This window comes from Ottowia beijingensis (assembly GCF_013423955.1).
Taxonomy (GTDB): Bacteria; Pseudomonadota; Gammaproteobacteria; order Burkholderiales; family Burkholderiaceae_C; genus Ottowia; species Ottowia beijingensis.
The window spans coordinates 1-109,766 of the sequence record NZ_JACCKX010000003.1 but is presented as its reverse complement, the minus strand read 5'-3'; the positions used below and the strand labels follow the sequence as shown (position 1 = coordinate 109,766).

Genomic DNA, 109,766 nt, shown 5'->3' with positions numbered 1-109,766 from the left:
GGCCACCGTGATGGCCATTGCCAAGAAGATCAGGAAGATCGCCGTTTCGGGGAAACGATTTGCTTCATCGGCGCAACCGCATGATCGAGCAGTACAGCCGTCAGGCCGGCTTTTTGCTGGAGGAGGGCGCCACGCCGCAACAGGTCGACAAGGCGATCGAGAAGTTCGGCTTCGCCATGGGCCCGTTCCGCATGGGCGACCTGGCCGGCAACGACATCGGCTGGGCCATCCGCAAGCGCCGCTATGTCGAGAAGCCCGACATGAAGTACAGCAAGACCGCCGACCTGCTGTGCGAGATGGGCCGCTACGGCCAGAAGACCGGCGCCGGCTGGTACGACTACCAGCCCGGCAAGCGCGACGCCATCCCGTCCAAGCTGGTCGAGGAGATGGTCGAGAAGCACCGCAAGGATCAGGGCATCACGCCGCGCAAGATCAGCGATCAGGAGATCGTCGAGCGCCTGGTGTATTCACTCGTCAACGAAGGCGCGCGCATCGTCGAGGACGGCATCGCCAGCAAGGCCAGCGACCTCGACATGGTGTACCTGACGGGGTACGGCTTCCCGATCTGCGCGGCGGCCCCATGAAGTACGCCGACCAGATGGGCCTGTTCAACGTGGCCGAAAGCATGAAGCGCTTTGCCCGCAACCCCAACGACGACGCCAAGTTCTGGCAACCCGCGCCGTTGCTGGCCAAGCTGGTCGCCGAAGGCAAGACTTTCAACTAAATACGGCTTCAGCCATTGATACACAAGCGCAAGCAGCTATAAATACAGGAGTATTGCAATGACCTCGGCCGTTATCGTTTCCACCGCCCGCACGCCCCTTGCCAAGAGCTGGAAGGGTTCCTTCAACATGACCCATGGCGCCACGCTGGGCGGCCATGCCGTCAAGCACGCCATCCAGCGCGCCGGCATCGACGCCGCCGAGGTGGACGACGTCATCATGGGCTGCGCCAACCCGGAAGGCGCCACCGGCATGAACATCGCGCGCCAGATCGCGCTGATGGCCGACTGCCCCATCACCACCTCGGGCATGACGGTGAACCGCTTCTGCTCGTCGGGCCTGCAGACCATCGCGCTGGCCGCGCAGCGCATCATCGCCGGCGAGGCCGATGTGTTCGTGGCCGGCGGTGTCGAAAGCATCTCGTGCGTGCAGCAGGAGATGAACCTGCACATGATCCAGGACCCGAACCTGGTGGCCAAGAAGCCCGAGATCTACTGGAGCATGCTGCAGACCGCCGAGCAGGTGGCCAAGCGCTACAACATCGGCCGCGACGCCATGGACGAATACGGCGCCGCCAGCCAGCAGAAGGCCTGCGCCGCGCAGGCCGCCGGCAAGTTCGACGACGAGATCGCCCCCATCACCGTCACCGCCGGCGTGGCCGACCCGGTGATGGGCCTGCGCACCAAGGAAGTGACGGTGAGCAAGGACGAGGGCACGCGCGAAGGCACCACCAAGGAAGGCATCGCCGGCATCCGTTCGGCGCTGCCCGGTGGCGTCATCAGCGCCGGCAACGCCAGCCAGTTCAGCGACGGCGCGGGCGCCTGCGTGCTGGTGAGCGAGGAGTACGCCAGCAAGAAGGGCCTGATGCCGCTGGGCCGCTTCCTCGGCTTCGCTGTCGCCGGCTGCGAGCCCGACGAGATGGGCATCGGCCCGGTGTTCGCCGTGCCCAAGGTGCTCAAGAAGCTGGGCCTCACGGTCAACGACATCGACCTGTGGGAGCTGAACGAAGCCTTCGCCGTGCAGGTGCTGTACTGCCGCGACAAGCTGGGCATCCCGGCCGACAAGCTGAACGTGAACGGCGGCGCCATCGCCCTGGGCCACCCCTACGGCGTGAGCGGTCAGCGCCTGACGGGCCACGCGCTCATCGAAGGCAAGCGCCGCGGCGCCAAGAAGGTTGCCGTGACGATGTGCATCGGCGGCGGCATGGGCGCTGCGGGCATCTTCGAAGTGCTGTGATCTAACCACCCAACAGCCGGACGCAGAGGGCGCTCGCAGAGGACGCAGAGAAAACCGAAGAGTCCTACGAACGCCTTTGGTTTCCCACCCCATCTGGAAGTGGTTTTTTCTGCGTTCTCTGCGAAACCTTGGCGTCCTCTGCGTCCGGCTGTTTGGCTGTTCGGCTGTTGTTCTCAAAACCGGTAGACGATGAACCTGCGCCAGACCCTCGACTTTCTGCTTTACGACTGGCTCGACGCGCCGACGCTCACGCAGCGCCCGCGCTTTGCCGAACATTCGCGCGAGACCTTCGACGCGGTGATGGAAACCTGCGAGCGCATCGCGCGCGAGAAGTACGCGCCGTTCAACCGCCTGGTCGATACCGAAGAGCCGCGCACGGTGACCGAGCCCGATGGCAGCCTGCTGCGCGCTGCCGCAGGCCACGCACGACGCTCGCGCCGCCTATGCCGAATCCGGCATGCTGGCCGCCGCGCAGGATTACGAGCACGGCGGCATGCAATTGCCGTACGTCATCGAAGCGGCCGCCAACGCCTTCTTCGGCAAGGCGTCGATCAGCATCGGCTCCAACCTGCTCACGGTGGGCAACGCCAACCTGCTGATGGTGCACGGCACCGAGTTGCAGAAGCAGGTGTTCGCCGCCAACGAATTCAACGGCCGCTGGGCCGGCACCATGTGTTTGAGCGAGCCGCAGGCCGGCTCGTCCTTGAGCGACATCACCACGCGCGCCACGCTGGAAGATCAGGACGATCCGCTCGGCCCGCGCTACCGCCTGCGCGGCAACAAGATGTGGATCTCCTCGGGCGAGCACGAGCTGACCGAGAACATCGTGCACCTCGTGCTGGCCAAGATCCCGGGGCCGGACGGCAAGCTGATTCCGGGCGTGAAGGGCATCTCGCTGTTCATCGTGCCGAAGAAGCTGGTCGACACCGAGGGCAACTTGACCGGCGTGCGCAACGATGTGGCGCTGGCCGGCCTGAACCACAAGCTGGGCTGGCGTGGCACCACCAACACGCTGCTGAACTTCGGCGAAGGCCAGTTCAAGGTCGATGGCGAAGCGGAGCCGTGGGCTACCTCGTCGGCCAGCCGCACCAGGGCCTGCGCTGCATGTTCCACATGATGAACGAGGCGCGCATCGCCATCGGCATGGCGGCGACCATGCTGGGCCTGGCGGGCTACGAGGCCTCGCTGGACTACGCCAAGACGCGCACCCAGGGCCGCCCCGTGGCCCTGCCGGCAAGGACCCGAGCCAGCCACCGGTGCGCCTGATCGAGCATGCCGACATCAAGCGCATGCTGCTGATCCAGAAGAGCTATTGCGAAGGCGCGCTGGCGCTGCTGCTGTACTGCGCCAAGCTGGTCGACGAGCAGCACACCGGCGATGCCGCCCAGGCCGACGAGGCCCGCCTGCTGCTGGAAGTGTTGACCCCATCGCCAAGAGCTGGCCGAGCGAGAACTGTCTGGAGGCCAACTCGCTCGCCATTCAGATCCACGGCGGCTACGGCTACACGCGCGACTTCTCCGTCGAGCAGTACTGGCGCGACAACCGCCTGAACATGATCCACGAAGGCACGCACGGCATCCAGGGCATGGACCTGCTGGGCCGCAAGGTGCTGATGGAGGGCAAGGGCCTGCAACTGCTGGCCGCGCGCATCCAGGCCACCATCGCCAGGGCCAGGCCGCAGCCCGCGCTGTCGGCGCACGCCGACGCCCTGGCGCAGGCCCTGGCGCGCGTGGGCGCGGCGACGAAAGCCGCCTGGGCTACCGGCGAACCCACCGAGGCGCTGGCCAACGCCGTGCCCTACATGCAGGCCTTCGGTCACGTCGTGCTGGCGTGGATCTGGCTGGAGCTGTCGCTGGCCGCAGGCGCTTCAAAGACGAAGCGCACCGCGCAGGCGTGGCGGGCGCAACGACCTATTTCTATCATTACGAATTGCCCAAGATTGACGCCTGGCTGCGCGTGGTGGAAAGCCGCGACATGACCTGTGCCAGCATGCCCGAGGCAGCGTTCTGAACACCGATACCCGAGGAAGCCCATGACCCGCACCATCCAGCAACTCTTCGATCTCAAGGGCAAGACCGCCCTCGTCACCGGCGGCTCGCGCGGCCTGGGCCTGCAGATGGCGCATGCGCTGGGCGAGGCGGGCGCGCGCATCATGCTCAGCTCGCGCAAGGCGAGTGATCTGGAAGAAGCCGTGGCCGATCTGCAAGCCGCCGGCATCGACGCGCGCTGGATCGCCGCCGACTGCGCCATCGAGGCCGACATCCACCGCCTGGCCGACGAGACGCTGGAGCGCATGGGCGACATCGACATTCTGGTGAACAACGCGGGCGCCGCCTGGGGCGCGCCGGCCGAAGACCACCCGCTGGAAGCCTGGGACAAGGTGATGAACCTCAACGTGCGCGGCTACTTCATCCTGAGCCAGCGCATCGCGAAGAAATCGATGATCGGCCGCAAGTCCGGTCGCATCATCAACCTGGCCAGCATCGCCGGCCTGGGCGGCAACCCGCCCGAGATGCAGACCATCGCCTACAACACCTCGAAGGGCGCGGTCGTCAACTTCACGCGCGCGCTGGCCTGCGAGTGGGGCAAGTACGGCATCACCGTCAATGCCATCTGCCCCGGCTTCTTCCCCAGCAAGATGACGCGCGGCACGCTGGAGAACCTGGGCGTCGACAAGCTGATTGCCAACGCGCCACTGCGCCGCCTGGGCGACGACGAGGACCTGAAGGGCATCACGCTGCTGTACGCCAGCGACGCCGGCAAGCACATCACCGGCCAGTGGCTGGCGGTAGATGGCGGGGTGAGCGTGGTGACCGGGGGATGAGGTTGATGTGGGTGCGCCGGTATATCTCCCTCTCCCCTCGGGGAGAGGGCAGGGGTGAGGGGGCAGCAGTCCCTTCCCGATCAATGGCCTGTGTGCCATGGACCTGTCTGACCCTCACCCCAACCCTCTCCCGCCAGCGGGAGAGGGGCAACGACCTCACCGCCAAACACCATGAGCCTCGACTTCGGCGCCGTCATCCCCTTCGTCATCGAACTCGGCTTCACGCTGGAGAAGTTCGAGGGCGGTGAATCCGTCATGCACTACGCCCCCGGCCCGAGCATTGCAACTCGTTCGGCGTCACGCATGGCGGGGCGGTGATGACCTTTCTCGACGTCATCATGGCCACGGCGGCGCAGCGTGCAGCCGGGCATGGGCGTGGTCACCATCGAGATGAAAACCAGCTTCATGCGGCCGGCGCCGGCGTCGAAGAACGGCGAACCGCTGGTCGGCCAGGGCCGGCTGATGCACCGCACGCGCAGCATGGCCTTTGTCGAAGGCTCGGTGTTCGACGCCAGCGGCCAGCTGTGCGCGCACGCCACCGGCACCTTCAAATACGTGCCGCCGGCCGAGCGGCCCGACCACACCAAGGGGCCGTTGCCCACCGACTGATTTTTCAAGCCAAATCGGCCTGCAGCGCTTATGCAGCAAGCGCTGGCAGCTATCAAACTGAAAGCAAAGGAGATTCCATGCCCAGCAACCGCCAGATCCTGCTCGACAACCGCCCCGAGGGCGAAGCCGTCGCCGGCAACTTCAAGCTCGTCACCACCGACACGCCCGCGCTGAAAGAGGGCGAAGTGCTGGTGCGCCACCACTACCTGAGCCTTGACCCCTACATGCGCGGCCGCATGAACGAGAGCAAGAGCTACGCCCAGCCGCAGCCGTTGGGCGAAGTGATGATCGGCGGCACGGTGGGCGAGGTCGTCGAATCGAAGCACCCGAAGTTCAAGACCGGCGATCAGGTCGTCGGCATGGGCGGCTGGCAAGAATACAGCGTGGTCGACGGCAACGCGCCGGGCATGCTGCGCAAGGTCGATACCACGCACGTGCCGCTGTCGTACTACCTGGGCGCCGTGGGCATGCCAGGCGTGACCGCCTGGTACGGCCTGACGCAGATCATCGCGCCCAAGGAAGGCGAGACCGTGGTGGTCAGCGCCGCCTCAGGTGCCGTGGGCAGTGCCTACGCCGCGCTGGCCAAGGCGCGCGGCTGCCGCGTGGTCGGCATCGCGGGCGGGCCGGAGAAGTGCGCCTACGCGGTCGATGAACTCGGCTTCGACGCCTGCATCGACTACCGCCAGCACCCCGACGTCAAAACCATGGCCAAGGCACTGAAGGAAGCCTGCCCGAACGGCATCGACGGCTACTTCGAGAACGTGGGCGGCTACATCCTCGACGCCGTGCTGCTGCGCACCAACGCCTTCGCGCGCGTGGCCGTGTGCGGCATGATCGCCGGCTACGATGGCGCACCGCTGCCGCTGCAGAACCCGGCGCTGATCCTGGTCAACCGCCTGAAGATCGAGGGCTTCATCGTCAGCGAGCACATGGAGCTGTGCCGCAGGCGCTGCAGGAACTCGGCACGCTGGTCGCGCAGGGCAAGCTGAAGCCGCGCGAAACCGTGGCGCAGGGCATCGAGAGCGCGCCCGAGGCTTTCCTTGGCCTGCTCAAGGGCAAGAACTTCGGCAAGCAACTGGTCAAGCTGATCTGACCTCATGGGCGCTGGGCGTGCCGGCCGGCGCGCCCTGTGGTATCGCCACACGCTCCCGGGCACACGTGCACACCGCTCCCGCAGCACCTCGCGGCCACAATCCGCGCGTCTGTACCGAGGAGATGGCATGCACGCCCTGATTCACCAACTGGCCCGGCGCTTCGCGCTGGATGACGGCCGCACGCAGCGGCTGTGGGCGCTTTCCGGCCTGCACCGGCGACCCGATGCGCTGGCAACGCACCTACACCGCGGCCTGGCCGTGCTGGCAGCGATGCTGCTGGGGGCGGGCCTGATCTTCTGGGTGGCGGCCAACTGGCAGGAACAGACGCGCGCCTTCAAGCTGCACCTGCTGGAAGGCGCCGTGCTGGCCAGCGCGGGGGCTGCGCTGCTGTGGCCGCGCGGGCGCACGGCGCTGTTGCTGCTGGCCACGCTGGCGCTGGGTGGCTTGCTGGCCTTCGTGGGCCAGACCTACCAGACAGGCGCCGATGCCTGGCAGCTGTTCGCCACCTGCCGCGCTGGCGCTGGTGTGGGCGCTGGCCGTGCGGCGCGATGCGTTCTGGGCTGTGTGGCTGCTGATCACCGGCCTGGCGCTGGCGCTGTGGTCGGGCGATGCGCTGTTCAGCCCCTTGCAGACGCTGCTGGGCGGCCGTTCGTCGCGCAGTCTGCTCACGCCCGTGCTGTGGGTGGCGGTGTTCCTGCTGCCGCTGGCCTTGCCGCGCTTGCGTCTGCTGCGCGAAGGCGCTGCCACGGCGCCACTCAGCTGGCGGCTGGCGGCGTTGATGGCGCTGGGCGCCTGGTGTGCCTATGCCGTCTTCGGCCTGCTCATGCGCGACCAGCTCTGGCAGTACTTCTTCAACGGTCTGCTGGTGCTGGGTGCAGCGGCGCTGGCGTGGGCGCTGCGGCCGCGCGACTTCGTGGTGCTGGGTCTGTCGGTTCTGGCGCTGAACGTGGTGGTGGTGGGCGGCTTCGCGCGCCTGCTGCTGGACGGCGCGCGCGGCGACAGCGCTGGCGTGACGCTGCTGCTGACGCTGATCGCCGCCGTGTGCGTGGGCACCAGCGGCACCTGGCTGTACCGCCTGCAGCGCGAGGAGGGCCAGGCATGAGCGCCGCCGCAATGACCGAGCGCCGTCTTATCGAACGCGCGCAGGCTGAGGGTCTGCTGCCACCTGAAGCCCGTGCGGCCTGGCAGGACGAGGCCGGGCCTTCATGGATCATCACCGTGCTCAGCTTCATCGGTGCGCAACTGGTGGTGCTGCCGTTCATGGGCTTCCTGGGTCTGCTGGCCAGCCGCTTCTTCTTTCAGCCGCCGGGCGCGTTCGTCATGGCAGCGGTGCTGATCGGCGGCGCCGCGCTGTCGCTGCGCGCGCGGCCTGCGATGTTCGTCACGCAACTGGCGTTCAGTGCCTTGCTGGCGGGGCTGGCCCTGCTGGCGATCGGCTTCGAGGGCGCGCTGCACAACCCGCAGTTGCTGACCATCCTGCTGGTGCTGCTGGGGACGGCGCTGTCGACCCGCGTCGCCTGGGTGCAGCGCGTGCTGGGCTTTCTGGTTGCCGGCGTGGCGCTGGCGGTGGTGCTGTGGCCGCTGGGCGCGGGCCACGCCGCCAACGACTGGGCGCGGTGGGAGTGGCGCTTCAGCGCCTTCCCGATGGTCATCAACGCCGCGCTGCTGGCGCTGGGCTGGGCGCTGTGGGTGGCGCGCGAACCGCGCGTGTCGGGCCGCCCATGGGCCGGTGCGCTGCATGCGCTGGCCGATGGCGCCGGCGTGGCGCTGCTGCTCGCGGTGGCGTATGGCGCCACGCGCCACTTCTGGTTGCTGGGCATGCTGCGCGGCGGGCCGGCGGGCTCGGCTGACGTGCCCACGGCCGGGCTGGCACGCATCTTCGATCCGGGCTGGCCGCAGCTGCTGCAGATCGCGTTGGTGCTAGGCGCGGCGATCTGGCTGCTGCGCCACTGGCACCTGCGCGAACGCTTGCCGGCGCGCGAGCTGGTGCTGCTGGCGCTGTTGTATTCGGTGCTGTTGGTGGGCTGCCTGGTGGTGCCGCACATCGGCGTGGTGGCGCTGGTCGGTACGCTGGCGCTGGGCACCGGGCGGCGGCTGATGCTGGGGCTGGCACTGGCGGCCTGCTGGCGCAGCTGTCGGGCTTTTATTACGCGCTCGACTGGCCGCTGGCCCACAAGGCGGCGCTGCTGGCCGGCCTGGGCGCGGCGCTGGGGCTGGCGCTGTGGGCCATGCGCGCGCCGCCGGCGGCCACGTCGCAGCAGGTCGAGCCGCCACGTCCGCATTGGTCTGCTCTTGTGTTGATAGCTGCTGGCGCGCTGCTGTCCTTGGGTTTGGTGCATTTCGATGTGCAGAAGAAGGAGCAGGTGATCGCCCAGGGCCAGAAGATCTACGTGCCGCTGGCGCCGCGCGATCCGCGCTCGCTGATGCAGGGCGACTACATGGCGCTGAACTTCGCTTTTCCTGAAGGCGTGCGCAAGGCGCTGAACGAGGACGACCGGCTGGGTCTGAATCGCCACGCCCAGGTGGTGGCGACGCTGGACGCGCGCGGTGTTGCCACGGTGCGGCGTCTGGCGCAGGATGGCGCACCGCTGGCCGCGGGTGAGCGCTTGTTGCCCGTCAAGCGACTCCAAGGTGACTGGGTTCTGGTCACGGATGCGTTCTACTTCCCCGAAGGGCAGGGCGAGCCATTCGCGCAGGCGCGCTTTGGCGAGCTCCGCGCCTTGCCCGATGGCCGCGCGCTGCTGGTGGGCCTGGCCGATGAACATCTGCAGCCGATCGCACCCGCGCCGCGCAAGCCACGACCTTGAGGAGAACCACATGGCCGCCACGCACGACGTCTTCAACCAGGTCACGCCGCTGGCCGACGTGAATCTGTTCGCCGGCAACCAGGCGCTGCAGGATGCGCTGAAGTTCAACGCCCCCGGCCTGAACACCGCGCCGCTGGCCGCGCTGGGCCAGTTGGCCGGCAGCGCGGCCATGCAGAACCACGCGCGCTGGCCAACGTGCACACACCCGAACTGCGCACGCACGACCGCTTGGGCCACCGCATCGACGAGGTGGAATTCCACCCCAGCTACCACGCGCTGATGGCCGCCGCCACCGAGGCTGGCCTGCACGGCACGCCGTATGCGCCCGATGAGCAGGCCAGCGGCCACGCCCATGTGAAGCGCGCGGCGGCGTTCCAGCTGTTCACCGAACTGGAACCCTCGGTGCTGTGCCCGATCTCGATGACCTACGCCGTCACGCCCGCGCTGCGCGACAACCCGGCCATCTTCAAGGACTGGGCGCCCAGGCTGGCTGCCCGCGCCTACGACCCGGCGCTGAAGCCCTGGCGCGACAAACCCGGCGTGACGATGGGCATGGGCATGACGGAGAAGCAGGGCGGCTCGGACGTGCGCGCCAACACCACGCGCGCGGTGCACGATGGGCGTGACGCGTGGGGAGCGCTATCGGCTGACCGGCCACAAGTGGTTCTTCTCGGCGCCGATGTGCGATGCGTTTCTGGTGCTGGCGTATGTCGAAGGGATGGGCGAGGGCGGCCTGTCCTGCTTCTTCCTGCCGCGCGTATTACCGGACGGAACGCGCAACACGCTGCGCATCCAGCGCCTGAAGGACAAGCTGGGCAACCAGGCCAACGCCTCGTCAGAAGTCGAGTTCGACGGCACTCTCGCCTGGCTGGTGGGCGAGCCCGGCCGCGGCGTGCCGCAGATTCTGGCCATGGGCACCATGACGCGGCTCGACTGCGCGCTGGGCACCAGCGGGCTGATGCGGCAGGCGCTGTCGATCGCGCTGCACCACACGGCCGAGCGCAGCGCCTTCGGCAAGCGCCTGATCGAGCAGCCGCTGATGAAGAACGTGCTGGCCGACCTGGCGTTGGAGAGCGAAGCAGCCATTGCCTTGTCGATGCGGCTGGCGCGCGCCTTCGACCAGCAGGGCGACGAGCAGCAGCGCCTGCTGGCGCGCGTGCTCACGCCCATCGCCAAGTTCTGGATCACCAAGCGCGGCAGCCTGTTCGCGCAGGAGGCCATGGAATGCCTGGGCGGCAACGGCTACGTGGAAGAGGGCGGCGAGGGCATCCCCGCGCGCATCTACCGCGAGATGCCGGTCAACAGCATCTGGGAAGGCGCGGGCAACATCATGGCGCTGGACCTTCTGCGCGCCTTGCGCAAGGGCGACGTAGCCGCCGCGCTGGCGCATGAGCTGGCGCCAGCGCGCGGCCAGCATGCCGCGCTCGACCGCATGATCGACACGCTGCCCACGCTGATTGACCACCACGCCACCGAAGCCACCGCGCGCACGCTGGCACGCGACGTGGCGCTGACGGTGCAGGCCGCGCTGCTGGCGCAGACCGCGCCGTCCGCCGTGTTCGGCGCCTTCTGCGATTCGCGCATCGCGCAGCGGCACGACGTGTTCGGCACGCTGGGCGCGGGCGCCGGCGTGGATGCGCTGATCGCGCGGGCCATGCCGGCTTGACCACAAACAATGGGAGTATATGGTTTTAGCGCCCTACTGGCGGGCTCTAGAGCATGACTACCTTGGGAGTATATTTTTCAAACCTTACCACTGAATGGAGACCGATTGATGATCAGCGACTTCAAAGGCAAGACCGCCGTGTTGACCGGCGCCGGCTCGGGCTTCGGCCTGGAGTGCGCGCGCATCGCCGCGCAGCGCGGCATGAACGTGGTGCTGGTCGACATCCAGCCCGATGCGCTGGCCGCGGCCGAGGCCGAGATCAAGGCCCTGGGCGTCAAAACCCTGGCGCGCCGCGTCGACGTCAGCAAGGCGCCGGAGATGGACCAGCTGGCCCGGCAGGTGCAGGAAACATTCGGCGCGCCGCACTTCGTCTTCAACAACGCCGGCGTGGCGGTGGGCGGCCTGGTCTGGGAGAACACCGTCAAGGACTGGGAATGGGTGCTGGGCGTCAACTTGTGGGGCGTCGTCCACGGCGTGCGCGGCTTCACGCCGATGATGCTGGAGGCGGCCAAGGCCGACCCGGCGTACCAGGGCCACATCGTCAACACCGCCAGCATGGCCGGGCTGCTGACGCCGCCCAACATGGGCGTCTACAACGTCAGCAAGCACGCCGTGGTGGCGCTGACCGAGACGCTGTACCAGGACCTGAAGCTGGTGACCGACCAGATCAGCGCCAGCGTGCTGTGCCCGTACTTCGTCGCCACCGGCATCAGCCACAGCGAGCGCAACCGCCCCGGCGACATGCCCGCGGCCGAGATGACCGCCTCGCAGCGCATCAGCCAGGCGCAGACCGACAAGGCCGTGAGCAGCGGCAAGGTCACCGCCGCCGAGGTGGCGTACAAGGTGTTCGACGCCATCGCGCACGACCAGTTCTACGTCTTCAGCCACCCCAGGGCGCTGGGCAACGTCAAGTCGCGCACCGATGCGATCGTCGCCATCCATAACCCACCCGACCCGTTTGCCGAACGGCCGGAGATCGGCGTCGGCCTGCGCGCGGCGCTGCGTGGTCAAGCGGCTTGAGGTCGCGGCCCAGGGTGCGTTAACTATGGTTTGGATAGCTGCTTGCGCTCGCCCGCTTGCGCTGCAGCCCGATTAGACCAATTTCTTCTGATGGGCCGATAGGCATTCGCGCCATCGGCCGACAGCCGCCGACGCACGCGGCGCCTACAGTGCCCCCATGCCGTCGGCACCAGCCCCTTTGTTCCTCGTCTTCAACGCGGCGTCCGGGCGCGGCGACACGCCCGATGTCAGCCGGCACGTGGCCGAGCGCCTGCGCGCCGCCGGCCGGCGGGCTGAATGCTTCGTCGCCCGCCAGCCGGGTGAACTGGGCGCCGTCATCGGTCGCGCCGTCAACGCCGCCCGCGATGCGCGCGGCATCGTGGTGGCGGCGGGCGGCGACAGCACGCTGAACGCTGTCGCGCAGGCGGTGTGGAACGCCGGCCTGCCGATGGGCGTGCTGCCGCAGGGCAGCCTCAACTACTTCGGCCGCACGCACGGCATGTCGACCGATCTGGATGCCGCGGTGGACGCCTTGCTGGGCGCGCGCGTGCAGCCGGTGCCGGTGGGCATGGTGGGCGAGCGACTGTTTCTGGTCAACGCCAGCGTCGGCCTGTACCCGCGCCTGCTGGAAGCGGGCGGGCAGCGCCATGGCCGCAGCCGGCTGGTGGCCTGGATCGCCGGGCTGGGCACGCTGCTGCGCGGCCGCAGCCTGATGACGCTGGAGCTGCACGACGGCACCGAAACCCGCGTGGTGCGCACGCGCACGCTGTTCGTCGGCCACAACGATCTGCAGCTGCGCGCCCTGGGCCTGCGCGAACCGCTGGCCGCCGAAGCAGGGCGCCTGCTCGCCATCACCCTGCCGCCGGCGCCGCCGCTCGCCACGCTGTGGCGAATGCTGCGCGGCAGCATCGGCCGGCTGGACGGTGCCGCGCGCGTGGACAGTTTCTCCGTCGATCGGCTGGTGGTGCAGCCAGGCCGGGGCAGTGGCGGCATGCAGCTCGCCATCGACGGCGAGCTTGCGCACTTGCCGGCGCCGCTGGTGTTTCAGCTCGCGCCCCGGCCGCTGCGTCTGCTGGTGCCCACGGCCGCGCGCGGACTGCCCGGTCTGGCCGCGCAGTAGCACCCGCGGCTTCAGCGCGGTACCGTGTTGAGCCGGCGCTGCCATTCGTCGGGCAGCAGGTCGAACAACGGCGTTGGGTCGCGGTACATCATGGTGGAGAGCGAGCGCGTGTCCAGCTGCGGCAGGTTGTTGGCCGTGTCCAGCCAGGCCAGCTGCGACATCCAGGCGATGTTGATCGTGCCATCGGGCTGCGGGCGGGATGTGATCAGCGCCAGCATGCGCTTGGCCGCGGCACTGCCCTGGGCGGCAGCGGCCTGGTACAGCCGCATGGCTTCCGCGTAGTTGGCAGGCACCACGACGCCACGGTGCGCGCGCTGGGCTCTTTCCAGCAATCGATCGGCCTCCGTCGCGGCGGCCGACGCCGGCCGCGCATCCTTCAGATCGAGCAGTTTCAGATTGGCCGCGGCCGCGCGGGAGTGCGGCGCCGCGGCCTGCAGATGTTGGCGCGCGCTGCGCAGATCGCCGTTGACGATGGCCTCCAGCCCCAGCTCTATATGCGCCTGCGTATCGCCCTCGGCTGCGGCGCGTTCCAGCATCTGGCGCAGGGGCAAGCGCAGGCTGGTCACGCCCTGGGGGTCACTGGAGCGCACGGCAAGGGTTGTGCGCGGCTCTCCAGCACCCATTCCAGATAGAGCGCCCGGGCACGGTGGTGCGCACGCAGTTTGTTGATGGCCTGCCGCGCGGCCGACGTGTCGGGCGGCCCCGCGCAGCCATCAAGTGCGCACCAGGCCAGGCCGGCGTTGGCCAGCGGCTGGCGTCCGAAACGCGTTGCGCGCTCGAACCACATCTGCGCCGAGGCCGTCGAGCGCGGCCCTGCGCCGCCGTGCAGGTCGATCAGCCCCAGCGTCCAGGCGGCATTGGCCGCCGCATTGGTGCTGCCGAAGCCCGACCGGGGTTGTGCCTGGCGGCGCAGCAGGTCCAGATCCCTGCGCACGGCAGGATCGGCCAGAAGGTTGCTCGTCTGACGCGCCTCCGGCAGCGCGGGCGATGCCGGCGCACGCACAGGCCCCAGTTGAGGGTCGGCAGCTCGCTGAGAAGGATTGGCCACCGGATCGGCTGGCGGCAACGGGTTGCGCGGCAAGCTGACGGCCGGCGCCTGACCGCTGGGCGCCTGGACATCCGGCACCCTTGCGGTCGGCGCCTGGATCTCAGGCAGCGTTGCCGCCCGCGCTGCTGCCTGTACCGATACGCAGGCGATCAGCAGGCTCGTGGCGACCATGCCCATGCGCCAGTCCGCGCCGCGCGGTGGCGCATCCGGCGGGCCCGCATGTTGACGCTGCGGTGCTCATGGCCCGTGCGTCGCCTTACTGGGCGGCGCCGTTCTTGCCCGCTGCGGCTGCGGCAGCGGGGCGCGCCGGCAGGATGCGCCATTCCAGGGTCTGCGCGGCCATGTTGCCGGCACCCACCGCGGCCTCGAATTGCTCACGCAAGGCTTGCAGCGACGCGACGCCCTGCATGCGGGTCAGCGCGGGCACGTTCAGCTCAGGCGGCATCTTCAGCATCGGGTCTTCGTTGGTGGCCACGCACATCAGCGCTTCCGAGCCCTTGGCGCCTGCGGTCAACACGAACGCCGGATAAGGCACCATCCAGTCGGGCAGCCGGATGGCCTGATTGGCCGACACCAGCGATTCGGGACTCAGCATGTTGGGCTGGATCTTGACGATGTTGCCATTGGCGTCGTTGATGTAGCAGAACAGGTGTGCGGCACGCGAAATCGTCGCCGACGCAAAGATGTGCGTCCCCGCCTCGAAAGCCGTGCGGTCCCGGCTGGTGTTCTCGATCTGCAGATCGATCGTGAAGGGTTCGATCTTCGTCTGGCCAGCACTCAACTCGGCCCATCCGACGCGCGCCAGCTGCCCGTCTTCGCCCACGGCCACGAAATCGCGCAAAGCGCGCTCATAGACGGGAAGTCGATCTCGCCCGTGACCACCGCACCCACATCGGCCTGGAAGCGGCCGACCGCTTCGCGCAGCAGGGCGTGGCCCGGTGGCAGTGCCGTTTCGGACGCTGCGAGGTAGCCTCGGCTCGCCAGATAGCGCTGCACCATGCGCGAGCGCGTGGTGCGGTCGCCCTCGTCGTACCACACGCGCAGCTGGCGCTGGAATTCGGGGTGGGTGTTGTCCAGCGTCAGGCAGCGCCAATAGGGCAGGTGGGTCCACTTGCCCGCCAGCTCGATCGCGGCCAGCTCCACCAGGGTGCGCATCGCCGCGCCCGAGCCCTGCACGAGGTCGCGGCCGACGTTGAACTGCACACCGTAGGTACCAATGCGGCCGGCCAGATCCAGCCCCTGGCCCGAGGTGCCCATGATGACCTCGTTGGCCGAGTCCAGCCCTGGGATCAGCGTGCGCGTGCGAAAGTCGCCCAGGTGCATCTCCAGCCCGATGATGGTGGCGGCGCGGCTGCGGTCGTAGCCGGCTTCGATGCGCGCGCCCGAAAGCCCTGCACTGTGCCGGTTGCTCAGCACGTTCTGATCGACGAAGGAAATGGCACCGGACACATACAGCGCCGGACGCTGCAACTCCATCTGGTTGTTGTTGAGCAGGATGGTGGTCAGGTTCTGCACCGTGTCCTGGCGCGCGATGTCGACCTCGAAATCGACGTAGCGGAACGCATTCGACTGGCGCGACATCTGCGACAGCGCGGTGATCACCATTTCCTTGGCCGCCACCGGCACGCGCCCCGAGAAATCGGGGATGTACTTGCTGGTGATCAGCGTGGTCGGCACCTCGGCGTCGCGCATCATCCGGTCCATGCAGACCAGCGAGTCGCTGAAGCTGGACATCGAGCGGACCGGCCGCGTGGCGGGCCGGTCGGTGGCACTGGCGTAGGACTGGAAGAGGGCATCCTCCTTGGGCGACAGCGGGGTGGCGCAGCCCGAGAGGACGGCGACCGCGGCCAGAGCGCAGAACAGCAATGTCCGCGCTTTCCTCCGCGTTCGGCAGCGCCCGAGAAGTTGCCGTGTCCCATGATGTCCTCCCTCCGCTCTGGCGAGCCTCTCAGTTGCTGGTGCTGGCGGCGTGCCGCGCAGCTTCTTATTTGCAGATGGTGACCACGTCGCCGCGCAGCACCGCGATCTGGTCTCCACCACTCATGCCGTAGCGGCCTGAAGGGCCGGCTGCGGTAGGGGCGATGGTGTTGCTCGCCACTTCCGTGGTGCAGGTGCGCTGCAGGGCGTTGCCGGTCTGCCGGCTGACGACATCGCGCTCGGTTTGGACAGTTCCGCTGCCGCCTTCGAGCGCGGAAAAAGCCTTGGCTTCATAGCGCGATACCTTGGCCTGCAGCCAGGACGGAATATCCGTTTCGTTTTCGATTTGCCCCGAGGGCTGAAACGGCGGAGCGGGCAGGGCCAGGTAGCTGACCTGACCGTTCAGCATGATCGGGTCCGAGCCGGGGGCGAACTGCGCCCAGCCGCTCTGCGCAGCGCAAAGCAGAACCAGGCCAGGGGCGATGGACAGGAGCTTGAGCTTCATGGCAATCCCCTTTCGACAAGAATAAAAACGGCGGAACCGGGACGGGGGCCACCGGTTCCGCCGTGCGCTTCAGGCCCTTTGATCGCTCATTCGCAGGTCAGGCAGGCGTTGTTGCTGGAGAAGTTCTGCACCGCCCTGGATCCGGTGCCAGTGGCCTTGGCAGCCAGGAAGGCGCCCTTGCCGAGGACGATCTGCAGTTGGTCGGCGCCGACGCCGACCGAGCCCACGTTGCTGGCCAGGTTGTTGTTCGCATACGAGTCGCTGGCACTTGCGTAAGCCAGCACGCCACTGTTCTTGAGCGCAGTGATTTGGGTCGACTCGACGCCCTGGTCGATCAGCACGCCGCTGGTGTTGCTGGACATGTTGTTGACGGCCTTGGAGTCGGCGCCACTGGCCCAGGCGATGGAAGCGGTGTTTTTCAGCGCGGTCACCTGGATGGTCGGGCCCTTCAGGACGATGTCGTGGGCGCACAGGTCGCAGGCCTCAGGCGTCGGCGAAGGAGACGGAGCCGGTGGATCCTTCGGCTTAAAACTTGCGTCTTGGGCCATCGCAGACGTGGCGACAAACGCAGCGGTCAGGAAAAGCAGTTTCGCGTTCATGATGAGATCCTCCAAAGGTGTGGTGAGACACGGATCCGGAGCGGCGGGCGAATTCCAGCAGTTCCGGGGGTGACTCCGCCGCATCCGGCCTCCTGTTTTTCGGTGCTCGTCATGCGGTGTCGTCGGGGTGCAGTGTCCTGCGCATTCAGCCCGACACCAATCGCTACAAATGGATACGTCGTATGGTGGACATGTGGCATGTGTTTGGGGGCTCCAACCTCGCGGATCATGGCTCACTACAACAGCGCGCAGCTCCTGCTTGGATAGCATTCAACGGATTTCGATGGGGTAGTAACAAAAAGTGTTTATTGCAAATATTGGAAAAGAAGCGCAGGATATCCCTCTTCGATGTTGTGACAAAGCCTAAGTTTTTGTGCAAAGTTCACAACTTGTGCGCAGGAGATGTTTACAAACTCCGCGTTCAGCTCCCGAGTCGCAGGCGTCGCAGGCTTGGAGGGGTTACAGATGTTTCGAAACGCAGGCGCCGGGGGATCGACATGAGCACAACCAACATGGACTGGAGGGACCCGGCGTCACCGGGCCGTGGGGGCAAGGCAGTTGACAAGCCTGCAGCACCGATGACTTTCGGATCGAGCTGGCCCGACTTCCTCATCGGCCAGCCCGATCAGCCGGTGCAGGTGCTGCTGGTGGACGACGACCCCACATGCGCCGCGTGGTGTCGCAGGAGTTGCTGACCGACCCCCGCATCCACCTGGTGGGCCAAGGGGCGTCGCTGCGCGAGGGCAAGCGCCTGATTGCGCTGCACGAGTTCGATGTCATGCTGGTCGACCTGAACCTGGGCGACGGCACCGGGTTCCAGCTGATCGAATACATGAAAAGCATGCGGCCGGTGGCCGAGGCGGTGGTGGTGTCGGCCATGGAAGACGAAGAGCACGCCATTCACGCGTTCGAATTGGGCGCCACGGGTTATCTGATCAAGAACTCCTGGTTCGGCAGCTTCCCGCAAGCGGTGCTGCAGGTGGTCAACGGCGGGGCGTCGATCACACCCAACCTGGCGCGCCGGCTGATGAAGCGGCTGGATGGCAGCCCACGGGCTGCCGGCGTGCCCGCGCATGCCAGCCGCGGCGCGGCCTCGGGCGAGAAGCTGTCGGATCGCGAGCGCGAGATCCTGCGGCTGGTGGCCACGGGCCACACCAGTTGCGAGATCGGCAAGCGCCTGGGCATCAGCGACCAGACGGTGAACACGCACATCAAGAACATGTACCGCAAGCTGCAGGTTCGAACGCGAGCGCAGGCCGTGAACCTGGCGTCGATGCGTGGCCTGCTGTAGTGAGCGCTGTCGACGCGCAGGCCGTTTGACGTCGCGGCAGTGCCGGCCATGACCGGCAGGAGGGCCGGATAGCCATGTCCATCATGTGGCCGGTGCTGTTGCTGAGCCTCGGCCTGGCGGGCTACGCCCTGCTGGGCTGGCGCCAGCGTGGCGATACGCGCGATCTGCGCTATGGCCTGGCGCTGCTGGCCTGGTCCGCCCTGCTGGCGGCCGGCGAACTGGGGCGTCTGGGTGCCCCGGATGAAGTGGTGCGGGCCGCCACACGGGGCAGCTATCAACTCACGATCCTGGCCGTGTCGGCCTTCCTGATGGCCTGGGTGCGGGGCCTGGGCTGGGGCGACAAGGTGCTGATGGCCAGTCAGGCCGCGCTCGGCCTGTTTCTGGCGCCGCTGCAGGCGGCCGCGCTGCCGGCCGGATGGGGCCAGGCGTGGTTCTGGGTCAATGCGCTGGGCATCACCGCCCTGGTGCTGCGCCTGGCGCACGCCATCTGGCGCCGCACCGATGCCGAGAGCTGGATGGTGCTGCTGGTGGCCGTGCTGGGCCTGGGCGTGGTGCTGACCGACCTGCGGCAGGCCGCTGATGGGCCGGCACTGGTGTCGGTCTCGCACTACTTCTTTGCGGTGGCGCTGTTCGTACTGTGGCTGGCGCTGACGCAGCGCGTCGGCAACTCGCGCAGATCGATCGGCGAGGGCGGCTCGTCTGCGCACCAGGTGCAACGCCAGCTGGCCCAGGACCTGCACGATGGCGTGGGCTCGCAGCTGACCACCCTCATCTCGGCGCTCGATGCCGGCTCGCCCGAGCAGCGCGCCACCGCCGCCACGCTGCAGCAATGCCTGCTGGAGCTGAAGCTCCTGGTGGATGGCATCAACGAGGAGGGCTCGGTCGTCAGTCACCTGGCCAGCCTGCGCTATCGCATGCAGCCGTTGCTGGCTGCGGCTGGCATGGATCTGCAATGGCGCCTGGTCGATGAGGAGCAGCTCGAGCGCGCGCAAGGGCCCGCCGCGCGCCAGGTGCTGCGCGTGGCGCAGGAGGCGCTGGCCAACGCCGTGCGGCATTCCGGCGCCGACACCGTGGTGCTGAGCTGCTGCCACATGAACAGCGCCGACGCGCTGCTGCTGGAAATCGCCGACAACGGCAAGGGCATGGCGTACGAGCGCTATGCGCGCACCGCGTCGTCGGGCGAACCGCACCGTGCGTCGCACGGGAAAGGCCTTTCGGGCATGGTGCTGCGCGCCAGCCAGATGCACGGCCAGCTGAGCGTGGAAAGCGCGCCGGGCGAGGGCACGCGCGTGCGCCTGCAGGTGCCCATGGCGGCGCTGATCCAGCCGACGGCGGAACGGCGCCGCGCCCCGGCCTGATCCTGCCCGTGCCGCCTGCGGCGCGCGGCATCTGCTGTGGCAAACTTCCCCGCTTTTTCGACTCGCCGGGCGGCGCCATGCCGCCGCGCGGCACGCACGCATGCTTTCCATCACCGCCCAGATCGCCGCCGAGCTCAAAGTACGTGAAAACCAGGTCGCCGTGGCCGTCGAACTGCTCGACGGCGGCGCCACCGTCCCGTTCATCGCCCGCTACCGCAAGGAGGCCACCGGCGGCCTCGACGACGTGCAGATGCGCGAGCTGGAAGCGCGCCTGGCCTACCTGCGCGAGCTGCACGAGCGTCGCGCCGCCATCCTGACAAGCATCGACGAACAGGGCAAGCTCACGCCCGAGCTGCGCGCCGCCATCGACGCCGCGGCCACCAAGCAGGAACTGGAAGACCTGTACCTGCCCTACAAGCCCAAGCGCCGCACCAAGGGGCAGATTGCGCGCGAGTTCGGCATCGAGCCGCTGGCGGATCAACTGTGGGCCGATCCGACGCTGGATCCGCAAGAAGCGGCCAAGCCCTTCGTGAAGGCAGAGAAAGGCGAGGGCGGCGAAGACTTCACCACCATCCCTGCCGTGCTGGACGGCGTGCGCGACATCCTGAGCGAGCGCTGGGCCGAGGACGCCACGCTGGTGCAAGGCCTGCGCGAATGGCTGTGGGCCGAAGGCCTGCTGCAAAGCAAGCTGGCCGCCGGCAAGAACGAGAACGACCCCGAGGTCGCCAAGTTCCGCGACTACCACGACTACGACGAGCCCATCGGCCGCGTGCCCAGCCACCGCGCGCTGGCGGTGTTCCGTGGGCGGGCGCTGGAGATTCTGGATGCGAAGCTGGTGGTGCCGGAGGCCGTCAGCCCTCACCCCAGCCCTCTCCCCAAAGGGGCGAGGGAGTCAACAGCCGAGGCGCTGCGGACTCGCTCCCTCTCCCGCGTGCGGGAGAGGGCAGGGGTGAGGGTGTGGCGTCGTCGGCCAAAGGCCCAGCCCCCAGCCTCGCCGAAGGCCGCATCGCCCTGCACCTGGGCTGGAGCCACCAGGGCCGCCCGGCCGACGACCTGCTGCGCAAGTGCGTGGCGTGGACCTGGCGCGTGAAGCTCAGCCTGAGCACCGAGCGCGACCTGTTCGCCCGCCTGCGCGAAGATGCCGAGCAGGTGGCCATCAAGGTCTTCGGCGACAACCTGCGCGACCTGCTGCTGGCCGCGCCCGCCGGCGCCAAGGCCGTCATGGGGCTCGACCCCGGCATCCGCACCGGCGTGAAGGTGGCCGTGGTTGATGCCACCGGCAAGCTGGTCGACACCGCCACCGTCTACCCGCACGAGCCGCGCAAGGACTGGGACGGCAGCGTGCACACGCTGCCAAGCTGGTGGCCAAACACGGTGTGCAGCTCATCGCCATTGGCAACGGCACCGCCAGCCGCGAGACCGACAAGCTCGCGGGCGACCTGATCAAATTGGTGCAAAAACAGGCTGCAGCGCTTGCAGAACAAGCGCCACCAGCTATTGAAAAGATAGTAATCAGCGAAGCCGGCGCCTCGGTCTATTCGGCCAGCGAATACGCCAGCCAGGAACTGCCCGACGTGGATGTGAGTCTGCGCGGCGCCGCCAGCATCGCGCGCCGCCTGCAAGACCCGCTGGCCGAGCTGGTGAAGATCGACCCCAAGAGCATCGGCGTCGGCCAGTACCAGCACGACGTGAACCAGAGCGAACTGGCGCGCCAGCTCGACGCCGTGGTCGAGGACTGCGTGAACGGTGTCGGTGTCGATCTGAACACCGCCAGCGCGCCCTGCTGGCGCGCGTGTCGGGCCTGTCGGGCACCGTGGCCAAGGCCGTGGTGCGCTGGCGCGAATCGCACGGCGCGTTCAGAAGCCGCCAACAGCTGCTGGAAGTCAGCGGCCTCGGCCCCAAGACCTTCGAGCAGAGCGCGGGCTTTCTGCGCATTCGCGGCGGCGACAACCCGCTGGACATGACCGGCGTGCACCCCGAGACCTACCCAGTGGTGGAGCAGATCATCGTCAAGACCGGCAAGCCCATCGACCAGCTCATGGGCCGCAGCGAACTGCTCAAACCGCTCAAGCCCGAAGCCTTCGCCACCGAACAGTTCGGCGCCGTGACGGTGAAGGACATCCTGGCTGAGCTGGAAAAACCCGGCCGCGACCCGCGCCCCGACTTCAAGGTGGCGCGCTTCAACGAGGGCGTGGAAGACATTGCCGACCTCAAGGAGGGCATGGTGCTCGAAGGCACGGTGAGCAACGTCGCCCAGTTCGGCGCCTTCGTCGACCTGGGCGTGCACCAGGATGGCCTGGTGCACGTGAGCCAGCTGTCGAACAAGTTCGTCAACGACGCGCGCGAGGTCGTCAAGGCCGGCCAGATCGTGAAGGTGAAGGTGCTCGAAGTGGACGTGCCGCGCAAGCGCATCAGCCTGACGATGAAGCTGGACGCGCAGGCGCCGCGCCGCGATGGCCCACGCGAGAACCGCTTCGAGCACGCCGGCCGGGGCGACCGCGGCCGCGGTGGCTACGCAGGCGGGCAGGGCAGGGGCAACGCGCCCACGCCCCAGGGCGCCATGGCTTCGGCGTTTGAAAAGCTCAAGGGCTTGCAGAGCAAATAGGCCTGCATCGCTTGTCTGGTCAGCGCCAGCAGCTATTGAAACGAGAGCGAAAAACAGATTCGGTCCAGCATCCGGCACCGTGGGGCGCCGAATGCGCGGTGGTCATCAGGCCGGCTTGGGCCAGGTGGCCAAAGGTACCGAGGGCACAGCCACGGTCGGCAAAGGCACCGTGGGCAGTTCGCGCGGCACTTCATCGTCGGGGTCGCTCTCGGGTGCGTGGCGCGTCATCGCGCGAAGCGCCGTGGTGGCATGGGCCGCGCCGGTCATCAGCGACAACCAGCGGACGGTGAATTGGGTCAAGAGCTGGTGCATGGTTTGTCTTCTCCATACATCGGCAGAAAGGGCGGTAGTCGGAACCTGTTCCGCCCCGCGTGGTGGGGCATGGTGCGCCACGTCCCCACTATAGGTGCGAGGCCGCACGAAGGCCAGAGTTCCCGCCCCGCCGGTGGGGGCGTGTTGTGACCAGCTGTGTCGCGCGCTTTGCCAGAATGCCCGCATGACGCCACGCCCCGTGCTCTACACCTTTCGCCGCTGCCCCTACGCCATGCGCGCCCGCTGGGCGGTGCAGGTGTCGGCGCTCGACGTGGAACTGCGCGAGATCACGCTGCGCGCCAAGCCCGCCGCCATGCTGGTCGCGTCGCCCAAGGGCACGGTGCCCGTGCTGGTGCTGCCGGGTGGCCAGGTCATCGACGAAAGCTTGGACGTGATGCGCTGGGCGCTGGCGCAGCACGATCCCGAGGGCTGGCTGACGCCCGCGCAGGGCACGCTGGCCGAGATGCTGGCCCTGATCGAGGCCTGCGAGCGCGACTTCAAGCCGCACCTCGACCGCTACAAGTACCCCGCGCGCTACCGCGCCGAGTGGGGCGGGGCGCCTGACGCGGGTGACAGCGATCCGTTGGCGCGCGCCTTTGCGGCGCAGCATTTCGATGTTGCCCAGGGCTTTCTGTCGCTGCTGGCGGTGCGGCTGGAGGGTGGTGCGGCACCGCGTTACCTGTTCGGTACCCGCCCCGCGCTGGCCGACTTCGCCATCGCGCCCTTCGTGCGCCAGTTCGCCCGCCACGACGCGGCACGCTTTGCACAGCAGACGGCGCCCGCGCTGTCGCAGTGGCTGGGCGCCTTGCTCGCGCGGCCCGATTTTGAGGCCGTGATGGCGCGGCAAGCAGTGTGGGCCGACACCGGCGCGCGCTAACATCAGTCGGTCCTGATATCCCACCCTGAAAGACCATGCAAAAATCCTGCTCATCATCCATGCCGCGCCCTATGGCAGCGAGCGTTGCCTGTCCGCCCTGCGCCTGGCCCTGGCGCTGATGGGGCGCGAGGGCGAGAAGCCGCAGCTCGACGTGTTCCTGATGTCCGACGCCACCGTGCTCGGCCTGCCTAACCAGCAGGACGCCTCGGGCAACACCCTGCAGCAGATGGTGGAGCAGCTGGTGGCCCAGCAGGTGCCGGTGAAGGTGTGCAAGACTTGCGCCGGCAACCGCGGCCTGCTTTCGCTGCAGCTGATCGGCGGCGTCACCGTCGGCACGCTGGCCGAACTGGCCGACGCCACCATGGCGGCCGACAAGGTCATCACCTTCTGACGCCGCGCTTGCGGGCGCTGCGGCTGTACGCCGGCCCGGCCGCGTACCGCCACACGCGCTGCAGGCCAGCGGCTCGATCCCCTTCGTGCTGAAGGTGGTGCACGACATTCCGGGGCGCCACGCGGCGCCTACTGGGACGGCGGCATCACCGACTACCACCTGCACCTGGCCTATGTCGCTTCATCTTCGATAGCTGTCAGCGCCCGCCCAGCAAGCGCTGAAGGCCGATTTGATGCTGAATTTGCCACCACCGGCGCGCTGGTGCTGTACCCGCACTTCCAGCAGGCGGTGGTGCCCAGCTGGCTGGGCGAGAGCTCAAGTGGCGCCACCGCGCCACACCACCCCGAGCGCGTGCAGGCCTGGAGCAGTGCCGTGCAGGCGGCGCGGCAACTGGCGGACGAGTTCGAGGCCTGGCCGGCGCGGCCCGATCCGGCGCAGGTGCAGCCGCTCTGAGCGCCACGCGGGCGCCGCGCCGCGGCGGCTTATAACGTCATCCCGGCGTAGGCCGGGATCCATGTTTCTCCGCACACGCTGTCTGGATTCCGGCCCCGTAGCGCGGTACGGGGCAGGCTTTGCGCCGGAATGACGAGATAGGGCAGCTTTGATCTGGAATTGGAATTACATCGACTCGGCCAGCATCTGCCGGTAGTCGTCGGCGCTGGCGATGCGCGGGTTGGTCTTGTGGCAGTGGTCAAGCTGGGCGTGCTCGATCACGCCAGCCCACAGGTCTTCGGTCACGCCCATGGCGGCCAGGCCGGTGGACAGGCCCAGGCGCGCGGTCATGTCGTGCACGGCGTCGGCCACGTCGCTGCCGGCGGGCAGGCCCATGGCCTGGGCCATGCGCGCCAGGCGGTCTTCCTTCTGGATGCTTTCGGCCCCAGCGTTGAAGCGGATCACGGCGGGCAGGAACACCGCATTCAGCGTGCCGTGGTGCAGGCGTGGGTTGGCGCCGCCCAGGCTGTGGCTCAGCGAATGCACCGCGCCCAGGCCTTTCTGAAAGCCCAGCGCGCCGTGCATGCTGGCGGCCATCATGTTCAGGCGCGCTTCGCGGTCGCTGCCGTCCTTCGTCGCGCGCTCGATGTGGGCCCAGCCGCGGCGCAGGCCCTCCAGCGCAATGCCGTCGGCCACCGGGTTGAAGGCGGGGGCCATGAACACCTCCATGCAGTGCGCGATGGCGTCCATGCCGGTGGCGGCGGTCAGCATGGGCGGCAGGCCCAGGGTGAGCGCCGGGTCGCAGATGGCGGCCCGGGGCATCAGGCCCAGCTGTGAAAACCCAGCTTGCGACCATCGTCGACGATGACGATGGCGCCGCGCGCCACCTCGCTCCCGGTGCCGGCGGTGGTGGGCACGGCGATCAGCGGCGCGGCCGCCTCGGTGATCTTGGGGCTGCCGCCTTCGATGGTGGCGTAGGTCTTCAGCGGGCCGGGGTGCGTGGCGGCAATGGCCACGCCCTTGGCGCAGTCGATGGCGCTGCCGCCGCCCACGGCGATCAGGCCGTCGCAACGCTCGCGCTGGTAGATCTCGGTGGCGGCGCGCACGGCGGCCTCGGTGGGGTTGGGCGGCGTGCCGTCGAACACGGCATGCGGCAGGCCCTGCAGGGCGTCGATCACCGGCTGCAGCACGCCGGCGGCACGCACGCCCGCGTCGGTCACGATCAGCGGCCGCGTGATGCCCACGCGCTGGCACTGCGCCGGCAGTTGCTGCACGGCGCCGTAGTCGAACTCGATCTGGGTGAGGTATTGGATGAGGGCCATGGGTGGATTTCCAAAGTACGATGTTCAGGTTTCATTATTCAGTCAAACCCACAGGAGATCGCTACATGAAGTCCCGCACACTACAAGCCCTGGCCCTGGGGGCCGCCGTGTCGGTGCTGGCCGGCTGCGCCAGCACCTCGGCCCCGGTGGTGGCCAACACGCCCGGCTGCCTGGACGACGTCGCCGTCAACCGCCTGCTGGGCGACTACAACGCCCGCCGCCCGGCCGCCAACCTGCCGGAGAACCTGACCATGGTCGACGCCAACTGCACCCGCAGCAAGCTGCAGCAGCGCCTGGCTGGCCAGGCCGGCCGCCTGGCGGGCTACAAGGCGGGCCTGACCAACCCGGCAGTGCAAAAGCGCTTCAACACCACCGAGCCGGTGTGGGGCGCGCTGTACACCAACATGCTGCTGAACAGCGGCGCCACCGTGGACGCCGCCTTCGGCGCCCGCCCGCTGTACGAGGCCGACCTGTTGGTGCGCGTGAAGAGCGCCGCCATCAACAACGCCAAGACCCCGGCCGAGGTGCTGGCGCAGGTGGACCAGATCATTCCCTTCATCGAACTGCCCGACCTGGTGGTGGAGACCCCCGCCAAGGTCAACGGCGCCGCGTTGAGCGCGCTGAACGTGGGTGCGCGCCTGGGCGTGCGCGGCGCGCCGCTGATGGTGCCGCAGGACGCCGTGGGCCAGGCCCGCGTGCTGAACGAGCTGCGCGACATGAACGTGCACCTGGTCGATGCCGCCGATGCGCCGCTGGGCGGCGGCAAGGGCAGCGACGTTCTGGGCCACCCACTGAACGCGGTGGTGTGGCTGGCGCAGGCGCTGAAGGCCGAAGGCCTGTCGCTGCGGCCGGGGCAGGTGGTCAGCCTGGGTTCGTTCTCGGCCCTGCTGCCGCCCAAGGCCGGCCAGAAGGTGACCGCGCATTACGACGGCGTGACCGGCCTGCAGCCGGTGACGGTGAGCTTCCGCTGATCGCCCAGGCATGCGCTGGAGCTATACCAATGATAGCTGCCAGCGCTTGCTGCATCAGCGCTGCAGGCCGATTTGGCTTGAAACCTGTGCCGGGCACGGTGCGCCGCCGTGGTGCGCCCTGAAGCTGGCGCGACAACCGCCCGGCCGGCCACCGCGCTGAGCAGTGGATTGCCCCTTCGGGCGCCACCCACAGGAGATCGTTCGCATGACCCGCATTCCGTCCCTCGCGGCCCTGGCACTGGCCGCCGTTGCGTTCTCGCCGCTGGCGCAGGCGCAGTACGACCAGCCCATCGGCCAGCCGCTGGGCCAGCCCTGGGGCACCGTGCCCTTCGGCAACCCGACCTATGGCAGTCCGGGGTACGACCCCTACGGCGGCCCCGGCATCACCTGCGAAAGCCGTGACGGCGGCTTTCAGGAGTGCGGCACGCCCTTCCGCGGCCGGCCGGTGATTGCGGAAACCCTCTCGTCCGCGGCCTGCATCGAAGGCCAGACCTGGGGCACGCGCGGCGTCGGCTCCGTCTGGGTGATGAATGGCTGCCGCGCCCGCTTTGCCGACACCTACGGCGGCCAGGCCGGCGTGGGTGGCTATGGCGACACGCGCTACACCGTGCGCTGCGAGAGCGACCAGGGCCGGCGGCGCGACTGCCAGGCGCCGGTGGCGGCACGCCTGACCCTGCTGCGCCAGATCTCCGACGCGCCCTGCATCGAGGGGCAGACCTGGGGCAGCCATTTCAACGGCCAGGTGTGGGTCAGCGGTGGCTGCCGTGGCGACTTCGGGCCCGCGCAGGGTTGGGTCAATCCGGACTACGGCACCGCCGCCAATGCCTACCGCTGCGAAAGCGAACAAGGCCGCCACCAGGAATGCCGCGCGCCGGCGCCCGGGCGCCAGATGCTGGTGCGCCAGTTGTCCGAAACCGCCTGCGTCGAAGGCCAGACCTGGGGCAGCCGCGACGGCGGCGTCTGGGTGCGCGGTGGCTGCCGGGGCGAGTTTGCTGCCGCCGACTGGGGCGGACGCAGCCCCGGCTACGGCCGCACCGTGGTCTGCGAAAGCGTGGAGCAACGTCTGAACCGCTGCAACTGGGACCCGCGCTGGGGCCGGCCGGCGCTGATCGACCAGCTCTCGCAAGACAGCTGCCGCGAAGGCCGCAGCTGGGGCTACGACGGCCGCGAGATCTGGGTCGACCGGGGCTGCCGCGGACGCTTCGGGGCACGCTGACGGCGCCGCGCCGCGCCGCGCCGCGCCGCGCCGCGGCGTGCAGCGGTGCGGCGCACCCTTTCCGTCACTACGTTATCAATAGCTGCCAGCTCCCGCCAGCAGGGCGCTGGCAGCTTATTTCATCATGAATCACTCGCCCGACATCCACGCCCGCCTGACCCCCGCCATGCGCCTGCTGGTCGAGCGCATGGCGCAGGCGCCTTACCCGCCCATGCACACGCTGACGGCGCAGCAGGCCAAGGCCGCCTACGCCAAGTCCATCGGCGTGCTCGACGTGCCCAAGCCCGAACTGGCGCGCGTGGAGGAGGTGCGCATCCCGGCGCGCGACGGCCACGCCTTGCCCGCGCGCCTGGTCGCGCCCAGTACTGACACCGGCCTCCCCGTGCTGCTGTACACCCACGGCGGCGGCTTCACCATCGGCAGCATAGAATCGCACGACACCTTTTGCCGCGTGCTCAGCGCAACCAGCGGCGCCGCCGTGCTGTCGCTCGACTACCGCCTGGCGCCCGAATGGCGCTTTCCCACCGCGGTGCACGACGCCTGGGATGCGCTGCACTGGCTGGCGGGCGAGGGCGGTCGCGCCCTGGGCCTCGATACCACGCGCATCGCCGTCGGCGGCGATTCGGCCGGCGGCACGCTGGCGGCCGTCAGCGCCGTGCACGCGCGCGACGCGGGGCTGAAGCTGGCGCTGCAACTGCTCATCTACCCCGGCACCACCGACCACCAGGACACCGACTCGCACGCGCTGTTCGCGCACGGTCCGGTGCTCGACAAGGCGCTGATCGACTGGTTCTTCCACCACTACATCGACAGCGTGGACCGCAGCGACTGGCGCTTTGCGCCGCTGAAAAGCGCCGACGTCGATAGCGTGGCCCCCGCCTGGGTGGGCCTGGCCGAATGCGACCCGCTGGTGGACGAGGGCGTGGCCTACGCCGACAAGCTGCGCGCCGCCGGCGTGCCGGTCGATCTGGAGATCTACCGCGGCGTGGTGCACGGCTTCATCACCATGGGCCGCGCCATTGCCGAGGCGCGGCAGCTGCACCAGGATGCGGCGGCGGCGCTGCGGCAGGCCTTTGGACTGCCAGCACCATGATCCCGGGTGGGAGCGGGCTTGCCCGCGATAGGGCGCTGCCGTAAGGCCGAGGCCCTATCGCGGGCAAGCCCGCTCCCACAGAACTTTAAGATCCATAGCTGCCAGCGCCCGCCGCCAAAGCGCTGGCCGCTGATTTGACTGAGAACAGGCAAACCGCCATGAAACCCACCGACTTCCGTCACCACCACCGCCTGCGCGTGCGCTGGGCCGAGGTGGACATGCAAAAATCGTCTTCAACCCGCACTACCTGGCCTATTTCGACTGCGCCATCAGCGACTACTGGCGCGCGCTGGCCATGCCTTATGCCGCGGCCATGCAGCGGCTGGGCGGCGACATCTTTCTGCGCAAGACGGCGGTGGAGTTCAACGCCTCGGCCGAGATGGACGACCGGCTCGACATCGGCTTGCGCTGCGACCGCATCGGCGCCTCGTCGATGACCTTCGTGGGCGGCATCTTCCGTGGCGATCGATTGCTGACGGCAGGCGAGCTGGTCTACGTGTTCGCCGACCCGGCCACGCAGACCTCGCGGCCGGTGCCGGCGCCGCTGCGCGCGCTGATCGAGGCCTACGAAGCCGGCCAGCCCGTGACCCATGTGCAGACCGGCGACTGGGCCGCGCTGGGCGACGCGGCGCGGGCTCTGCGCACGGCGGTGTTCATCGAGGAGCAGGGCATCGCCCGCGCGGACGAGTGGGACGAGGCCGATGCCACGGCCGTGCACGCCGTCGTCACCAACCTGCTGGGCATGCCCGTGGCCACCGGGCGCCTGCTGCAGCAAGCGCCGGGCGAGGGCCGCATCGGCCGCATGGCGGTGGACCGCGCGCTGCGCGGCAGCGGGGTGGGGCGGCAGCTGATCCAGGCGCTGCAGCAGGCCGCCTTCGAGCGCGGCGACCGCCGCATCGTGCTCAGCGCGCAGCGCAGTGCCGAAGGCTTCTACCAGCGGCTGGGTTATGTGCCCGAGGGCGCGCCGTACGACGAGGTGGGCATTGCACACATCGGCATGGCGCGGTCGTTTGAAAACCTTTGAACGCAGAAGATCGGCACATCTTCAAGGGCATGGCTTTCCCACCACACCGCTGGAGGGCGGAAACAAGCGATAGCCATTTGGCGCCATGTTGAAGTATCAATAACGTAGCTGCTTGCGCCCGTTATCTGGGCGCAAAAGCCTTTATCAACCATGCAAAAATCTGGGAAGTCCCCCCTTGCGGGAACCTCCTCAGCATCGCGCCGCGCCCAAGGCCGGCGGGCCGGCGGGCCGGCGTCGCCGCGCGTCAGAACCCCGCGCCCGGCACGTCCACGCGCGTGGTCCAGATCTGCGCCTCGCGCGCGGCCGCGCGGTGGTGCTCCATGAAGTCGGGCGCCACGCACAGGAACAGCGTGCGCCCGTCCGGCCCGCCCAGCGTGCAGGCAAAGGTGCCCTGCGCGCCGGTCGACACCTCCTGCAGCACGCGCCCGCCCTCGGCCACGCGCAGGGCGCGGTTGCCGATGGCGTCGGCCACCCACACGGCGCCTTCGGCGTCCAGCGCGCCGCCATCGGCGGCCACCTTGCCGCCGGCGATGTAGTCGTCCAGCTTGTCGCTTTGCACCAGCGGGCCGAACACCGCCCAGTCGCGGCGCGGGCCCAGGCTGCCGTCGGCGGCGATGTCGAAGGCCGACAGGCGGTTGCCCAGCGTTTCGTTGACGATCAGCGTGCGGCCGTCGGGCGTGGGCAGGATGGCGTTGGGAAAGTAGAGGTCGCGCGCCGCCTCGTGCACGCTGCCGTCGGGGTCGACGCGCGCCAGGCTGGCCGTCTGCACCCCGCCGCCGCCCATCAGATCGAAGCCGAAGTTGCCCACCCAGGCGCGGCCCTGGGCATCCACGGCCATGTCGTTGCAGTGGCCGGTGGCGATGTTCGACAGGTCGGCGTGCGTCACCAGCTGGCCATCGGCCTCGCGCCGCAGCACGCGGCGGTCGCGCATGGAGACGATCAGCAGCCGCCCATCCGGCAGCCAGCCCAGGCCCGAGGGCTGGCCCGGCACGTCGGCGATTTTTTCGACGCGGCCCTGCAGATCGCAGGCGATGACCTGGTGCGTGTAGAAGTCCGACAGCCACAGCCGGCCGTCGTGCCAGCGCGGGCCCTCGAAGAAGCTGTAGCCGGAGAGCAGGGTGTCGAAAGCGGGCATGGCGGTGTCTCCTCGTGGTGGTGTTGTGCCGGGCATGATAGGCCGGTCACGGCGATACCGCCTTCCACCGGCGTCCTGGCGGGCCGGCGGGCCTGCACGCGACGCTCTTATTCCAATTCCAGATCAAAGCTGCCATATCTCGTCATTCCGGCGCAAAGCCTGCCCCGTACCGCGATACGGGGCCAGAATCCAGACGGCGTGTGCGGAGAAACATGGATCCCGGCCTTCGCCGGGATGACGGCGATTGACGCGTTGAATTGCAGATGGAATTACTTGCGCCCTGCCCAGGCACGGCGGCCCAGCCATGCCACCGCGCCAACCAGCAACCACCGGGCCAAGGGGTGGTTCACGGGCACGGCGGTCACGCCCTGGGGCGCCGCCCGGGTGCTGACGCTGGCCGTGCCTGTGGCCGGCGGCACGGCCACCAGGCCGTTGACCGGGTCGGCGGTTGCGGTGGCGGTGTTGCTGACCTGTCCGGCTGTGACGTCCGCGGCGTTGAGCGTGTAGGTGGCGGTGGCCGTGGCCTGCGCGCCCACGGGCAGGGTGCCGGGGTTGGCCGCATCGGGCCAGGTGATGGTGAGGGTCGAAAGGCCGGCCAGCGGGTCGGTCAGCACCACACCGCTCAGCGGCACGTTGCCGGCGTTGGTGGCGGTGAGGGTGTAGGTCACCACGTCGCCCGCATCGCCCTGCGTGCCGTTGCCATTGGTGTCGGCCACGGCGGCGGTCTTGGCCAGGGTGAGCTGCGGCGCCGGCGTGGGCAGCACGGGCTGGCTGGCCGTGGCCGTGGCGGGCGGCACGGCCACCTTGCCGTTGACCGGATCGGCGGTCACGCTGGCGGTGTTGCTGACCTGCCCGGCCGTCGCGTCCGTGACACTGAGCGTGTAGGTGGCGGTGGCGGTGGCCTGCGCGCCCACGGGCAGGGTGCCGGGATTGGCCGCATCGGGCCAGGTGATGGTGAGGGTCGAAAGGCCGGCCAGCGGGTCGGTGAGCACCACGCCGCTCAGCGGCACGTTGCCGGCGTTGGTGGCGGTGAGGGTATAGGTCACCACGTCGCCCGCGTCGCCTTGCGAGCCGTTGCCATTGGTGTCGGCCACGGCAGCGGTCTTGGCCAGGGTGAGCTGCGGCGCAGGCGTGGGCAGCACGGGCTGGGTGATGCTGTCGCTGCCCCGCGGCGTGACGCCGCCCACGGGGTTGGCCGTGGCGGTGACGGTGTTGCTCATCTGGCCCGATGCCGCGTCCGCGGGGTCAAGGTGTAGGTGGCCGTGGCGGTGGCCTCGGTGTTGACGGGCAGGGTGCCGGGGTTGGCCGGGTCGGGCCAGGTGATGGCGAGGGCCGAGAGGCCGGCCAGCGGGTCGGTCAGGCTCACGCCGGTGAGGGCGACGTTGCCGTTGTTGCGCACCGTGAAGGCGTAGGTCACCAGGTCGCCGGCATCGCCGGTGACGCCGTTGTCGTTGGTGTCGGCCACGCCGGCGATGTCTTTGCCCACCACCAGGCTGGGCTGTGCGCTCAGGCTGTTGCTGAAGGTGCAGACGATGGGCGCGGCGCCGGCGCCCAGCGCGCCCACGGTGAGGGTGAAGCCGCTCAGGCCGACGTCGCCCGTGCATTGCAGGCCGGCGTGGTAGGTGGCCGTGGCGGGCGTGAAGGTTTCGGCCAACTCGATCACGTCGCCGGCGAAAACGGTGGTGGGCGTGGCGTCGGTGGTGGTCTGGCCGCCCGGCGCGTTGGCGGCGGCCGTGGCGGTGGAGCTGAGCGAGTCGATCTGCGTGCGCACGGCGGGCGTGCCGGCCACACGGGTGGCGGTCAGCGTCGCGGTGTTGCCCACGGTGGCGCCGGCCCAGTGCTTTTTCAGCGTGAGCGTGGTGGCGGGGCAGTCGAGATCGTCGACGGTGATCGATGCGTTGTCGAAATTGGTGGGGTTCGACATGTAGATGGCGTAGGTGATCTTGTCGCCAGGCACCACGGTGGCGGTGCCGGATACCTGCGTCCAGCGATTCCACGGCAATGCGGGGGTGAACTCACGGACGCGAGCAACACGCCCTCTCCGTCCACGGGCTGCACCCGACTGCCGGCCACCTGAACGTTGCCGCGCAGCAGGCGTACCGTGCCGCTGCCGCCGGTGCCGGTGTCGCGGCTGGAGAAATAGCCGGAGAACCGGAGCGTGCGCGGTCGGGTGTCACCGCTGCCGCAGCTGGGCACGACGAGGGTCTGGTACAGCTCGTTGACGCCGTCGATGTCCAGGTAATGCCGGCGAGTGCCGTTGGGGTTGGCCACCTCGGCATCGAAGTTGACGTTGATGCCGTAGTTGCAGGTGCCGCCGCCGGTTCGACCCAGGGCCGGGTCCACCGTCGTGCCACCGTCGACGGCGATGACGTTGGTGCGGCCACCGCCCGCCAACTGCCAGGGCGTGACCGACGCCCCCAGGTTATTGGCGCAAAGGGAGGGCGGCGGATTGTTCTCGAAGCCGCCGTTGACGAGAAGGTTGGCCGAAGGGGTCTGGGCCAGCGCCGGGGTGACCAGCGCCGCCAGCAGGCAGGCCCCGAACCAGGCGCCGCGCAGTTGCGCCACGGCGCGGTTGCGGGCAATGTCCGGGACACATGCCGGGTGATAGTGCGATGCCAGAGGGGGTGAGATGCGCACGGTGCGTTCCTGTCGTGTTGGAGGGCGCCGGCTGCCCATGCCGCTTGCGGGCACGGCAGCCGGCTTGGTGGTTCGCCCTTGGCGCCTGAGCGTAACGCGCCACATGGGGCGCGCCTATCGCAACAGGCGGCGGTGTGATTTTATCACGCCGGCGAGCGGCCGCGCTTGTGGGTGGCGACGCTTGGAAAGTGCGCCGTTGCAGCGCTTCCAGGTCGCGGGCCAGAGCCCTCTCGCGCCGGGGTTTTCAGCAAATGCTCAGATGTCTTCCGCGAGCGGGTACGGAATCGCCAGCCCCGTCAGCGCCGGGCCGATGGCGCTGCCGACGTGCAGTGCGGCGCCAGCCGCCACCTCGGCCACCTGCAGCACGGCGATCACCGCTGCAGCGTCGTCTGCCGCGGCGGCTTGCGCAATCTGGCCCACGGGCTGATCGGGGTCGGCCGCCGAGAACACCTCCTGCCCTGCCTGCGCCGCACCCGCCACGTGGCCGACGTAGGCACGCCGCTTGATGGCGCCGCGGAACTGGCTGCGCGCCACCACTTCCTGGCCGGGGTAGCAGCCTTTCTTGAAGTTCACGCCGCCCACGCTTTCGTAGTTCAGCATCTGCGGCACGAAGGCCTCGACCACCGGCGGCGTGATGCGCGCCACGCCGGCCAGCACCTCGGCCAGCAGCCAGTCGGCTTCGGTCAGGGCGCCACGCCGGCGGGCAGGGCGCTGCCGGCGGGCGCCAACCACAGCGTGCGTGCCACGCCGCCTGCGGCGGGCAGGGCGATGCGGTGCGCTGGTTTTTCGGCATCGTTTTGGGCCTCAGCGCCCGCCCCATCGGCGCTGGCAGCTATCAAATCAGGAGTTTCGCCGAGTTGCCCCCAGACCGCGTAATCCCCGGTCGCGTCGCTCAGCTTGAGCCTGGCGCGCAGCACGAACATCGACAGGCGCTTGAGCGTGGCGGGCAGGGTGTCGGCGCTGGTCACCAGCAGCAGTTCGTCGGGCGCGGTCTTCAGCACCTGAAAGCTGGCCAGCATGCGGCCCTTGGCGCTGCAGAAGGCGGCCAGGCGCGCCTCGCCCTGCTTCATCAGCACCACGTCCTGCGTCAGTTGGCCCTGCAGGAAGGTGGCGGCGTCTTCGCCCCGGGCGCGGATGACGCCCAGGTGGGACAGGGGGCGATGCCGTTCGATGCGGCGACGGCGGGAAAGGCAGATACGGACTCGGACATGGGCTGAATTATCATGGCCGGCTCGTTTTCAGGACGTTCATAGCCCCGTGCGAACCCTATTCAAATTGCTGGCATTGCTGCTGGCGCTGGCCCTGGCGGCCGGCGGCTGGGCCTGGTGGTGGACGCAGCAGCCGCTGCCGCTGGCGGCCGAGAAGGTCGAGATCAGCGTGCCGCAGGGCGCCTCGCTGCGCACCGCCGCCGCCAAGGCGGTGGAAGGCGGCGTGCGCACCAACGCCGATCTGCTGCACGCGTTCTTCCGCTTCGCGGTGGGCGAGCAGACCATCAAGCCCGGCGACTACGCCGTCACGCGCGGCATGACGCCGGGCGACCTGCTGGGCAAGCTGGTGCGCGGCGACCGCATCGTGCTGACGGTGACGCTGGTGGAAGGCTGGACGTTCAAGCAGTTCCGAGACGCGCTCTCCAAAGCCGAGCATCTGCGGCACGACACGCAAGGCATGGCGCCGGCCGAGATCATGAAGGCGCTGGGCAAGCCGGGCGTGGCACCCGAGGGGCGCTTCTTCCCCGACACCTTCCACTACTTCAAGAACGCCAGCGATGTGGACGTGCTGCGCCAGTCGCTGCAGTTGATGGACCGGCGCCTGCAGGCCGCCTGGGACGCGCGCGCGCCCGGCCTGCCGCTGAAGTCGCCCGACGAGGCGCTGATCCTGGCCAGCATCGTCGAGAAGGAAACCGGCCAGGCCGGCGACCGGCCCGAGATCGCCGGTGTGTTCATCAACCGCCTGCGCATCGGCATGCGGCTGCAGACCGACCCGACCGTGATCTACGGCCTGGGCGATGCGTTCGACGGCAACCTGCGCCGCAGCCACCTGACCGCCGACACGCCCTTCAACACCTACACCCGCGCCGGCCTGCCGCCTACGCCGATTGCCATGCCCGGCAAGGCCTCGCTGATGGCGGCGGTGCAGCCGGCGCAGACCAAGTCGCTGTACTTCGTGGCGCGCGGCGACGGCAGCAGCAAGTTCAGCGAATCGCTGCAGGACCACAACCGTGCGGTCAACAAGTACCAGCGCGGCGGCGGCGCGCCCGCCCCGGCTCCGGCCGCCAGCGGCAACTGATGGCGGCGATGGCGACGATGGCGCAGACGGGCCTGTTCATCAGCTTCGAGGGCATCGACGGTGCCGGCAAGTCGACCCACATCGACGCGCTGGCCGACGCCCTGCGCGCTACCGGCCGCACCGTGGTGCTGACGCGCGAGCCCGGCGGCACGCCGCTGGCCGAGCAGATCCGCGCGCTGGCGCTGCACCAGCCCATGGACGCGCTGACCGAGGCGCTGCTGATGTTCGCCGCCCGGCGCGACCACATCCGCCAGGTCATCGCCCCGGCGCTGACACGCGGCGACGCGGTGCTGTGCGACCGCTTCACCGACGCGACCTTTGCCTACCAGGGCGGCGGGCGCGGGCTCGACTGGCAGTCGCTATCAAAATTGGAGCTTCTGGTGCAGGATACACGGGAGCTGGAGGCCGATTTGACCCATAAACCGCTGCTGCAGCCCGATCTGACCATCTGGTTCGATCTGCCACCCGCCGTGGCCGCCGAGCGCCTGGTGGGCGCGCGTGTGCCCGACAAGTTCGAGGCGCAACCGGCCGCCTTCTTCGACGCCGTGCGCGCCGGCTACGCCCGCCGCGCCGGCGAGGCCCCGCGCGCTTCGCCCGCATCGACGCCGATCAGCCGCGCGACGCCGTGTGGCGCGACGTGCAGGCGGCGGTGCAGGGCAGGGGATGGCTGTGAGCGCGCCGGCCCCTGGATTGCGCGCCAGCTGGAAAGCCTGCTGGCCCAGCGCGGCCACGCCTGGCTGCTGCAGGGCCCGTCGGGTCTGGGCCAGTTCGAACTGGCTGAAGCCCTGGTGCGCGCCTGGCTGTGCGATGCCCCCACGCCCCAGGGCGCGTGCGGCAAGTGCGCCAGCTGCCACGGCATCGACGTGCACACGCACCCCGACCTGGTGGTGCTGATGCCCGAGACCGACATGATTGCGCGCGGCTGGCCGCTGCCCGAAAAGGCGCAATCCGACATTGACGACAAGAAGCGCAAGCCCAGCAAGGAGATCCGTGTCGATGCCATGCGCGACGCCATCGAATTCGCCCAGCGCACCAGCGGGCGCGGGCGCGGCAAGGCGGTGCTGGTGTACCCGGCCGAGCGCATGAACCAGGTCACCGCCAACGCCCTGCTCAAGACGCTGGAAGAGCCGCCGGGCGACGTGCGCTTCGTGCTGGCCACCGACGCGGCGCACCTGCTGCTGCCCACCATTCGCAGCCGCTGCCTGGGCCACACCCTGCTGTGGCCGGACGCGGACGAGGCGCTGCCGTGGCTGAGCGCGCAGGGCATCGCGGCCGGGGAGGGCGCCGCCCTGCTGCGCGCCGGCGGCGGGCGGCCGGCCGAAGCCCTGGCGCTGGCGCAGGGCAAGGACAGCGCGCGCCGCTGGGCACTGCTGCCACGGGCACTGGCGCAGGGCGAGGCCAGCGCGCTGGCCGATCTGCCACTGCCCGAAGCCGTGGCACGGCTGCAGAAGCTGTGCCACGACCTGCTGGCGTTGCAGGTGGGTGCCGCGCCGCGCTTCTTCGACCGCGCCGATCTGCCCGAGCGGCCGCTGCCCGTGGGCGCGCTCACCAAGTGGTGGCAGCAGCTGGCGCAGTCGACACGCACCGCCGAACATCCCTTAAACCCCGGTTTGGCGACAGAATTCCTGGTCAGCAGTGCACGGCAGGCCCTAAACTCGCGTCGCTGAACCCCTTTTGCACCGTCATGTCCACCAGCCCGAGCCAGAACGCCGCCCTGTCCACGCCCCGACCCAGCGTCATCCAGCTGGCGATCAAGGAAAAGGCGGCGCTGTACGCAGCCTACATCCCGATGTTCGCGGAAGGGGGCATCTTCATTCCCTCGGCGCGCGATCACAAACTGGGCGACGACGTGTACGTGCTGATCACGCTGCCGGACGACCCGCAGCGCTACCCGGTGGCCGGCAAGGTGGCCTGGATCACCCCGGCGCGCGCGACCGGCAACCGCACGCAGGGCGTGGGCATCCGCTTTCCGAAAGACGAGAAGTCGGAGCAGCTCAAGGTCAAGATCGAGCAGATTCTCGGCTCCGCACTGAGCTCGGACCGACCGACGCAGACCATCTGACGCGGGGGCTGCGGCCGGCCGGACGCGGCTCGCGCCGACAGCGCGCCTGCATGGGCGGTGCTAGCATCGAAATCAGTCATTTTTCTGCCAGCGCGCCGACGGGTTCGGCCGCTTGGCCTTGTGCATGTTCACCGATTCCCACTGCCACCTGACATTCCCCGAACTGGCGGGCGACATGGCCGGACTGCGCGCCGCCATGGCCGCTGCGCAAGTCACGCGCGCCTTGTGCATCAGCACCACGATGGAGGAGTTTCCGTCGGTGCAGGCGCTGGCCGCGCGCTACGACAACTTCTGGGCCACGGCCGGCGTGCACCCCGACAGCGAGGACGTGCACGAGCCGAGCGTCGATGAACTGGTGGCCGCCACCCGCCTGCCGCGCGTGGTGGCGGTGGGCGAGACCGGCCTGGATTACTACCAGATGGAAGAGCGCAAGGGCGGCCGCAGCATTGCCGACCTGGCATGGCAGCGCGAGCGTTTCCGCACCCACATCCGCGCCGCACGGCAGGCCGGCGTGCCGCTGGTCATACACACGCGCGCGGCGTCCGAAGACACGCTCGGCATCCTGAAGGAAGAGGGCGAGGAGGGCGGCCCCGGCAGTGCCGGCGGCGTGTTTCATTGCTTCACCGAAACGCGCGAGGTGGCCCGCGCCGCGCTGGACCTGGGCTTCTACGTGTCGCTGTCGGGCATCGTCACCTTCAAGAACGCCCGCGAACTGCACGAGGTGGCCGCGCTGGTGCCCGATGATCGCCTGCTGATCGAAACCGACGCACCCTACCTGGCGCCGGTGCCTTACCGCGGCAAGGTCAACACGCCGGCCTACGTGCCGCACGTGGCTGCGCGCCTGGCCGAGCTGCGCGGCACCACGGTCGAACGCATCGGCGAGATCACCAGCGCCAATTTCACCCGCTTGTTTCCGAGGGTTTCATCATGATCCGCAACGTCCGCAAGAGCATCACTGCCGTCGCATTCGGCCTGTTCACCGTCGCCGCCCTGGCCGATTCCGGCGCCTTCTTCCGCGCCATCAAGCAGGACAACGACGTCGCCATGCGCAGCCTGCTGGCCAGCGGGGTCGACCCCAACACCAAGGACGAAAAGGGCGTGCCGGGCCTGTACATGGCGCTGCAGGAAGGCTCGCTGCGTGTGGCCAGGCTGCTGATCGATTCGCCGCGGCTGAAACCCGAAACCCGCAACGCCACGGACGAAAGCCCGCTGATGATGGCCGCGCTGAAGGGCCACCTCGATCTGGCGCGGCAGCTGATCGCCAGGGATGCCGACGTCAACAAACCCGGCTGGACACCGCTGCATTACGCCGCCACCGGCGGTCATCTGGACATCATGCGCCTGCTGCTCGAAGAGCACGCCTTCATCGACGCTCAATCGCCCAACGGCACCACGCCGCTGATGATGGCCGCGTCGTACGGCACGCCGGAAGCCGTCAAACTGCTCATCGAAGCCGGCGCCGACATCCACATGCGCAACCAGAAAGGCTTGAGCGCCCTCGACTTCGCCCGCCGCGCCGAGCGCCGCGATTCGGTGGAACTGATGGAAACGGCGCTGCGCTGGTCGCAGCAGAAGCAAGGGCCGCGCGGACAGTGGTGATTGCCGGACGGCGCGCAGACCACTAAGCACTAAGCTGATGCGCAGCAGCCGGAAGGCCGCGAACGGGATGGCGTGGCGACCAGCTTCCCGGTTACGTAAACACCGCTCGGTGACGTGAAGATGCTTCGCGCAGTCGGCCCGCGACCCGCCGAGTGATCGGTACATGGCGCGCAGCTTGCGGCTTCGCTCGACGCGGCTTTGCACCACGTGGCCGGGTGGCCGACGCGGTGGCTTCACTTCATACGATGTGCATTATGTTAATAATAAACGAGGTGAAGCAGGATCAATCTGGGTCTCTACCTAAATTGCTGCGCTCGCGTCATCGAACAGATACGGCCCCTGGCCTGCTGAATCGCCGGAGCTGACGTTGAACGCCACCACTGGCGCGCTGAAGTCGCTGAAAGACGCACCCAGTGCGATCTCGCCGGTCGAGTGCAGAACGCAGTCGTTGCGCCGCAGCTGGACTTCGGCGTCGGGGTTCTCGCTGAAACGCACCCAGGTGCCGAAGCTGCTCAGGTCGGTCAGCACGAAGGCACCGTTGATGAACTCCAGGCGCGCGTGGCTGCGCGACACCCGCTGGTCCTTCACGACAAAGCCGCTGTCCGGAATGCGCCCGATGAACACCGGCAGTTGTGCGGCCGTGAACACCCGGGTCGTGCCGAACCAGGCCAGTGCGATGCTGCCGCCACTGCCGGCACCCGCACGTTGCGCCTCGGGCAACATGCCGCGCACGGTCATCAAGTCTGTCGTGACATCCTCGCTCCACTCGATCTGGAAGATCGACCGGGGCTCGGTCAATCCGCGCACGTTGATCATGCCCAGCGAGCGGTAACGCGCCGCGTCCATCACCCCGGGTTCGAGGTGGCCGGATTTGACGGCCGCTTCGCGATCCTGGCGCAGTTCGGCGATGACGCCCTCGTCTGCCCAGATGCCGTTGGCACCCGCCATGTCGGACAGGCGTGCCGCCAGGTTCACCGGGTCGCCATACACGTCGTCGTCGCGCTGCACCACGTCGCCGGAGGCCATGCCGATCTTCAGGCGCATGCGCAGCGGCTCGGGCCATTTTTCCAGGCGTTCGGTGTGGCTTTGCTGCAGGAAGATGGCCGATTCGACAGCCTTGGCACTGCGCGAGAACTGCGCCAGCACGCCATCGCCCAGAAACTTCACGGTGCGCCCTTCATGGGCCTCGCACACACGGCCGATCCACTGTGTCACCTTGGAGATGACATCGGCCACCTGGGCGTTCCCGAGCGCTTCATACGCGGCAGTGCTGCCGGTGAGGTCGATGAAGACCATGGTGGCGCGAACGTTCATCTGGACTGGTTTCCGATGGGAGCGGTCATGTAAAGCCGTTGCATTGGCAGGAATTCCCTTGTCTCGCCGCGGGCAATTGGCCTCAAAAATGATAGCACCCGACAGCCCTTGGGGCCAAGCATGATGCTGCCCAGGGTGGCGAACGCGTTGTTTTTCACGGAATCCGTGGTTGGTCCGCCGCGTCAGGGTGGCGTCAGCACAAGCGCTTCGCTATGATCGTAACCGTTGGTTATTAACGAAACTTCATGGTAACAACACCGATGAGATGGTTCAAGCACGGGTGGGTGTCTGCCCTGTATGGCCGCTTGTCCAGGCCGCAGGAGCCTGATGCGGAGCGCCTGGCGCACCGGATGGAAGATATCCGCATGGCCATGCTGGACATGCTGGGCGATCCCGGCGCGCAGCAATACCCGCAGGTCGCCCGCCGCATTCGTGCCGGTGGCGATGCCCTGGCGCTGTGGTACGCCCGCGCCGACTTGATGGCCGCCCTCGCCGGCCTGCATGGCGAGCAGGTGGCGCGCACGCGCATGGTCAGCCTGTCGGCCATGTTCGAGGGCATGTTGCCCAGGGGCATGGTGTCGCGCCCCACCACGATCCGGGCCTGATCGGCTGCGGCCGGCCGCGGCAGGCTGCGCTGCGGTTCAGTGCTGGTGCCCCCACAGCACCAGCGCTTCCCTGCCCTCCACCAGCACGTCCACCGGCAGTCCCACGGGCAGCAGCACCTTGGTGGGCACATGGCCGAAGGGCAGGCCCGTGAGCACGGGCACCTTCAGCCGGCTGCGCAGTTCCGCGACGACCTTGGCCAGCGAATAGCCCTTGTCATGGACGCTCAGGCTGTATTCGGTGAACTGGCCGAGCACGATCAGCTTCTGCCGCGCCAGCACGCCGGCGTGCAGCAATTGCAGCAGCATGCGTTCGATGCGGTAGGGGTGCTCACCCACGTCTTCCAGAAACAGCACGCCGCCCTTCACCTCGGGCCACCACGGCGTGCCCAGCAGCGACAGCACCATCGCCAGGTTACCGCCCCACAGCGGCGCCTGGCGCGCCACCAGGCCGTCCTTGCCGTTCAGCGCGGCGATGTCCGCGGCGGGCAGGCGCCAGCCCGTGCCTTCGCTGCTGCCGCTGACCATGTCGTCGAAGCAGGCCAGCATGATCTCGTCGGGGCCGCCCTGCCCGTTCGCACTGCCCAGCCCGCCATGGCCTTCGGCCGCGTCGCCGGCATCGGTGGCGCCGAAGCCCTCGCACACCGCCGGGCCGGCCCAGGTGACGGCGCCGGCCTTCTTCATCAGCGCCAGCTGCACCACCGTAAAGTCGCTGAAGCCGACAAAGCGCGTGCCGCGCTCGATGGCGCGGGCCATGGCCTTGTACGGAATCTGCTCCAGGATGCGCGTCAGCCCATAGCCGCCGCGCGAGATGAGCGCCACATCGGCCCCGCTGGCCGCGGCCCGCCCGATGGCGGCCAGGCGCGTGTCGTCGTCGCCGGCAAAGCGCTGCCAGCTGGCCAGTGCCGAGGGATCGACCTCGACCTCATGCCCCAGCGCCTTGAGCCGCGCCACACCGCGCTTGAAAGCCGCGCGGTCGCGCACAGCGCCGGAAGGGGAATACACGTAGACATGGGCCATGGCACGGCTTCTTTCAAATCAAATTGGCCTTTTGCGCAGACCAGTCCTGCGCAGGCAGCTATCAAAATTATAGATCGTCGCCCGGCTGACGCGGCGGTGAGGCGAAGTGCCGCAGCGCCCGCTCGGCAATCTGGCGACCATGCTCGGGCACGAAATGGCCCGCCTCGGGCAGCAGCCACGGTTCGGAGCAACCACGGATGTCGGCGTGCAGCGCGCGCATCACCGGTTCGCCCAGCACCGGGTCTTGCGTGCCGATCACCATCAGGCTGCGGCCCTGCCAGTCGTGCTGCCAGAAGTCGCGCGCGGCGCGCGAGAGGGCCGCGCCGTCGTCATCCGGCCGCTCGGGCACCAGGGCCGGAAACGCGCGCGTCGCGGCGCGGTGCCCGGCATCCGGGAACGGCGCGCCGTAGGCCGCGCTTTCGGCCGCGCTCAACTGCGGGTTGCCGCGCGCCAGCAGGCGGCCGATGTCGAACGCCGGGTTCCTGGCGCACCAGTCGCGCCAGGCCAGAAAGCCCGCCGACAGCGGCGCCTCACCCGTCGCCAGCGTGGTGTTCATCACCAGCAGGCCGGCGTAGCGCCGGGGCGCTGCCATGGGCAGCGTCAGGCCCAGCAGGCCGCCCCAGTCCTGCACCACCAGCACCACGTTGTGCAGGTCCAGCCGCTCGACGAGTTCGAGCAGCACCTGACGGTGCCAGCTGAACGTGTGCGCGTCTTCCTTCTTCGGCTTGTCGCTCTTGCCGAAGCCGATCAGATCGGGCGCTACCACGCGGTGGCCGGCAGCGGTGAAGACGGGGATCATGTGCCGCCACAGGTAGCTCCACGCCGGGTTGCCGTGCAGGCACAGCCAAGTGCGCGGGGCGTCGGGCGGGCCTTCGTCCAGGTAATGCAGGCGCAGGCCGGCCAGCGCCGGCAGATCGCAGACGTAGTGCGGCACCCACGGGTAGCCGGGCAAGTTGTTGAACGCCGAGTCGGGCGGGCGCAGCGCGTCGTCGCGCAAGGGGCTGGCGTTCACGCGGCGCGGCTTGAAGAAATCGCGCAGCAGCGCCGCGCATTCATCGGCCAGCACGCCGCCCTGCACCTGCGTATGGTGGTTCAGGCGCGGTTCGGCAAACAGGTTCAGCACCGAGCCGGCGGCGCCGGTCTTGGGGTCGGCCGCGCCGTACACCACGCGCCCCACCCGCGCGTGCAGCATGGCGCCGGCGCACATGGCGCAGGGCTCCAGCGTCACGTACAAGGTGCAGCCGTCGAGCCGGTAGTTGCCCAGCGCGGCCGCGGCGGCGCGCAGCGCCACGATCTCGGCGTGCGCGCTCGGGTCGTGCGTGCCGATGGGGGCATTGCGGCCGGTGGCGATCATGCGCCCGTCCCTCACCACCACGGCGCCCACCGGCACCTCGCCCGCGGCGGCGGCGGCCCGGGCTTCGGCCAGCGCCAGACGCATGGCGTCGGCATCGTTGGTCAGCACGGCTTCGGGCATGGTGGTTGCTTCAATATCAATAGCTGCCGGCGCTTGATGGGCGGACGCTGGAGGCCTATTTGGCTTGAAATCGCGCGCGCACGTCGTCACCGGGCATCGTCAGGCACGTCGCGCGGCTGCGCCTTCATGGCGGCGTCCAGCGCCTCCTTGTACTGCTGCTGAATCTGCCGGCTCTGGTCGCGCACGGTGGCGGGCGGCGCATCGGCACCGGTCGATGCGGCGGGCGGCGGCGGCGCCGGCACGCTGGCGCGCGTGGCGCCCAGTTGCTGCTTCGCCAGCAAGCCCACGATGACCAGCGCGGCCACCAGGCCCAGCAAACCGAAGATGCGCATGGCTCAGTTCCCTCCTTGGTTGATGCGGTCCGTCATGCCCAGTGTCTCCATCCAGCCTGCCAGCGCGCGCTCGTTCGGCATGCCCTGGGCACAGGCGCTGTGCAGCGCCGCGTGCGACTCTTTCCGGTGCTGGTTCAGCTTGAGCTTGCACTGCCAGCTGGTCACTGTCAGCTCGAACGCGACGATGCCCTGCAGCAGCTTGCCCGCCAGTTCTTCGTCCAGCGCGCGCCATTGCGCGGCATAGGCCGGCTCGTGGTCGCCGATCAGGCATTTGAGCAGGCGCTCCTTGCCCGCCGCATCGTTGTGCGGCAGCAGGGTGGCCTGCACAGTGCAGTGCACGGCGACGTAGTTCCACGTCGGCACGCGCGCCAGATCGGGGTACACCTGCGGCGACATGTAGGCGTGCGGCCCCAGAAAGCTGACCACCGCGCGCGGCCGCGCCTGCAGATGGCGCCACTGCGGGTTGGGCCGGGCCACGTGCCCGAGCAGCGTGAAGCCCGCCGCGTCTTCCCCATCGGGCGATGCCTGGGGCTGCAGGTGCAGCGGCAGGTGCGTGACGAAGGGCAGGCCCTCGTCGTCGGTGGTGATCAGGCTGGCGAACGGGTGCTCGCGCATCACGCGGGCGGCAAGGCGCGCGTCGCGGCTGGCAAAGTAAGGGGGCAGGTACATGGCGTGTGTGCGGCATCGGGCCGCAGGCACGATTCTGGCGCAAGGCAAGCGGCGCCGGCGCGGCAGCGTTCGATGCTATGCTCCTGATAGCTGCCGGTGTCGATGGCATAAAGGCTGCATACGGAATTTCTTTCAGGGTGACCAATCGCCTAATGCAAGGTTGAGCGCGTGAGCCGCTCTCCTGTGCGGCCAGCCCCAGCGCATCAACCCGATGGATTCTTCAATGACGCCACCGCCCCAGCCCGAGCAGAACGCCCTGTTCGACGAGCCGCTGGCGCCGGCTGATGCACCCGCCGCCGAGCCCACAGCGCCCCGGCCCGCCCGCCGCCCGCGCGCTGGCGTTGAGGCCACCGCCGTGGGCGACGCCACCCGCACACTCGCCGCCGCCCTGCCCCACGGGCTGCACCTGGGCACCTCGTCGTGGCACTTTCCCGGCTGGGCCGGGCTGGTGTGGGGCGGCGACTACGCCGAGGCGACGCTGTCGAAGCACGGCCTGGTCGCCTACGCCCGGCACCCGCTGCTGCGCAGCGTCAGCCTCGACCGCGCGTTCTACCGCCCCTCACCGCCACCCAGTACGCGGGCTATGCCGCCCAGGTGCCGGCGCACTTCCGCTTCGTCGTCAAGGCGCCTGCGCTGGTGTGCGACGCGCAGGTGCGCGCCGAAGACGGCCGCGGCCGTGCGCCCAACCCGGCCTTCCTGAGCACGGAGCTGGCCATCCGCCAGTTCGTGCAGCCCGCGCTGGAAGGGCTGGGCGACAAGATCGGCGCGCTGGTGTTCCAGATCAGCCCCTTGCCACGCCACATGCTGGCGCGCCTGCCCGAGCTGATCGACCGCATCGGCGCCCTGCTGTCTGCCCTGCCCCGCCTGCAACCCGCTGCCCCCGGCGGCGTGATCGCGCTGGAAGTGCGGGATGCGGCCTTTCTGGCGCCTGAGCATGCCCCGCACCTGGCCCGCACCCTGCGCGCCGCGCGCGCCGCCAGCGGCAACCGTGTCACCTAGGGGTCTCCTCGTTTTCAGTGCAATAAGTGACGGTACGAAAAGCTAGCACTGGCGCGGAGGTGGTGTTGGTAGATCGTTGATTTCATTGACTTTCCTGTTCACTTTCAAATCTGCGATTCGTGGCGTCAAACCGTGGTCGGTTTCATCCATTGGTGCCAGTTATCGATGCATTTGGCCGCGAAGGCAGGATTTGGTCAGCATAGCGGTCAACCGGGAAGCGAAACACACCCCGCAAGTTGATGCTCTCCAGCCTGGTGGGCGCAATCTTCCCGATCAGTTCCGGTGGAATGACCTGGCGGCGGTTCGACCAGCGATCCAGGACCGCCTGCATCTGTGAGGTATTCCACGCCATCACGATGTTGGCCATCAGGCTCAACGCATCGGCCACAGCCTGCATTTCATCGACACGTTTGGCCTGCGCCGGGCTGATCCGGCCGGTATAAATGGCGCGCTTGAGGGCGTTAACAGCCTCGCCCCGATTGAGCACCCGGCGCAACTCGTTCCTGAAAGCGTCCTTGACAAAGTAGTCAGCCAAAAACGCCGTACGCAGCAACCGCCCCAATTGCACGCCAGCCTCATAGATTGGATCGCCCTGGGCGGCAGAACCGAACCGCGCAAGAGCTGCCACCGCACTGGCATGTCCGCTCATGACCGAGGCTGCCAGGTGCACCAGACTAGGGTCTCCTCGTTTTCAGTGCAATAAGTGACGGTACGCAAAGCTAGCACTGGCGCGGGGGTGGTCTGGGTAGACCGTTGATTTCATTGACTTTCCTGTTCGCTTTGTAAACGGGTATGGTGGCCTCCCACTTTTGAGGTTCACGATGCAGGGTTGGCACACAACGTTTTTGGGGATGCGTGGGCTCCCCGCGATATCAGCGACTTCGAGATGAAGGCATTTTTCACCTTCGATGGTGCCGAGCGCGACGCAATCAATGCACGCCGAGGTGATTCCCACAAGCTTGGTCTGGCGCTCCATATTGGTTTCCTGCGCATGAGTGGGCGTTTGCTCGGTGCCTTTCGGGTAATTCCAGTAGCCTTGTGGCGCCACCTTGGCAACGAGCTTGGCATTGCAGCACCAGAAGTCGCCTCGCTGAGAGCCATGTATGAACGCGGGCGCACGCTATTCGATCACCAACAAGTAGCCTGCACGGTCCTTGGATTCCAGTGGATGAGCGAGCACCAGCGCCGCTCACTGGTACGTGAACTGCGCGACGAAGTGGCGCGCTGCGCCGACCGCGATCAGCTACTCGTGCGGGCGCGTCAATGGCTGTACAAGAACAAGCTGGTGATCGTGCACGAGCGGGCAATTCGGACACTGATTGCGGCGGCACTTGCCCAGCTTGAAGTTGAAACAGGCACCGCCATCGCCGCCAGCGTTGATCCAGCAACACTTGATCGCTGGCGAGCCTCAGTTTCAGAGCTGCGCCCAGATGGACAAACCCAGCAGAGTTGGCTATGGGCTGCACCGGCGAAACACTCAACCCGCCAAATCAGCGAGGTACTGGAGCGCATCGACCTGCTTTACACGCTGGACGTTCATAAGCACCTGGCAGACATCCCCGATCTCATCTTGCGCCGCTACGCGCGCCGACTTGTCTCCAGGCCGCCCTCAGCCGGAGCCAAGATCAAAGAGCCAGCGCGCACCGTGGAGGTCGCATGCTTTCTTCGGTATTGCCTGTTCACCACCACAGACCAGTTGATCCTTATGGTGCAGCGCCGGATCGCCGATCTGTGGCGTCAGGCTGCCGCCGATGTCCCCGCTACCGTCAATTGGGCCGCAATGTACAAAACGCTGCTCGGCGAACTTGTTGCCTTGAGCGCGCAAGGTGCGGTGCCAGATGCTGAGTTGCGTGCCCGTCTTGAAGCCTTGATCACCGAAACCCAGAAACGCAAACCACCGAGCAGGGCCTCCCTGGTCCGCGAGGGATTGATTGATGGAATTCGCCCCGTGCGGTCGTTGCTCGTCGCCATTGCAAAGCTGCCCTGGCAGGCCACCGGCGAGCATCCTGCCATCGAGTACCTTGCCAAGCTGCAAGCTTTATATCTCAAAGGATCCAGAAAGCTGCCAGTTGAAGTGGTGGCACCAAGTCTGGGAATGATCTGGCAGGTTTCGATCTCCAGCCCAGACCGGGAACGGGCGTTTCAGGCGTTGGAGGTGGCCACCCTGTTTGCCCTGCGCCGCGCGGTGCGCAATGGCTCGGTCTGGATTGAGCACAGCCTGAGCTTTCGGGGTCGTGCGCGCTTGTTCTTCACGGACGAGCGTTGGCAGGCAGAGTCCAAGAAACACTATGCCCGTCTATCGTTACCCAGCAAGGCTGCCACTTTCTTGAAGCCTTTGCTGGCCAGAGTAACTGCCGGTGTCGATGCGGTGGCCGCTGCAGCCCGCAGTGGCGTACTGCGCGTGGATGATGAACTCCATTTGTCGCCATTGCCCGCAGAGGACGAAGACCCAGAAGTGACCAAGCTGCGCGCGGCTTTGGATCACCGCATCGGTGAGGTTCAATTGCCGGAAGTGATTCTGGCCGTTGACGCCCAGGTGCGCTTTAGCTGGATCATGCTCGGACGTGAGCCGCGCTCTACCGACGAGCTGCTGATGGTCTATGCCGGCATCATGGCCCACGGCACCAGTCTGACTGCGGTCGAATGCGCGCGCATGATTCCGCAATTGTCTGCCACCAGCATTCGCCAGGCCATGCGCTGGGCGCGGGACGAACGGCGTCTGAGCCAGGCCTGCCAGGCTGTGCTGGAATTCATGCAGCGACACCCGATTGCCGCCACCTGGGGGCGGTCCGATTTGGCATCTTCTGACATGATGAGCATGGAGACCACCAAACGGGTGTGGCAAGCCCGGCTTGATCCTCGGCGCAACACACCTTCCATTGGAATCTACTCCCATGTAAAAGACCGGTGGGGCATCTTCCATGCGCAGCCCTTTGTGCTCAATGAGCGCCAGGCGGGCGTGGCCATTGAAGGTGTCATCCGCCAAGAAAAGCTGGAGACCAGCCAGCTTGCTGTGGATACCCATGGCTACACCGACTTTGCCATGTCACATGCCCGTTTGCTTGGTTTTGATCTTTGCCCGCGGTTGAAGGAACTCAAACAGCGCCACCTCTTTGTGCCACGCGGCACCAAAGTGCCCGCAGAAATCGCTGCGGTGTGCGAAGCCAATGTCGACGTCGCTTTGATCGAAAAGCATTGGGATAGTCTGGTGCACCTGGCAGCCTCGGTCATGAGCGGACATGCCAGTGCGGTGGCAGCTCTTGCGCGGTTCGGTTCTGCCGCCCAGGGCGATCCAATCTATGAGGCTGGCGTGCAATTGGGGCGGTTGCTGCGTACGGCGTTTTTGGCTGACTACTTTGTCAAGGACGCTTTCAGGAACGAGTTGCGCCGGGTGCTCAATCGGGGCGAGGCTGTTAACGCCCTCAAGCGCGCCATTTATACCGGCCGGATCAGCCCGGCGCAGGCCAAACGTGTCGATGAAATGCAGGCTGTGGCCGATGCGTTGAGCCTGATGGCCAACATCGTGATGGCGTGGAATACCTCACAGATGCAGGCGGTCCTGGATCGCTGGTCGAACCGCCGCCAGGTCATTCCACCGGAACTGATCGGGAAGATTGCGCCCACCAGGCTGGAGAGCATCAACTTGCGGGGTGTGTTTCGCTTCCCGGTTGACCGCTATGCTGACCAAATCCTGCCTTCGCGGCCAAATGCATCGATAACTGGCACCAATGGATGAAACCGACCACGGTTTGACGCCACGAATCGCAGATTTGAAAGTGAACAGGAAAGTCAATGAAATCAACGATCTACCAACACCACCTCCGCGCCAGTGCTAGCTTTTCGTACCGTCACTTATTGCACTGAAAACGAGGAGACCCCTGCATGCGGTGTTGTGCGCAGCCGGCTTCGACATCCGCTGGCTGCTGCGTGCCATCGCCCGGCGGGGCATTGCTCCAGCCTTTTGCGCTCGCTTTGGCTGCTGTCAGCGCTCGCAGCGTCGGCGAGTCGACTCGCTACTCTTACACGTCCGGCGCTTCTCGTCGGCGCCGCGAGATGAATTTTGCAGGGCCGACGAGATCGACTCGGCGCAGTATTTCCAGGCCCTGGCGAATACTGTGCATTTGTACAGTATTCATGTCAGCCACTTCCAAGCCCAAGCTCTACAACCCACGCCACCCCGAACGCACGCTGCTCTACCAAACGGTAGCCGAGCACTACGAGACCTGGCTAGAGTTGGCCAGCGCGGGTCAGTTCGACGGCCAGGGCGACCACCACACCCCCAAGCCCTTCGTGCGCAAAGCGTTTGCCAAGTATCTTGAGTGCGGCATCTTTGCCCATGGCTTTGCCCGCGCTCGCTGCGGCGACTGTGGGCACGACTACTTTGTAGCCTTCTCCTGCAAAGGCCGGGAGTCTGCCCCTCGTGCACCACCCGGCGCATGGTGGAGACAGCAGCGCACCTGAACGACCACGTCTCCCCGCCTGCCGGTGCGCCAGTGGGTGCTGTCGGTTCCCAAGCGGCTTCGGTACTTCATGCAGCGCGACGGAGCGGTGCTGAGCATGGTGCTGCGCATCTTTCTGCGGGTGATCGCACAAACTCTGCAGACCCACAGCCCCGGTGCGGCCCATATGGACAAGGCAGGCCTGCACATCGGTGCCATCGCCTTCATTCACCGATTCGGCTCCAGCCTCAATGAACACGTCCACTTCCACGTTTGTGTGGTGGACGGGGTGTTTGAGGAAGTGGAGGGCGAGGGCGATGCTGATGCGACCCCTCGAATCTCATCGCCGGGTGTCATCTTTCACGCGGCCACCGGCATCGATGCGGCTACCGTGGCCCCAGTGCAGACCACACTGCAAAAACGCATCCTGCGCGCCTTCGTTGCTCGGGGCCTGCTGGAGAACTGTGACGCCAAAGACATGCTGGGCTACAAACACAGCGGCTTCTCGGTGGACGCCGGTGTCTGCATCGAAGCCCACGACCGCGCTGCGCTGGAGCGGCTGCTGCGCTATTGCGCGCGTCCACCGTTTTCCATGGAGCGCCTACGCAAAGAGGAAGCAAACTGGTGTACCGCTGTGCCAAACAGCGCAGCGAGCCCACCAGTGACAAGCGTGGTGCCAAGGCAGATGAGCTGCACCTCACACCGCTGGAGCTCATCGACCGCATTGCCGCGCTGGTGCCACCGCCACGCACCCACCGGCACCGCTACTTTGGTGTGCTGGCACCAAACTCGCCGCTGAGAGCGGCGGTAACGGCGCTGGCTCAGCCTGCTGCGTCGCAACCAGCCACGGTGGAGACTGCACAACCTGGCGCGGGCGTACCTGGGGTGGCGGCGCCGGGCAACGCGGCCACACCCACACCCGAACCTGAAGCACGCCCGAAGCGAGCGGCGCATTACTTGTGGGCGGTGCTGATTGCCCGCATCTACGAGGCATTTCCGCTGCTGTGCCCCATGTGCGGTGGGCAGATGCGCATCATTGCCTTCATCACCCACAGCGCCGAAATCCGCCACATCCTGAACCACATCGGGGTGGACTCGCAGCCACCGCACATAACCCCGGCACGCGGGCCACCGCTGTGGGAGGGCTGCGACGCGCCGGTGGATGATGGTGCGCAAGGCGAGCCGGATTGGGATCTGGCAGCTCAACCCGACGAGGTAGACCAGCGCGTCAATTGGTGACCCAGTGAAGCGGCGGTATCCATCGCTGCGGGAAGCAGCTGCGCGCGCGCCAGGCCCAAATGCATACTGCCTCCCAAGCTCTTGCCATTGAGCGGCAAGCGAGCGCTCAACCTTCCTTGGCCGAACGTGTTTCGAGGCCCAAAACTCGTGCCATACTTGGCCTCATGCGGTTGAATTTCCTATCCGTGGGATGGCTTTGTGCATGGCGAAGAACCGGATGCTATCCCGCCGCGCCCTCCTGCGAGGTCCATCCCATGCGCCGGGCCATCTCCGCACGCCATTGCGCGCGCGGGCGGAAACCGGGCAGGCCGCGCGCGTGCGCCTCCAGGCGCTGCAGCAGCGTGGCCTCGTCGTCCAGGTCGATCGGCACGGCCATGGGTTGCGAGACATACCAGGGCAGGTCGAAGTACAGCTCGAGCCGGTTGCCCTCGGGATCCGGGACATAGATGGACACCGCGTTGCCGTGGGTGATGGGCCTGACTTCGCCTGCGCCACGGGCCTGGAGGGTGCGGTACATGCGGCACAGCGTGTCCAGGCTGTCGGCCTTCAGCGAGATCTGGTTGATCGGGTTGAAGTCCAGCTCCTTCGGACGGCCGGAGATCAGCACGAGCTGGTGGTGTTCGTCGGGATCGCGGCTGAGGAACACCAGGTCGCGCGGGCCATTCGGCCCCGGCAACTGGCCGCGGTCCGTGACGGTGAACGCCAGCAGCTCCGTGTAGAAGGCCTCGAGGGCGGCGATGTCGTGCACGAACATGCCGAAGTGGCTGAAGGAAAAGCCGGGACGCGTCACAAGAGTCTCCATGGAATCAGGGCCCCGGCGCAGGCACCCGATGGCCATGCGCGGTGCGCCGGCGGATTCTAGCGCTTCGCGGTTAAATATCGATATTTTTGCTTTAGAGATATATTTTTCCTTTTGTCGCTATGATCGCCGCGACCTGAATCCGAAGCGGGGCGCTCCGCCCCCCACCGCATGCAACCCATCCTGAACGTCATCACCTGCAGCACGCGCCCCGGCGCGTCGGCCCCGCCGTGGCCGCCTGGTTCGAGCAAGTGGCCCGCGCGCAAGGCGAATTCGAAGTCGTCGCCTGCGATCTCAAGGAACTGGCCCTGCCCCTGCTGGACGAGCCGGAGCATCCGCGCACGGGCAAGTACAGCCACGCGCACACCCTGCGCTGGAGCAAGCTCACGGCGGCCGCGGATGCCTACGTCTTCGTGCTGCCCGAGTACAACTTCGGCCCGCCCGCCTCGCTGCTGAACGCGCTGAGCTACCTGAGCGCCGAGTGGGCCTACAAGCCGGCGGCATTCGTCAGCTACGGCGGCATGTCCGGCGGCATCCGCGCGGTGCAGGTCGCCAAGCAGTTGATGACCACCCAGAAGATCGTGCCGCTGCTGGAAGCCGTGGCCGTCCAGAACGTCGGCACGCTCGTGGACGCCGAAGGCAAGTTCCAGCCGGCGGCGCTGCACGGCGAGTCCGCCGCCGCGATGCTCAAGGAGCTCGCACGCTGGGCCGCGGCCCTGCGCCCCCTGCGCGCGCCGACGCCCTGACGCGCAAGGCGTCCCAACCCGTAGTCACCAAGGAAGCACTCCATGAAATTGATCAGTTTCACGCGGGGCGATCGCCCCGGATTCGGGGCCGTCGTCGAAGGCGGCGTCGTCGACCTGGGCGCCGCCCTGGACGGCAAGTACGCGGACCTGCGGGCGCTGCTGGCCGGCGATGCGCTGGCCGAAGCGCGCGCCGCGGTGGCGCAGCGCAAGCCCGACTTCGCCCTGGAGTCGGTCACCCTGCTGCCCGTCATCCCCGAGCCCGGCAAGATCTGGTGCTGCGGCCTGAACTACCACGAGCACGTGCAGGAGACCAACCGCGAGGTCACCGAGCAGCCCACCTTCTTCCTGCGCGTGGCCGACTCCCAGGTGGGCCACGGCCAGGCCATCGTGCGGCCCCGCGAATCCACCCAGCTGGACTACGAAGCCGAGATCGCCGTGATCATCGGCAAGGGCGGCCGCCGCATCGCCGAGGCCGACGTGGCCCGCCACATCGCCGGCTACGCCTGCTACAACGACGGCAGCGTGCGCGACTGGCAGCGCCACACCTCCCAGTGGGTGCCCGGCAAGAACTTCTGGCGCACCGGCGGCTTCGGCCCCTGGATGGTCACCGCCGACGAGATCCCCTTCGGCACCAGCATGACGCTCGTCACCCGCCTCAACGGCCAGGAGATGCAGCGCGCCACCACCGAGATGATGATCCACAGCATCGCCCGGCAGATCGCCTACGTCTCGGCCATCGCCCCGCTGCAGGCCGGCGACGTGGTCGTCACCGGCACCCCGGTGGCGTGGGCGCGCGGCGCCAGCCCCGGTGTGGATGAAGGCCGGCGACGTCGTGGAGATCGAGGTCGATCGCATCGGCGTGCTGCGCAACCCCATCGTCGACGAAGACTGAACCAACGAGGAGACCGGAAGATGAACAAGACCACTCGCATCCTCGCCGCCGCTGTCCTGGGCCTGGGCGCATCGGCGGTGTCGGCTTCGGACTTTCCGCAGGGGCCGATCGAGGTGACCGTGCCCTTCGCCGCCGGCGGCGGCCTGGACCAGAACGCCCGCGCGTTCGCCAAGGCCTTCTCCGAGGCGCTGAACACGCCGGTGGCGGTGATGAACCGCGACGGCGCGGCCGGCGCGATCGGCCTGGCCTTCGTGGCCGGCGCGCGCGCCGACGGCTACGCGCTGGCGTTCACGCCCGCCGTGTCGCTCACCAGCCAGCCGCACCGCGTCAAGACGATCAAGTACGGCGTGGAGTCGTTCTCCCCGTGTGCCACGTCTTCGACAACATCTTCGCGATCGCGGTGCTGGCGAACTCGCCGTACAAGACGATCGCCGACGTGCTGGTGGGTGCACGCAAGGAGCCGGGTGCGGTGAGCTACGGCACCTCTGGCATCGGCTCGATCCCCATCTGGGCACCGCCGACATCGAGGCCGCGGCCAAGGTGCAGCTGAACCACGTCGCCTACAAGGGCGACGGCCCGATGATGCAGGACCTGCTGGGCGGCCGCCTGGGCTTCGGCGCGGTGCTGGCCAGTTCGGTGCGCGCGCAGGTGCAGGCCGGCACGCTGCGGCTGCTGGCGGTGTACTCGGACCAGCGCCATCCGCATTTCCCGGCCGTGCCCACGCTGACCGAGTCGGGCGTGCCGGTGGTGCAGCTGAGCTTCGGCGGCCTGCTGGCGCCGGCCAAGACGCCGACCGCCGTGCTGGACAAGCTGCAAGCCGCCTGCGAACGCGCGGTGAAGTCGCCCGGCTACGTGGACTGGGCCGCCAAGGCCGGCCAGGTCGTCGAGTACCAGCCGGCCGAAGCGTTCGGGCGCAAGCTGCGCGAGGACAGCCGGGCGAAGGCAGCGACGATCCAGCGGCTGGGCCTGTAACCGGCAGCGATCGCTGATCGAGGCTGAGGGCTCCCGCGTGGGAGCCCTTTGTTTCGCTCGGGCTTGCCGCGGCGCCGAAGGCCGCCGCACAGCCGGCATCACCTACGGCCGCGCAGGAAGCGGCGCACAGGTCGCCGCTGCATGCACCGGCTGCGCACCCGGCGCGCTGCAGTGCAATGGATCCAGAGCGGAAATGGATCCGCAGGAGCAGCTCATGAAGAAGTTCATCTTGTCTGCCGTCGCCGCCAGCGCGATGGCGTTCGGCGGCTTCGCGCACGCCGACCTGATCGATGGCGTGGGAAAGACGCTGTCGCAGATCTTCGGCGTCCCGTACGACCCGACGCCGCCCGACCGGCCCGCCTTCCCCGTGGGCACCGTGTACACCGACGCCAACGGCACGCGCTACCAGGTGGACCCGGCCGGCCGCCACATTCCGCTGGCGCAGGGGCCCGCGCCCTATGCCGACGTCGTCGTGCCGCCCACGGTCGCCGTCGCGCCGGTCTTCGACGACGACGGCGACGGCGTGGCGAACCAGTACGACCGCTATCCGTACGACGGTCGCTACCGCTGACCCCGGCACGCCGCCGCCGACCACGGCAGGGCCGGGCGGCGGATCACGCCAGGGATCCAAGCTGGCCTACACGGCCACCCGGCCAGGCGCATCGACACTGCGTCATCGGCGCTACTGGAGCTAAATAGATACCCCTTGCATTTGTACAGTATTCATGTCAGCCACTTCCAAGCCCAAGCTCTACAACCCACGCCACCCCGAACGCACGCTGCTCTACCAAACGGTAGCCGAGCACTACGAGACCTGGCTAGAGTTGGCCAGCGCGGGTCAGTTCGACGGCCAGGGCGACCACCACACCCCCAAGCCCTTCGTGCGCAAAGCGTTTGCCAAGTATCTTGAGTGCGGCATCTTTGCCCATGGCTTTGCCCGCGCTCGCTGCGGCGACTGTGGGCACGACTACTTTGTAGCCTTCTCCTGCAAAGGCCGGGAGTCTGCCCCTCGTGCACCACCCGGCGCATGGTGGAGACAGCAGCGCACCTGAACGACCACGTCTCCCCGCCTGCCGGTGCGCCAGTGGGTGCTGTCGGTTCCCAAGCGGCTTCGGTACTTCATGCAGCGCGACGGAGCGGTGCTGAGCATGGTGCTGCGCATCTTTCTGCGGGTGATCGCACAAACTCTGCAGACCCACAGCCCCGGTGCGGCCCATATGGACAAGGCAGGCCTGCACATCGGTGCCATCGCCTTCATTCACCGATTCGGCTCCAGCCTCAATGAACACGTCCACTTCCACGTTTGTGTGGTGGACGGGGTGTTTGAGGAAGTGGAGGGCGAGGGCGATGCTGATGCGACCCCTCGAATCTCATCGCCGGGTGTCATCTTTCACGCGGCCACCGGCATCGATGCGGCTACCGTGGCCCCAGTGCAGACCACACTGCAAAACGCATCCTGCGCGCCTTCGTTGCTCGGGGCCTGCTGGAGAACTGTGACGCCAAAGACATGCTGGGCTACAAACACAGCGGCTTCTCGGTGGACGCCGGTGTCTGCATCGAAGCCCACGACCGCGCTGCGCTGGAGCGGCTGCTGCGCTATTGCGCGCGTCCACCGTTTTCCATGGAGCGCCTACGCAAAGAGGGAAGCAAACTGGTGTACCGCTGTGCCAAACAGCGCAGCGAGCCCACCAGTGACAAGCGTGGTGCCAAGGCAGATGAGCTGCACCTCACACCGCTGGAGCTCATCGACCGCATTGCCGCGCTGGTGCCACCGCCACGCACCCACCGGCACCGCTACTTTGGTGTGCTGGCACCAAACTCGCCGCTGAGAGCGGCGGTAACGGCGCTGGCTCAGCCTGCTGCGTCGCAACCAGCCACGGTGGAGACTGCACAACCTGGCGCGGGCGTACCTGGGGTGGCGGCGCCGGGCAACGCGGCCACACCCACACCCGAACCTGAAGCACGCCCGAAGCGAGCGGCGCATTACTTGTGGGCGGTGCTGATTGCCCGCATCTACGAGGCATTTCCGCTGCTGTGCCCCATGTGCGGTGGGCAGATGCGCATCATTGCCTTCATCACCCACAGCGCCGAAATCCGCCACATCCTGAACCACATCGGGGTGGACTCGCAGCCACCGCACATAACCCCGGCACGCGGGCCACCGCTGTGGGAGGGCTGCGACGCGCCGGTGGATGATGGTGCGCAAGGCGAGCCGGATTGGGATCTGGCAGCTCAACCCGACGAGGTAGACCAGCGCGTCAATTGGTGACCCAGTGAAGCGGCGGTATCCATCGCTGCGGGGAAGCAGCTGCGCGCGCGCCAGGCCCAAATGCATACTGCCTCCCAAGCTCTTGCCATTGAGCGGCAAGCGAGCGCTCAACCTTCCTTGGCCGAACGTGTTTCGAGGCCCAAAACTCGTGCCATACTTGGCCTCATGCGGTTGAATTTCCTATCCGTGGGATGGCTTTGTGCATGGCGAAGAACCGGATGCTATCCCGCCGCGCCCTCCTGCGAGGTCCATCCCATGCGCCGGGCCATCTCCGCACGCCATTGCGCGCGCGGGCGGAAACCGGGCAGGCCGCGCGCGTGCGCCTCCAGGCGCTGCAGCAGCGTGGCCTCGTCGTCCAGGTCGATCGGCACGGCCATGGGTTGCGAGACATACCAGGGCAGGTCGAAGTACAGCTCGAGCCGGTTGCCCTCGGGATCCGGGACATAGATGGACACCGCGTTGCCGTGGGTGATGGGCCTGACTTCGCCTGCGCCACGGGCCTGGAGGGTGCGGTACATGCGGCACAGCGTGTCCAGGCTGTCGGCCTTCAGCGAGATCTGGTTGATCGGGTTGAAGTCCAGCTCCTTCGGACGGCCGGAGATCAGCACGAGCTGGTGGTGTTCGTCGGGATCGCGGCTGAGGAACACCAGGTCGCGCGGGCCATTCGGCCCCGGCAACTGGCCGCGGTCCGTGACGGTGAACGCCAGCAGCTCCGTGTAGAAGGCCTCGAGGGCGGCGATGTCGTGCACGAACATGCCGAAGTGGCTGAAGGAAAAGCCGGGACGCGTCACAAGAGTCTCCATGGAATCAGGGCCCCGGCGCAGGCACCCGATGGCCATGCGCGGTGCGCCGGCGGATTCTAGCGCTTCGCGGTTAAATATCGATATTTTTGCTTTAGAGATATATTTTTCCTTTTGTCGCTATGATCGCCGCGACCTGAATCCGAAGCGGGGCGCTCCGCCCCCCACCGCATGCAACCCATCCTGAACGTCATCACCTGCAGCACGCGCCCCGGCGCGTCGGCCCCGCCGTGGCCGCCTGGTTCGAGCAAGTGGCCCGCGCGCAAGGCGAATTCGAAGTCGTCGCCTGCGATCTCAAGGAACTGGCCCTGCCCCTGCTGGACGAGCCGGAGCATCCGCGCACGGGCAAGTACAGCCACGCGCACACCCTGCGCTGGAGCAAGCTCACGGCGGCCGCGGATGCCTACGTCTTCGTGCTGCCCGAGTACAACTTCGGCCCGCCCGCCTCGCTGCTGAACGCGCTGAGCTACCTGAGCGCCGAGTGGGCCTACAAGCCGGCGGCATTCGTCAGCTACGGCGGCATGTCCGGCGGCATCCGCGCGGTGCAGGTCGCCAAGCAGTTGATGACCACCCAGAAGATCGTGCCGCTGCTGGAAGCCGTGGCCGTCCAGAACGTCGGCACGCTCGTGGACGCCGAAGGCAAGTTCCAGCCGGCGGCGCTGCACGGCGAGTCCGCCGCCGCGATGCTCAAGGAGCTCGCACGCTGGGCCGCGGCCCTGCGCCCCCTGCGCGCGCCGACGCCCTGACGCGCAAGGCGTCCCAACCCGTAGTCACCAAGGAAGCACTCCATGAAATTGATCAGTTTCACGCGGGGCGATCGCCCCGGATTCGGGGCCGTCGTCGAAGGCGGCGTCGTCGACCTGGGCGCCGCCCTGGACGGCAAGTACGCGGACCTGCGGGCGCTGCTGGCCGGCGATGCGCTGGCCGAAGCGCGCGCCGCGGTGGCGCAGCGCAAGCCCGACTTCGCCCTGGAGTCGGTCACCCTGCTGCCCGTCATCCCCGAGCCCGGCAAGATCTGGTGCTGCGGCCTGAACTACCACGAGCACGTGCAGGAGACCAACCGCGAGGTCACCGAGCAGCCCACCTTCTTCCTGCGCGTGGCCGACTCCCAGGTGGGCCACGGCCAGGCCATCGTGCGGCCCCGCGAATCCACCCAGCTGGACTACGAAGCCGAGATCGCCGTGATCATCGGCAAGGGCGGCCGCCGCATCGCCGAGGCCGACGTGGCCCGCCACATCGCCGGCTACGCCTGCTACAACGACGGCAGCGTGCGCGACTGGCAGCGCCACACCTCCCAGTGGGTGCCCGGCAAGAACTTCTGGCGCACCGGCGGCTTCGGCCCCTGGATGGTCACCGCCGACGAGATCCCCTTCGGCACCAGCATGACGCTCGTCACCCGCCTCAACGGCCAGGAGATGCAGCGCGCCACCACCGAGATGATGATCCACAGCATCGCCCGGCAGATCGCCTACGTCTCGGCCATCGCCCCGCTGCAGGCCGGCGACGTGGTCGTCACCGGCACCCCCGGTGGCGTGGGCGCGCGGCGCCAGCCCCGGTGTGGATGAAGGCCGGCGACGTCGTGGAGATCGAGGTCGATCGCATCGGCGTGCTGCGCAACCCCATCGTCGACGAAGACTGAACCAACGAGGAGACCGGAAGATGAACAAGACCACTCGCATCCTCGCCGCCGCTGTCCTGGGCCTGGGCGCATCGGCGGTGTCGGCTTCGGACTTTCCGCAGGGGCCGATCGAGGTGACCGTGCCCTTCGCCGCCGGCGGCGGCCTGGACCAGAACGCCCGCGCGTTCGCCAAGGCCTTCTCCGAGGCGCTGAACACGCCGGTGGCGGTGATGAACCGCGACGGCGCGGCCGGCGCGATCGGCCTGGCCTTCGTGGCCGGCGCGCGCGCCGACGGCTACGCGCTGGCGTTCACGCCCGCCGTGTCGCTCACCAGCCAGCCGCACCGCGTCAAGACGATCAAGTACGGCGTGGAGTCGTTCTCCCCGTGTGCCACGTCTTCGACAACATCTTCGCGATCGCGGTGCTGGCGAACTCGCCGTACAAGACGATCGCCGACGTGCTGGTGGGTGCACGCAAGGAGCCGGGTGCGGTGAGCTACGGCACCTCTGGCATCGGCTCGATCCCCATCTGGGCACCGCCGACATCGAGGCCGCGGCCAAGGTGCAGCTGAACCACGTCGCCTACAAGGGCGACGGCCCGATGATGCAGGACCTGCTGGGCGGCCGCCTGGGCTTCGGCGCGGTGCTGGCCAGTTCGGTGCGCGCGCAGGTGCAGGCCGGCACGCTGCGGCTGCTGGCGGTGTACTCGGACCAGCGCCATCCGCATTTCCCGGCCGTGCCCACGCTGACCGAGTCGGGCGTGCCGGTGGTGCAGCTGAGCTTCGGCGGCCTGCTGGCGCCGGCCAAGACGCCGACCGCCGTGCTGGACAAGCTGCAAGCCGCCTGCGAACGCGCGGTGAAGTCGCCCGGCTACGTGGACTGGGCCGCCAAGGCCGGCCAGGTCGTCGAGTACCAGCCGGCCGAAGCGTTCGGGCGCAAGCTGCGCGAGGACAGCCGGGCGAAGGCAGCGACGATCCAGCGGCTGGGCCTGTAACCGGCAGCGATCGCTGATCGAGGCTGAGGGCTCCCGCGTGGGAGCCCTTTTTGTTTCGCTCGGGCTTGCCGCGGCGCCGAAGGCCGCCGCACAGCCGGCATCACCTACGGCCGCGCAGGAAGCGGCGCACAGGTCGCCGCTGCATGCACCGGCTGCGCACCCGGCGCGCTGCAGTGCAATGGATCCAGAGCGGAAATGGATCCGCAGGAGCAGCTCATGAAGAAGTTCATCTTGTCTGCCGTCGCCGCCAGCGCGATGGCGTTCGGCGGCTTCGCGCACGCCGACCTGATCGATGGCGTGGGAAAGACGCTGTCGCAGATCTTCGGCGTCCCGTACGACCCGACGCCGCCCGACCGGCCCGCCTTCCCCGTGGGCACCGTGTACACCGACGCCAACGGCACGCGCTACCAGGTGGACCCGGCCGGCCGCCACATTCCGCTGGCGCAGGGGCCCGCGCCCTATGCCGACGTCGTCGTGCCGCCCACGGTCGCCGTCGCGCCGGTCTTCGACGACGACGGCGACGGCGTGGCGAACCAGTACGACCGCTATCCGTACGACGGTCGCTACCGCTGACCCCGGCACGCCGCCGCCGACCACGGCAGGGCCGGGCGGCGGATCACGCCAGGGATCCAAGCTGGCCTACACGGCCACCCGGCCAGGCGCATCGACACTGCGTCATCGGCGCTACTGGAGCTAAATAGATACCCCTTGCATTTGTACAGTATTCATGTCAGCCACTTCCAAGCCCAAGCTCTACAACCCACGCCACCCCGAACGCACGCTGCTCTACCAAACGGTAGCCGAGCACTACGAGACCTGGCTAGAGTTGGCCAGCGCGGGTCAGTTCGACGGCCAGGGCGACCACCACACCCCCAAGCCCTTCGTGCGCAAAGCGTTTGCCAAGTATCTTGAGTGCGGCATCTTTGCCCATGGCTTTGCCCGCGCTCGCTGCGGCGACTGTGGGCACGACTACTTTGTAGCCTTCTCCTGCAAAGGCCGGGAGTCTGCCCTCGTGCACCACCCGGCGCATGGTGGAGACAGCAGCGCACCTGAACGACCACGTCTCCCCGCCTGCCGGTGCGCCAGTGGGTGCTGTCGGTTCCCAAGCGGCTTCGGTACTTCATGCAGCGCGACGGAGCGGTGCTGAGCATGGTGCTGCGCATCTTTCTGCGGGTGATCGCACAAACTCTGCAGACCCACAGCCCCGGTGCGGCCCATATGGACAAGGCAGGCCTGCACATCGGTGCCATCGCCTTCATTCACCGATTCGGCTCCAGCCTCAATGAACACGTCCACTTCCACGTTTGTGTGGTGGACGGGGTGTTTGAGGAAGTGGAGGGCGAGGGCGATGCTGATGCGACCCCTCGAATCTCATCGCCGGGTGTCATCTTTCACGCGGCCACCGGCATCGATGCGGCTACCGTGGCCCCAGTGCAGACCACACTGCAAAACGCATCCTGCGCGCCTTCGTTGCTCGGGGCCTGCTGGAGAACTGTGACGCCAAAGACATGCTGGGCTACAAACACAGCGGCTTCTCGGTGGACGCCGGTGTCTGCATCGAAGCCCACGACCGCGCTGCGCTGGAGCGGCTGCTGCGCTATTGCGCGCGTCCACCGTTTTCCATGGAGCGCCTACGCAAAGAGGGAAGCAAACTGGTGTACCGCTGTGCCAAACAGCGCAGCGAGCCCACCAGTGACAAGCGTGGTGCCAAGGCAGATGAGCTGCACCTCACACCGCTGGAGCTCATCGACCGCATTGCCGCGCTGGTGCCACCGCCACGCACCCACCGGCACCGCTACTTTGGTGTGCTGGCACCAAACTCGCCGCTGAGAGCGGCGGTAACGGCGCTGGCTCAGCCTGCTGCGGCGCAACCAGCCACGGTCGAGACTGCACAATCTGGCGCGGGCGTGGGCGTACCTGGGGTGGCGGCGCCGGGCAACGCGGCCACACCCACACCAGAACCTGCAGCACCTCCCAAACGCCCAGCGCACTACCTATGGGCGGTGCTGATTGCCCGCATCTACGAGGTCTTCCCACTGCTGTGTCCGAACTGCGGGGGCAAATGCGCATCATTGCCTTCATCACGCACAGCGCCGAAATCCGCCACATCCTGAACCACATCGGGGTGGAGTCTGCCCCCCGCACATCACCCCGGCACGCGGGCCACCGCTGTGGGAGGGCTGCGACGCGCCGGTGGATGATGGTGCGCAAGGCGAGCCGGATTGGGATCTGGCAGCTCAACCCGACGAGGTAGACCAGCGCGTCAATTGGTGACCCAGTGAAGCGGCGGTATCCATCGCTGCGGGGAAGCAGCTGCGCGCGCGCCAGGCCCAAATGCATACTGCCTCCCAAGCTCTTGCCATTGAGCGGCAAGCGAGCGCTCAACCTTCCTTGGCCGAACGTGTTTCGAGGCCCAAAACTCGTGCCATACTTGGCCTCATGCGGTTGAATTTCCTATCCGTACAGCAGTACCGTCACCACGCCCAGCAGCATGGATGCCGCCATCACCAAGTAGGCCGTGGTCCAGGCGCCGGCCTGGTAGCCCGCCAGGCCGGCCACTTCAGCGCGCGCGGCCACCCACAGCACGCCCGCGCCGGCCCAGATCATGGCCAGGCGGTAGCCCGTCTGGTAGGTGGCGGCCAGGGCGGCCTGGTGGTCGGCGTCGGCGGATTCGATGCGGAAGGCGTCCAGCGCAATGTCCTGCGTGGCAGAGCCAAAGGCCACCAGCAGCGCGCACCACACTATGGGCCCCAGGGCGTCGCGCGGGTCGGCCAGCGCCATGCCGACCAGGCCGGTCATCACCAGCGCCTGCGCCAGCAGCAGCCAGCTGCGCCGCCGGCCCAGCCAGCGTGTGAGCAATGGCAGCGGCAGGCGGTCCACCAGCGGCGACCAGACCCACTTGAACGCATAGGCCAGCCCCACCCACGACAGGTAGCCGATGGTGGTGCGGTCGATGCCCGCCTCGCGCAGCCTGAAAGACAGCGTGCCCAGCACCAGCAACAGCGGCAGCCCCGCCGCAAAGCCCAGGGCCAGCATGCGCAGGCTGGCGGGCTCCAGATAGACAAGCCAGGCCTGGCGCCAGGAGCGGCGAGGGGGCAGCGGCAGCAGGGGAGCGTTGGTGGCGGTTTCGGCAGGCATGGGCAAGGGCGGGGGATGGGTGCAATCGCGGGATTATCCGCACCGCAGCGCGCAGCGCGCAGCGCGCAGGACGCCATGACACCCGCCGGCCAGCATTGGCGGGGTGCGCCAGTCTGTCCTAGACTCGCGCCCATGACCATCCGCACCCCCAACCCCTTGTCCTCGTTGTCCGCCTGGCCGGGCTGCCTGTGCTGCGTCGCGCGCGGTGATCAGTCCGGCGGAATCTGGCAGGCGCGCCGCGCCTTTGTGCTGGCGGCGGCTGGGGCGGCGGCGCTGCCGGCGGCGGCGCAGGTGGATGTGGGCAGCGCATCGGGCATGCGCATGCTGGTGCCCGCCGAGACGCTGGAAGAATCCGCCGTGCAGCAATACAACCAGCTGCTGGCGCAGGCCAAGGCCAAACGCGCACTGGCGCCGGACAACCACCCGCAGCTGGTGGCGCTGCGCGGTATTGCCCGCCGCCTCATTCCCCACGCCGCGCAGTGGAACAGCCGCGCGGCCCAGTGGCGCTGGGAGATCAACCTGATCGCTAGCCGCCAGATCAACGCCTTTGCATGCCGGGCGGCAAGATTGCGTTCTACACGGGCATCCTGGACCAGCTCAAACTGACCGGCGACGAGGCCGCCATGATCATGGGCCACGAAATGGCCCACGCGCTGCGCGAGCACGCCCGCTCGCGCGTGGCCAAAAGCCAGGCCACCAGCATTGGCCTGTCGCTGGGCGCGCAGCTGCTGGGCCTGGGCGAGCTGGGCAACGTGGCGGCCAACCTGGGCACGCAGCTGCTCACGCTCAAGTTCAGCCGCTCCGACGAGACCGAGGCCGACCTGGTCGGCCTGGAGCTGGCCGCCCGCGCCGCCTACAACCCGCAGGCCGCCGTCAGCCTGTGGCGCAAGATGGGCGCGGCCACGGGCAACAACGGCGTCGCGTTCTTGTCCACCCACCCCTCGGGGCCAGACCGCATCCGCGAGCTGGAGGGCAACGTGCCCAAGGTGCAGGGGCTGTACCAGGCGGCGCGGGGTGGTTGATTTGCTTCTTTATTGATAGCTGTTGGCGCTTGTCAGTCAAGCGCTGGTGGCTGATTTGGCTTGAAGCTGCGGCGGTGCGCAGCCCGGCAAAAGGCGCGGCCTTCGCGCAGGGCGCGGATCAGCAAATCGGGCGTGGCGCGGATGTGTGCCTCCAGCGCCAGCGCGGCGCGGGCGTCCTGGCCTGACATGGCCAGCGCGAAGATTTCGGTGTGCTCGGCGTGCACATCGCGCACACCACCCGGCAGGCCCATGGCGCAGAAGCGGTAGCGCTCGCTGTGGCGCGACAGCAGGCGCAACACCCGCACCGTCCAGGGCGAGGTGTGGCCCGCCAGCAGCGCCTCATGAAAGCGCACGTTCAGCAGCTCCCACTGGCGGCGGCGGTGCGGCGCGATGGGCTGCTCTTCGGCCGAGATGGCCGCATAGGCCTCGGCAAGCGCTTCGCGCCACTGTGCATCACCGGCGCGAATGGACTGGCGCAGCGCGTCGGTCTCGATGTGCACGCGCAGCGTGGTGATGTCTTCCAGCTCTTGCAGCGCGATGGGCGCCACGCGAAAGCCGCGCTGCCCCTCCACGGTCACCAGCGCGTCGCTCACCAGCCGCGTGAGCGCCTCGCGCAGCGTGCCCGCGCCCACCTCGTACTGGGTGCGCAGGTGCTCGATGCGCAGCTTGCTGCCGGGCGCAAGGCGGCCCTCGACGATGTCGCTGCGCAGCGTGGCGTAGGTTTGCTCGATCAGCGTGCGCGAGGGTGCGCCGTGCAGGCTGGCATCGGCGGCGGCGTGGCCGCCAGCCAGCGCAATCAAAGGGTGAAAGCTGCGTTTGGCCATGGCAATGCGGGGCTGGTGTGCGCCTCACGAAGCCGCCAGCGGCCGCTCTTGCAGGCGCGACAGGCGGTAGCTCAGCTGCGGGCGCGTCAGGCCCAGCGCGCGCGCCGCCGCGGCCAGGTTGCCGCCTGCGCGCGCCACGGCCTCGCGGATCAGCGCGTCTTCGAGCGCGTCCAGCGTCAGGCCGCTGGCTTGCAGGGTGTCGTACAGACTGGCGCTTTGCTGGCAGTGCGCCTCGCTCTCCAGCGCGCCGACGGCGTTCACGGTGTGCGCCGCGGGCGTGGCGGAGGCGGGGAAAAGCATGGCGGCGTCCACCAGGTCGTCGTTGGGCGCCAGGATCACGCCGCGCTCGACCAGGTTTTCCAGCTCGCGCACGTTGCCGGGCCAGGCGTGCTGGCGCATGGCGGTCATGGCCAGGTCAGTGAAGCCCGCCAGGCGCTTGCCGTGCAGGGCGGCGTAGCGCTGCAGCAGGTGCATGGCCAGCAGTTCGATGTCGTCCGCGCGCTCGCGCAGCGCCGGTATGCGGATGGGATAGACGTTCAGGCGGTAGAGCAGGTCGCGCCGAAAGCGCCCTTCCTCCACGGCTTTTTCCAGATCGACGTTGGTGGCGGCAATCACGCGCACGTCCACCTTGCGCGGCTGCGTGCCGCCCAGGCGCTCCACTTCGCCCTGCTGCAGCACGCGCAGCAGCTTGGCCTGCGCGGGTAGCGGCAGCTCGCCCAGCTCGTCCAGCAGCAAGGTGCCGCCGTGCGCGCGCTCGAAGCGGCCCACGCGCGCGGCGGTGGCGCCGGTGTAGGCGCCTTTTTCGGCGCCGAAGAGCTCGCTTTCGATCAAATCGGCGGGCAGCGCCGCGCAGTTGACGGCCACGAAGGGCTTGTCGGCGCGCGGGCCCATGGCGTGCAGCGCGCGCGCAAAGCGCTCTTTGCCCACGCCGGTCTCGCCGGTCAGCAGCACGGTGACCTGCGTGGGCGCGGCCTGCGCAGCAGCTCCACGGTGTCGTTGAAGGCGCGCGAGCGTCCCAGCAGCGGGCCCTGGTCGTCCGCGGGCTGTAGCTGGGTGCGTAGCGCATCCGCCTGCGACTGCAGCTCGCCCAGGCGCACCAGCATGGAGTCGGGGTCGTAGTCGCGCGCCAGTTGCTCGCCGTCGGGCCATTCGTGCTCAAAGCGGCCCTCGATCAGGCAGTGCGGGTGGCCGCAGGCAGTGCACTGCACTTCCTTGAAAAGGGCCGGGCGGCGAAAGAACGCGCTGGTGTAGCCCGAGGCATAGCCCAGCAGCATCCAGCACACGGGCGCACCTTGCGGGCCCCAGGCGCGCTGGTGCACCTCGGCCTCCCAGCTGTGATCCCACTGAAAGATGCCGTGAAAGTGGCTTGCCGCCTCGTCCAGCTCGAACACCTTCGGCTGCACGCGCACAGCGCCTTCCAGCATGTGCAGCTGCGGCCCTACGGCAAAGGCGTCGAACAGCGATGCGCCCGGCCGCACCTGGCGCGCCAGCAGCGCATCGCGCTCGCCCGATGCGTAGCCCGCACGCATCAGCAAGCGGCGGGCGTGCTCCGGCCCCAGGCTGGCCACCAGCTCGCGCCGCAACGCCTGAAAGGCCGCCGCATGTACCAGCAGCATGCGCTGATCAGCCAGCCAGATGCGCCCATCGACGGGCGAGAAGTGCACCAGCCGGCGCAAGTCGGCGTCGGACGGGTAGGGGGCAGGGTGGTGGCTGGCATGAAAAAGTATCGATAAACAGCGGGTGGTCGTCCATCGGGATCGACCCGGGGAGGTTTTTCATCATTTCATGAACTGGCTGACCCCTGGGTCTCATCAAAACATCATGCTGCTGTGCAGCAATCGCGGCTCCGGGCTGTCCGCGGGTGCCGCAGCCGGCGGCTACCAACCTGCGGGCGGGCCTCTTTGACGCGATTTGCTAGGGATTAACCCTGGATTTATCGATATTTGCGCGCAAAACGCCAGCATTGGCATGGCCCGTGCAAAACAGATGGCGCAAAACCGAAAAGGAGACCGTCATGACCCACACCGCCATTGCCACCGACGCATCTGCCACCCCGCAACCCGTCTGCGATCTGTCGCAGCGGTTTGTGCGCGTGCTGGGCCGCCGCGACAACGGCTTTGTCGAGTTGCTTTCTCGATCGGATGGCCCGAGCTGTCGGTGGAGCTGATGCTCCCTGAACCGGCATTCGATGCCTTTTGCGCGGCGCACCGCGTGCGCCACCTGGATGACTGAGCCCTGCCCCAACAACCACGACCAGGAGATAAGCCCCATGAACATCGACTTGCAGGCGCGCGAAATTCAGCCGCTGCGCAACACCTTCGCCCGCGTGGCGGCCTACACGGGCGACAAGCCCGCGTCGCGCTACCTTGAAGCCACGCTGGGCATTCAGAACGCCGCGAACTTCCATTACCGCCCGACCTGGGAGCCCGAATTCGAGCTGTTTGATGCTGGCCGCACGGCCGTCAAACTGGCTGACTGGGATGCCCTGCGCGACCCGCGCCAGTATTACTACGCCAACTGGACCATGGCGCGTGCGCGCCAGCAAGAGGCGATGGAGGCCAACTACCAGTTTGTCGAGTCGCGCGGCCTGATCGACAAGATTCCCGACGCGCAGCGCGCCGCAGCCTGCGAGGTGCTCATGCCGCTGCGCCACGCGGCCTGGGGCGCCAACATGAACAATTGCCAGGTGTGTGCACGCGGCTATGGAACGGCCTTTACCGCCCCGGCCATGATGCACGCCATGGACCAGCTAGGCGTGGCCCAGTACCTGACCCGCCTGGGCCTGGCGCTGGGGAGCCCGGCGCACTGGAAGCCGGCAAGAACGACTGGCTGCAGGACCCGCGCTGGCAGGACTGCGCAAGCTGGTGGAGGACACGCTGGTCGTCAACGACCCGTTCGAGCTGTTTGTGGCGCAGAACCTGGCGCTCGACGGTCTGCTGTACCCGCTGATCTACACGCATTTCGTGGACGACCACCTTGCGGTGCAGGGCGGTACGGCGGTGGCCATGCTCACGGCCTTCATGCCCGAATGGCATGACGAGAGCGCACGCTGGGTGGACGCGGTCATCAAAGTGGCCGCCGCCGCATCGGACGACAACCGCGCGCTGATTACCGGCTGGTTCAAGACCTATGCCGACAGTGCGCAGGCCGCGCTGGCGCCGGTGGCAGAGATGGCCTTGGGCGCTGCCGGTGCCGAAGCCCTGCTGGCCGTGCGCGAAACCCTCAACACCCGCGCCCGCAAGGCCGGTCTAACCCTCTGAGAAAGTTTGTGATGACCGAACCCGTTTCTAAAGTTTTCATTGCCTTCCAAGACAACGAAGAATCGCGCCCGATTGTCGATGCCATCTTGGCCGACAACCCCGAAGCCACTGCCGTGCATTCGCCCGGTTTGGTCAAGATCGACGCCCCCGGCCGCTTGGTAGTGCGCCGCGAGAGCATCGAAGAGCAAACCGGCCAGCGTTTTGACCTGCAACAGATTCACGTCAATCTGGTCACGATCTCAGGCTACATCAATGAAGACGACGACGAGTTGTCGTTGAGCTGGCTGCGCTAAAGCAGCCGCCACCCCCGATTTATTGCCGCAACCACCAGGAGATAACACCATGGACGCACCCGTTACCAAAAAGAAGCTCGGCCTGAAAGAACGCCACATCGCCATGACGCGCGATCTGGCCTGGGACACTACCTACCAACCGATGGACAAGGTGTTCCCGTTCGACAAATACGAAGGCATCAAGATCCACGACTGGGATAAATGGGAAGACCCGTTTCGCCTGACCATGGACGCCTACTGGAAATACCAGGGCGAGAAGGAAAAGAAGCTCTATGCCGTGATCGAGGCCTTTGCGCAGAACAATGGCCAGCTGGGTATTTCGGATGCGCGCTATGTGAATGCGATCAAGATCTTCTTCCAGGCCGTGACCCCGATAGAGTACCTCGCGCACCGCGGCTTTGCCCATGTGGGCCGCCACTTCACCGGTGCCGGTGCCCGCGTTGCCGCGCAGATGCAGTCCATTGACGAGCTGCGCCACTGCCAGACCGAAACCCACGCCCTGTCGCACTACAACAAGTATTTCAATGGCCTGCACCAGGCACCCCACATGTTTGACCGTGTGTGGTACCTGTCCGTGCCCAAGTCGTTTTTTGAAGACGCCTCCACCGCAGGGCCGTTCGAGTTCCTCACCGCCGTGAGCTTCTCGTTCGAGTACGTGCTGACCAACCTGGTGTTCGTGCCCTTCATGTCCGGCGCCGCCCACAACGGCGACATGAGCACCGTGACGTTTGGCTTCTCGGCCCAGTCCGACGAATCGCGTCACATGACCCTGGGCATCGAGTGCATCAAGTTCATGCTCGAGCAGGACCCGGCCAACGTGCCGATCGTGCAGAAGTGGATCGACAAGTGGCTCTGGCGCGGCTACCGCCTGCTGACCATCGTGGCCATGATGCAGGACTACATGCTGCCCAAGCGCGTGATGAGCTGGAAGGAGGCCTGGGAGATGTACGCCGAGGAAAACGGTGGCGCGCTGTTCCGCGATCTGGCCCGCTATGGCATCCGCGAACCCAAGGGCTGGAAGGAGGCGTGCGCCGGCAAAGACCACATCAGCCACCAGGCCTGGAATACCTTCTACAACTATGCGGCTGCTGCGCCCTTCCACACCTGGATTCCCAAGGAAGACGAGATGCAGTGGCTGAGCGAAAAGTACCCCGACACCTTCGACAAGTACTACCGGCCGCGCTTCGAGCATTTCCACGCGCAGCAGCAACAGGGCAAGCGCTTTTACAACAAGACGCTGCCCATGCTGTGCACCATCTGCCAGGTCCCCATGTTCTTTACCGAGCCCGGCGATCCGACCAAGATCTGCTACCGCGAGTCCGACTACCACGGCGACAAGTACCACTTCTGCAGCGACGGTTGCAAAGAAATTTTTGACGACGAGCCCGAGAAATATTCGCAAGCCTGGCTGCCCGTGCACCAGATTTACCAGGGCAACTGCTTCCCCGAGGGCACCGACCCGACGGTGGAGGGCTTTGACCCGATGGCTGCCGTGATGGACTACTACGACCTGAAGGTGGGCCGGGACAACCTCGACTTTGAAGGCTCGGAAGACCAGAAGAACTTTGCCGCCTGGCGTGGTGATGCTGTTCAAGGAGACAAGGCATGAGCGTCGTTGCTGTCAAACCCTACGACTTTCCCGCCCGCGACCGGCGCGAGAACTTCCCGCACCGCTGCTCTACATCGGCTGGGAGGATCACCTGATGTTTGCATCACCGGTCTGCCTGCCGTTGCCGCCGGATACCCCGTTCGGCGCGCTGGCCCAGGGCGTGCTGCCCGGCGTGTACGGCGAGCACCCCGACTTTGCCAAGATCGACTGGTCCCAGGTCGAGTGGTTCAAGTCCGGCCAGCCGTGGACGCCCGATCCGGCCAAGTCGCTGCAGGCCAATGGCCTTCAGCACAAGGACGCGATCCGTTTTCGCACCCCGGGCCTGACCGGCATCCAGGGTACGTGCAGCTAAGTCCCATTCGGTGAGGGAAGCCCGGGGCTACCCCGGGCCCCGCGTCCATGCCATGACCTACCAACTGACCATCGAGCCCTTGGGCGCAACGATCGACGTCGAAGAGGGCCAGACCCTGCTCGACGCCGCGCTGCGCCAGGGCATCTACATTCCCCACGCCTGCGGCCACGGCCTGTGCGGCACCTGCAAGGTGCAGGTATCCGACGGCGAGGTGGACCACGGTGCCGCCAACCCCTTTGCGCTGCTGGAGATGGAGCGCGACGACGGCAAGACCCTCGCCTGCTGCGCCACGCTGCAGTCGGACGCCACCATTGAGGCCGATATCGACGACGAGCCCGATGCACAGATCATCCCCATGCGCGACTTTGAAGCCACGGTGGCGCGCATCGAGCAGCTCACGCCAACCATCAAGGCGCTGCATTTGCGTCTGAACCAGCCCATCCGCTACCAGGCGGGGCAGTATGTGCAGGTGCAGATTCCCGGCGTGGAAGGGGGCCGTGCGTTCTCGATTGCCAATGCCCCGCAAGCCGGCGGCCAGAGCAGCGAGATCGAGCTGAATGTGCGCCGGGTGCCCGGCGGTGCGGGCACCACCTGGCTGCACGAATCGCTCAACGTGGGCGACCGGTTGCAGCTGACCGGGCCGTATGGGCGCTTTTTGTGCGCCGCTCGGCCGCCATGCCGATGGTGTTCATGGCCGGCGGCTCGGGCCTGTCGAGTCCGCGCGCCATGATTCTGGATCTGCTGGCCAGCGGTTGCACGCAGCCCATCACGCTGGTCTATGGCCAGCGCAGCGCGCAGGAGCTTTATTACGACGCCGAGTTTCGCGCCCTGGCGGCGCGCCACCCGCATTTCACCTACGTGCCCGCGCTGTCGGAAGCTGCCGACAGCGATGGCTGGGACGGTGCGCGCGGCTTTGTGCATGAAGCGGCCAGGGCGCACTTTGGCGGCAGCTTCACCGGTCACAAGGCATACCTCTGCGGGCCGCCGCCCATGATCGAAGCGTGCATCGGAACGCTGATGCAGGGGCGCCTTTTCGAGCGCGACATCTACACCGAGAAATTCCTCTCGGCAGCCGATGCGCAGCAGGCGCGCAGCCCGTTGTTCCGGACCATCTAGGAGTTGCCATGGGTGCCACCACCTGCCAGCAAGTGCGTGTCAGCGTGTCGCAGACCGGCGACTGTTTTGACTGCGCCACCAACGAAAGTCTGCTCGCCGGCATGTTGCGGCTGGGCCGCAAGGGCATTCCAGCCGGGTGCGTCAATGGTGGCTGCGGGGTCTGCAAGGTGCGCATTGTGGAGGGTGCGGTGCAGTCGCTCGGACCCGTCAGCCGTGCGCATGTCAGCACCGAAGAAGAAGCCAACGGCTACACGCTGGCCTGCCGCGTGGCGCCCACCCAGGCGGTGTGCCTGGAAGTGGCCGCCCGATTGCGCAAACCGTTTCTGGGCAGTGCCGCCTCGGTGGCGCAACGTCCAGCCAATTGAGTCATTGAAGATTTATCAACCAAGAGGAGACATGAAATGGGTGTACTGAGAATCGGCCACGCGAGCCTGCGGGTCATGGATATCGCTGCTGCCGTCAAGCACTACGAAGAGGTCCTGGGCCTCAAGACCGTCATGAAGGACAGTGCGGGCAACGTCTACCTGAAATGCTGGGACGAGTGGGACAAATACTCCATCATCCTGACCCCCAGCGACCGGGCGGGCCTGAACCACGTTGCCTACAAGGTGGAGAAAGACGAGGATCTGGACGCGCTGCAGGCACGCATCGAGGCCTGGGGCATCAAGACCACGCTGCTGCCTGAAGGCACGCTGCCCTCCACCGGCCGCATGCTGCAGTTCAACCTGCCCAGCGGCCACGAAATGCGCCTGTACGCCATGAAGGAATACGTGGGCACCGATGTGGGCACTGTCAATCCCGACCCGTGGCCCGACGGTGTCCGGGGCGCGGGCGCGCACTGGCTCGACCACCTGCTGCTGATGTGCGAGATGAACCCCGAGGCCGGCATCAACACCGTGCAGGACAACACGCGTTTCATGAAGGAATGCCTGGACTTTTTCTTGACCGAGCAGGTGCTGGTGGGCCCCCAGGGCGACATGCAGGCCGCCACCTGGATGGCGCGCACGTCCACGCCACACGACATCGCCTTTGTGGGCGGCCCTGTCAGCGGCCTGCACCACATCGCGTTTTTCCTGGATTCGTGGCACGACGTGCTCAAGTCCGCCGACGTCATGGCCAAGAAGAAGGTCAAGATCGACGTGGCCCCTACGCGCCACGGCATCACGCGCGGCGAGACCATTTATTTCTTCGACCCCAGCGGCAACCGCAACGAAACCTTTGCCGGACTGGGCTACCTGGCGCAGCCCGACCGCCCAGTGACCACCTGGAGCGAGGACAAGATGGGCAGAGGGATCTTCTATCACACGGGTGACCTGGTGCCGTCCTTCACGGACGTCTATACCTGATCGGGCGCGCATCCATGCACAAGGAACACAGCATGAAAAACACAGGGTCATTGCCGCGCTTGCCCTGGCAGGCGGTCTGGCCGCGCCGCTGGCTCAGGCCGAGGGCACTACGTGCCCGGCGTCGAGGGATGCAGGCGGCGAGCGTGCCGCCGCCCGGCTTCTACTACCTGGGCTATCTCCTCAACTACGACATCGACGATTTCCGCGCGCCAGGCACCAAGAGCAACCTGCCGGGGCACAACCGCGGCACCGTCTCGGCGCTGGCCAACCGCTTCGTCTGGGTCACGCAGCACAAGCTGCTGGGCGCCGACTACGGCATGGAGGCCATCGTGCCCCTGATGCGCACTTCGCTCACCATCAACGCGGCGGGCATCTCCGACACCCGCTCGGGCGTGGGCGACGTGTATCTGGGGCCGCTGGTGCTGGGCTGGCATGGCCCCCAGTGGGACGCCGTGGCGGCCGCGGGCATGTGGTTCGACACCGCCAGCACCAGCGACCCCGCCTCCCCGGGCAAGGGCTTCAAGAGCACCATGCTCACGGGCGGCCTGACCTACTACTTCGACGGCGCCAAGACCTGGTCGGGTTCGGGGCTGATGCGCTTCGAGCGCAACGGCAAGAACGGCGCGGGCATGCGCCCTGGCAACCAGATCACGCTGGAATGGGGCCTGGGCAAGTCCTTCGGCGCCTGGCAGGCGGGGCTGGTGGGCTACAGCCAGTGGCAGACCAGCGAAGACAGCGGGCCGGGCGCCAGCACCCACAAGGCATCGCGCCACGCGCTGGGCGCCGAGGTGGTCTATCCCGTGCCTGGCGCGGGCATGTTCCTGAAGGGCGCGCTCTACAAGGAGCTGAGCGCCGAGGCCGGCACCGGCGCGCAGCCCAAGGGCTCTCTGCTGCGCTTCTCGCTCGTAAAAGCCTTCTGAGCGGTGAGCGGTGAGCGCTGCCGCAGGCGGCTACCCCGGCGCAGCGGCGCGCACTTGTGCAAAGGCGCGCACCACGTCCAGAAATGCCCCCAGCACGGGGAAGGGTCATCGCTGCGGTACAGGCAGCTGAGCTCGATGTCGCTCAGGTGGCGCGAGCGCAGCGGCCGGTAGGTCACGCCGGGCAGGCGCAAGCTGGTGGCCGAGCGGGTGGTGATGCAGCAGCCAAAGCCGCCCGCCACCAGCGCCACGGCGGTCACTACGTCCTGCACCTCCTGCTCGACGCGCAGGGGACGCCCTCGGCGCGGAAAGCGTCCGTCACCTCCTGTGCCAGACCGCGCAGGGGCACGTTGGGGTAGAGGATGAGCGGCATGCCCTCCAGGTCGGACAGGCGCAGCGAGGGGCGCACCGCCAGCGGGTGGCTGGCCGCCAGGGCCACCACCAGCGGCTCGTGCAGAACGGTTTCGATGCTGATGTCGGCCTCTTGCGGCACCAGACGGTTAAAGCCCACGCTGATGCGCCGCTCGCGCAGCGCCTGCAGCTGGGCGTCTTTGGTCAGGTTATGCAAAACAATTTTGACTTCGGGGCGCTCCTCGTGAAAGCGCGCCAGGATGCGTGGGATCACATCCAGCACGCCCGAGCCGAACAGCCCCACATCCAGCTGCCCGATCAGGCCCTGGCCTGCCAGTCGCGTGCGCTCCAGCGCCTGCTGTGCCAGCGCGAGCAGGTTGGGGGTTTCCTGCAGCAAGGTGTGGCCGGCGTCGGTGAGCTGCATGCCTTTGGGGGTGCGCACAAACAGCGGCACGCCGATTTTTCTTCCAGCGCCTGGATGTGGCGCGTCAGCGGCGGCTGCGACAAATGCAGGCGGGCCGCCGCACGGCCAATGTGGCCCTCTTCGGCCACGGCAAGAAAGTGGCGCAGGTCACGCAAATCCATGGGGGCTCCCGTCCGTGCTGTAAAGATGCTGAAATGGTATGGGATACCGCAAAAACAGTATTGGAAGGTATCGGGAGGGCGTCCCATCATCGCGGGCATGGCCTGCTTGCCGAGTGGCGCAGCTTTTCAAGGACACCGAATGACGGCTTCTTCACCCGCCTCTCCCGCCTCCCACACTTCCCCTTCGGCGACCGCCCGCGGTGCAGTGTCCGACGCTTCCCGCCGTGTGGTCACCGTGCTGATTGCCCGCCGCGTGGCGCCCGCGTCGGTGGCGGCGTTTGAGGTGGCCATCCAAGGCATGCTGGCCGCTGCCGAAGGGTTTGCCGGGCACCTGGGCGGCCAGGTCATCCGACCCGGTGACAGCGACACCCCGGGCGAATCGCTTGCTGCGGACGGCAGCACCGAGCCGCTGCTCTACCACGTCGTTTTTGCGTTCGATAACGAAGCCCACCTGGCCGCCTGGCAAAACTCCGCCGAGCGCGCGCACTGGCTGGCCCAGGTGCTGCCGCACACCGTGGGGCAGCAGCAGCTGCACCGGGTTACCGGCCTGGACTACTGGTTTGCCGCCCCCAACAGCACCACCCGCCCCGCGCCGCCGCGCTGGAAGGTGGCCACCGTGACCTGGCTGGGCATTTTTCCTACCGTGCTGCTGCTGTTTCTGACCATTGCGCCGCTGATGGCCGACTGGTACCTGGTGCCGCGCGTGATGGTCATTACCGTGCTGGTCGTGCTGATCATGACCTGGGTGGTGGCGCCGCGCCTGACGCGCTGGCTGCATTCCTGGCTGCACGCCAAGCGTTGAAATCGCCCTATCACAAAAATCAAGGGAAAACCCTAATAAATGCCAAAACGGTATTGAGGGTGGGCAAAAATGGTATTGGACGGTATTGAAATGTCTTTCTATCGTTGCTTCCTGGCTCGCAATTGCTGGTTTTTTAAAGGCACCGCGTAAGCGACACACCACCATGCAGAAATTTGTCGTCAGCATCGAAGACACCGGCGAGCAGTACAGCTGCGTCGGCGGTCGCTCCGTGCTGGAAGGCATGGAAGCGTTGGGCAAAAAGGCATTCCCGTGGGCTGCCGGCAGGGCGGCTGCGGCGTGTGCAAGGTGCACATCCTGGAAGGCCAGTACGCGCGCCGCGTGATGAGCCGCGCGCATGTCAGTGCCGAGGAAGAAGCCGCTGGCTGCGTACTGTCGTGCCGCATCTACCCGACCAGCGACCTGCGTCTGCAGGTCGTGGGTGCAATGAAAAAGAACGTCTGCCGCCCGCTGGCGGCGCCCGTCAACCCACCCGTGAACCCCATCAAAGGAGACCCACCATGGCATTAACCGGCGTTTTGCGCCCAGGACACGCACAAATCCGCGTGCTGGATCTGGAGGAATCGGTCAAGTGGTACACCGAGGTCATGGGCCTGGTGCCCATGGGCCGCGACAGCCAGGGCCGCGCCTATTTCAAAACCCGCGCCGAGCGCGATCACAACAGCGTGATCCTGCGCCAGGCCGACCAGGCGGGTATCGACCTGTTTGCCTTCAAGGTGCTGGACAAGGCCACGCTGGAAGACTTCGACAAAGCTGCAAGCCTTCGGCGTGAAAACCGAGCGCATCCCCGCCGGTGAGCTGCTGGAGACCGGCGAGCGCGTGCGCTTCCAGATCCCCACGGGCCACACCGTCGAGCTGTACGCCGAGAAAACCGACGTGGGCAACGGCATCGGCTACTTCGACCCCGATGTGGACGTGCTCGACGGCCCTGGCATTCGCCCCATCCGCATGGACCACTGCCTGCTGTACGGCGGCGACATCGAAGGCAACCTCAAGCTGTTCACCGAAGTACTGGGCTTCACCCTGGTCGAGCGCGTGAAGCTGGAAGACGGCAAGACCGACCTGGCCATCTGGATCACCTGCAGCGCCAAGGCGCACGACATCGCCTTCGTGCGCAGCCCCGAGGACGGCAAGCTGCACCATGTGTCGTTCCAGATGCCCAGCTGGGAGAGCGTGCTGCGCGCGGCCGACATCATGAGCATCAACCGCGTCTCGATCGACATCGGCCCCACGCGCCACGGCGTCACGCAGGGCACGACGATCTACTTCTTCGACCCCAGCGGCAACCGGCTGGAGACCTTCTGCGGCGGCTACGACCACTACCCCGACATGCACCCCATCACCTGGAGCTGGGAGAACGTGGGCCGCGGCATCTTCTATCACGACCGCAAGCTCAACGACGCTTTCCTGAGCGTGGTGACCTAAAGGAGCAGGCGGCAATGGCACAACACAGCGTTGAACAACGCGCCATCACTGCCGAGGCCGCCAACGCGGCCGTGGTTGCAGCGGTGGCCAAGGCGGGCGAGCTGGGCATCCGCATCAATGTCGCCGTGACCGACGCATCGGGCGTGCTGGCGGCCTTTCTGCGCATGCCGGGGGCGTTTTTGCATTCGGTGGACATTGCCATCGACAAGGCCTACACCAGCGCCGGCTTTGGCTTTGCCACGGCGCAGTGGGCCGGCATTTTGCAGGGCGACGAAGCGCTGCGCCTGGGCATGCCCACGCGCCCGCGCAACGTGGTTTTTGGCGGCGGCCTGCCCATGCGTGAGGGCGGGGCGCTGATCGGCGGCATTGGCGTGTCCGGCGGCAGCGCCGAGCAGGACGAAATCTGTGCCCGCGCCGCGCTGGCCGCGCTGGGGCTGGATTGCTGAGGATGCCCGGCATCCCGGACAAGCCGCAGCGTTGTTCAACATTTCCATAGCAAGGTAACACCATGAAAGAGTTTCTGAATTTCATCAACGGCGAATATGTTCGCAACGCCAGCGGCAAGACCTTCCAGGACATCAACCCGGTGAACGGCAGCGTCATCGGCAATATTTACGAAGCGGGGCAGGCCGAGGTCGATGCCGCCGTGGCCGCCGCGCGCGCCGCGCTCAAGGGCGACTGGGGCCGCCTGTCGGTGGCCGAGCGCTGCAAGCTGCTGGACGCCGTGGCCGGTGAGATCAACCGCCGCTTCGACGACTTTTTGCAGGCCGAAATTGCCGACACCGGCAAGCCGCACCACCTGGCCTCGCACGTGGACATTCCGCGCGGCGCCGCCAACTTCCAGATCTTCATCGACACCATCAAGAGCACGGCCACCGAGTCGTTCAACATGCGCACGCCCGACGGCAAGACGGCATTGAGCTACGGCGTGCGCGTGCCGCGCGGCGTGATTGCCGTGGTCTGCCCCTGGAACCTGCCGCTGCTGCTGATGACCTGGAAGGTGGGCCCGGCCCTGGCCTGCGGCAACACCGTGGTCGTCAAGCCCAGCGAAGAAACCCCGCTACCGCCACGCTGCTGGGCGAGGTGATGAACGCTGTGGGCATGCCCAAGGGCGTGTACAACGTGGTGCACGGCTTTGGCCCTGCCTCGGCCGGTGAATTTTTGACCAAGCACCCCGGCGTGAACGGCATTACCTTCACCGGCGAGACGCGCACCGGTACCGCCATCATGAAGGCCGCTGCCGATGGCGTGCGCCCCGTGTCGCTGGAAATGGGCGGCAAGAACGCCGCCGTGGTGTTTGCTGATTGCGACTTCCAGGTAACCATCGATACGCTGACGCGCTCGTGCTTTGAAAACGCTGGCCAGGTCTGCCTGGGCACCGAGCGCGTGTACGTCGAGCGACCCATCTTCGACAAAGTGGTGGCTGCCCTGAAAGAGCGCGCCGAAGCCATGAAGCCCGGCCTGCCGTTTGATCACGACACCAAGATTGGCCCGCTGATCAGCAAGAAGCACCAGGCCAAGGTGCTGGGCTTGTACAAGACAGCCAAGGACGAAGGCGCCACCATCGTCACCGGCGGCGGCATCCCCGACATGCCCGACGCGCTGAAGGATGGCTCCTGGGTGCAACCCACCATCTGGACCGGCCTGCCCGAAACCGCCACCGTGGTGACCGAAGAAATTTTTGGCCCCTGCTGCCACATCAGCCCCTTCGACAGCGAAGAGGAAGTGCTGGGCAAGGTCAACGCCAACCGCTACGGCCTGGCCACGGCCATCTTCACGCAAGACATTGCGCGCGCCAACCGCCTGGCGCACCAGATCGAAGTGGGCCTGTGCTGGATCAACGCCTGGTTCCTGCGCGACCTGCGCACGCCGTTTGGCGGCTCCAAGCAATCGGGCATCGGCCGCGAAGGCGGTGTGCACTCGCTCGAGTTTATACCGAGCTGCGCAACGTGATGGTGAAGTTCTAAGCCAAATCGGCCTCTCGCGCTTGCCAGGCAAGCGCGAGTAGCTCTTATAAAAATAGCAAGGAGACAGTTTCACATGAGCAATACATCGTCCAACCCCGAGATCGGGCACAGCATCGAAGCAGCGGGCATTCGCACCAACTACCACGACAGTGGTGGCCAGGGCGCGCCCGTGCTGCTCATCCACGGCTCGGGGCCGGGTGTTTCTGCCTGGGCCAACTGGCGCCTGGTGATGCCCGCGCTGGCGCAGAACGCCCGCGTGATTGCGCCCGACATGGTGGGCTTTGGCTACTCGGAGCGCCCGCAAGGCTTTGTCTACAGCATGGACGCCTGGGTGCGCCAGGCTGTGGGCCTGCTCGATGCCCTAGGCATTGAGCGCACCGACCTGGTGGGCAACTCGTTTGGCGGCGGCCTGTCGCTGGCGCTGGCCATTGCCCACCCCGAGCGCGTGCGCCGCTTGGTGCTGATGGGCAGTGCCGGTGTCTCCTTCCCCTGACCGAGGGGCTGGACGCCGTGTGGGGCTACACCCTCGGTAGAGAACATGCGCGCCATCATGGACTACTTCGCCTTCGACCAAGGCCTGATGAGCGACGACCTGGCGCGCCTGCGCTTTGAGGCCAGCATCCGCCCCGGCTTTCAAGAATCGTTCGCCGCCATGTTCCCCGCCCCGCGCCAGCGCTGGATTGAAGCCCTGGCCAGCGCCGAGGCCGACATCCGTGCCCTGCCGCACCAAGCCCTGGTCATCCATGGCCGCGAAGACCGCGTGATCCCGCTGAGCACCTCGCTGACCTTGTCCAGCTGGATTCAGCGCTCCCAACTGCACGTCTATGGCCAATGCGGCCACTGGACGCAAATTGAACACGCCGCGCGCTTTGCCCGCCTGGTGGGCGACTTCCTTGCTGAAGCGCACCCCGACGAGCCGCTGCCGCTGCGGCCCTGAACGACTTTTCTGAACACCCTCGCCAAAGGAACCCCCATGACCATGACCCCTGCCTTGATCGAACAACTGGGCGACGAGCTGTACCAGGCCCTGACGCAGCGCCAAACGCTGGAGCCGCTGACCAACCTCCATGCCGACATCACCATTGAAGACGCCTACGCCATCCAGCAAAAATGCTGGCGCGCCGCTTGGCCGCTGGTGAAAAAGTGGTCGGCAAGAAAATTGGCGTGACCAGCCAGGCCGTGATGAACATGCTGGGCGTGTTCCAGCCCGACTTTGGCTGGCTCACCGACGGCATGGTGTTCAACGAAGGCGAGGCCGTGCCCGCCAACACGCTGATCCAACCCAAGGCCGAGGGCGAGATTGCCTTCGTGCTGAAGAAAACCCTCAAGGGCCCCGGCGTGACGGCGGCCGACGTGCTGGCCGCCACCGAGGGCGTGATGGCCTGCTTTGAAATCGTGGATTCGCGCATCCGCGACTGGAAAATCAAGATTCAAGACACCGTGGCTGACAACGCCAGCTGCGGCGTGTTCGTGCTGGGCGACCGCCTGGTCGATCCGCGCGACGTGGACTTGGGCACCTGCGGCATGGTACTGGAAAAGAATGGCGAGATCGTTGCCACCGGTGCTGGCGCTGCGGCCCTGGGCCACCCCGCCAACGCCGTGGCCTGGCTGGCCAACACGCTGGGCCGCCTGGGCATTGCGCTGGAAGCCGGTGAAGTGGTGCTGTCGGGTTCGCTGGGCATCATGGTGCCTGTGCAAGCGGGCGACAACCTGCGTGTGACCATCGGCGGCATCGGCGGTTGCTCGGTGCGTTTCCTCTAAGGAGCGCGGCATGGACTTGCAACTCAGCGGCAAACGCGCCCTGGTCACCGGCTCCACCGCAGGCATTGGCTTTGCCATTGCCACCGAACTAGCACGCGAAGGCGTGGCCGTCGTGCTCAATGGCCGCAGCGAGGAGCGCGTGGCCCAAGCCGTGCAGCGCCTGCAGGCGGCCGTGCCACAGGCCCAGGTGCGCGGCGTGGCTGCCGACGTGGCCACGGCCGTCGGCTGCGACCTGCTGGCCCAGGCCAGCGCGGGCGTGGACATTCTGGTGAACAACTTCGGCATCTTCGATCCGCAGCCCTTCGGGGCCATCGACGATGCCCAGTGGCAGCGCTTTTTGATGCCAACGTGATGAGTGGCGTGCGCCTAAGCCGCGCACTGCTGCCCGCCATGCAGGCCGCAGGCTGGGGCCGGATCGTGTTCATTAACAGCGAGTCCGGCGTGAATCCCCCACCGAAATGGTGCATTACGGCATGAGCAAGGCAGCACAGCTGTCCGTCTCACGCGGGCTGGCGCAGCACTGCGCAGGCACGGGCGTGACGGTCAATGCCGTGCTGCCCGGCCCCACCAGCACTGAGGAGTGGGCGACTTTTTCGCCAAGCTGGCTGCCGACCAGGGCGTGGATCTGGCCGAGGCCGAGCGGCGCTTTTTCGCCCAGGCACGCCCCACCTCGCTGCTGCGCCGCTTCATCGAACCTTCCGAGGTTGCCGCACTAGTGGCCTATGTGTGCAGCCCCGATCCTCCGCCACCAATGGTGCAGCGCTGCGGGTTGAGGGCGGCATCCTGTCTTCGATTTGCTGACCCTTTTTCCAAAGGACTTCTTATGACCCAAAAATCAAATGTGCCCTGATCGGCCCCGGTAACATCGGCACCGACCTGCTGGCAAGCTGCAGCGCAGCCCCGTGCTCGAACCCGTGTGGATGGTGGGTATCGACCCCGAATCGGACGGCTTGAAGCGTGCCCGTGAGATGGGCATCAAAACCACCCACGAAGGCGTGGATGGCCTGATCCCCTACATGAAGGCAGACGGCGTGCAAATCGTCTTCGACGCCACCAGCGCCTACGTGCACGCCGAGAACTCGCGCAAGGTCAACGCGCAGGGCGCCCTCATGATCGACCTCACGCCTGCGGCCATCGGCCCGTTCTGCGTGCCGCCCGTCAACCTGAAGGAGCACGTGGGCAAGGCCGAGATGAACGTCAACATGGTCACCTGCGGTGGCCAGGCCACCATCCCCATGGTCGCAGCGGTGAGCCGCGTGCAGCCTGTGGCGTATGGCGAGATCGTCGCCACCGTCTCCAGCCGCTCGGCGGGCCCCGGCACGCGCAAGAACATCGACGAGTTCACCCGCACCACCGCCGGTGCCATTGAGAAGGTGGGCGGCGCCAAAAGGGCAAGGCCATCATCATCATCAACCCGGCCGATCCACCGCTGATCATGCGCGACACCGTGCACTGCCTGGTGGAAGGCGAGCCCGACCGCGAAGCCATCACCAAGAGCATTCACGACATGCTGGCCGAAGTGCAAAAGTACGTGCCCGGCTACAAGCTGGTCAACGGCCCGGTGTTTGACGGCAACCGCGTCTCGGTCTTTCTGGAGGTTGAAGGCCTGGGCGACTACCTGCCCAAGTACGCCGGCAACCTGGACATCATGACCGCCGCTGCCGCGCACCGCCGAAATGTTTGCCGAAGAAATTTTGGCCGGCACGCTCACCTTGCAAGCCGCCTAAGGAGTTTTGACATGACACAAAAATCACCCTGCACGACATGACGCTGCGCGACGGCATGCACCCCAAGCGCCACCTGATGACCTTGGAGCAAATGAAGTCCGTGGCCCAGGGGCTGGACGCTGCAGGCATCCCACTCATCGAGGTCACCCACGGCGATGGCCTGGGCGGCGCTTCGGTGAACTACGGCTTTCCGGCGCACAGCGACGAAGAGTATTTGAGCACCGTCATCCCGCTAATGAAACAGGCCAAAGTCTCGGCCCTGCTGCTGCCGGGCATCGGCACCGTCGATCACCTCAAAATGGCCCATGGCCTGGGTGTGCACACCATCCGCGTGGCCACCCACTGCACCGAGGCCGATGTGAGCGAGCAGCACATCACCATGGCCCGCAAACTGGACATGGACACCGTCGGCTTTCTGATGATGGCGCACATGAGCGATTCTGCCGGTCTCATCAAACAAGCCAAGCTGATGGAAGGCTACGGTGCTAACTGCATCTACGTCACCGACTCGGCCGGCTACCTGCTGCCCGACCAGGTGAAAGAGCGCATCGCTGCCGTGCGCGATGCCCTGAAGCCCGAGACCGAGCTGGGCTTTCACGGCCACCACAACCTCGCCATGGGCGTAGCCAACAGCGTGGCCGCCATCGAGGCCGGTGCCAACCGCATTGATGCCGCTGCTGCTGGCCTGGGCGCTGGCGCAGGCAACACCCCGATGGAAGTGCTGGTGGCCGTTCTCGACCGCATGGGCATCCAAACCGGGGTGGACGTGTGGAAGATCCAAGACGTGGCCGAAGACCTGGTCGTACCCTTGATGGACTTCCCTATCCGCATCGACCGCGACGCGCTCACGCTGGGCTACGCCGGGGTGTATGGCAGCTTCTTGCTGTTTGCCAAGCGTGCTGAGAAGAAGTACGGCATTCCGGCGCGCGATCTGCTGGTCGAGCTGGGCCGCCGTGGCATGGTGGGTGGTCAGGAAGACATGATTGAAGACACCGCCCTGACCATGGCCCGCGAACGTGGCATTGCCCTGCCTGCATAACCTGCTTGCAAAGCAACGTCAGCACTGCCCCAGCGCGGTGCTGACCTGGGCCACCACGCTCAACCCTTGATCAACCCTTGAACCAGGAGTGCCTCCAATGAACATGCTCGCATGGTGGAACCCCGCTACAGGGCTTGGCTTTGCGCTGGGCCTGCTGTGCGGAATGGCCTTGGTGGCCCTGGTGGCCTGGTGCAGTCGTGGAAGACTTCGGTGGCGCAACCGCCGGGGCGCTTCTCGCCAGACCGTATTGGCACAGATCGACCAGCACGCGCTGGACGTGATTGTCAATAACGCGAGCATGCTGTCCTCCTTCACCCGGGTGGTGGCTTTTTCTCGCACGCAAGAGAGCAGCCTGCAGGCCCTGGATCAGAGCGTGCATGGCTTGTCTGAAAGCGTCGAGACGGTGGTGCAATCGGCCGACATCTCTCGCCAGCAAGTGCAATCCATGTACGAGCTGGCACTCGATGGCGACCGCTTGCTGCGCGAGACAACAGAGCAAATCACCGCCCTGGGCAGTTCTGCCCATGGCCTGGATGTCCGTTTTGGCGAAGTCCGCCAGCACACTGCCGCCATTGACGGCATCCTGTCCATGATTAAGAACGTAGCCATGCAAACGCACTTACTCTCCCTCAACGCCGCCGTGGAAGCCGCCCGAGCGGGCGAGCAGGGTCGGGGCTTTGCCGTGGTGGCCGACGAAGTGCGCAAACTGGCCGCCCGCACCAGCGAAGCGACCCAGCAAATTCAGCAGATGGTCGTCGGCATCACCCATAGCACGCAAGAAGCCGATCAATTTCTGCAAACCGTGCTGCAAGGCATGGATAGCGGTGTGGCCCGCACCCAACAAACGAGCAATGCCCTGGCCGACATCCGCGCCCGGGCTGAACAGGCGCTGACCGCTACCAGCAGCATGGCCCAGGCGGTGCAAACACAAACCCACTGGGGCGAACGCCTGCGCCAGCAAAGCGAAACTCTGTCACAAGCGGCCAAGGAATCGGTGGAATGGATTGGCAAAAGCAACACCCAGGTGCGCACCGTGCAAGCCATGGTGGGCCAGCTCAAACGCGAAACAGCCGCCCTGCAGCCCAAGCGCCAGGCGCTGGAAGTGATCAGCGATGGGGTGGAAGAAATGCGTGCCTGCAACATCCTTATCATGAATTCCGAAACATGGAACGATGTGGCCGCCGTAGTTCACCGCATTGGTGAACTCGACCAGCTCATCGACCAGGCATGGGCCCAGGCCGCCACCCTGCGCACCCGCGCTGCCGGCCAAGACTTTGACCGCGCCATGGCGCACTACCGCCAAGTGCGTGCCCGAATGCTGGAGTGTGCCCGCCAGGGCGACTTTGACACCATCCGGCAACTGGTCCCCGAGCAGGTGCGCCCCGCTTACGACCGCGTCAAAAACGCCTTGAGCGCCCTGGGCGATAGCACAGGCCGCAACGTTCCGGCCACCGCCGCCGCAGCGACACCCCAAACAAGCGCACCGGTGCCCGCCGTACCCAGCAACCGGGTGACCCCAGTTCTGCGCCAGGCAGGGCAGCCTTTCAGGCTATAGCCCATTAACCAACGCGGCACTTGGGCTAACGATTTCCGACTTTTTATTCATCCCAACTTTTTGGAGTATTCACTATGGCACTCTCACCCCAAACCATCGCCCAACTTGCTGAACACCTGGAAACCTGCCAGCTTGAAGTTCGCGATACACCCAAAATCACCAACGACCACCCTGATATGGACTGGGACGATGCCTATGCGATTCAAGATGTCATCCTGCAGCGCAAGCTGGCACGCGGCGCGCGCGTTGTTGGCCTGAAGGCGGGCCTGACCTCACACGCCAAAATGAAACAAATGGGCGTGACCAACCCGGTGTTCGGCTTCCTGGTCGATGAATACGTGGTCTCCGAAGGGGCCACCGTGAACACCGCCGAACTGATTCACCCCAAGGTAGAACCCGAAATCGCCTTCGTGCTCAAGCACGCGCTCAAGGGGCCGGGCTGCCACATCGGCGCCGTGCTGGCGGCAACCGACTTCGTGCTGCCCGGCATCGAGGTCATCGACAGCCGCTACCGCGACTTCAAGTTTGACCTCAAGAGCGTGGTGGCCGACAACACCTCGGCCTCGCGCTTCGTGGTCGGCGGGCGCGCGATGCGCCCCGAAGACGTGGACCTGCGCACCGTGGGCATCGTGCTGGAGAAAAACGGCGAGCCCGTCGCTCTGGGCGCTGGCGCTGCCGTGCTGGGTCACCCCGCAGCGGCCATTGCCATGCTGGCCAACCACCTGGGCCGCCGCGGCCAGGAGATCCCGGCCGGCAGCCTGATTCTGTCGGGCGGCGCCACCGAAGCCGTGGCCGTGGCCGCGGGCGACAGCGTCTGCCTGCGCGTGCAGGGCATGGGCAGCGTCTCGCTGCGCTTTGCCTGAGGGGCCGCGTCGCCCCTTTTTGATGCAACCACAACGATAACTGGAGACAGCGCATGCAACGACGTGACTTCATGACCGCAGGCGCGCTGGCCGCGCTGGGCGCAACCCTGCCCGGCGCCGCCTGGGCGCAGTCGGCCTACCCGACCAGGCCTGTGCGCCTGATCGTGCCCTTTCCGCCCGGCGGGCCGACAGACATCATGGGCCGCACGGCCGCCAAGGCCATGGGCGACCAGCTGGGCCAGCAGTTCGTGGTGGAAAACAAGGCCGGCGCGGGCGGCAACATCGGCACCGACGCGGTGGCCAAGTCCGCGCCGGATGGCTACACCGTCGGCCTGTCGGCCATCAGCAGCCTGGCGATTGCCCCGCACCTGTATGGCAGCGTGCCGTTCAATGTCGAAAAAGACTTTGTCCCGATCTCCTGGTGGGCACCACGCCTTGCGCGCTGGTCGTGAATCCGTCGGCGCCGTTCTCCGACTTCAAGGGCATGGTGGCCTATGCCAGGGCCAACCCCGGCAAGCTCAGCTACGCCACTTCCGGCATCGGCACCAGCAACCACCTGGCGGCCGAGCTGCTGCAGTCGGTGGCGGGTATCAAGCTGACCAACGTGCCGTACAAGGGCTCCAGCCAGATCGTGCCGGACCTGCTGTCGGGCACGGTGCTGATGAGCATGGAAAGCTCGCTGGCCACCACCTTGCAGCATGTCAGGGCAGGCAAGCTCAAGGCCATCGCGGTCACATCGCAACAGCGCACCAGGGCCCTGCCCCATGTGCCGACGATCGCCGAGTCCGGCTACCCCGGCTTTGAGGTGGAGACCTGGTTTGGCCTGATCGCGCCCGCCGGCACACCCGCAGCCATCGTCCAGAAGCTGCAGGCTGCCTGGGCCGCCGGCTCTGCCGCCCCCGAAGCGCAGACCGCGTTTGACAACATCTCCGGCAACCTGCGCGTCACCACGCCGCAGCAGTTTGCCGAGTTCATCCGCACCGAAAACCGCCGCTGGGGCGACCTGATCCGCAAGAACGGCATCAAGGCGGAATAAACCCCTTTTCACAGACGGACACACCATGCCATTCGCACAGATCTACATTATCGAAGGCCGCACCGAGGAGCAGAAAAAGGCTGTCATCGAGAAGGTGACCCAGGCCCTCGTCGATGCAGTGGGCGCGCCGCCCGCCAACGTGCGCGTCTGGATCCACGATGTTCCCAAGGAAAACTGGGGCATCGCGGGCGTCAGCGCCAAGGAACTGGGACGGTAAGCGCCTTGTGGCCAAAATAGCTTGCAGCGCTTATCCAGCAAGCGTTGCGGATGAGCGAGCACCAGCGCCGCTCACTGGTACGTGAACTGCGCGACGAAGTGGCGCGCTGCGCCGACCGCGATCAGCTACTCGTGCGGGCGCGTCAATGGCTGTACAAGAACAAGCTGGTGATCGTGCACGAGCGGGCAATTCGGACACTGATTGCGGCGGCACTTGCCCAGCTTGAAGTTGAAACAGGCACCGCCATCGCCGCCAGCGTTGATCCAGCAACACTTGATCGCTGGCGAGCTCAGTTTCAGAGCTGCGCCCAGATGGACAAACCCAGCAGAGTTGGCTATGGGCTGCACCGGCGAAACACTCAACCCGCCAAATCAGCGAGGTACTGGAGCGCATCGACCTGCTTTACACGCTGGACGTTCATAAGCACCTGGCAGACATCCCCGATCTCATCTTGCGCCGCTACGCGCGCCGACTTGTCTCCAGGCCGCCCTCAGCCGGAGCCAAGATCAAAGAGCCAGCGCGCACCGTGGAGGTCGCATGCTTTCTTCGGTATTGCCTGTTCACCACCACAGACCAGTTGATCCTTATGGTGCAGCGCCGGATCGCCGATCTGTGGCGTCAGGCTGCCGCCGATGTCCCCGCTACCGTCAATTGGGCCGCAATGTACAAAACGCTGCTCGGCGAACTTGTTGCCTTGAGCGCGCAAGGTGCGGTGCCAGATGCTGAGTTGCGTGCCCGTCTTGAAGCCTTGATCACCGAAACCCAGAAACGCAAACCACCGAGCAGGGCCTCCTGGTCCGCGAGGGATTGATTGATGGAATTCGCCCCGTGCGGTCGTTGCTCGTCGCCATTGCAAAGCTGCCCTGGCAGGCCACCGGCGAGCATCCTGCCATCGAGTACCTTGCCAAGCTGCAAGCTTTATATCTCAAAGGATCCAGAAAGCTGCCAGTTGAAGTGGTGGCACCAAGTCTGGGAATGATCTGGCAGGTTTCGATCTCCAGCCCAGACCGGGAACGGGCGTTTCAGGCGTTGGAGGTGGCCACCCTGTTTGCCCTGCGCCGCGCGGTGCGCAATGGCTCGGTCTGGATTGAGCACAGCCTGAGCTTTCGGGGTCGTGCGCGCTTGTTCTTCACGGACGAGCGTTGGCAGGCAGAGTCCAAGAAACACTATGCCCGTCTATCGTTACCCAGCAAGGCTGCCACTTTCTTGAAGCCTTTGCTGGCCAGAGTAACTGCCGGTGTCGATGCGGTGGCCGCTGCAGCCCGCAGTGGCGTACTGCGCGTGGATGATGAACTCCATTTGTCGCCATTGCCCGCAGAGGACGAAGACCCAGAAGTGACCAAGCTGCGCGCGGCTTTGGATCACCGCATCGGTGAGGTTCAATTGCCGGAAGTGATTCTGGCCGTTGACGCCCAGGTGCGCTTTAGCTGGATCATGCTCGGACGTGAGCCGCGCTCTACCGACGAGCTGCTGATGGTCTATGCCGGCATCATGGCCCACGGCACCAGTCTGACTGCGGTCGAATGCGCGCGCATGATTCCGCAATTGTCTGCCACCAGCATTCGCCAGGCCATGCGCTGGGCGCGGGACGAACGGCGTCTGAGCCAGGCCTGCCAGGCTGTGCTGGAATTCATGCAGCGACACCCGATTGCCGCCACCTGGGGGCGGTCCGATTTGGCATCTTCTGACATGATGAGCATGGAGACCACCAAACGGGTGTGGCAAGCCCGGCTTGATCCTCGGCGCAACACACCTTCCATTGGAATCTACTCCCATGTAAAAGACCGGTGGGGCATCTTCCATGCGCAGCCCTTTGTGCTCAATGAGCGCCAGGCGGGCGTGGCCATTGAAGGTGTCATCCGCCAAGAAAAGCTGGAGACCAGCCAGCTTGCTGTGGATACCCATGGCTACACCGACTTTGCCATGTCACATGCCCGTTTGCTTGGTTTTGATCTTTGCCCGCGGTTGAAGGAACTCAAACAGCGCCACCTCTTTGTGCCACGCGGCACCAAAGTGCCCGCAGAAATCGCTGCGGTGTGCGAAGCCAATGTCGACGTCGCTTTGATCGAAAAGCATTGGGATAGTCTGGTGCACCTGGCAGCCTCGGTCATGAGCGGACATGCCAGTGCGGTGGCAGCTCTTGCGCGGTTCGGTTCTGCCGCCCAGGGCGATCCAATCTATGAGGCTGGCGTGCAATTGGGGCGGTTGCTGCGTACGGCGTTTTTGGCTGACTACTTTGTCAAGGACGCTTTCAGGAACGAGTTGCGCCGGGTGCTCAATCGGGGCGAGGCTGTTAACGCCCTCAAGCGCGCCATTTATACCGGCCGGATCAGCCCGGCGCAGGCCAAACGTGTCGATGAAATGCAGGCTGTGGCCGATGCGTTGAGCTGATGGCCAACATCGTGATGGCGTGGAATACCTCACAGATGCAGGCGGTCCTGGATCGCTGGTCGAACCGCCGCCAGGTCATTCCACCGGAACTGATCGGGAAGATTGCGCCCACCAGGCTGGAGAGCATCAACTTGCGGGGTGTGTTTCGCTTCCCGGTTGACCGCTATGCTGACCAAATCCTGCCTTCGCGGCCAAATGCATCGATAACTGGCACCAATGGATGAAACCGACCACGGTTTGACGCCACGAATCGCAGATTTGAAAGTGAACAGGAAAGTCAATGAAATCAACGATCTACCAACACCACCTCCGCGCCAGTGCTAGCTTTTCGTACCGTCACTTATTGCACTGAAAACGAGGAGACCCCAACAGCACCGGCACCACATCGAGCGGCTTCGAGCAGTTCGGCGAGACGGTCAACCGGCTGGACCAGATCAGCAAAAGTGTGGCGGACACGACGGGGCTCACGCAATCTCAGGTGGCACGCATTGCCATGGGTGCATCCGGTCACGTGGGAATCAATACCCCCTTGCGGGACTAGGCGCAAACGCGTCTGGCGACAAGAGCTATTTATCGGGGCTATCTGCCGCTGAACAAAAGGTGCTGACCTCCATGAACAGCGAGCAACTGGCCGAGTTCAAGCAGTTTGGCGACCGGGTGTCTCGGGACAGAAGCTTCATCAGCATGGTCGCCAGCGATAGCCGTGAAGCCCAGGACCTGTCCGCCCGGCTGGCATCGACCACCGCGCGGACCGAGCGGGCTGACGCCAGCCTGAACGAGCGTAGCGCCTTCGCAGAGCGGGTCTCGACGGCCTATGAGCGAGGAGAGACTATCTCGATCGATATCGCCCAGGATCCCCACAACCTCGCGATGTTCACCCGCTACGCCGAGCAGTATGGTGGCAACAGCGCGTCGGCGCGCGTGCTGATGGAAGCGGAGCTGGCCAGGCAGTCGCTGCAGCCCAACCGGGTGTTCTCGGACGGCACTGCAGTGCCGTCCGCCTTTGGGGACCTGTCCGTCCAGCACCTGCAGAATTCCAGCAGCCCTGCCCTTGCGCCGGATCTTGGAGGCCAGCACCGCGCCAACCAAGGCAGCGTGCGCAGCTCTGGCGGTGGGCCCAGGGCTGCGTCGCCGGGCGAGTCCCCGTCGGCCATGCGCAGCGAGGTCCAGGCAGAAGGCCAGCGTATCCGTGCAAGCTCCTCCGCGGATCAGGCCACCTTCGAGCGCAAAGCGCAGATCACCAAAACGCCGGATGGGACCCTGGCTTCGGAGCGGTCCCTGATGCTGCAAACTGGCAAGCAGGTGAAGGAGGATGCCGCCCCCATCGTTGAGGACGCCAAGCAAGCTGTCAAAGATGCGCTGAAGAAATAGACCCGTTAGAGGCTCTTGTCTGCGTCGTGCATGCGATTGCCGTACTCAGAGTGCGGCGGCTTCATGAACGGCGGATGTCCTTCGTCCCGCCAGTAGTTCGCCGCCAGGTCTCGACCGGAGGTACCCATTCCGGGGATCGGATTGAGTTCCTCCTCCGTCGGAGCTCGGCGAAGCAAACGCTGCCGCTTCCCAACTTGCGATAGCGCTCCTCCGATTGCCCCCGAACAGCATCCCCAAGACCATCATGACAACGCGTACCCCCAGTCTTCGTGGCGCGCAGGCAGGTAGCCGAGACCTGCGCCCAGCACTAGGATGAAGAGGAAGATGGCTTTTCGCATAGAACCTCCTTGCGATACGAGACACCTTACTGATCGACAGCCAGAAATCAAGGCGATCGGCGCATCCGCCACCGAGCTTCAAGCTCCTGTAACGCGCTGAAGCTATATCAGATTGGCTACGAGCTGTTCCAGTGTGAGGCGTTCTCGCGGAAATTGCGCTCGCACCGCGCTAGGCTCGGCGATACCCAGTAGCAGTCCAACTTGCACTTCGTCCGCCCCTCTCGCATACAGCTTTGCCGCAACAGTATGGCGCGCTCGAAGCGCCGTCATATTCTTGAGCTCGGCATAGCAGAAGATCTTGCGATAGGCTTCCAGGATGCTGCGGCATTGAAACTGCCTCTGACCGTTCGCTTCGTACGGCGTGATTTCAAAACCCCGTCCACTGGAAGACAAGAACAGTCGAGTGGTTGGATCGAGCCCTCTATATGCCCTATCGTCACCAAGTCCGAGTTTTCGGAGAACGCGCTCGGCGAGATAGCTGCTCAGAACCTCATCTAGCCTAGAGCTGCGAAAGAACAATGGCCGCGACCGGCCATTGATCGCGACCTCTGGTCGAAACTCGGACGAGTGGCGCACGCCCCAGTGGGGTCAAGGTAGTCTCGGATCTCCAGACGCGCGATCTCCAACGGTCGAGCCCCAGTGGCCAAGAGGAGAAAGTACAGCCCCAGATCTTCATGAGGCTGATGACTACGGCCGCGGATGCGTTGAGCACCTTCAGCGATCTCCTCTTCACTGAGGACGTGAGTGTTATGACTTGGCATAGGCTTCCCCTCTGTCCGCCCACTTCGAGAATTGAATCGCCATCCGATGCAAGCGAACTTGCTGCACAAACCTCTCGTTCTGGACTCCTGAACGCCCCCACCACCCTTACATCCTCCGAGCAGATACGTGCCCATTCAGTCGTCGTATCAGTTCTCGGACTCGACTCGCACACTCGCCCTCAGCCTTTGAGCGCGGCCAGCCCTTCGTCCAACATCTTCTTCGCATCCCCGAACAGCATGCGGTTGTTCTCTTTGTAGAACAGCGGGTTGTCCACGCCGGCGTAGCCCGAGGCCATGGAACGCTTCATCACGATGCTGGTCTTGGCCTTCCACACTTCCAGCACCGGCATGCCGGCGATAGGGCTGTCCGGGTCTTCCAGGGCGCTGGGGTTCACGATGTCGTTCGCGCCGATGACCATGGCCACGTCGGTGTCGGGGAAGTCCTCGTTGATCTCGTCCATCTCCATCACGATGTCGTAGGGCACCTTGGCCTCGGCCAGCAGCACGTTCATGTGGCCGGGCATGCGGCCCGCCACCGGGTGGATGGCGAAGCGCACTTCCACGCCCTTGGCGCGCAGGGTCTGGGTGATTTCGTTCACCGTGTGCTGGGCCTGGGCCACGGCCATGCCGTAGCCGGGTACGATGATGACGCTCTTGGCCTCGCGCAGCAGCTCGGCCGTTTCGACGGCGCTGATGGGCACCGCCTCGCCCTGCGGCTCGGCGGCAGCGGCGCCACCATCGGCCTTCTTGGGCGCGCCCGAGCCGAAGCCGCCGGCGATCACGCTGATGAAGTTGCGGTTCATCGCGGTGCACATGATGTAGCTCAGGATCGCGCCCGACGAGCCCACCAGCGCGCCGGTGACGATCAGCAGGTCGTTGTTCAGCATGAAGCCGGTGGCCGCGGCCGCCCAGCCCGAGTAGCTGTTGAGCATGGACACCACCACCGGCATGTCGGCGCCGCCAATCGCCATCACCATGTGCACGCCGAAGAGCAGCGCGATCACGGTCATCACGACCAGCGCCGTCATGCCCGCGCCGGGGCCGTGCGCGTTCAGGAACACGCGGCCGAACCAGATCACGACCAGGAGCGCGACCAGGTTGAGCCAGTGGCGCGCCGGCAGCAGCAGCGGCTTGCCGCCGATCTTGCCGTTGAGCTTGCCGAAGGCGATCAGCGAACCGGAGAAGGTGACGGCGCCGATCAGGATGCCGATGTAGATCTCCACCTCGTGGATGATCTTTTCCGCGCCCTGGAACTGCACCGAGGTGTCGATGTAGCTGGCAAAACCCACCAGGCAGGCCGCCAGGCTGCCAGGCTGTGCATGAGCGCGACCAGCTCCGGCATCTGGGTCATCTTGACGACCTTGGCCGCGTACAGGCCGATGGCGCCGCCGATGACCAGCGCGATGACGATCCAGGTGATGCCCGAGGGGCTGACGCGCGGGCCGAACACCGTGGCCAGCACGGCCAGCGCCATGCCGATCATGCCGAACAGGTTGCCGCGGCGCGAGGTCTCCGGGTTGGACAGGCCACCCAGGCTGAGGATGAACAGGATGGCGGCGCCCAGGTAGGCGACCGTGGCGAGACTTGGGGACATGGTGTTGTGCTCTCCTCGTTCTTCTTGTTGTGGCGATGCCTACTTGCGGAACATGGCCAGCATGCGGCGCGTGACGGCAAAGCCGCCGAACATGTTGACGGCCGTGAGCACCAGGGCGGCGAACGCCAGCCACATGATGAGCCCATCGGGCCGTCCGTTGGTCCCCGCCTCGGGGGTGCGATCTGCACCAGCGCGCCGATGGCGATGATGCTGGAGATGGCGTTGGTCACGCTCATCAGCGGCGTGTGCAGCGCGGGCGTCACGTTCCACACCACCATGTAGCCGATGAAGCACGCCAGCACGAAGACCGTGAAGTGGCCCAGGAAGGCCGCGGGCGCATAGGCGCCAATGAGCCAGAACAGCACGGCCGCCACGGCGAAGATAATGGTCAGCGCCTTGGCGGACATGGGCGCGCCCGCGCCATGGCCGTGGCCGTTCTTCTTCTCGGCCACCGCCGCGGCCGCGGCCTTGGGCGCCGGTGCGGGCGCCTGCTTGAGGGGCGGTGCGGGCCAGGTGATGGCGCCGTCCTTGACCACGGTGAGGCCGCGGATCGCCTCGTCTTCCATGTTGACCACGGCCACGCCGTCCTTGGCCTTGCACAGCTCTTCGGTCAGGCGCAGCAGGTTGGTGGCGTACAGCGTGGACGACTGCTTGGCCAGGCGCGAGGCCAGGTCGGTGTAGCCGATGAGGGTCACGCCATGGCGCACCACGGCCTCGCCGGGCACGGTGAGCTCGCAGTTGCCGCCCTGCTCGGCGGCCATGTCCACGATCACGCTGCCGGGCTTCATGCTCTGCACCATCTCGGCGGTGATGAGCTTGGGCGCAGGCTTGCCGGGGATCAGCGCGGTGGTGATGATGATGTCGGCGTCCTTTGCCTGCTCCGCGTACATCTTGCGCTGCGCAGCCTGGAAGCCCTCGCTCATGACCTTGGCGTAGCCGCCGCCGCCCGAGCCGTCTTCCTCGTAGTCCACCTTGACGAACTCGCCGCCCAGCGACTTGACCTGGTCGGCCACCTCGGCGCGCGTGTCGTTGGCGCGAACGATGGCACCCAGGTTGGCCGCCGTGCCGATGGCAGCCAGGCCGGCCACGCCCGCGCCGGCGATGAAGACCTTGGCCGGAGGCACCTTGCCCGCGGCCGTGATCTGGCCGTTGAAGTAGCGGCCGAAGGCATTGGCCGCCTCGATGACGGCGCGGTAGCCGGAGACGCCGGCGGTGGAGGTCAGCGCATCCATCTTCTGCGCGCGCGAGCGTGCGCGGCAGGCAGTCGATGGCCAGCACCGTGGTCTTCTTGGCGGCCAGCTGCTGCATCAGCTCGGGGTTCTGCGCGGGCCAGATGAAGTCGATCAGCGTGCCGCCTTCGCGCATCAGGCCGACTTCGGCCTCGCTCGGCGGGCGCACCTTGAACACGATGTCCGACGCGGCCCACAGCGCGGCCGCGTCCGGCAGCACCTCGGCCCCGGCGGCGCGGTAGGCATCGTCGCTGAAGTTGGCGGCTTCACCCGCGCCGGATTCGATGGAGACCTTGAAGCCCAGCTTAATGAGCTTTTCGACCACGTCGGGCACGGTGGCGACGCGTTTTTCGAGCGGGAAGGTTTCGCGGGGAATGCCAATGCACTGGGCGTCACGGCGATGCATTGCTGCGCTGGGGGCTGACTGCATGAATACTCCTCTCGATATGTGGCATTCCTTCTGGTGCATAGCGGTGCACCTGCCCTCGAAGGAGCGTTGAAGAAACTACTTCGTCAAACCTCTTCTCTTCACCGCCTCTAGCAACCATCCCTCACTGGCGGGTATCCCGGAATGAACACCTGCAGCGGCATGAGATAGAGCGACGGTTTCGCAGGCGGCATTCCCAACGAGAATCCCCACCGGGGCTTCCCGCAGATTCAGGCCGCTTGACTGGCCGATTGCAGCATTCGCAGGTTCACGGCACAGAGAGTGACCGCGTCTGCAATACAAGCAATTGCCTCTTCAGAACGCTGCGTCAGAGAACTCCAGCGTGGCGCCCGAGCCAGAGACGATTGCATGCCGCAGCCCCGCCGATTTGGAAAGAACGTGGTCACCGTAGAAGCGGCAGGTCAAAATCTTGTAGGTCAAGAAGTCCGAGCCAGGATCCGATGCGAGGAGGCGGTCGGCAGCCAATGCGGCCCGTCCCATTTGCCATCCAGCCGCGACGATGCCCAGGAGTTCCAGGAACGGACCAGAACCCGCCAGGGCAGGCTTGGGACCGCCCTCCCAAGACTTCACAAGCGACTCCACTGCTGCCTCGAGGTCGCCGATACCCTTGTTCAACTGAGCACCAATGGCGCGGAGTTCGGCATGCGCATGGGATTCCAGGTCAGCCTGGACCTGCCGCATACGCACGATCACCGCACCAATCGCGCGTCCGCCATCGCGGCCGATCTTGCGTCCCACCAGATCCATCGCCTGGATGCCGGTCGTGCCCTCATAGATCGTCGTGATGCGGGCGTCGCGGAGATACTGCGCGGCTCCGGTTTCTTCGATGAAGCCCACGCCGCCGTGAACCTGGATCCCCATGGAGGCGATATCCAGACCGGTTTCCGTGAACCACCCCTTGGCGACCGGCATCATCAGTTCGACGAAGGCCTGGTGGGCATCCCGGACTTCCGGATCCTGATTCAGCGCAGCCTGGTCCATGCTTGCCGCCATCACCGCCGCCAGCGCGCGCATGGCCTCAATCCGGGATTTCATGCTCAACAGCATTCGGCGCACATCGGGGTGCCGGATGATCGCAACTTTGGCGCTGGTCTCACCGCCTTGCTCCACGCCTTGAACCCGCTCCCGCGCATATGCCCTGGCCTTCTGGTAAGCGCGTTCGGCCAGCCCAATGCCCTCCAGGCCCACGGCGAAGCGCGCCGAGTTCATCATGATGAACATGTACTCCAGCCCGCGGTTCTCCTCACCGACCAGATAGCCGACCGCTCCCGCACCGTCGCCGAAAGCCATGACGCACGTGGGCGTGGCATGCAGGCCGAGCTTGCGCTCGATCGACACTGCTCGCACGTCGTTGTGCTCGCCCAGCGAACCATCTTCATTGACCAGCACCTTCGGCACCGCGAACAGCGAGATCCCCTTGGTTCCGGCCGGGGCGCCTTCGACCCTCGCAAGCACCAGATGCACCACGTTCGGAACCAGATCGTGGTCCCCGTAGGTGATGAAGATCTTGGTGCCATGCAATCGGTACGAGCCATCGGCCGCGCGGGTGGCGCGGGTGCGCACGGCGGAAAGGTCAGAGCCTGCCTGCGGCTCGGTCAGCACCATCGTGCCGGTCCATTCACCGCTGACCATGCGCGGCAGGTACCGCTGCTGCAGTTCAGGCGAACCAGCGTGACGCAGCACGTTCACCGCGCCTCGCGACAGCAGGCTCAGCAGGCCAAACGCGACGCTGCCGCTGTTCCACATTTCTTCGACTGCAGCGGCCAGCACGCCGGGAAGATTCTGTCCGCCCTGCTCTTCAGGCGCGGACAGTGCAGGCCAACCGGCCTCGACGAAACGCGCATACGCCTGCGCCCAGCCCGCTGGCATACGGGGCGCGCCACCTTCAAGGCGAACGCCCTCAATGTCTCCCGAGTGGTTCAGAGGAGCGATGACCTCCGAGGCAAAGACTCCAGCCTCTTCCAGCACTGCGCGAGCAAGGTCGGGAGTGGCCTCGCCATAGCCGGGCAGCGCTGCGATTTCATGCAGGTCCGCGAGCTCATTCAGAACGAACTGCATGTCCTGCAAAGGTGGGGTGTACTGACTCATAGTGCCTCCTGTGGCGAAGCGCTTGCGTTCAACAACGCAAACAGATGGATAAATTTCTTATTCGGATCTCCAACCGTGTGCGATGCCTCGGTCGTGAAGTACCGCTGCCTGAGACATCGCAAGGGCTTGCTGCAAGAGCATGCCGCTCACTCGCCGGTGAAGTTCGGGGGCCGCTTTTGGGAGAACGCCTGCAGACCTTCCCGGTAGTCGGCACTCCAGCCCATTTCGCGAATGAAGCTGGCCTCCATGGACAGTTGCTGCTCCAGCGAATGGCTGGTGGCCGCATGCATCAACTGCCGGGTGCGTACCAACGCCTTGGTCGGCATCTGGGCGATTTGTGCTGCCAAGGCATCGATGGTGCCGGCGAACTTCGAGTCCTCGACCACCTGCCAGATGAGCCCCACTCAGCCGCCGTCGCGGCTGGGAGCTTCTCGGCGAGCATTGCCAGACCCAGAGCACGCACGGTGCCAACGGATCGCGTGAGAAACCAGGTACTGCCGGTATCCGGCGTCAGCCCGATCCTGGAGAAGGCTTGCAGAAAGTAAGCGGATTGGGCGGCCACCACCAGATCGCAAGCCAGCGCGATGGATGCGCCGCCTCCCGCAGCCAACCCTTGCACCGCCGCGACAGTAGGAACCTGCAGGCTCTGCAAGCGCATCACCAGCGGCTTGAAGTACCGCTCCACCAGATTGCCGATGTCCGGCAACTTGCCATCGACCTCCTGCATGGCGGGATCGGCAAGATCCTGCCCCGCGCAGAAGGCACGTCCCGCCCCGCCAAGCACCAGCACCCGCAACTGGCGGTCGGCTTCAATTCGGGACATGGCCTCATGGAGCTCCACCATGGTCTCGGCGTCCAGGCTGTTGAGCTTCTCCGGCCGGTTCAGCACGATGCGCGCCACGCCGCTGTCCACCGTGAAAAGAATGTTCTTGAATGTCATGCTTCAACTCCTTCAGGACGTGATCGGAATCAGTTCGGCTTGCGCACGACGATCCCGACGCCGATTGCGGTGACGACCATCCCGGCGACCGTCAGCCCCGTGACCGGCTCGCCAAAAGCACCCACGCCATCACCGCTGTCGTGGGAGGTACTAGGTAGAAAAGACTGGTGACGGAGGTTGCGGCGCCTCGCTGGATCAACAGATACAGCAAAGAGCTGCCTCCCAACGTCAGCCCCAGCACGGACCAGGCCATGGCCCCCGCCAGCTCCGAATTCAGGCCCCCAGCGGCGCCGACCCACCGCATCGGCTCCGTTTCCAGCAACGCCAGAGGTGTGGTCACCACAAACGCCGCCAGCAATTGGATGAAGCTGGCGGTCCGAACATCGCAGGGAGCCACGAAGCGCTTCTGGTACAGGGTTCCCATGGTGATGGCCAGCAGAGCCGTCAACGCGCAACCCAAACTGGCAGGGCCGACCTCCCCGAACCCCAGCTTTGCCCAAACCACCAGCAGCAATCCCAGCAGTCCGAGAACAAGCCCCACCCATTGGGCTCTTGTCACGCTGCCGCCTCGGCAGGAAAGCCAGATCGCCGTCAGAACGGGCTGCAACCCGACGAGCAATGCAGTCAGGCCCGCGCCCATCCCCATCTTCACTGCGGCCCACACGCCGCCCAAGTAGATGGCGTGCATCAGCATCCCGGTGACGCTCAGGTGCAGCCAGCTCCGGGCGTCCCGCGGCCACGTCGCCCGGGCGGCAACGGCCCAAATGCCAAAGCAGCCGACGGACAAGGCATAGCGAACCGCCAGGAACTTCATGGGCGGCGAATGCGGCATGCCGTACCTGGCCACGACAAAGCCCGTGGCCCAGATGACCACGAACACAAGGGGCATCGAGCGCACCAGCATCGGACTTGCCGCCGAATGCGCTGGCTCCCGGAGATCAGATGCGCTGGAAATAGGGACTCCCTGAATCAAAGACTGCGTGGGGAAACCACTCAGTGTCCGGTGAACAGAGGCTTGCGCTTGCCCAGGAAGGCAGTGACTCCTTCGACGGCATCACCGGTCTGGGTCGCCGCCGAGAAACACTCCGCCTCCTGCTGCAGCCCGTCCTCCATGCGCATGGACTGCGAATGCCGGATCGCCTCGAGCGCATGGCCCAGGGACGCCGGAAACGGCTCGCCGAGGCTCTTCAGATAGGCGACTCCCGCATCGATCGGATCCTCGACCTCGACGATGCGATGGATCAGGCCGATGCGCTCTGCTTCCTGGGCATCGATCGCACGGCCGCTGGCAATCAACTCCACAGCTCGCCCAACGCCCACCAGGCGCGGCAGCCGCTGCGTTCCCCGTAGCCGGGAATCAGGCCCAGCTTGATCTCGGGGAGGCCGAGCCGCGACGTGGGCGTCGCGATCCGAAAGGTGCACGCCATCGCCAGCTCGAGCCCGCCCCCGAACGCCACGCCAGTGATGACTGCGACGGAAGGAATGCGCAGGCTGTCCAGCTTGGCGAACGCCAACTGACCACGCCGTGCGGTTTCGCGCTGCTCGCCGGCATTCTTGCCCTGCAGTTCGCTCACATCGGCGCCCGCGCAGAAGGACTTGCCGCCGCCTGCACCAACGATGAGCAGTGCCCGGGCGTCCGATACCGCGACCTCGTCAAGACGGTTGGAGATCTCTCCGACCATCTCGGCGTTCAGCGCATTCAAGGCCTTCGGGCGGTTCAGCGTCAGGATCGCGACACCATCACGGTAGGTCAGCTCCGCGCTCATGCCTGGCTGCCTTCGTCGGATTGGGGACGGAAACGCGGCTTGCGCTTCTCCAGGAACGCCTTGACACCCTCGTGAGACTCTTCGGTACCGTAGTACAGCGCCAGCGCCTGCATGCCCAGGCCGCCAATACCACGGATCGAATCCGAATCGGCGTTGAAGGAGCGCTTGGCGATGGCAATCGCTGTCGGGCTCTTTTCCATGATTTCCTGGCACCAGCGATCGACTTCGGCATCCAGTTCCGCCATGGGAACGACAGCGTTGACTAGCCCCATGGCGAGCGCTTCCTGCGCCTTGTAGCGGCGGCACAGATACCAGATCTCACGGGCTTTCTTCTCGCCAACCACGCGGGCGAGATAGGCCGTGCCAAAGCCGGGATCCACCGAGCCGACCTTCGGGCCGACCTGGCCGAACTGAGCCGTGTCCGCAGCAATCGCGAGATCGCAGCAGGTCACCAGCACGTTGCCGCCACCGATGGCAAAGCCATTGACGCGGGCAATCACGGGCTTCGGCACCTCGCGGATCATTCCTTGCAGTTCCTCGACCGGCAGACCGATCAGGCCCCGGCCGTCGTAGCCACCATCATGGGCCGACTGGTCGCCCCCTGTGCAGAACGCCTTCTCGCCCACGCCGGTGAGCACGATGACGCCAATGCTCTTGTCCCAGCCGGCACGGTGCAGCGCGTCGATCAGTTCGTCGCAGGTCTTGCCGCGAAATGCGTTGTACTTTTCGGGACGGTTGATGGAGATGCGGGCAACGCCGCCCTTCACTTCGTAGAGGATGTCCGTGTAGTTGCTCATGGTCGTCTCCTGGTGGGGTTAGCCGTGCATGGTCAGGCCGCCGGACACCGAGATGACCTGGCCGGTGATGAAGTTGGCGTCGTCGCTGGAGAGGAACGCCACGGCGCCGGGAATGTCCTCGGGCTGGCCAAGGCGCTTCAGGGGAATGGCCCGCTTGAGACCGTCGTAGATCTTCTGGCCGAACTCGCCGCCGCCCGTGAAGGACTGCAGCAGCGCGGTATCGGTGGGCCCCGGGCACACCACGTTGACGCGCACATTGCTGCGTGCCGTCTCACGGGCCAGCGTCTTGCTGAAGGCGATGATGCCGCCCTTGCATGCGGAGTAGACGGATTCGCCGGACGAACCGACGCGCCCCGCATCGGAGGCGATGTTGACGATCTTGCCGCCGCCGGCCGCCACCATGAAAGGCACCACGGCATGCTGCAGGCTCAGGGGCCCTTGAGGTTGATCGCGATCAGTTTGTCCCACAGATCGGGCGTGGTCTCGACAAACTGCTTGGCCACGTCCCAGCCGGCGTTGTTGACGAGGATGTCGATCTGCTTGAGATCGGCGTGGATCTTCTGCACAGCCTTGGCAACCGCGTCGTGATCCGTGATATCCAGCTGAGCCGTGGTCAGCTGACCCGCGTACTGTTGGAACTGGCCCTTGATTTCATCGAGGCCAGCCTGGTTCAGATCCAGTGCGGCGACGCGCACCCTCCTCCAGGAAACGCTGCACCAGGCTGCGCCCGATGCCGCCGGCTGCGCCAGTGATGATGGCCACTTTGTCTTTGAGTCCACGCATGGGAATGCTCTCCTGTAAATAAATTGAGTCAGTGATTGCGGTTGGCGATGACCTGAGCGACGTGGTCGCGCAGCTTGAATTTCTGCAGCTTGCCGGTGGCAGTGCGCACGATGGGCTCGAAGAGCACGTGCTTCGGCGTCTTGAAACCCGGTAGCCTGGCGCGGCAGAACTGGATGACCTCTTCCTGCGTCAAGGTGCCGACGTGCTGCGGATGCAGCTCCAGCACTGCACAGGGGACCTCACCCCATTTCTCGTCCGGCACGGCGACCACCGCGGCCTGGAACACCGCCGGGTGCGTGAACAGGACCTCCTCGACCTCGATGGAAGAGACGTTCTCGCCGCCGGAAATGATGATGTCCTTGGAGCGGTCCTTGATCTCGATGTAGCCGTCCTCATACACCACGGCCAGATCGCCACTGTGCATCCAGCCACCCTCGAAGGCCTCTCGCGTAGCCTCGGGGTTCTTGAGGTAGCCCTTCATGCCCAGATTCCCTCGGAAAAGCACCTCGCCGATCGTCTTGCCGTCGCGGGACACGGGCTGCAGGGTATGGGGATTGGCCACCATCATGTCTCCCGCGACCGCCGTGCGAACGCCCTGACGGCCCATGTGGCGCAGACGCTCTTCAGCCGGCATGGCGGCCCACGAATCCTGAGGCACGCAGGTGGTGTTGACACCGTGCTGCTCAGTCATGCCATACACGTGCAGCACCTCGAAGCCCAGGGCCTCGGTTTGAGCGATCACCGACACTGGCGGCGAGGCTCCGGCGCAGGCGACCCAGATGGGGGAGCTTGGCTTGCTCCAGTTCTGCGGCTTGCCTGCGATCAGCGAACTGAGCACCGCCGGGGCGCCGCAGAAATGCGTCACGCTATGCTGGCCGATGGCGTCGTAGATGTCCTCCGCGACCACCTTGCGCAGGCACACACTCGTCCCGGCCACGGCGGCCAGGGCCCACGCATAGCAGCAGCCGTTGCAATGGAACAGCGGCAAGGTCCACAGGTAGACCGGGACTCCTACGTTCAACCGCGCATAGAGGAGGTGCCGAGCGCATTGAGATAGGCCGCACGGTGGTGGTAGACCACGCCCTTGGGGTTGCCCGTGGTTCCCGAGGTGTAGTTCAACGCGATGGCGTCCCACTCGTCCTCGGGGTAGCGCAGCTGCGCATCAGCAGGCGCATCGGCCAGGAAACGCTCGTAGTCGATCACACCCACCGGGTCGGCGTCTGGGACGTCGCTTGCACGGATGTCCACCACATCCATTTGCAAGCCGGAGAGCTTCACCGCCGCACGCGCCACCTCGGCAAATTGCTGGTCCACCATCAGCAACCGGGTCTCGGAATGCTGCAGGATGAAGGCGATCGCCGCCGCGTCCAGGCGGATGTTGATGGAGTTGACGACAGCGCCCGCCATGGGCACCCCAAACTGCGCCTCCAGCATCTCGGGGATATTGGCCGCGAGGATGGCGACCGTATCTCCACGCTGGATGCCCGCGCCGATCAACGCGCGTGCCAGGCTGCGGCAACGCTGGGCGTAGGCGGCCCATGTATAGCGCCGCTCGCCATGAATGACAGCGATGCGGTCTGGATGGATGTCCGCCGCTCGGTCGAGCAACGCCAGCGGGGTCAGTGGCTGGTAGTTGGCCGGGTTCTTGTCAAGACCTTGTTTGAATTTGTTCGTCATGCTTGTCTCTGAGTTAGGGCTGTCAAAGTCAGAACGAAACGGCCAGACGCGTTGCCTGGTCGATGGCGCGCAATGCGTCCAATTCGGCAGCAACATCGGCTCCGCCGATCACGTAGGGCTTGACGCCTCGCTCGGCCAAACCATCAAACAGCGTCCGGTTCGAGAGCTGTCCCGCGCAGAGGATGACAGTGTCCGCGTCCAATACGCGAGCCTCGCCATTCACGCTGTAGTGCAGGCCCTGGTCGTCAACGGCCTGGTAACTTGCTCCGGCCGTCATCGCCACGCCTGCCTTGCGCAGCTTGGCCTTGAGAATCCACCCGGTGGACTTGCCCAAGTTCTTGCCCAGTGACTCGGGCTTGCGTTGGAACATGTGGATGACGCGCTCGGTGCCGTGCTGCGCAGGCGCCTTGAGCCCGCCCGCGCTGCGAATGGCCGTATCCACACCCCAGGCATCCATGAATACCTTTGGCTTGAGCGACTCCTCGGCACTGCCGACCAGGTACTCGGCCACGTCGAAGCCGATTCCGCCCGCGCCGATGATAGCGACCTTGTTGCCCACCGGCACGCCGTTGGCCAGCACATCCAGGTAGCTGACCACCTTCGGGTGATCAAGGCCTTTGATCTCGGGCTCGCGCGGGATCACGCCCGTCGCAATCACCACCTCGTCGAGCTCACCCGAACGCACACGCGCGGCGAGATCCTCCGCATCGGCTCGGGTTTTCAGATGCACCGCGACCTTCAGGCGCTCCAGCGAGACCCGGAAGTAGCGCAGCATTTCGTTGAACTCGTTCTTGCCCGGCACTTTGCGAGCCATATTCAGTTGGCCACCGAGCTGATCGCCTGCCTCGAACAAGGTGACCCGATGACCACGCTGCGCGGCATTGATCGCAAAGGCCATGCCGGCAGGCCGCCACCGACAACGGCGAAATGCTTGGGCGCGGTGGTCTTGCTATCGTCGGCTCGATCTCGCGCCCTGCCCTCGGGTTCACCAGGCAAGTCGCCACGCGGTCGGTAAAAATGCGGTCAAGGCAGGCTTGGTTGCAGGCGATGCAGGTATTGATCTCGTCGGCGCGGTTCTCGCGCGTCTTGCGGGCGCTCGGGATCGGCGAGCAGCGGACGGGCCATCGAAACCAGATCGGCAGCGCCGGAAGCGATGATCTCTTCAGCCACATCAGGAGCATTGATGCGGTTGGACGCCATCACCGGAATGCCGACCGCACGCTTCACGTTGCGGATCGCGTCGATCCATGCCGCACGCGGGACCGGCGCTGCCATGGTCGGCACGGACGATTCGTGCCAGCCGATGCCGGTGTTGATCATGTCGGCACCCGCCGCTTCGACCCGGCGGGCGAGTTCGGCCACTTCTTCGCCGGTCATACCCCGTCCATCAGGTCGATGGACGAGATGCGGTAGATGACCATGAATTCGGGCGAGACCCGCGCCCGCACGGCCTTCACGATTTCAAGGGGAAGCGGATCCGGCGATCAAAGTCGCCGCCGAACTCGTCGTCGCGCTGATTGGTCAATGCTGCGGTGAACTCGTTGATCAGGTAGCCCTCGGAGCCCATGATTTCGACACCCACGTAGCCAGCCTGCTCTGCCAGTGCCGATGTGTTCGCAAAGCTCTCGACCGTTGCCCAGACCTCTTCGGTCGTCAGCGCACGTGGAGGAAAGACGTTGATCCGCGCCTTGCCGGCCGACGGCGCCACACAGGTGGACACCTTGGCATAACGGCCTGCGTGAAGAATCTGCAGGACGATGCGTCCACCGGCCTCATTCACCGCCGAGGTGATCGCGCGATGCTCGCCCAAATCCCCGGGCTTTTGCAGCACCAGACCACCTTCATCCATCACCCCTTCGGGCACGGGGAGTAGCCGCCGGTAAGGATGAGGCCGATCTCACCTGCGGCACGGGCCGCGTAGAAGGCCGCCAGTCTTTCATGGGGACGATCCATTGTTTCCAGGCGCGTATGCATTGCGCCCATCACCATGCGGTTCGGCAGATCTACCCCAGCGACGCGCAGGGGCTCAGGAGGTGTGGATAGGTTGACATGTTTGTCTCTCGTGCTGGGTTTGGGGTGAGTGCAATGATCCTCGCCCCATCAATTTACGTCAAGATCATGACGTATTTTATTTGAGAAATACAGGGTTAACACCTACTTCATATAACATCTCAATCCAAATAACCATCAACATCACTACACAAATGAAAGCGATCGGCGCTACGACGATGACAGCTCCTACAGGCGTGCGGGGATGCCGAACCAGGTGTGGAACTCGCATTCGACGCGCGGCGCCCCTCCCCCGGCAAGGCGAGGTTGGGCTAGCAGCACCTGGCCAGGCCGCGAGGCCCCACATCCATGCCACTCACGTGGCAGTACTCGTCTTGAGGGTCTTGAGGGTCAGTTCCGAAGCCGATCGGCCATGGTTGATGCACGCAAGCGCAATCGCTCCCACAACGCCTGCGGCACCGATGACCAGGAAGTTCTGCTCAAGAGGAAGTTGCAGGGACACGATCAACCCGATCAGCAAAGGCGCAGCGATCGCCCCCATGCGCCCGATGCCCGACGCCATGCCGATGCCGGTGGACCGAATGTCTGACGGGTAGTACTGGCCGCTGTAGGCGTAGACCACAATTTGCGCCCCCGTCGAGCAAGCCCCAACCGCTGCGATGATGAAATAGAGCACCTCCGTCGAGGTTTTCAGCGTCATCATGTACAGGAAGACGCCGCCCAACGCGTACATGCAGACCACGACCCATTTGATGTGGAACCGGTCCGCAAGCCACCCGCCGCCGATCGATCCGATCACCGCACCCACATTGAGTGCGATGACAAAGCTCAATGCGGGCCAAGGCTGTAGCCCGACATGGCCATCAGCTTCGTCAGCCAGGTGCTGAGCGCGTAGATCATGAACAAGCCAGTGAAGAAAGCCACCCAGAACATCACCGTGCTCAGTCCGCGCCCATCTTGGAACAGTTGCGCTACGGTGGCACCGGCCCCAGCATTGGTGGCCCGAGGCGGATGGAAGGTGTCGTTGGCGCCGATCTTCAACCCGGATCGATGGATTGGGCGATCTGACGCAGTTGCGCACTGTCTCGCCGGGATACCAGGAACGACAGCGATTCAGGCATCGACTTCAGGATGAAGGGGATCAGCAGCACCGGGACACCGGCGGCAAAGAACACGATCTGCCAGCCAAACTGCGCAATGAACTGCTTTCCCAGCACGGCAGCCAGAATGCCGCCGATGGCGTAGCCGGAAAACATCACGGTCGTCAGGAAACTCCGGATCCGCTTGGGCGCGTACTCGGTCATCTGAGCTGTGATGTTCGGCATCACGCCGCCAATGCCCAGCCCCGCGATGAAGCGCGCGATGCTGAAGGTGACAGGATCTTTGGTCAGCCCCGCTGCCGCGGTGAATACGCTGAAGAGAAACACACAAAGAGAGATCGTCCAACGGCGGCCGATCTTGTCCGACAGCGCGCCCAGAAAGATAGCGCCGAACATCATCCCGAACAGAGCCGAGCTGGCCATGAAGCCAGCGGTCGCGGCTTCCACGCCCATCTCCTTCATGATGGCCGGAAGCGCCGCTCCAGCGACCGCCAAATCATAGCCATCAATGATGATGACCACGAAGCACCAGGCCAGCACCTTGGCATGGAAACGATTGAACTTGGCCTCATCGGCAAGTTCGTGCACGTTGATCTCTCGCATGGGTCTTGTCTCCTTGTTTCGGTAGGGATACATCGGAACCACGACCAAGACGTGCTACATCGGCGCGCTCATGCGAAGCACAAGCGACCAGAACAGACCTGCGCGCAGCCCATCGCTCTAGCGACGGCGCGATCTTTGCAGAGCCAGCAATTTATATCAAGTTATTGATACATAATTTCTCTAAAGACTAGGGTTTACACCTATATTTATACGGAAAATCAAACCGATCTATGCAAATATGATTACATAATTCCAAGAATCGACGCATCAGAATCATCAGCAGAATTGGGCAACTTGAGTCCGTAGTTTTGACACGTCCCCATCACCCCTCCCCTCCGAGCAGCATGAAAGCCGTACTCATTCGTCAGTTCAGCGAGGACCCTCGCACACATCACGTCGAAGAAGTGGCCGAACCGGTTGTCGGCTCCGATGACATCCTGATCGCTGTCAAAGCAGCGTCTCTCAACTTTCCCGATCTCCTGGTCATGAGCGGGAAGTACCAAATCCTTCCCGAGCGCCCGTTCACTCCTGGAAAGGACGCAGCTGGCATCGTGGAGGCCGTCGGCCCGAACGTCCGCACCTTCAAGCAAGGGGACCACGTTGTGGCCCAAGTGGAGAACGGCTGCTTCGCAAGTCGCCTGTCCGTTCCTCAGTCGAGCGCACAAAAGATACCAACAGAAATGCCCTTCGCTGATGCGGCCGCGATGGGCCTCGTGTACCAGACGGCGTACTTTGCGCTCACGGACCGCGGCAATTTCCGCAACGGAGAGACCGTGCTGATCAGTGGAGCTGCCGGGGGTGTAGGGCTTGCCGCCGTTCAGATCGCCAAGGCCCTAGGCGCGAAAGTCCTCGCGGGCGTGACCTCGGAAGCCCAGGCGAAAGCAGTGCATCAATCCGGAGCCGATGAGGTGATTGACCTCTCGGCCGCCAACCTTCCCGAGTCCACTCGCGAGCAAGTGCATCGCGCTACGAATGGAAAAGGAGCCGACGTCTTCCTCGATCCCGTGGGCGGCGATGTGTTCGATGCGTGCATTCGCTCGCTCGCGCGGCGCGGCCGGGCGGTGATCATCGGGTTCGCCGCTGGCAAGATTCCGGTGATCAAAGGCTCCTACCTGCTGCTCAAGAACATCTCTGTCTCCGGTATGCAGTGGACGGACTACCCGACCTACTCGCCCGAGCTCGTCGCAGAGGCTCAAGCAAAACTGAACGAGCTCTACCTGCAGGGACTCTTGCGCCCACACATCACGCAAGTGTTCGCTCTTGAATCTTTCGCTGACGCAGCCGCCCGGCTGACATCAAGAGGGTGATCGGGAAGCTTGTCCTAACCATCCACTAGCACTGTTCACTACTCACTTCGGAGACTTGGATGAAAGGCTACGTGCTGGCATTCATTGACGTGGAAGATCCGTCAAGCTATGCCCCCTATGCAGCAGGCGCACCTGCAACGATCGCAGCCCATGGCGGCAAGTACCTCATCCGCAACAGGCCCAAGGAACTGCGCGAAGGAGCGCTTCCAGCAGACCGCCTCGTCGTCCTGGAGTTCCCGTCCGTGGCCCAAGCCCGCGCCTGGTACGAATCACCCGAGTACCAGGCGCTGGTACCAATTCGCCAAGGAGCTCGAAAGGATCTCTCATGATCGTGGAAGGATTTGGCGAAGTTTCGTGAGGCGTGCAGACGGACACCCTTGCTCCCCGATCAAGCAAACGCTTGAAC

At 66.3% G+C, this 109,766-nt stretch carries 73 protein-coding genes and 46 pseudogenes; 81 read left to right on the top strand and 38 right to left on the bottom strand.

The window, feature by feature from the left end:
- The 16 genes and pseudogenes from H0I39_RS20785 to H0I39_RS20730 form a co-directional block, all read left to right on the top strand.
- A pseudogene (locus tag H0I39_RS20785) lies at positions 1-724 on the top strand (3-hydroxyacyl-CoA dehydrogenase family protein); the annotation flags it as partial.
- A 58-nt stretch (positions 725-782) separates the two neighbouring features.
- Positions 783-1,958 carry an acetyl-CoA C-acyltransferase gene (locus H0I39_RS20780; RefSeq protein WP_180551494.1) on the top strand — a complete coding sequence of 392 codons (1,176 nt, stop codon included), beginning with the start codon at positions 783-785 and terminating at the stop codon, positions 1,956-1,958.
- A gap of 391 nt (positions 1,959-2,349) precedes the next feature.
- Positions 2,350-3,075, top strand: coding sequence for an acyl-CoA dehydrogenase family protein (locus tag H0I39_RS24485; RefSeq protein WP_373368368.1), 726 nt, complete (start codon positions 2,350-2,352; stop codon positions 3,073-3,075).
- On the top strand, positions 3,021-3,224 hold the full coding sequence (locus tag H0I39_RS24480) for a hypothetical protein (RefSeq protein WP_373368370.1): 204 nt from the start codon (positions 3,021-3,023) through the stop codon (positions 3,222-3,224). Before H0I39_RS24485 ends, H0I39_RS24480 begins: the two co-directional genes overlap by 55 nt.
- A 46-nt stretch (positions 3,225-3,270) precedes the next feature.
- Positions 3,271-3,489 (top strand): annotated as a pseudogene (locus H0I39_RS24475) (acyl-CoA dehydrogenase family protein); the annotation flags it as partial.
- 21 nt (positions 3,490-3,510) lie between these two features.
- Entirely contained in the window at positions 3,511-3,936 is a 426-nt protein-coding gene (locus H0I39_RS24470) for an acyl-CoA dehydrogenase C-terminal domain-containing protein (protein ID WP_373368369.1), read from the top strand.
- A 54-nt stretch (positions 3,937-3,990) separates the two neighbouring features.
- A complete protein-coding gene (locus H0I39_RS20770; protein WP_180551495.1) occupies positions 3,991-4,782 on the top strand; it encodes an SDR family oxidoreductase in 792 nt (263 codons plus the stop codon).
- Between the two features lie 171 nt (positions 4,783-4,953).
- Positions 4,954-5,391 (top strand): annotated as a pseudogene (locus H0I39_RS20765) (PaaI family thioesterase).
- Positions 5,392-5,468: 77 nt separating this feature from the next.
- Positions 5,469-6,484, top strand: a pseudogene (locus H0I39_RS20760) (NADP-dependent oxidoreductase).
- Positions 6,485-6,488: 4 nt separating this feature from the next.
- Positions 6,489-6,947: pseudogene (locus H0I39_RS22930) on the top strand (DUF2157 domain-containing protein); the annotation flags it as partial.
- A gap of 22 nt (positions 6,948-6,969) precedes the next feature.
- Complete coding sequence (locus H0I39_RS20755) at positions 6,970-7,587, top strand: hypothetical protein (protein ID WP_180551911.1); 618 nt, start codon at positions 6,970-6,972, stop codon at positions 7,585-7,587.
- Positions 7,584-8,656, top strand: a pseudogene (locus H0I39_RS22925) (DUF4401 domain-containing protein); the annotation flags it as partial. The gene H0I39_RS20755 and the pseudogene H0I39_RS22925, both read left to right, overlap by 4 nt.
- 57 nt (positions 8,657-8,713) lie before the next feature.
- The gene (locus tag H0I39_RS20745; protein WP_180551921.1) at positions 8,714-9,292 is read left to right on the top strand and encodes a GDYXXLXY domain-containing protein; all 579 of its coding nucleotides are present in this window, start codon (positions 8,714-8,716) and stop codon (positions 9,290-9,292) included.
- Between the two features lie 10 nt (positions 9,293-9,302).
- Positions 9,303-10,958, top strand: a pseudogene (locus H0I39_RS24465) (isovaleryl-CoA dehydrogenase).
- Positions 10,959-11,066: 108 nt separating this feature from the next.
- Positions 11,067-11,978: an SDR family oxidoreductase gene (locus H0I39_RS20735; protein ID WP_180551500.1), complete on the top strand. Its 912-nt coding sequence runs from the start codon at positions 11,067-11,069 to the stop codon at positions 11,976-11,978.
- 157 nt (positions 11,979-12,135) lie between these two features.
- Complete coding sequence (locus H0I39_RS20730) at positions 12,136-13,077, top strand: diacylglycerol/lipid kinase family protein (RefSeq protein WP_180551501.1); 942 nt, start codon at positions 12,136-12,138, stop codon at positions 13,075-13,077.
- A gap of 11 nt (positions 13,078-13,088) precedes the next feature.
- On the opposite strand, the gene H0I39_RS20725 is transcribed toward H0I39_RS20730, so the two are convergent.
- The 6 genes from H0I39_RS20725 to H0I39_RS20705 form a co-directional block, all read right to left on the bottom strand.
- Positions 13,089-13,643, bottom strand: coding sequence for a hypothetical protein (locus H0I39_RS20725; RefSeq protein ID WP_180551920.1), 555 nt, complete (start codon positions 13,641-13,643; stop codon positions 13,089-13,091).
- Positions 13,640-14,296, bottom strand: a complete 657-nt coding sequence (locus H0I39_RS20720) for a hypothetical protein (RefSeq protein WP_180551919.1) — start codon at positions 14,294-14,296, stop codon at positions 13,640-13,642. Before H0I39_RS20720 ends, H0I39_RS20725 begins: the two co-directional genes overlap by 4 nt.
- A gap of 85 nt (positions 14,297-14,381) precedes the next feature.
- Positions 14,382-14,966 carry a DUF4384 domain-containing protein gene (locus H0I39_RS22905; RefSeq protein ID WP_257646291.1) on the bottom strand — a complete coding sequence of 195 codons (585 nt, stop codon included), beginning with the start codon at positions 14,964-14,966 and terminating at the stop codon, positions 14,382-14,384.
- A complete protein-coding gene (locus H0I39_RS20715; RefSeq protein WP_257646290.1) occupies positions 14,903-15,991 on the bottom strand; it encodes a peptidoglycan-binding domain-containing protein in 1,089 nt (362 codons plus the stop codon). Before H0I39_RS20715 ends, H0I39_RS22905 begins: the two co-directional genes overlap by 64 nt.
- A gap of 118 nt (positions 15,992-16,109) precedes the next feature.
- Complete coding sequence (locus H0I39_RS20710) at positions 16,110-16,547, bottom strand: hypothetical protein (RefSeq protein WP_180551504.1); 438 nt, start codon at positions 16,545-16,547, stop codon at positions 16,110-16,112.
- An 86-nt stretch (positions 16,548-16,633) separates the two neighbouring features.
- Positions 16,634-17,146 (bottom strand): hypothetical protein, encoded by a 513-nt coding sequence (locus H0I39_RS20705; protein WP_180551505.1) that lies wholly within the window; start codon positions 17,144-17,146, stop codon positions 16,634-16,636.
- Between the two features lie 578 nt (positions 17,147-17,724).
- Here H0I39_RS20705 and H0I39_RS20700 point away from each other — a divergent pair.
- From H0I39_RS20700 to H0I39_RS23635, 4 genes and pseudogenes are all read left to right on the top strand, one after another.
- A pseudogene (locus H0I39_RS20700) lies at positions 17,725-18,437 on the top strand (LuxR C-terminal-related transcriptional regulator).
- Between the two features lie 74 nt (positions 18,438-18,511).
- Positions 18,512-19,795, top strand: a complete 1,284-nt coding sequence (locus H0I39_RS20695; protein ID WP_180551506.1) for a sensor histidine kinase — start codon at positions 18,512-18,514, stop codon at positions 19,793-19,795.
- Between the two features lie 100 nt (positions 19,796-19,895).
- A pseudogene (locus H0I39_RS23640) lies at positions 19,896-20,660 on the top strand (Tex-like N-terminal domain-containing protein); the annotation flags it as partial.
- 119 nt (positions 20,661-20,779) lie between these two features.
- Positions 20,780-22,400: pseudogene (locus tag H0I39_RS23635) on the top strand (helix-hairpin-helix domain-containing protein); the annotation flags it as partial.
- A 105-nt stretch (positions 22,401-22,505) separates the two neighbouring features.
- On the opposite strand, the gene H0I39_RS20680 reads toward H0I39_RS23635, so the two are convergent.
- On the bottom strand, positions 22,506-22,712 hold the full coding sequence (locus H0I39_RS20680) for a hypothetical protein (RefSeq protein ID WP_180551507.1): 207 nt from the start codon (positions 22,710-22,712) through the stop codon (positions 22,506-22,508).
- Positions 22,713-22,896: 184 nt separating this feature from the next.
- On the opposite strand from H0I39_RS20680, the gene H0I39_RS20675 reads away from it, so the two are divergent.
- The 3 genes and pseudogenes from H0I39_RS20675 to H0I39_RS24460 form a co-directional block, all read left to right on the top strand.
- A complete protein-coding gene (locus H0I39_RS20675; protein ID WP_180551508.1) occupies positions 22,897-23,589 on the top strand; it encodes a glutathione S-transferase N-terminal domain-containing protein in 693 nt (230 codons plus the stop codon).
- Between the two features lie 25 nt (positions 23,590-23,614).
- Positions 23,615-23,980: a DsrE/DsrF/TusD sulfur relay family protein gene (locus H0I39_RS20670; RefSeq protein WP_180551885.1), complete on the top strand. Its 366-nt coding sequence runs from the start codon at positions 23,615-23,617 to the stop codon at positions 23,978-23,980.
- Positions 23,981-24,035: 55 nt separating this feature from the next.
- Positions 24,036-24,433: pseudogene (locus H0I39_RS24460) on the top strand (phospholipase); the annotation flags it as partial.
- Positions 24,434-24,598: 165 nt separating this feature from the next.
- On the opposite strand, the pseudogene gbd reads toward H0I39_RS24460, so the two are convergent.
- Positions 24,599-25,734 (bottom strand): annotated as a pseudogene (gene gbd / locus H0I39_RS20660) (4-hydroxybutyrate dehydrogenase).
- Between the two features lie 65 nt (positions 25,735-25,799).
- Between gbd and H0I39_RS20655 the strand changes: the two are divergent.
- The 4 genes and pseudogenes from H0I39_RS20655 to H0I39_RS20635 all read left to right on the top strand — a co-directional run bounded on the left by H0I39_RS20655 (position 25,800) and on the right by H0I39_RS20635 (position 30,038).
- A complete protein-coding gene (locus tag H0I39_RS20655) occupies positions 25,800-26,705 on the top strand; it encodes a 2-keto-4-pentenoate hydratase (protein ID WP_180551510.1) in 906 nt (301 codons plus the stop codon).
- 205 nt (positions 26,706-26,910) lie between these two features.
- The gene (locus H0I39_RS22890; protein ID WP_257646289.1) at positions 26,911-27,921 is read left to right on the top strand and encodes a DUF3011 domain-containing protein; all 1,011 of its coding nucleotides are present in this window, start codon (positions 26,911-26,913) and stop codon (positions 27,919-27,921) included.
- A 124-nt stretch (positions 27,922-28,045) separates the two neighbouring features.
- The gene (locus H0I39_RS20640) at positions 28,046-29,014 is read left to right on the top strand and encodes an alpha/beta hydrolase (RefSeq protein ID WP_257645891.1); all 969 of its coding nucleotides are present in this window, start codon (positions 28,046-28,048) and stop codon (positions 29,012-29,014) included.
- A 158-nt stretch (positions 29,015-29,172) separates the two neighbouring features.
- Positions 29,173-30,038: pseudogene (locus H0I39_RS20635) on the top strand (YbgC/FadM family acyl-CoA thioesterase).
- Positions 30,039-30,282: 244 nt separating this feature from the next.
- On the opposite strand, the gene H0I39_RS20630 reads toward H0I39_RS20635, so the two are convergent.
- The 5 genes and pseudogenes from H0I39_RS20630 to ygfZ all read right to left on the bottom strand — a co-directional run bounded on the left by H0I39_RS20630 (position 30,283) and on the right by ygfZ (position 34,982).
- Positions 30,283-31,173 carry an SMP-30/gluconolactonase/LRE family protein gene (locus H0I39_RS20630; RefSeq protein WP_180551512.1) on the bottom strand — a complete coding sequence of 297 codons (891 nt, stop codon included), beginning with the start codon at positions 31,171-31,173 and terminating at the stop codon, positions 30,283-30,285.
- 269 nt (positions 31,174-31,442) lie between these two features.
- Positions 31,443-32,393 (bottom strand): CLIPPER-2 domain-containing protein, encoded by a 951-nt coding sequence (locus H0I39_RS20625; protein ID WP_180551917.1) that lies wholly within the window; start codon positions 32,391-32,393, stop codon positions 31,443-31,445.
- Positions 32,390-33,097 (bottom strand): CLIPPER-2 domain-containing protein, encoded by a 708-nt coding sequence (locus tag H0I39_RS20620; protein WP_180551916.1) that lies wholly within the window; start codon positions 33,095-33,097, stop codon positions 32,390-32,392. The genes H0I39_RS20625 and H0I39_RS20620 overlap by 4 nt, the downstream gene beginning before the upstream one ends.
- Positions 33,019-33,810: a hypothetical protein gene (locus tag H0I39_RS20615; RefSeq protein ID WP_180551915.1), complete on the bottom strand. Its 792-nt coding sequence runs from the start codon at positions 33,808-33,810 to the stop codon at positions 33,019-33,021. The genes H0I39_RS20620 and H0I39_RS20615 overlap by 79 nt, the downstream gene beginning before the upstream one ends.
- 255 nt (positions 33,811-34,065) lie before the next feature.
- A pseudogene (gene ygfZ, locus H0I39_RS20610) lies at positions 34,066-34,982 on the bottom strand (CAF17-like 4Fe-4S cluster assembly/insertion protein YgfZ).
- 85 nt (positions 34,983-35,067) lie between these two features.
- Between ygfZ and mltG the strand changes: the two are divergent.
- The 6 genes and pseudogenes from mltG to H0I39_RS20580 all read left to right on the top strand — a co-directional run bounded on the left by mltG (position 35,068) and on the right by H0I39_RS20580 (position 39,757).
- Entirely contained in the window at positions 35,068-36,096 is a 1,029-nt protein-coding gene (mltG, locus tag H0I39_RS20605) for an endolytic transglycosylase MltG (RefSeq protein WP_308645894.1), read from the top strand.
- 8 nt (positions 36,097-36,104) lie between these two features.
- Positions 36,105-36,769, top strand: a pseudogene (tmk, locus tag H0I39_RS20600) (dTMP kinase).
- A gap of 16 nt (positions 36,770-36,785) precedes the next feature.
- On the top strand, positions 36,786-37,763 hold the full coding sequence (locus H0I39_RS20595) for a DNA polymerase III delta subunit-related protein (RefSeq protein ID WP_308645959.1): 978 nt from the start codon (positions 36,786-36,788) through the stop codon (positions 37,761-37,763).
- 17 nt (positions 37,764-37,780) lie between these two features.
- Positions 37,781-38,158: a PilZ domain-containing protein gene (locus tag H0I39_RS20590; RefSeq protein WP_180551516.1), complete on the top strand. Its 378-nt coding sequence runs from the start codon at positions 37,781-37,783 to the stop codon at positions 38,156-38,158.
- A 124-nt stretch (positions 38,159-38,282) separates the two neighbouring features.
- A complete protein-coding gene (locus H0I39_RS20585; protein ID WP_180551517.1) occupies positions 38,283-39,089 on the top strand; it encodes a TatD family hydrolase in 807 nt (268 codons plus the stop codon).
- On the top strand, positions 39,086-39,757 hold the full coding sequence (locus H0I39_RS20580; RefSeq protein ID WP_180551518.1) for an ankyrin repeat domain-containing protein: 672 nt from the start codon (positions 39,086-39,088) through the stop codon (positions 39,755-39,757). The genes H0I39_RS20585 and H0I39_RS20580 overlap by 4 nt, the downstream gene beginning before the upstream one ends.
- 300 nt (positions 39,758-40,057) lie before the next feature.
- Here the strand turns inward: H0I39_RS20580 and H0I39_RS20575 are convergent, their stop codons facing one another.
- Complete coding sequence (locus tag H0I39_RS20575; protein ID WP_180551519.1) at positions 40,058-41,071, bottom strand: FHA domain-containing protein; 1,014 nt, start codon at positions 41,069-41,071, stop codon at positions 40,058-40,060.
- A 350-nt stretch (positions 41,072-41,421) separates the two neighbouring features.
- Here H0I39_RS20575 and H0I39_RS20570 point away from each other — a divergent pair, with 350 nt between their 5' ends.
- Positions 41,422-41,676 carry a hypothetical protein gene (locus tag H0I39_RS20570; RefSeq protein ID WP_180551520.1) on the top strand — a complete coding sequence of 85 codons (255 nt, stop codon included), beginning with the start codon at positions 41,422-41,424 and terminating at the stop codon, positions 41,674-41,676.
- A gap of 36 nt (positions 41,677-41,712) precedes the next feature.
- Here the strand turns inward: H0I39_RS20570 and H0I39_RS20565 are convergent, their stop codons facing one another.
- From H0I39_RS20565 to H0I39_RS20550, 4 genes are all read right to left on the bottom strand, one after another.
- Positions 41,713-42,693 carry an LD-carboxypeptidase gene (locus H0I39_RS20565; RefSeq protein WP_180551521.1) on the bottom strand — a complete coding sequence of 327 codons (981 nt, stop codon included), beginning with the start codon at positions 42,691-42,693 and terminating at the stop codon, positions 41,713-41,715.
- A 67-nt stretch (positions 42,694-42,760) separates the two neighbouring features.
- A complete protein-coding gene (tadA, locus tag H0I39_RS20560) occupies positions 42,761-44,167 on the bottom strand; it encodes a tRNA adenosine(34) deaminase TadA (protein WP_180551522.1) in 1,407 nt (468 codons plus the stop codon).
- A gap of 86 nt (positions 44,168-44,253) precedes the next feature.
- Positions 44,254-44,499: a hypothetical protein gene (locus H0I39_RS20555; RefSeq protein ID WP_180551523.1), complete on the bottom strand. Its 246-nt coding sequence runs from the start codon at positions 44,497-44,499 to the stop codon at positions 44,254-44,256.
- Positions 44,500-44,502: 3 nt separating this feature from the next.
- Positions 44,503-45,168 (bottom strand): FMN-binding negative transcriptional regulator, encoded by a 666-nt coding sequence (locus H0I39_RS20550; protein ID WP_180551524.1) that lies wholly within the window; start codon positions 45,166-45,168, stop codon positions 44,503-44,505.
- Between the two features lie 223 nt (positions 45,169-45,391).
- On the opposite strand from H0I39_RS20550, the gene H0I39_RS23790 reads away from it, so the two are divergent.
- Together H0I39_RS23790 and H0I39_RS20545 are read left to right on the top strand one after the other, a co-directional pair.
- Positions 45,392-45,868, top strand: a complete 477-nt coding sequence (locus H0I39_RS23790) for a DUF72 domain-containing protein (protein WP_308645952.1) — start codon at positions 45,392-45,394, stop codon at positions 45,866-45,868.
- Positions 45,763-46,167: a DUF72 domain-containing protein gene (locus tag H0I39_RS20545; protein ID WP_308645958.1), complete on the top strand. Its 405-nt coding sequence runs from the start codon at positions 45,763-45,765 to the stop codon at positions 46,165-46,167. The genes H0I39_RS23790 and H0I39_RS20545 overlap by 106 nt, the downstream gene beginning before the upstream one ends.
- Positions 46,168-46,309: 142 nt before the next feature.
- Here H0I39_RS20545 and H0I39_RS20540 read toward each other — a convergent pair.
- A pseudogene (locus H0I39_RS20540) lies at positions 46,310-46,843 on the bottom strand (Tn3 family transposase); the annotation flags it as partial.
- Positions 46,844-46,988: 145 nt separating this feature from the next.
- Between H0I39_RS20540 and H0I39_RS20535 the strand changes: the two are divergent.
- Both H0I39_RS20535 and H0I39_RS20530 read left to right on the top strand, forming a co-directional pair.
- A pseudogene (locus H0I39_RS20535) lies at positions 46,989-49,903 on the top strand (Tn3-like element IS1071 family transposase).
- A gap of 398 nt (positions 49,904-50,301) precedes the next feature.
- A pseudogene (locus tag H0I39_RS20530) lies at positions 50,302-51,845 on the top strand (IS91-like element ISCR8/ISPps1 family transposase).
- 220 nt (positions 51,846-52,065) lie between these two features.
- Here the strand turns inward: H0I39_RS20530 and H0I39_RS20525 are convergent.
- Positions 52,066-52,683, bottom strand: a complete 618-nt coding sequence (locus tag H0I39_RS20525) for a VOC family protein (RefSeq protein WP_373368320.1) — start codon at positions 52,681-52,683, stop codon at positions 52,066-52,068.
- Between the two features lie 212 nt (positions 52,684-52,895).
- Between H0I39_RS20525 and H0I39_RS20520 the strand changes: the two genes are divergently transcribed.
- From H0I39_RS20520 to H0I39_RS20490, 7 genes and pseudogenes are all read left to right on the top strand, one after another.
- Entirely contained in the window at positions 52,896-53,390 is a 495-nt protein-coding gene (locus tag H0I39_RS20520; RefSeq protein WP_308645957.1) for an NADPH-dependent FMN reductase, read from the top strand.
- A 42-nt stretch (positions 53,391-53,432) separates the two neighbouring features.
- Positions 53,433-54,282 (top strand): annotated as a pseudogene (locus tag H0I39_RS20515) (fumarylacetoacetate hydrolase family protein).
- Between the two features lie 20 nt (positions 54,283-54,302).
- A complete protein-coding gene (locus H0I39_RS20510) occupies positions 54,303-54,755 on the top strand; it encodes a Bug family tripartite tricarboxylate transporter substrate binding protein (RefSeq protein WP_180551528.1) in 453 nt (150 codons plus the stop codon).
- Complete coding sequence (locus H0I39_RS20500) at positions 54,649-55,254, top strand: tripartite tricarboxylate transporter substrate-binding protein (RefSeq protein WP_308645895.1); 606 nt, start codon at positions 54,649-54,651, stop codon at positions 55,252-55,254. Before H0I39_RS20510 ends, H0I39_RS20500 begins: the two co-directional genes overlap by 107 nt.
- A gap of 37 nt (positions 55,255-55,291) precedes the next feature.
- Positions 55,292-55,825, top strand: coding sequence for a hypothetical protein (locus H0I39_RS20495; RefSeq protein ID WP_180551914.1), 534 nt, complete (start codon positions 55,292-55,294; stop codon positions 55,823-55,825).
- A gap of 154 nt (positions 55,826-55,979) precedes the next feature.
- Positions 55,980-56,306, top strand: a complete 327-nt coding sequence (locus tag H0I39_RS24455) for a transposase zinc-binding domain-containing protein (RefSeq protein WP_373368362.1) — start codon at positions 55,980-55,982, stop codon at positions 56,304-56,306.
- 69 nt (positions 56,307-56,375) lie between these two features.
- Positions 56,376-57,523: pseudogene (locus tag H0I39_RS20490) on the top strand (transposase).
- Positions 57,524-57,744: 221 nt separating this feature from the next.
- Here the strand turns inward: H0I39_RS20490 and H0I39_RS20485 are convergent.
- Entirely contained in the window at positions 57,745-58,362 is a 618-nt protein-coding gene (locus H0I39_RS20485) for a VOC family protein (protein ID WP_373368320.1), read from the bottom strand.
- A 212-nt stretch (positions 58,363-58,574) separates the two neighbouring features.
- Between H0I39_RS20485 and H0I39_RS20480 the strand changes: the two genes are divergently transcribed.
- From H0I39_RS20480 to H0I39_RS24445, 7 genes and pseudogenes are all read left to right on the top strand, one after another.
- Positions 58,575-59,069 carry an NADPH-dependent FMN reductase gene (locus H0I39_RS20480; RefSeq protein WP_308645957.1) on the top strand — a complete coding sequence of 165 codons (495 nt, stop codon included), beginning with the start codon at positions 58,575-58,577 and terminating at the stop codon, positions 59,067-59,069.
- Positions 59,070-59,111: 42 nt separating this feature from the next.
- Positions 59,112-59,962 (top strand): annotated as a pseudogene (locus tag H0I39_RS20475) (fumarylacetoacetate hydrolase family protein).
- Between the two features lie 20 nt (positions 59,963-59,982).
- On the top strand, positions 59,983-60,435 hold the full coding sequence (locus H0I39_RS20470) for a Bug family tripartite tricarboxylate transporter substrate binding protein (RefSeq protein WP_180551528.1): 453 nt from the start codon (positions 59,983-59,985) through the stop codon (positions 60,433-60,435).
- Positions 60,329-60,934, top strand: coding sequence for a tripartite tricarboxylate transporter substrate-binding protein (locus H0I39_RS20460; protein WP_308645895.1), 606 nt, complete (start codon positions 60,329-60,331; stop codon positions 60,932-60,934). Before H0I39_RS20470 ends, H0I39_RS20460 begins: the two co-directional genes overlap by 107 nt.
- A 216-nt stretch (positions 60,935-61,150) precedes the next feature.
- A complete protein-coding gene (locus tag H0I39_RS20455) occupies positions 61,151-61,507 on the top strand; it encodes a hypothetical protein (protein ID WP_180551530.1) in 357 nt (118 codons plus the stop codon).
- Positions 61,508-61,661: 154 nt separating this feature from the next.
- Complete coding sequence (locus H0I39_RS24450) at positions 61,662-62,081, top strand: transposase zinc-binding domain-containing protein (RefSeq protein ID WP_373368367.1); 420 nt, start codon at positions 61,662-61,664, stop codon at positions 62,079-62,081.
- Positions 62,057-63,048: pseudogene (locus tag H0I39_RS24445) on the top strand (transposase). Before H0I39_RS24450 ends, H0I39_RS24445 begins: the two are co-directional and overlap by 25 nt.
- A 349-nt stretch (positions 63,049-63,397) precedes the next feature.
- Here the strand turns inward: H0I39_RS24445 and H0I39_RS20445 are convergent.
- A pseudogene (locus H0I39_RS20445) lies at positions 63,398-64,072 on the bottom strand (MFS transporter); the annotation flags it as partial.
- 132 nt (positions 64,073-64,204) lie between these two features.
- Between H0I39_RS20445 and H0I39_RS20440 the strand changes: the two are divergent.
- Positions 64,205-65,094: pseudogene (locus H0I39_RS20440) on the top strand (M48 family metallopeptidase).
- A gap of 32 nt (positions 65,095-65,126) precedes the next feature.
- Here H0I39_RS20440 and H0I39_RS20435 read toward each other — a convergent pair.
- Together H0I39_RS20435 and H0I39_RS20430 are read right to left on the bottom strand one after the other, a co-directional pair.
- Positions 65,127-65,918 (bottom strand): GntR family transcriptional regulator, encoded by a 792-nt coding sequence (locus tag H0I39_RS20435; RefSeq protein ID WP_257645893.1) that lies wholly within the window; start codon positions 65,916-65,918, stop codon positions 65,127-65,129.
- Between the two features lie 24 nt (positions 65,919-65,942).
- A pseudogene (locus H0I39_RS20430) lies at positions 65,943-67,645 on the bottom strand (sigma 54-interacting transcriptional regulator).
- A 287-nt stretch (positions 67,646-67,932) separates the two neighbouring features.
- On the opposite strand from H0I39_RS20430, the pseudogene H0I39_RS20425 reads away from it, so the two are divergent.
- The 9 genes and pseudogenes from H0I39_RS20425 (at position 67,933) to H0I39_RS20385 (ending at position 74,814) form a co-directional block, all read left to right on the top strand.
- Positions 67,933-68,150, top strand: a pseudogene (locus H0I39_RS20425) (phenol hydroxylase subunit).
- Between the two features lie 37 nt (positions 68,151-68,187).
- A pseudogene (locus H0I39_RS20420) lies at positions 68,188-69,178 on the top strand (ferritin family protein).
- A gap of 11 nt (positions 69,179-69,189) precedes the next feature.
- Positions 69,190-69,471 carry an MmoB/DmpM family protein gene (locus tag H0I39_RS20415; protein ID WP_180551531.1) on the top strand — a complete coding sequence of 94 codons (282 nt, stop codon included), beginning with the start codon at positions 69,190-69,192 and terminating at the stop codon, positions 69,469-69,471.
- Between the two features lie 49 nt (positions 69,472-69,520).
- On the top strand, positions 69,521-71,080 hold the full coding sequence (locus H0I39_RS20410; RefSeq protein ID WP_047350220.1) for an aromatic/alkene/methane monooxygenase hydroxylase/oxygenase subunit alpha: 1,560 nt from the start codon (positions 69,521-69,523) through the stop codon (positions 71,078-71,080).
- A pseudogene (locus tag H0I39_RS20405) lies at positions 71,077-71,432 on the top strand (phenol hydroxylase subunit P4). The gene H0I39_RS20410 and the pseudogene H0I39_RS20405 overlap by 4 nt, the downstream one beginning before the upstream one ends.
- Before the next feature lie 52 nt (positions 71,433-71,484).
- Positions 71,485-72,548 (top strand): annotated as a pseudogene (locus tag H0I39_RS20400) (NADH:ubiquinone reductase (Na(+)-transporting) subunit F).
- 8 nt (positions 72,549-72,556) lie between these two features.
- Positions 72,557-72,913, top strand: a complete 357-nt coding sequence (locus tag H0I39_RS20395) for a 2Fe-2S iron-sulfur cluster-binding protein (protein ID WP_180551532.1) — start codon at positions 72,557-72,559, stop codon at positions 72,911-72,913.
- A 36-nt stretch (positions 72,914-72,949) separates the two neighbouring features.
- Positions 72,950-73,894: a catechol 2,3-dioxygenase gene (locus H0I39_RS20390; protein WP_180551533.1), complete on the top strand. Its 945-nt coding sequence runs from the start codon at positions 72,950-72,952 to the stop codon at positions 73,892-73,894.
- Positions 73,895-73,926: 32 nt separating this feature from the next.
- Positions 73,927-74,814 carry a SphA family protein gene (locus tag H0I39_RS20385; protein WP_257646288.1) on the top strand — a complete coding sequence of 296 codons (888 nt, stop codon included), beginning with the start codon at positions 73,927-73,929 and terminating at the stop codon, positions 74,812-74,814.
- Here H0I39_RS20385 and H0I39_RS24440 read toward each other — a convergent pair.
- The 3 genes and pseudogenes from H0I39_RS24440 to H0I39_RS24430 all read right to left on the bottom strand — a co-directional run.
- Positions 74,730-75,143 (bottom strand): annotated as a pseudogene (locus tag H0I39_RS24440) (LysR substrate-binding domain-containing protein); the annotation flags it as partial. The gene H0I39_RS20385 and the pseudogene H0I39_RS24440 sit on opposite strands and share 85 nt — an antisense overlap.
- Positions 75,071-75,586 (bottom strand): LysR substrate-binding domain-containing protein, encoded by a 516-nt coding sequence (locus tag H0I39_RS24435; protein ID WP_373368366.1) that lies wholly within the window; start codon positions 75,584-75,586, stop codon positions 75,071-75,073. The pseudogene H0I39_RS24440 and the gene H0I39_RS24435, both read right to left, overlap by 73 nt.
- Positions 75,481-75,747 carry a LysR family transcriptional regulator gene (locus H0I39_RS24430; RefSeq protein ID WP_373368365.1) on the bottom strand — a complete coding sequence of 89 codons (267 nt, stop codon included), beginning with the start codon at positions 75,745-75,747 and terminating at the stop codon, positions 75,481-75,483. The genes H0I39_RS24435 and H0I39_RS24430 overlap by 106 nt, the downstream gene beginning before the upstream one ends.
- A gap of 205 nt (positions 75,748-75,952) precedes the next feature.
- Between H0I39_RS24430 and H0I39_RS20375 the strand changes: the two genes are divergently transcribed.
- The 17 genes and pseudogenes from H0I39_RS20375 (at position 75,953) to H0I39_RS20300 (ending at position 91,919) form a co-directional block, all read left to right on the top strand.
- Positions 75,953-76,549, top strand: a complete 597-nt coding sequence (locus H0I39_RS20375) for a putative antibiotic biosynthesis monooxygenase (protein WP_180551534.1) — start codon at positions 75,953-75,955, stop codon at positions 76,547-76,549.
- Between the two features lie 270 nt (positions 76,550-76,819).
- Positions 76,820-77,077, top strand: a complete 258-nt coding sequence (locus H0I39_RS20370; RefSeq protein ID WP_308645956.1) for a 2Fe-2S iron-sulfur cluster-binding protein — start codon at positions 76,820-76,822, stop codon at positions 77,075-77,077.
- Positions 77,068-77,992: pseudogene (locus H0I39_RS20365) on the top strand (catechol 2,3-dioxygenase). Before H0I39_RS20370 ends, H0I39_RS20365 begins: the two are co-directional and overlap by 10 nt.
- 14 nt (positions 77,993-78,006) lie before the next feature.
- The gene (locus H0I39_RS20360) at positions 78,007-78,438 is read left to right on the top strand and encodes a GlcG/HbpS family heme-binding protein (RefSeq protein ID WP_180551535.1); all 432 of its coding nucleotides are present in this window, start codon (positions 78,007-78,009) and stop codon (positions 78,436-78,438) included.
- A 62-nt stretch (positions 78,439-78,500) separates the two neighbouring features.
- A pseudogene (locus H0I39_RS20355) lies at positions 78,501-79,959 on the top strand (2-hydroxymuconic semialdehyde dehydrogenase).
- Between the two features lie 73 nt (positions 79,960-80,032).
- Positions 80,033-80,896: pseudogene (locus H0I39_RS20350) on the top strand (alpha/beta fold hydrolase).
- 42 nt (positions 80,897-80,938) lie between these two features.
- A pseudogene (dmpE, locus tag H0I39_RS20345) lies at positions 80,939-81,720 on the top strand (2-oxopent-4-enoate hydratase).
- Positions 81,721-81,730: 10 nt separating this feature from the next.
- Positions 81,731-82,521, top strand: a pseudogene (locus tag H0I39_RS20340) (SDR family NAD(P)-dependent oxidoreductase).
- Positions 82,522-82,554: 33 nt separating this feature from the next.
- Positions 82,555-83,447, top strand: a pseudogene (locus H0I39_RS20335) (acetaldehyde dehydrogenase (acetylating)).
- A 37-nt stretch (positions 83,448-83,484) separates the two neighbouring features.
- The gene (dmpG, locus tag H0I39_RS20330; protein WP_180551536.1) at positions 83,485-84,486 is read left to right on the top strand and encodes a 4-hydroxy-2-oxovalerate aldolase; all 1,002 of its coding nucleotides are present in this window, start codon (positions 83,485-83,487) and stop codon (positions 84,484-84,486) included.
- Positions 84,487-84,583: 97 nt separating this feature from the next.
- A complete protein-coding gene (locus tag H0I39_RS20325) occupies positions 84,584-86,041 on the top strand; it encodes a methyl-accepting chemotaxis protein (protein WP_180551537.1) in 1,458 nt (485 codons plus the stop codon).
- A 74-nt stretch (positions 86,042-86,115) separates the two neighbouring features.
- Positions 86,116-86,904, top strand: coding sequence for a 2-oxo-3-hexenedioate decarboxylase (gene dmpH / locus H0I39_RS20320; protein ID WP_180551538.1), 789 nt, complete (start codon positions 86,116-86,118; stop codon positions 86,902-86,904).
- A gap of 53 nt (positions 86,905-86,957) precedes the next feature.
- A complete protein-coding gene (locus tag H0I39_RS22885) occupies positions 86,958-87,356 on the top strand; it encodes a Bug family tripartite tricarboxylate transporter substrate binding protein (protein ID WP_257646276.1) in 399 nt (132 codons plus the stop codon).
- Positions 87,326-87,940: a tripartite tricarboxylate transporter substrate-binding protein gene (locus H0I39_RS22880; RefSeq protein WP_308645946.1), complete on the top strand. Its 615-nt coding sequence runs from the start codon at positions 87,326-87,328 to the stop codon at positions 87,938-87,940. The genes H0I39_RS22885 and H0I39_RS22880 overlap by 31 nt, the downstream gene beginning before the upstream one ends.
- 25 nt (positions 87,941-87,965) lie before the next feature.
- Entirely contained in the window at positions 87,966-88,157 is a 192-nt protein-coding gene (gene thmT / locus H0I39_RS20310) for a 2-hydroxymuconate tautomerase (RefSeq protein WP_047350381.1), read from the top strand.
- 50 nt (positions 88,158-88,207) lie between these two features.
- A pseudogene (locus H0I39_RS20305) lies at positions 88,208-90,772 on the top strand (Tn3-like element IS1071 family transposase); the annotation flags it as partial.
- A gap of 388 nt (positions 90,773-91,160) precedes the next feature.
- Positions 91,161-91,919, top strand: coding sequence for a hypothetical protein (locus H0I39_RS20300; RefSeq protein ID WP_257645894.1), 759 nt, complete (start codon positions 91,161-91,163; stop codon positions 91,917-91,919).
- Between the two features lie 1,278 nt (positions 91,920-93,197).
- Here the strand turns inward: H0I39_RS20300 and pntB are convergent.
- The 11 genes and pseudogenes from pntB to H0I39_RS20245 form a co-directional block, all read right to left on the bottom strand.
- A pseudogene (gene pntB / locus H0I39_RS20295) lies at positions 93,198-94,612 on the bottom strand (Re/Si-specific NAD(P)(+) transhydrogenase subunit beta).
- A gap of 39 nt (positions 94,613-94,651) precedes the next feature.
- Positions 94,652-96,247: pseudogene (locus tag H0I39_RS20290) on the bottom strand (Re/Si-specific NAD(P)(+) transhydrogenase subunit alpha).
- A gap of 336 nt (positions 96,248-96,583) precedes the next feature.
- The gene (locus tag H0I39_RS20285; protein ID WP_180551540.1) at positions 96,584-98,377 is read right to left on the bottom strand and encodes an acyl-CoA dehydrogenase; all 1,794 of its coding nucleotides are present in this window, start codon (positions 98,375-98,377) and stop codon (positions 96,584-96,586) included.
- 146 nt (positions 98,378-98,523) lie between these two features.
- A pseudogene (locus H0I39_RS20280) lies at positions 98,524-99,317 on the bottom strand (enoyl-CoA hydratase-related protein).
- Positions 99,318-99,346: 29 nt separating this feature from the next.
- Positions 99,347-100,221 (bottom strand): annotated as a pseudogene (locus H0I39_RS20275) (DMT family transporter).
- An 89-nt stretch (positions 100,222-100,310) separates the two neighbouring features.
- Positions 100,311-100,999: pseudogene (locus H0I39_RS20270) on the bottom strand (enoyl-CoA hydratase/isomerase family protein).
- 80 nt (positions 101,000-101,079) lie between these two features.
- On the bottom strand, positions 101,080-101,880 hold the full coding sequence (gene badI, locus H0I39_RS20265; protein WP_180551542.1) for a 2-ketocyclohexanecarboxyl-CoA hydrolase: 801 nt from the start codon (positions 101,878-101,880) through the stop codon (positions 101,080-101,082).
- Positions 101,881-101,898: 18 nt separating this feature from the next.
- A pseudogene (locus H0I39_RS20260) lies at positions 101,899-102,663 on the bottom strand (glucose 1-dehydrogenase).
- 28 nt (positions 102,664-102,691) lie between these two features.
- Positions 102,692-104,340: pseudogene (locus tag H0I39_RS20255) on the bottom strand (AMP-binding protein).
- A 28-nt stretch (positions 104,341-104,368) separates the two neighbouring features.
- Positions 104,369-106,391: pseudogene (locus H0I39_RS24425) on the bottom strand (oxidoreductase).
- A 314-nt stretch (positions 106,392-106,705) separates the two neighbouring features.
- A pseudogene (locus H0I39_RS20245) lies at positions 106,706-108,053 on the bottom strand (MFS transporter).
- A gap of 344 nt (positions 108,054-108,397) precedes the next feature.
- Between H0I39_RS20245 and H0I39_RS20240 the strand changes: the two are divergent.
- The gene (locus H0I39_RS20240) at positions 108,398-109,360 is read left to right on the top strand and encodes an NADPH:quinone oxidoreductase family protein (RefSeq protein ID WP_180551913.1); all 963 of its coding nucleotides are present in this window, start codon (positions 108,398-108,400) and stop codon (positions 109,358-109,360) included.
- A 59-nt stretch (positions 109,361-109,419) separates the two neighbouring features.
- Positions 109,420-109,689, top strand: a complete 270-nt coding sequence (locus H0I39_RS20235; protein WP_180551912.1) for a DUF1330 domain-containing protein — start codon at positions 109,420-109,422, stop codon at positions 109,687-109,689.
- Positions 109,690-109,766: the final 77 nt, after the last annotated feature.

Coding starts and splice junctions, on each gene's coding strand:
- H0I39_RS20395 (WP_180551532.1), top strand. CDS start 72,557: ATGGGTGCCACCACCTGCCAGCAAGTGCGTGTCAGCGTGTCGCAGACC.
- H0I39_RS20705 (WP_180551505.1), bottom strand. CDS start 17,146: ATGAACGCGAAACTGCTTTTCCTGACCGCTGCGTTTGTCGCCACGTCT.
- dmpG (WP_180551536.1), top strand. CDS start 83,485: ATGACGCTGCGCGACGGCATGCACCCCAAGCGCCACCTGATGACCTTG.
- H0I39_RS20735 (WP_180551500.1), top strand. CDS start 11,067: ATGATCAGCGACTTCAAAGGCAAGACCGCCGTGTTGACCGGCGCCGGC.
- H0I39_RS20580 (WP_180551518.1), top strand. CDS start 39,086: ATGATCCGCAACGTCCGCAAGAGCATCACTGCCGTCGCATTCGGCCTG.
- H0I39_RS20770 (WP_180551495.1), top strand. CDS start 3,991: ATGACCCGCACCATCCAGCAACTCTTCGATCTCAAGGGCAAGACCGCC.
- H0I39_RS22890 (WP_257646289.1), top strand. CDS start 26,911: ATGACCCGCATTCCGTCCCTCGCGGCCCTGGCACTGGCCGCCGTTGCG.
- H0I39_RS20640 (WP_257645891.1), top strand. CDS start 28,046: ATGAATCACTCGCCCGACATCCACGCCCGCCTGACCCCCGCCATGCGC.
- H0I39_RS20555 (WP_180551523.1), bottom strand. CDS start 44,499: ATGCGCATCTTCGGTTTGCTGGGCCTGGTGGCCGCGCTGGTCATCGTG.
- H0I39_RS20510 (WP_180551528.1), top strand. CDS start 54,303: ATGAACAAGACCACTCGCATCCTCGCCGCCGCTGTCCTGGGCCTGGGC.
- H0I39_RS20285 (WP_180551540.1), bottom strand. CDS start 98,377: ATGAGTCAGTACACCCCACCTTTGCAGGACATGCAGTTCGTTCTGAAT.
- H0I39_RS24450 (WP_373368367.1), top strand. CDS start 61,662: ATGTCAGCCACTTCCAAGCCCAAGCTCTACAACCCACGCCACCCCGAA.
- H0I39_RS20675 (WP_180551508.1), top strand. CDS start 22,897: ATGACGCCACGCCCCGTGCTCTACACCTTTCGCCGCTGCCCCTACGCC.
- dmpH (WP_180551538.1), top strand. CDS start 86,116: ATGGCACTCTCACCCCAAACCATCGCCCAACTTGCTGAACACCTGGAA.
- H0I39_RS20470 (WP_180551528.1), top strand. CDS start 59,983: ATGAACAAGACCACTCGCATCCTCGCCGCCGCTGTCCTGGGCCTGGGC.
- H0I39_RS24455 (WP_373368362.1), top strand. CDS start 55,980: ATGTCAGCCACTTCCAAGCCCAAGCTCTACAACCCACGCCACCCCGAA.
- H0I39_RS20710 (WP_180551504.1), bottom strand. CDS start 16,547: ATGAAGCTCAAGCTCCTGTCCATCGCCCCTGGCCTGGTTCTGCTTTGC.
- H0I39_RS20755 (WP_180551911.1), top strand. CDS start 6,970: ATGCCTGGCAGCTGTTCGCCACCTGCCGCGCTGGCGCTGGTGTGGGCG.
- tadA (WP_180551522.1), bottom strand. CDS start 44,167: ATGCCCGAAGCCGTGCTGACCAACGATGCCGACGCCATGCGTCTGGCG.
- H0I39_RS20485 (WP_373368320.1), bottom strand. CDS start 58,362: ATGGCCATCGGGTGCCTGCGCCGGGGCCCTGATTCCATGGAGACTCTT.
- H0I39_RS20415 (WP_180551531.1), top strand. CDS start 69,190: ATGACCGAACCCGTTTCTAAAGTTTTCATTGCCTTCCAAGACAACGAA.
- H0I39_RS20410 (WP_047350220.1), top strand. CDS start 69,521: ATGGACGCACCCGTTACCAAAAAGAAGCTCGGCCTGAAAGAACGCCAC.
- H0I39_RS20435 (WP_257645893.1), bottom strand. CDS start 65,918: ATGGCCAAACGCAGCTTTCACCCTTTGATTGCGCTGGCTGGCGGCCAC.
- H0I39_RS20655 (WP_180551510.1), top strand. CDS start 25,800: ATGAAGTCCCGCACACTACAAGCCCTGGCCCTGGGGGCCGCCGTGTCG.
- badI (WP_180551542.1), bottom strand. CDS start 101,880: ATGAGCAACTACACGGACATCCTCTACGAAGTGAAGGGCGGCGTTGCC.
- H0I39_RS20720 (WP_180551919.1), bottom strand. CDS start 14,296: ATGGTCGCCACGAGCCTGCTGATCGCCTGCGTATCGGTACAGGCAGCA.
- H0I39_RS23790 (WP_308645952.1), top strand. CDS start 45,392: ATGACGCCACCGCCCCAGCCCGAGCAGAACGCCCTGTTCGACGAGCCG.
- H0I39_RS20625 (WP_180551917.1), bottom strand. CDS start 32,393: ATGAGCAACACCGTCACCGCCACGGCCAACCCCGTGGGCGGCGTCACG.
- H0I39_RS24470 (WP_373368369.1), top strand. CDS start 3,511: ATGATCCACGAAGGCACGCACGGCATCCAGGGCATGGACCTGCTGGGC.
- H0I39_RS20385 (WP_257646288.1), top strand. CDS start 73,927: ATGAAAAACACAGGGTCATTGCCGCGCTTGCCCTGGCAGGCGGTCTGG.
- H0I39_RS20235 (WP_180551912.1), top strand. CDS start 109,420: ATGAAAGGCTACGTGCTGGCATTCATTGACGTGGAAGATCCGTCAAGC.
- H0I39_RS24430 (WP_373368365.1), bottom strand. CDS start 75,747: ATGGATTTGCGTGACCTGCGCCACTTTCTTGCCGTGGCCGAAGAGGGC.
- H0I39_RS20680 (WP_180551507.1), bottom strand. CDS start 22,712: ATGCACCAGCTCTTGACCCAATTCACCGTCCGCTGGTTGTCGCTGATG.
- H0I39_RS20590 (WP_180551516.1), top strand. CDS start 37,781: ATGTCCACCAGCCCGAGCCAGAACGCCGCCCTGTCCACGCCCCGACCC.
- H0I39_RS20240 (WP_180551913.1), top strand. CDS start 108,398: ATGAAAGCCGTACTCATTCGTCAGTTCAGCGAGGACCCTCGCACACAT.
- H0I39_RS20390 (WP_180551533.1), top strand. CDS start 72,950: ATGGGTGTACTGAGAATCGGCCACGCGAGCCTGCGGGTCATGGATATC.
- H0I39_RS24435 (WP_373368366.1), bottom strand. CDS start 75,586: ATGCAGCTCACCGACGCCGGCCACACCTTGCTGCAGGAAACCCCCAAC.
- H0I39_RS20570 (WP_180551520.1), top strand. CDS start 41,422: ATGGAAGATATCCGCATGGCCATGCTGGACATGCTGGGCGATCCCGGC.
- H0I39_RS20730 (WP_180551501.1), top strand. CDS start 12,136: ATGCCGTCGGCACCAGCCCCTTTGTTCCTCGTCTTCAACGCGGCGTCC.
- H0I39_RS20360 (WP_180551535.1), top strand. CDS start 78,007: ATGGCACAACACAGCGTTGAACAACGCGCCATCACTGCCGAGGCCGCC.
- H0I39_RS20620 (WP_180551916.1), bottom strand. CDS start 33,097: ATGTCGAACCCCACCAATTTCGACAACGCATCGATCACCGTCGACGAT.
- H0I39_RS20325 (WP_180551537.1), top strand. CDS start 84,584: ATGAACATGCTCGCATGGTGGAACCCCGCTACAGGGCTTGGCTTTGCG.
- H0I39_RS20550 (WP_180551524.1), bottom strand. CDS start 45,168: ATGTACCTGCCCCCTTACTTTGCCAGCCGCGACGCGCGCCTTGCCGCC.
- H0I39_RS20630 (WP_180551512.1), bottom strand. CDS start 31,173: ATGCCCGCTTTCGACACCCTGCTCTCCGGCTACAGCTTCTTCGAGGGC.
- thmT (WP_047350381.1), top strand. CDS start 87,966: ATGCCATTCGCACAGATCTACATTATCGAAGGCCGCACCGAGGAGCAG.
- H0I39_RS20575 (WP_180551519.1), bottom strand. CDS start 41,071: ATGAACGTTCGCGCCACCATGGTCTTCATCGACCTCACCGGCAGCACT.
- H0I39_RS20525 (WP_373368320.1), bottom strand. CDS start 52,683: ATGGCCATCGGGTGCCTGCGCCGGGGCCCTGATTCCATGGAGACTCTT.
- H0I39_RS20745 (WP_180551921.1), top strand. CDS start 8,714: ATGCGCGCGCCGCCGGCGGCCACGTCGCAGCAGGTCGAGCCGCCACGT.
- H0I39_RS24485 (WP_373368368.1), top strand. CDS start 2,350: ATGGCAGCCTGCTGCGCGCTGCCGCAGGCCACGCACGACGCTCGCGCC.
- H0I39_RS20780 (WP_180551494.1), top strand. CDS start 783: ATGACCTCGGCCGTTATCGTTTCCACCGCCCGCACGCCCCTTGCCAAG.
- H0I39_RS20695 (WP_180551506.1), top strand. CDS start 18,512: ATGTCCATCATGTGGCCGGTGCTGTTGCTGAGCCTCGGCCTGGCGGGC.
- H0I39_RS20585 (WP_180551517.1), top strand. CDS start 38,283: ATGTTCACCGATTCCCACTGCCACCTGACATTCCCCGAACTGGCGGGC.
- H0I39_RS20455 (WP_180551530.1), top strand. CDS start 61,151: ATGAAGAAGTTCATCTTGTCTGCCGTCGCCGCCAGCGCGATGGCGTTC.
- H0I39_RS22885 (WP_257646276.1), top strand. CDS start 86,958: ATGCAACGACGTGACTTCATGACCGCAGGCGCGCTGGCCGCGCTGGGC.
- H0I39_RS20565 (WP_180551521.1), bottom strand. CDS start 42,693: ATGGCCCATGTCTACGTGTATTCCCCTTCCGGCGCTGTGCGCGACCGC.
- H0I39_RS20300 (WP_257645894.1), top strand. CDS start 91,161: ATGAACAGCGAGCAACTGGCCGAGTTCAAGCAGTTTGGCGACCGGGTG.